This window comes from Priestia megaterium (assembly GCF_046599315.1).
GTDB classification, from domain to species: Bacteria; Bacillota; Bacilli; order Bacillales; family Bacillaceae_H; genus Priestia; species Priestia megaterium_F.
This window is the reverse complement of record NZ_JBKIKC010000022.1, coordinates 1-81,109: the sequence shown is the minus strand read 5'-3', so window position 1 is coordinate 81,109 and position 81,109 is coordinate 1. Positions and strand designations below refer to the sequence as shown.

Annotated in this window: 88 protein-coding genes, 6 pseudogenes and 3 riboswitches; of the genes and pseudogenes, 76 read left to right on the top strand and 18 right to left on the bottom strand. The window is 37.3% G+C overall.

All coding sequences use genetic code 11. From position 1 onward, the window contains the following. The first annotated feature begins 18 nt into the window (after positions 1 to 18). The 16 genes from ACLHDF_RS30025 to ACLHDF_RS29950 all read left to right on the top strand — a co-directional run bounded on the left by ACLHDF_RS30025 (position 19) and on the right by ACLHDF_RS29950 (position 13,716). Entirely contained in the window at positions 19 to 3,579 is a 3,561-nt protein-coding gene (locus ACLHDF_RS30025) for a peptidoglycan DD-metalloendopeptidase family protein (protein WP_413922041.1), read from the top strand. A 351-nt stretch (positions 3,580 to 3,930) separates the two neighbouring features. Beyond that, positions 3,931 to 4,605 carry a transglycosylase SLT domain-containing protein gene (locus ACLHDF_RS30020; protein ID WP_413922040.1) on the top strand — a complete coding sequence of 225 codons (675 nt, stop codon included), beginning with the start codon at positions 3,931 to 3,933 and terminating at the stop codon, positions 4,603 to 4,605. A 2-nt stretch (positions 4,606 to 4,607) separates the two neighbouring features. Beyond that, positions 4,608 to 5,153, top strand: coding sequence for a LysM peptidoglycan-binding domain-containing protein (locus ACLHDF_RS30015; RefSeq protein WP_413922039.1), 546 nt, complete (start codon positions 4,608 to 4,610; stop codon positions 5,151 to 5,153). Between the two features lie 13 nt (positions 5,154 to 5,166). Next, positions 5,167 to 5,520: a phage baseplate plug family protein gene (locus tag ACLHDF_RS30010; protein WP_413922038.1), complete on the top strand. Its 354-nt coding sequence runs from the start codon at positions 5,167 to 5,169 to the stop codon at positions 5,518 to 5,520. After that, the gene (locus ACLHDF_RS30005) at positions 5,517 to 6,344 is read left to right on the top strand and encodes a phage protein (RefSeq protein WP_413922037.1); all 828 of its coding nucleotides are present in this window, start codon (positions 5,517 to 5,519) and stop codon (positions 6,342 to 6,344) included. Before ACLHDF_RS30010 ends, ACLHDF_RS30005 begins: the two co-directional genes overlap by 4 nt. Beyond that, entirely contained in the window at positions 6,344 to 6,679 is a 336-nt protein-coding gene (locus ACLHDF_RS30000) for a hypothetical protein (protein WP_413922036.1), read from the top strand. The genes ACLHDF_RS30005 and ACLHDF_RS30000 overlap by 1 nt, the downstream gene beginning before the upstream one ends. Further along, entirely contained in the window at positions 6,676 to 7,038 is a 363-nt protein-coding gene (locus ACLHDF_RS29995; RefSeq protein WP_413922035.1) for a DUF2634 domain-containing protein, read from the top strand. Before ACLHDF_RS30000 ends, ACLHDF_RS29995 begins: the two co-directional genes overlap by 4 nt. After that, a complete protein-coding gene (locus ACLHDF_RS29990; protein WP_413922034.1) occupies positions 7,028 to 8,149 on the top strand; it encodes a baseplate J/gp47 family protein in 1,122 nt (373 codons plus the stop codon). The genes ACLHDF_RS29995 and ACLHDF_RS29990 overlap by 11 nt, the downstream gene beginning before the upstream one ends. Further along, on the top strand, positions 8,146 to 9,042 hold the full coding sequence (locus ACLHDF_RS29985) for a hypothetical protein (RefSeq protein WP_413922033.1): 897 nt from the start codon (positions 8,146 to 8,148) through the stop codon (positions 9,040 to 9,042). The genes ACLHDF_RS29990 and ACLHDF_RS29985 overlap by 4 nt, the downstream gene beginning before the upstream one ends. Position 9,043: 1 nt before the next feature. Continuing rightward, positions 9,044 to 9,340 (top strand): hypothetical protein, encoded by a 297-nt coding sequence (locus tag ACLHDF_RS29980; protein ID WP_275037494.1) that lies wholly within the window; start codon positions 9,044 to 9,046, stop codon positions 9,338 to 9,340. A gap of 11 nt (positions 9,341 to 9,351) precedes the next feature. After that, positions 9,352 to 9,810 (top strand): hypothetical protein, encoded by a 459-nt coding sequence (locus ACLHDF_RS29975; protein ID WP_413922032.1) that lies wholly within the window; start codon positions 9,352 to 9,354, stop codon positions 9,808 to 9,810. 38 nt (positions 9,811 to 9,848) lie between these two features. After that, the gene (locus ACLHDF_RS29970; RefSeq protein ID WP_413922031.1) at positions 9,849 to 11,906 is read left to right on the top strand and encodes a hypothetical protein; all 2,058 of its coding nucleotides are present in this window, start codon (positions 9,849 to 9,851) and stop codon (positions 11,904 to 11,906) included. A gap of 3 nt (positions 11,907 to 11,909) precedes the next feature. Beyond that, complete coding sequence (locus tag ACLHDF_RS29965; RefSeq protein ID WP_413922030.1) at positions 11,910 to 12,161, top strand: hypothetical protein; 252 nt, start codon at positions 11,910 to 11,912, stop codon at positions 12,159 to 12,161. Continuing rightward, positions 12,158 to 12,349: a hypothetical protein gene (locus ACLHDF_RS29960; protein ID WP_413922029.1), complete on the top strand. Its 192-nt coding sequence runs from the start codon at positions 12,158 to 12,160 to the stop codon at positions 12,347 to 12,349. Before ACLHDF_RS29965 ends, ACLHDF_RS29960 begins: the two co-directional genes overlap by 4 nt. Before the next feature lie 87 nt (positions 12,350 to 12,436). Further along, positions 12,437 to 12,652 carry a BhlA/UviB family holin-like peptide gene (locus ACLHDF_RS29955; protein WP_114894125.1) on the top strand — a complete coding sequence of 72 codons (216 nt, stop codon included), beginning with the start codon at positions 12,437 to 12,439 and terminating at the stop codon, positions 12,650 to 12,652. Positions 12,653 to 12,708: 56 nt separating this feature from the next. Continuing rightward, positions 12,709 to 13,716 (top strand): LysM peptidoglycan-binding domain-containing protein, encoded by a 1,008-nt coding sequence (locus ACLHDF_RS29950; protein WP_413922028.1) that lies wholly within the window; start codon positions 12,709 to 12,711, stop codon positions 13,714 to 13,716. A 36-nt stretch (positions 13,717 to 13,752) separates the two neighbouring features. Here ACLHDF_RS29950 and ACLHDF_RS29945 read toward each other — a convergent pair whose 3' ends face one another. Continuing rightward, positions 13,753 to 13,938 carry a hypothetical protein gene (locus tag ACLHDF_RS29945; protein WP_413922027.1) on the bottom strand — a complete coding sequence of 62 codons (186 nt, stop codon included), beginning with the start codon at positions 13,936 to 13,938 and terminating at the stop codon, positions 13,753 to 13,755. Between the two features lie 148 nt (positions 13,939 to 14,086). Here ACLHDF_RS29945 and ACLHDF_RS29940 point away from each other — a divergent pair, with 148 nt between their 5' ends. Both ACLHDF_RS29940 and ACLHDF_RS29935 read left to right on the top strand, forming a co-directional pair. After that, a complete protein-coding gene (locus ACLHDF_RS29940) occupies positions 14,087 to 14,269 on the top strand; it encodes a hypothetical protein (RefSeq protein WP_413922026.1) in 183 nt (60 codons plus the stop codon). 276 nt (positions 14,270 to 14,545) lie between these two features. Continuing rightward, positions 14,546 to 14,631, top strand: a riboswitch (cyclic di-GMP riboswitch). 18 nt (positions 14,632 to 14,649) lie between these two features. Then, complete coding sequence (locus tag ACLHDF_RS29935; protein WP_413922025.1) at positions 14,650 to 14,778, top strand: anti-repressor SinI family protein; 129 nt, start codon at positions 14,650 to 14,652, stop codon at positions 14,776 to 14,778. Between the two features lie 58 nt (positions 14,779 to 14,836). On the opposite strand, the gene ACLHDF_RS29930 is transcribed toward ACLHDF_RS29935, so the two are convergent. Then, positions 14,837 to 14,977 carry an anti-repressor SinI family protein gene (locus ACLHDF_RS29930; RefSeq protein ID WP_413920413.1) on the bottom strand — a complete coding sequence of 47 codons (141 nt, stop codon included), beginning with the start codon at positions 14,975 to 14,977 and terminating at the stop codon, positions 14,837 to 14,839. A gap of 70 nt (positions 14,978 to 15,047) precedes the next feature. Continuing rightward, a complete protein-coding gene (locus tag ACLHDF_RS29925; protein WP_413922024.1) occupies positions 15,048 to 15,281 on the bottom strand; it encodes a Spo0E family sporulation regulatory protein-aspartic acid phosphatase in 234 nt (77 codons plus the stop codon). A gap of 693 nt (positions 15,282 to 15,974) precedes the next feature. Then, a riboswitch (cyclic di-GMP riboswitch) is annotated at positions 15,975 to 16,059 on the top strand. A gap of 135 nt (positions 16,060 to 16,194) precedes the next feature. Here ACLHDF_RS29925 and ACLHDF_RS29920 point away from each other — a divergent pair. Both ACLHDF_RS29920 and ACLHDF_RS29915 read left to right on the top strand, forming a co-directional pair. Then, positions 16,195 to 16,308, top strand: a pseudogene (locus ACLHDF_RS29920) (hypothetical protein); the annotation flags it as partial. Positions 16,309 to 16,377: 69 nt separating this feature from the next. Next, positions 16,378 to 16,557 carry a hypothetical protein gene (locus tag ACLHDF_RS29915; RefSeq protein ID WP_097826695.1) on the top strand — a complete coding sequence of 60 codons (180 nt, stop codon included), beginning with the start codon at positions 16,378 to 16,380 and terminating at the stop codon, positions 16,555 to 16,557. 175 nt (positions 16,558 to 16,732) lie between these two features. On the opposite strand, the gene ACLHDF_RS29910 is transcribed toward ACLHDF_RS29915, so the two are convergent. The 4 genes from ACLHDF_RS29910 to ACLHDF_RS29895 all read right to left on the bottom strand — a co-directional run bounded on the left by ACLHDF_RS29910 (position 16,733) and on the right by ACLHDF_RS29895 (position 19,781). Next, positions 16,733 to 17,398: a YhcN/YlaJ family sporulation lipoprotein gene (locus ACLHDF_RS29910; RefSeq protein ID WP_413922023.1), complete on the bottom strand. Its 666-nt coding sequence runs from the start codon at positions 17,396 to 17,398 to the stop codon at positions 16,733 to 16,735. A 749-nt stretch (positions 17,399 to 18,147) separates the two neighbouring features. Next, complete coding sequence (locus tag ACLHDF_RS29905) at positions 18,148 to 18,342, bottom strand: hypothetical protein (RefSeq protein ID WP_275799552.1); 195 nt, start codon at positions 18,340 to 18,342, stop codon at positions 18,148 to 18,150. A gap of 538 nt (positions 18,343 to 18,880) precedes the next feature. Continuing rightward, positions 18,881 to 19,417, bottom strand: coding sequence for a PIN domain-containing protein (locus ACLHDF_RS29900; protein WP_413922022.1), 537 nt, complete (start codon positions 19,415 to 19,417; stop codon positions 18,881 to 18,883). Between the two features lie 7 nt (positions 19,418 to 19,424). Further along, positions 19,425 to 19,781 carry a hypothetical protein gene (locus ACLHDF_RS29895; RefSeq protein WP_413922021.1) on the bottom strand — a complete coding sequence of 119 codons (357 nt, stop codon included), beginning with the start codon at positions 19,779 to 19,781 and terminating at the stop codon, positions 19,425 to 19,427. A 282-nt stretch (positions 19,782 to 20,063) separates the two neighbouring features. Here ACLHDF_RS29895 and ACLHDF_RS29890 point away from each other — a divergent pair, with 282 nt between their 5' ends. Together ACLHDF_RS29890 and ACLHDF_RS29885 are read left to right on the top strand one after the other, a co-directional pair. Further along, a complete protein-coding gene (locus ACLHDF_RS29890; protein WP_413922020.1) occupies positions 20,064 to 20,624 on the top strand; it encodes a maltose acetyltransferase domain-containing protein in 561 nt (186 codons plus the stop codon). Between the two features lie 248 nt (positions 20,625 to 20,872). Next, positions 20,873 to 21,850, top strand: a complete 978-nt coding sequence (locus tag ACLHDF_RS29885; protein ID WP_328236306.1) for a ring-cleaving dioxygenase — start codon at positions 20,873 to 20,875, stop codon at positions 21,848 to 21,850. A gap of 117 nt (positions 21,851 to 21,967) precedes the next feature. On the opposite strand, the gene ACLHDF_RS29880 is transcribed toward ACLHDF_RS29885, so the two are convergent. Continuing rightward, a complete protein-coding gene (locus ACLHDF_RS29880) occupies positions 21,968 to 22,474 on the bottom strand; it encodes a PCYCGC motif-containing (lipo)protein (RefSeq protein WP_413922019.1) in 507 nt (168 codons plus the stop codon). A 233-nt stretch (positions 22,475 to 22,707) separates the two neighbouring features. Between ACLHDF_RS29880 and ACLHDF_RS29875 the strand changes: the two genes are divergently transcribed. The 5 genes from ACLHDF_RS29875 (at position 22,708) to fbpA (ending at position 25,946) form a co-directional block, all read left to right on the top strand. After that, entirely contained in the window at positions 22,708 to 23,556 is an 849-nt protein-coding gene (locus ACLHDF_RS29875; protein WP_413922018.1) for an STAS domain-containing protein, read from the top strand. A 150-nt stretch (positions 23,557 to 23,706) separates the two neighbouring features. Further along, on the top strand, positions 23,707 to 23,844 hold the full coding sequence (locus ACLHDF_RS29870; protein ID WP_413922017.1) for a hypothetical protein: 138 nt from the start codon (positions 23,707 to 23,709) through the stop codon (positions 23,842 to 23,844). An 11-nt stretch (positions 23,845 to 23,855) separates the two neighbouring features. Continuing rightward, positions 23,856 to 24,053, top strand: coding sequence for a DUF3311 domain-containing protein (locus ACLHDF_RS29865; RefSeq protein WP_413922016.1), 198 nt, complete (start codon positions 23,856 to 23,858; stop codon positions 24,051 to 24,053). Next, positions 24,053 to 25,546 (top strand): sodium:solute symporter family protein, encoded by a 1,494-nt coding sequence (locus ACLHDF_RS29860; RefSeq protein WP_413922015.1) that lies wholly within the window; start codon positions 24,053 to 24,055, stop codon positions 25,544 to 25,546. The genes ACLHDF_RS29865 and ACLHDF_RS29860 overlap by 1 nt, the downstream gene beginning before the upstream one ends. Before the next feature lie 232 nt (positions 25,547 to 25,778). Next, entirely contained in the window at positions 25,779 to 25,946 is a 168-nt protein-coding gene (gene fbpA / locus ACLHDF_RS29855; RefSeq protein ID WP_413922014.1) for a Fur-regulated basic protein FbpA, read from the top strand. A gap of 230 nt (positions 25,947 to 26,176) precedes the next feature. Here the strand turns inward: fbpA and ACLHDF_RS29850 are convergent, their stop codons facing one another. After that, entirely contained in the window at positions 26,177 to 26,770 is a 594-nt protein-coding gene (locus ACLHDF_RS29850) for an exonuclease domain-containing protein (protein ID WP_413922013.1), read from the bottom strand. A 233-nt stretch (positions 26,771 to 27,003) separates the two neighbouring features. On the opposite strand from ACLHDF_RS29850, the gene ACLHDF_RS29845 reads away from it, so the two are divergent. The 15 genes and pseudogenes from ACLHDF_RS29845 to ACLHDF_RS29775 all read left to right on the top strand — a co-directional run bounded on the left by ACLHDF_RS29845 (position 27,004) and on the right by ACLHDF_RS29775 (position 41,031). Next, positions 27,004 to 27,300: a hypothetical protein gene (locus ACLHDF_RS29845; protein WP_413922012.1), complete on the top strand. Its 297-nt coding sequence runs from the start codon at positions 27,004 to 27,006 to the stop codon at positions 27,298 to 27,300. 382 nt (positions 27,301 to 27,682) lie between these two features. After that, the gene (locus tag ACLHDF_RS29840; RefSeq protein WP_413922011.1) at positions 27,683 to 30,034 is read left to right on the top strand and encodes an immune inhibitor A domain-containing protein; all 2,352 of its coding nucleotides are present in this window, start codon (positions 27,683 to 27,685) and stop codon (positions 30,032 to 30,034) included. A gap of 223 nt (positions 30,035 to 30,257) precedes the next feature. Beyond that, on the top strand, positions 30,258 to 31,637 hold the full coding sequence (gene fumC / locus ACLHDF_RS29835) for a class II fumarate hydratase (RefSeq protein WP_413922010.1): 1,380 nt from the start codon (positions 30,258 to 30,260) through the stop codon (positions 31,635 to 31,637). A gap of 176 nt (positions 31,638 to 31,813) precedes the next feature. After that, complete coding sequence (locus tag ACLHDF_RS29830; RefSeq protein WP_413922009.1) at positions 31,814 to 32,032, top strand: hypothetical protein; 219 nt, start codon at positions 31,814 to 31,816, stop codon at positions 32,030 to 32,032. A gap of 46 nt (positions 32,033 to 32,078) precedes the next feature. Further along, positions 32,079 to 32,975, top strand: coding sequence for a GH25 family lysozyme (locus ACLHDF_RS29825; RefSeq protein ID WP_413922008.1), 897 nt, complete (start codon positions 32,079 to 32,081; stop codon positions 32,973 to 32,975). 61 nt (positions 32,976 to 33,036) lie between these two features. Beyond that, complete coding sequence (locus tag ACLHDF_RS29820) at positions 33,037 to 33,297, top strand: hypothetical protein (RefSeq protein WP_413922007.1); 261 nt, start codon at positions 33,037 to 33,039, stop codon at positions 33,295 to 33,297. Positions 33,298 to 33,431: 134 nt separating this feature from the next. Next, a complete protein-coding gene (locus tag ACLHDF_RS29815; RefSeq protein ID WP_413922006.1) occupies positions 33,432 to 34,058 on the top strand; it encodes a LytS/YhcK type 5TM receptor domain-containing protein in 627 nt (208 codons plus the stop codon). Beyond that, positions 34,058 to 35,518, top strand: coding sequence for a PAS domain S-box protein (locus ACLHDF_RS29810; protein WP_413922005.1), 1,461 nt, complete (start codon positions 34,058 to 34,060; stop codon positions 35,516 to 35,518). Before ACLHDF_RS29815 ends, ACLHDF_RS29810 begins: the two co-directional genes overlap by 1 nt. Before the next feature lie 89 nt (positions 35,519 to 35,607). Further along, positions 35,608 to 35,820, top strand: a complete 213-nt coding sequence (locus ACLHDF_RS29805; protein ID WP_013083131.1) for a hypothetical protein — start codon at positions 35,608 to 35,610, stop codon at positions 35,818 to 35,820. A 136-nt stretch (positions 35,821 to 35,956) separates the two neighbouring features. Next, the gene (locus tag ACLHDF_RS29800; RefSeq protein WP_413922004.1) at positions 35,957 to 36,070 is read left to right on the top strand and encodes a YjcZ family sporulation protein; all 114 of its coding nucleotides are present in this window, start codon (positions 35,957 to 35,959) and stop codon (positions 36,068 to 36,070) included. A gap of 604 nt (positions 36,071 to 36,674) precedes the next feature. Next, positions 36,675 to 38,273: pseudogene (locus tag ACLHDF_RS29795) on the top strand (M4 family metallopeptidase); the annotation flags it as partial. 307 nt (positions 38,274 to 38,580) lie between these two features. Beyond that, positions 38,581 to 39,321 (top strand): metallophosphoesterase family protein, encoded by a 741-nt coding sequence (locus tag ACLHDF_RS29790; RefSeq protein ID WP_413922003.1) that lies wholly within the window; start codon positions 38,581 to 38,583, stop codon positions 39,319 to 39,321. A 262-nt stretch (positions 39,322 to 39,583) separates the two neighbouring features. Next, positions 39,584 to 40,252, top strand: coding sequence for a fructose-6-phosphate aldolase (gene fsa, locus ACLHDF_RS29785; RefSeq protein ID WP_413922002.1), 669 nt, complete (start codon positions 39,584 to 39,586; stop codon positions 40,250 to 40,252). 159 nt (positions 40,253 to 40,411) lie between these two features. Then, the gene (locus ACLHDF_RS29780; protein WP_413922001.1) at positions 40,412 to 40,630 is read left to right on the top strand and encodes a spore germination protein; all 219 of its coding nucleotides are present in this window, start codon (positions 40,412 to 40,414) and stop codon (positions 40,628 to 40,630) included. Between the two features lie 113 nt (positions 40,631 to 40,743). Further along, positions 40,744 to 41,031 (top strand): 3-isopropylmalate dehydratase, encoded by a 288-nt coding sequence (locus ACLHDF_RS29775; RefSeq protein ID WP_413922000.1) that lies wholly within the window; start codon positions 40,744 to 40,746, stop codon positions 41,029 to 41,031. 29 nt (positions 41,032 to 41,060) lie between these two features. On the opposite strand, the gene ACLHDF_RS29770 is transcribed toward ACLHDF_RS29775, so the two are convergent. From ACLHDF_RS29770 to ACLHDF_RS29760, 3 genes are all read right to left on the bottom strand, one after another. Then, complete coding sequence (locus ACLHDF_RS29770) at positions 41,061 to 41,732, bottom strand: NAD(P)H-dependent oxidoreductase (RefSeq protein WP_413921999.1); 672 nt, start codon at positions 41,730 to 41,732, stop codon at positions 41,061 to 41,063. Between the two features lie 296 nt (positions 41,733 to 42,028). Continuing rightward, the gene (gene sspL / locus ACLHDF_RS29765; RefSeq protein WP_013057030.1) at positions 42,029 to 42,169 is read right to left on the bottom strand and encodes a small, acid-soluble spore protein L; all 141 of its coding nucleotides are present in this window, start codon (positions 42,167 to 42,169) and stop codon (positions 42,029 to 42,031) included. A 181-nt stretch (positions 42,170 to 42,350) separates the two neighbouring features. Then, a complete protein-coding gene (locus ACLHDF_RS29760) occupies positions 42,351 to 43,121 on the bottom strand; it encodes an SDR family NAD(P)-dependent oxidoreductase (protein ID WP_413921998.1) in 771 nt (256 codons plus the stop codon). A gap of 206 nt (positions 43,122 to 43,327) precedes the next feature. Between ACLHDF_RS29760 and ACLHDF_RS29755 the strand changes: the two genes are divergently transcribed. The 3 genes from ACLHDF_RS29755 to ACLHDF_RS29745 all read left to right on the top strand — a co-directional run bounded on the left by ACLHDF_RS29755 (position 43,328) and on the right by ACLHDF_RS29745 (position 47,153). After that, entirely contained in the window at positions 43,328 to 44,941 is a 1,614-nt protein-coding gene (locus ACLHDF_RS29755) for an ATP-binding protein (protein WP_413921997.1), read from the top strand. Then, positions 44,938 to 45,645 carry a response regulator gene (locus tag ACLHDF_RS29750; protein WP_413921996.1) on the top strand — a complete coding sequence of 236 codons (708 nt, stop codon included), beginning with the start codon at positions 44,938 to 44,940 and terminating at the stop codon, positions 45,643 to 45,645. The genes ACLHDF_RS29755 and ACLHDF_RS29750 overlap by 4 nt, the downstream gene beginning before the upstream one ends. Positions 45,646 to 45,845: 200 nt before the next feature. Then, complete coding sequence (locus ACLHDF_RS29745) at positions 45,846 to 47,153, top strand: CitMHS family transporter (RefSeq protein ID WP_413921995.1); 1,308 nt, start codon at positions 45,846 to 45,848, stop codon at positions 47,151 to 47,153. A 35-nt stretch (positions 47,154 to 47,188) separates the two neighbouring features. Here the strand turns inward: ACLHDF_RS29745 and ACLHDF_RS29740 are convergent, their stop codons facing one another. Next, positions 47,189 to 47,788 (bottom strand): DedA family protein, encoded by a 600-nt coding sequence (locus ACLHDF_RS29740; protein ID WP_413921994.1) that lies wholly within the window; start codon positions 47,786 to 47,788, stop codon positions 47,189 to 47,191. A gap of 337 nt (positions 47,789 to 48,125) precedes the next feature. Between ACLHDF_RS29740 and ACLHDF_RS29735 the strand changes: the two are divergent. From ACLHDF_RS29735 to ACLHDF_RS29700, 8 genes and pseudogenes are all read left to right on the top strand, one after another. Next, positions 48,126 to 49,300: pseudogene (locus ACLHDF_RS29735) on the top strand (GntP family permease). Between the two features lie 65 nt (positions 49,301 to 49,365). Continuing rightward, a pseudogene (locus ACLHDF_RS29730) lies at positions 49,366 to 49,863 on the top strand (3-hydroxybutyrate dehydrogenase); the annotation flags it as partial. A gap of 195 nt (positions 49,864 to 50,058) precedes the next feature. Continuing rightward, complete coding sequence (locus ACLHDF_RS29725) at positions 50,059 to 51,519, top strand: aminoacyl-histidine dipeptidase (RefSeq protein WP_413921993.1); 1,461 nt, start codon at positions 50,059 to 50,061, stop codon at positions 51,517 to 51,519. Positions 51,520 to 51,758: 239 nt separating this feature from the next. Continuing rightward, entirely contained in the window at positions 51,759 to 52,232 is a 474-nt protein-coding gene (locus tag ACLHDF_RS29720) for a hypothetical protein (RefSeq protein WP_413921992.1), read from the top strand. Between the two features lie 174 nt (positions 52,233 to 52,406). Further along, positions 52,407 to 52,982 (top strand): GNAT family N-acetyltransferase, encoded by a 576-nt coding sequence (locus ACLHDF_RS29715; RefSeq protein WP_413921991.1) that lies wholly within the window; start codon positions 52,407 to 52,409, stop codon positions 52,980 to 52,982. Between the two features lie 159 nt (positions 52,983 to 53,141). Next, complete coding sequence (locus tag ACLHDF_RS29710; RefSeq protein WP_413921990.1) at positions 53,142 to 53,471, top strand: PadR family transcriptional regulator; 330 nt, start codon at positions 53,142 to 53,144, stop codon at positions 53,469 to 53,471. Positions 53,472 to 53,489: 18 nt separating this feature from the next. Beyond that, positions 53,490 to 54,209 (top strand): pentapeptide repeat-containing protein, encoded by a 720-nt coding sequence (locus ACLHDF_RS29705; RefSeq protein WP_413921989.1) that lies wholly within the window; start codon positions 53,490 to 53,492, stop codon positions 54,207 to 54,209. A 210-nt stretch (positions 54,210 to 54,419) separates the two neighbouring features. Beyond that, on the top strand, positions 54,420 to 55,091 hold the full coding sequence (locus ACLHDF_RS29700) for an O-methyltransferase (protein ID WP_413921988.1): 672 nt from the start codon (positions 54,420 to 54,422) through the stop codon (positions 55,089 to 55,091). 365 nt (positions 55,092 to 55,456) lie between these two features. Here the strand turns inward: ACLHDF_RS29700 and ACLHDF_RS29695 are convergent, their stop codons facing one another. The 5 genes from ACLHDF_RS29695 to lysA form a co-directional block, all read right to left on the bottom strand. Continuing rightward, on the bottom strand, positions 55,457 to 55,996 hold the full coding sequence (locus ACLHDF_RS29695; protein ID WP_413922042.1) for a LysR substrate-binding domain-containing protein: 540 nt from the start codon (positions 55,994 to 55,996) through the stop codon (positions 55,457 to 55,459). 5 nt (positions 55,997 to 56,001) lie between these two features. Beyond that, positions 56,002 to 56,295, bottom strand: coding sequence for a LysR family transcriptional regulator (locus ACLHDF_RS29690; protein ID WP_413921987.1), 294 nt, complete (start codon positions 56,293 to 56,295; stop codon positions 56,002 to 56,004). Between the two features lie 298 nt (positions 56,296 to 56,593). Next, a complete protein-coding gene (locus ACLHDF_RS29685; protein ID WP_413921986.1) occupies positions 56,594 to 56,728 on the bottom strand; it encodes a hypothetical protein in 135 nt (44 codons plus the stop codon). A 139-nt stretch (positions 56,729 to 56,867) separates the two neighbouring features. Next, a complete protein-coding gene (locus ACLHDF_RS29680) occupies positions 56,868 to 58,130 on the bottom strand; it encodes a dicarboxylate/amino acid:cation symporter (RefSeq protein WP_413921985.1) in 1,263 nt (420 codons plus the stop codon). A gap of 52 nt (positions 58,131 to 58,182) precedes the next feature. Beyond that, positions 58,183 to 59,511, bottom strand: a complete 1,329-nt coding sequence (gene lysA, locus ACLHDF_RS29675) for a diaminopimelate decarboxylase (RefSeq protein WP_413921984.1) — start codon at positions 59,509 to 59,511, stop codon at positions 58,183 to 58,185. A gap of 138 nt (positions 59,512 to 59,649) precedes the next feature. Next, positions 59,650 to 59,832: riboswitch (Lysine riboswitch) on the bottom strand. A gap of 441 nt (positions 59,833 to 60,273) precedes the next feature. On the opposite strand from lysA, the gene ACLHDF_RS29670 reads away from it, so the two are divergent. The 23 genes and pseudogenes from ACLHDF_RS29670 to ACLHDF_RS29560 all read left to right on the top strand — a co-directional run. Next, the gene (locus tag ACLHDF_RS29670) at positions 60,274 to 61,392 is read left to right on the top strand and encodes an NAD(P)/FAD-dependent oxidoreductase (RefSeq protein ID WP_413921983.1); all 1,119 of its coding nucleotides are present in this window, start codon (positions 60,274 to 60,276) and stop codon (positions 61,390 to 61,392) included. A gap of 73 nt (positions 61,393 to 61,465) precedes the next feature. Beyond that, positions 61,466 to 61,780 (top strand): YckD family protein, encoded by a 315-nt coding sequence (locus tag ACLHDF_RS29665; RefSeq protein ID WP_413921982.1) that lies wholly within the window; start codon positions 61,466 to 61,468, stop codon positions 61,778 to 61,780. Between the two features lie 162 nt (positions 61,781 to 61,942). Then, complete coding sequence (locus ACLHDF_RS29660; RefSeq protein ID WP_413921981.1) at positions 61,943 to 63,667, top strand: PAS domain S-box protein; 1,725 nt, start codon at positions 61,943 to 61,945, stop codon at positions 63,665 to 63,667. 90 nt (positions 63,668 to 63,757) lie between these two features. Beyond that, entirely contained in the window at positions 63,758 to 64,021 is a 264-nt protein-coding gene (locus tag ACLHDF_RS29655; RefSeq protein WP_251394138.1) for a DUF1292 domain-containing protein, read from the top strand. A 152-nt stretch (positions 64,022 to 64,173) separates the two neighbouring features. Then, positions 64,174 to 65,418 (top strand): acyl-CoA dehydrogenase, encoded by a 1,245-nt coding sequence (locus ACLHDF_RS29650; RefSeq protein WP_413921980.1) that lies wholly within the window; start codon positions 64,174 to 64,176, stop codon positions 65,416 to 65,418. Beyond that, entirely contained in the window at positions 65,396 to 66,169 is a 774-nt protein-coding gene (locus tag ACLHDF_RS29645) for an SDR family oxidoreductase (RefSeq protein WP_413921979.1), read from the top strand. Before ACLHDF_RS29650 ends, ACLHDF_RS29645 begins: the two co-directional genes overlap by 23 nt. 19 nt (positions 66,170 to 66,188) lie before the next feature. Continuing rightward, positions 66,189 to 67,805, top strand: a complete 1,617-nt coding sequence (locus tag ACLHDF_RS29640; protein WP_413921978.1) for a long-chain-fatty-acid--CoA ligase — start codon at positions 66,189 to 66,191, stop codon at positions 67,803 to 67,805. 90 nt (positions 67,806 to 67,895) lie between these two features. Next, a complete protein-coding gene (locus ACLHDF_RS29635) occupies positions 67,896 to 68,459 on the top strand; it encodes a TetR/AcrR family transcriptional regulator (protein ID WP_413921977.1) in 564 nt (187 codons plus the stop codon). A gap of 83 nt (positions 68,460 to 68,542) precedes the next feature. Beyond that, positions 68,543 to 69,424 carry a 3-hydroxyacyl-CoA dehydrogenase family protein gene (locus ACLHDF_RS29630; RefSeq protein WP_413921976.1) on the top strand — a complete coding sequence of 294 codons (882 nt, stop codon included), beginning with the start codon at positions 68,543 to 68,545 and terminating at the stop codon, positions 69,422 to 69,424. After that, positions 69,424 to 70,206 (top strand): enoyl-CoA hydratase, encoded by a 783-nt coding sequence (locus ACLHDF_RS29625; RefSeq protein WP_413921975.1) that lies wholly within the window; start codon positions 69,424 to 69,426, stop codon positions 70,204 to 70,206. Before ACLHDF_RS29630 ends, ACLHDF_RS29625 begins: the two co-directional genes overlap by 1 nt. Positions 70,207 to 70,220: 14 nt before the next feature. Beyond that, complete coding sequence (locus tag ACLHDF_RS29620; RefSeq protein WP_413921974.1) at positions 70,221 to 70,622, top strand: acyl-CoA thioesterase; 402 nt, start codon at positions 70,221 to 70,223, stop codon at positions 70,620 to 70,622. A 25-nt stretch (positions 70,623 to 70,647) separates the two neighbouring features. Beyond that, positions 70,648 to 71,706, top strand: coding sequence for a phosphotransferase family protein (locus ACLHDF_RS29615; protein ID WP_413921973.1), 1,059 nt, complete (start codon positions 70,648 to 70,650; stop codon positions 71,704 to 71,706). Beyond that, a complete protein-coding gene (locus ACLHDF_RS29610; RefSeq protein WP_413921972.1) occupies positions 71,703 to 72,446 on the top strand; it encodes a 2-phosphosulfolactate phosphatase in 744 nt (247 codons plus the stop codon). Before ACLHDF_RS29615 ends, ACLHDF_RS29610 begins: the two co-directional genes overlap by 4 nt. Then, positions 72,434 to 74,211 (top strand): annotated as a pseudogene (locus ACLHDF_RS29605) (acyl-CoA dehydrogenase family protein). The gene ACLHDF_RS29610 and the pseudogene ACLHDF_RS29605 overlap by 13 nt, the downstream one beginning before the upstream one ends. An 11-nt stretch (positions 74,212 to 74,222) precedes the next feature. Continuing rightward, positions 74,223 to 74,984, top strand: coding sequence for an SDR family NAD(P)-dependent oxidoreductase (locus tag ACLHDF_RS29600; protein WP_413921971.1), 762 nt, complete (start codon positions 74,223 to 74,225; stop codon positions 74,982 to 74,984). A 29-nt stretch (positions 74,985 to 75,013) separates the two neighbouring features. Continuing rightward, a complete protein-coding gene (locus ACLHDF_RS29595; protein ID WP_413921970.1) occupies positions 75,014 to 75,787 on the top strand; it encodes an enoyl-CoA hydratase/isomerase family protein in 774 nt (257 codons plus the stop codon). Positions 75,788 to 75,801: 14 nt separating this feature from the next. After that, complete coding sequence (locus tag ACLHDF_RS29590) at positions 75,802 to 76,785, top strand: quinone oxidoreductase family protein (RefSeq protein ID WP_413921969.1); 984 nt, start codon at positions 75,802 to 75,804, stop codon at positions 76,783 to 76,785. A gap of 194 nt (positions 76,786 to 76,979) precedes the next feature. Next, positions 76,980 to 77,864, top strand: a complete 885-nt coding sequence (gene pdxS / locus ACLHDF_RS29585; RefSeq protein WP_413921968.1) for a pyridoxal 5'-phosphate synthase lyase subunit PdxS — start codon at positions 76,980 to 76,982, stop codon at positions 77,862 to 77,864. A gap of 37 nt (positions 77,865 to 77,901) precedes the next feature. Further along, positions 77,902 to 78,150, top strand: coding sequence for a ferredoxin (locus tag ACLHDF_RS29580; protein WP_413921967.1), 249 nt, complete (start codon positions 77,902 to 77,904; stop codon positions 78,148 to 78,150). A gap of 213 nt (positions 78,151 to 78,363) precedes the next feature. Next, complete coding sequence (locus ACLHDF_RS29575; protein ID WP_016764125.1) at positions 78,364 to 78,693, top strand: DUF3870 domain-containing protein; 330 nt, start codon at positions 78,364 to 78,366, stop codon at positions 78,691 to 78,693. A 179-nt stretch (positions 78,694 to 78,872) separates the two neighbouring features. After that, positions 78,873 to 79,529, top strand: coding sequence for a CoA transferase subunit A (locus tag ACLHDF_RS29570; protein ID WP_413921966.1), 657 nt, complete (start codon positions 78,873 to 78,875; stop codon positions 79,527 to 79,529). Between the two features lies 1 nt (position 79,530). Beyond that, a pseudogene (locus tag ACLHDF_RS29565) lies at positions 79,531 to 80,192 on the top strand (3-oxoacid CoA-transferase subunit B). Further along, positions 80,192 to 81,109, top strand: a 918-nt coding sequence (locus tag ACLHDF_RS29560; RefSeq protein ID WP_413921965.1) for a thiolase family protein, incomplete at its 3' end; no start/stop codon positions are given. The pseudogene ACLHDF_RS29565 and the gene ACLHDF_RS29560, both read left to right, overlap by 1 nt.

The following is an 81,109-nucleotide window of genomic DNA, read 5'->3' as shown; positions in this document are numbered from 1 at the left end:
CAAGGCATGAGTGAAGAGATGCGTAAGTCACTTATTCGTAACCACAATGAGTTGCTTAAATATCGTCAACAAATCATGAATACAGAGCATGATATGTACAAGTTAGGTCCTCAGATGGGCAAATACACGGGAACTAATAAAGAGTTTATGGACGAAATTCATAAACTTGGAAAAGAACATAAAAAGGCTACTGATCAAATGATTAATAATAACGTAGCTATGCGTCAAAGTATTATTCAACAAGTGGCAACAATGTCTGCCATGAGTGGTCAAAGTGAAAAAACCGCTAAGAATTACGACCGTATGGGCAATTCATTATTACGTGTCAACAATCCATTACTTTCTGTCACTTCTAATTTGTCACGCTTGGCAAGGGAAAGTAGTTCTGCTTCTTTAGCTCTTCAGATGCTTGGGCCTAACGCTAGTATGAAAGAGCTCCAAGATATGATTGGCATGATCACCCAAGGTGTTATGCGTATGCAGTCTGTAGCAATGGTTACATCTGTTGCATGGGCTGGATTTACAGCTATTTTAGCGAATGCAGCAAAAGGACCCGACGTCGGAGAGAATTTAGCTGCTCAAGCTAACGCATGGGCAGACTATCGAGATGCTGTAAAGAATCGAACACAGGAAATTGTAGATACCTGGGGGCTTTTCGAGAAGGTTCAGTTAGAAAAGACCAGTCCACAAAAGCTCTTATCTAACCTTCAAGGTCAAGTCAAGGTCATGCAAGATTGGTCTAAAAACCTTAACTCCCTTGCTAGCAAAGGAGTAGATGAAGGATTTATTGCTAGTCTACGTAAGATGGGACCAGAAGCTGCTTCACAGATAGCTGCCTTAAATCAAATGTCTCAGCCTCAGCTAAATAAATATGTGGACTTGTGGAGACAGAAGCACCAACTAGCAAGACAAGCAGCTACCACTGAGTTAGAAAAGTTAAAGCAGGAAACTCAGTTAAAAGTCAAAGGGTTACAGGACTCTTTAACTCCTCTTGGGGTATCTCTATATAATTTCAAAAATACCTGGGCTAGTGCAGTTGCGCCTTTCGTAGCATTTTGGGGGACAATAGCTGCCAAAATTGTTGATGTTGGTACCATGATTGGTGGATTCATCAATAAACTAAATGAAATTAACCCGTGGATCACTAAGTTAGCTGGTATGTTTCTATACTTAGTTGCTACATTTGCTCTTATTTTAACTCCTCTTGCAGCAGGTATAGGATATATCATGGGCTTAAAAGCAGCATTTGCAGCAGCGTGGGTATTTATTGGTCCATTAGTGGAAGGCCTAGCTGCTATGATGGGTACTGTAGTGATAGTTTCCGCCGCCGTTATCGCCTTTGGTGCAGCACTTTACTTATTGTGGACACGCTCTGAAACATTCAGAAATGCAGTTATCAGTGGGTGGACTGCCATAAAAAATAAGGCACTTGAAGTTTGGGGATTTTTGTCTCCTTATATTAATCAGGCCTTATCTGCCGTGGTTAGTTTTGGACAGTCAAAACTTGCTCAACTCCGCTCTTTCTGGGACAGCAACGGTCAACAAATTCTACAGGCAGCTAAAAATATTTTTTCAGGAATAACTACCGCTGTACGCGTGGCGATGTCTATTATTACTCCGATACTTTCTGTGGTTTGGCCGTTTTTGGTGGGCATAATCCAGGGAGCATGGCGCAACATTATGGGGATAATAGATGGGGCCCTAAAAATTATTATGGGACTGGTCAAGGTTTTTGCAGGTTTGTTCACTGGTGATTTTTCTAAAATGTGGGAAGGTCTGAAACAAATCTTTTTTGGGGCAATCCAATTAATCTGGAACTATATAAATTTAATGTTTGTTGGTCGAATTTTAGGTGTGTTCCGTGGATTTGGTGGATTACTACGTGGGATTGTAACAGGATTATGGGGAGCCTTGAAGTCTCTCTTCCTAGGCGGCACTAAAAGTGTCCTCAGCAACATAGAAACATTCAGAATTGGGCTTCTTTATATTTTTGATTTTATTAAGTCGAAGGCTATTGCAATAGCACAAGGCTTATGGAATTTTTTAAAGTCAGCCTTCTCTGCAGGAGCTAGTTTTATCGTATCTGTAGTTAGGGGATATTTCAATTTATTACTTTCAGTTTTTAATTTTTTGAAATCGTCTGCTACTACAATAATAAAGGGTTTATGGACATTTTTAAGCAATGCCTTTTCTTCAGGAGGAAATCTTCTTCTCAGATTACTAAAAGGTGCTGCCCAGCAAATTGTTAACTCTTTTAATGTAATGAAATCTTCTTTAAGCAGGGTGGCAACTGCATTATGGACCTTCCTGAAAAATGCTTTTTCAGCTGGTGGAGATTTTATAGTTAGATTAGTAAAAGGAGCAGGATCTAGACTAACTTCTGCTTGGTCTGTCGTAAAATCTTCTATTACTAATTTAGCTCAAAGCATGTGGAAAAATGTCACTGACCGCTTTACCTCAATCGTAAAGGCAGCAAAAGATTTACCAGGAAAGATTGGTGCCGGAATCAAGTCGATGTCTAAATATGCCCTTGGTGGAGTAAAACATTTAGCTAATACTTTAGTTAGTGGGTTAGCCTCTGGAATCAATGGGGTGACAGACGGCATTGACTGGGTACTAGGGAAAATTGGTGTGAACAGTAATATTCCTACTTGGAACCCTCCTGAATATGCAACTGGTACAAACTATCATCCTGGTGGGCCTGCAATCCTTGGTGATGGAGGTATGAAGGAGTTATATATTACTCCTAGCGGTCATATGGGTATGTCACCTGCTACTGACACAATGCTTAATCTCCCTAGAGGAACAAAAGTATTTTCCGGTCCTCAAACACAGGAATTGATGGCATCTGGTATGATTCCCGCTTACGATTCAGGGAATGTAGGTAAAAACTTCAAAAGTGTTGCAGCAGATGCTCTGGGAACTTTAAAAGATACTGCAGTTGATGTTGGAACAGCCGCTAAGGAGAAAGTAACTGCTGGAGCTACAAAAGTTAAGGACTTGGCATTAGACGTTTATGATTACGTTTCTAATCCAGGTGATTTAATGAAAAAGGTCTTTGCTAAATTCATTCCTGATTTACCCAAAATCAGCGGTGCATTTGGTTCTATGCTTAGTGGATCCGTTAAGAAAATTAAGTCTTCCGCTGTTGACTACGTTAAAAATCAATTAGAAGCCATTGACTTTATGGGCGGTGATGCGTCTGGTACTGGTATAGGTAGCTATTATCTAGGTAGTCCTTTCCGGATTTCTACACGTTTTACGCCAAACGGTAACAAGAATGATAAGGTTCATAAGGGTGGAGTCCATCATGGTATTGATTTAGCCGCACCGTCAGGCACAGCTATCAAGTCATTAACTGATGGAATTGTTAAACAGGTCATTATTGGATCAAGTACCGCTGGTAATGGGGTGCGTATCCAGTCAGGAAGCGACTTGTTGTCATATATCCATATGTTACGTGCACCTTCTGTTAAACAGGGGCAGCATGTTAAGGAAGGGCAGGTTATTGGTCAAGTTGGTTCAACGGGTGAAGCATTGCCCCTTCTAACTGTAATGGTTAGTCGAACAATCCTTTAAATTGCTGGAACGTCCTTAGAGCTTTATTCACCACAACGCAACCGGAAACGGTAAACGTGAAGGTTTGAAAAGAATAAAGATTGGATAATCAGCAGCCAAGCACCTGCAATGGTGAAGGTTCAACGACTATAATAAGGAAGCCTTTAAAATGGCTATGGTATAGTCTAGTCCCTATTAAATACTGTGAAAACAGGGGTATAAACGTTTTCAACTGGACCACACTTAGACTTAAAAATTAAACGCAATGGTGCTTACATCAACCCGCTAACCTATTTACAAGGTAAAGCTGGTGGTGGTGGCGCTTATAGTGGTCCCGTCAGTGGTAATCTTGCTAGTTGGATTTCTCAAGGTATGGCAAGAGCTGGTGTATCCGGTGCTGATTGGAAAAATGGTTTAGGTTGGATTATTAATAAAGAATCAAGTGGAAACCCAAGAGCTCAAGGCGCAATGACTTCTGATGGGCGCGCAAAAGGTCTTATGCAGTTAAAACACTTTAACTATAAAGGTGATCCATTTACCCCAATAAACAATATTTATTGGGGTATTCAGTATATCAAAAAACGTTATAAGAGCATTGGTGGAGCATTAAGTTGGTGGAGAAGCCATAACTGGTATGCGAATGGAACTCCATTTCATACTGGTGGTAGCGCGGTTTTAGGAGATGCAGGGCTAAATGAGCCTTTCATGCTACCAAATGGACAATTTGGTTTAAGTCCTAATGTTCCTACTCTGTTTCCTAATCTACCGGTTGGAACTAAGGTCTGGCCTAATATTCAAGATTTTGCAAAGAAAACATTTACTAACAAATCAAAAGAGGAAGATGAAATTACAAATCCTGTATTCGCTGTAAGTGATTCAGGATCTTCACAAATTAATATTGAATTTAACCCAGTCATCACTATTAGTGGAGAACGTAGTAATAAAGAAAGCGAAAAGAGTGTAAAACAACAAATCGATGAAGCGTTAGCAGAGCAGTATAAAAAATTCCAAGAGGTACTTATCAAGTCAGGTCTAATAGGAGGATGAAAATGGCTCGTTTAGGTAATGTTACAGTATTAATTGAGAAGGAAGATGATTCTGCCTCTATTGAGGCAACTTCTTATCCAGTAGAAAAAGGTATTCCAATGACAGATCATGTTGAACAAAAGCCAGATGAATTTTCACTCTCTGGTGTTTTAAATGGACCTAACTATACTGCAGATTATGAATATCTAAAAAAATGTATGAAAAATGGAACAATCTTGACGTATGTTGGACGTAACATTGCAAAAAACGTAATTATTGTAGATATAAACGGTTCTGTTGATGCGAATAATGCCAACGGAAAAGATGTATCTATTAAACTAAGACAAATTCGCATTGCTTCTACTCCTTGGGTGAAAGTACAAAACAACGGTAAGAAAAAACCAGTTACGACAAAACCAGCAGCGAAACCTGTTTATCATCTGGTAAAGAAAGGTGATACATACTGGATGTGCTGGAAACGTTATGGTACGGGCATCCCACAATTACGGGCTTGGAATAAGTATCCTGATAGACGGTTGCCTATAGGCGTAAAATTAAGAGTGAAATGAATGAGGTGAAGAAATGCGTGATTATATACCTGTTAACAAAGAAGAGCTACCGGAACAATTTGAACTAGACTTAGCTGATGAAACATTTGTATTTGAGTTTAATTACAATCAAGCAGGTGATTTCTTCACTGTAGATTTATATAATATTCAGCGCCAACCTATTATTCTTGGCGAGAAATTGGTTTTGAATGAACCTTTGTGGCAAGATTCTATAGATTCAAGGTTGCCAGCGCCTACACTTGTAGTGATGGATGAGGCAGACAAAGAAACATGCATGACCTTTGATAACTTTATGGTTACTACTTTTTTATACATTGATGATGTAGCTTCTACTGAATCAGAGCCAAATCTAGGAGAAGAATTATGAGCAATGAATTATTCGGTCGTGTTATAAAGGTTCATATAGAAGGTGATTACAAAGCTGACTTTTCAAATGAGGATTTTCATATCCGGTTTGAAGTACCATTTGATGACGATTCTACACCTAATCAAATAACAGTAGAAATTTATAACTTATCTAATACATCTATTAATCATATTAAGAAGGATTGCACACTTATTTTACAAGCTGGATATAAAAGCGATTATGGAATTCTATCACAAGGGAAAATATCTAGTGTCTTAACTAAACGTGATGGAGTAGATAAGATTACAACTATCTACATGACTGAGGGGCAAGACTATTCAGGAGTTAAAGTATCTTCTTCTACAAGTACCAGCAAAAAAAGCTTGGAAATAGCATTCGCAAAAGGGACAAAAGCCGATGTTATTATTAAACGTTTAGTAAGTGCTTTAGGTATCAGGTTAGGTGAAATGAAGTTACCTAAGAATCCTTCTTATACAAGTGGATATACAGTTACAGGGAATATCTTAAACAATCTCAATGAAGTCGTTAAGGACTGTGGTGCTGCTCTATATTATCGAAAAGGTACACTTGTTGTTCGTTCTATTAAAGAGGGGACAGACGAACGGTTTGTATTAGAAGAAGCTACAGGGCTGCTAGGTTCGCCAGATCCATTTGAGGAAGATGATTATAAGGGATATACGGCTAATTGTTTATTGCAACATCGCATTTCAACAGCTTCAATTGTTCAAATTAAAAGTAAAACAGCTAATGGGCAATACCGTGCTAAAAAAGGAAAACACATAGCTAGTGGATCAGACTTTAAAACAGAAGTGACGGTGATTTAATGGCAGACGATATTCAGTTTTTTGTAGACTTTGCAGAGGCACTACGTGCCAGTATTAATGTGGCTGGACCTGCTAAAATACTTGCTGTACATGGAGATAAAGCTGATATAAAACCCTTATTCAAAAAAGACAACGGTGAAGAGTATGCGGTAGTATCAGATGCTTATATTTTAGATCATGTTGAAGCGAAAGGACCTTTAGCTTCAGGTGACATTGTTTATATTAACTTTGCTGATCGTTCATTAGATTATTTGAGAAAAGAGCCATTTGATCCTGTTCACACAAGAAGACACAGTGTAAATGATGCCGTTATAGTAGGGAGGTTCAAGAAATGAAGGCTCCTAAGTTAGTAAATGGTGATCTAGTCATTGAAAATGCCGAATTAGTCATGATATCTGGTGATGAAGAACTTGTTCAATCCGTACAAGCCATATTAGGCACGCGGAAAGGCGAGTTCTTTTTAGATTCCAATCATGGGCTTTCTCATGAAAATGTACTGGGCAAGCCAGCAAATCAAGATTTAGCACGAGACGATATTATTGAGGCCCTTATGCAAGAGGAACGGGTAGCTTCCATACCAGCTGTTAATTTTGATGATAACAAAGCAAAAAGGACACGAAATGTTTCGTTAACCATTGAAAAAGACGATGGCTCACAACTTCCGATAGATGGGGGTGATTTTGATGTTGGATAAAAACGGATTTAAACGAAAGACCTATCAAGACCTTAAGGGAGATATGGAAGATAAATTTAGGGAAATGTTTGGTGCTGATATTAACCTATCTTCTAGAAGCCCAATCGGTATTTTACTCATGATTTTTGCATGGTTTTTGTCTCTGGTATGGGAGATAGCGGAGCGGGTATACAATTCAGCTTATGTAAGTAAGGCAACGGGAGTGCAACTAGATCGCTTAGGCCCATATATCGGTATTTCCCGTAATGGAGCTACCCGCTCTTACGGGGAAATTCAAATAAAAGGGACACCGGGGCATGTAGTAGAAGCCGGTGACCAATTTAAAACGGCAAAAGAGGTTGTTTTTGACCTCACCGACAACGTTGAAATTGGTTCAGATGGTTATGGTATAGGACCAATAGAATGTACTGTAGCGGGTGAAATAGGCAACGTAGGGGTTAACGAGATTACGGTCATTGTAAACCCAAGTGATAAAGTTGAGTCAGTCACGAATGCTGGGGCTACCGCTGGCGGCGAAGAAGAGGAAACAGATGCCGAATTTAGAGCACGTTACTTTCAATCTAGTTCACAAGGTACCTCCTTATTAGATAGCATTTTAGATATAGCGGGTGTCCGCTACGCTCTAGTAAATGAAAATGTGTACGCTGTCGAACAAAACGGAATTCCTCCTCATGCAATTGCGCCTTTTGTCTTTGGTGGGAATGATGAAGAAATTGCCGCTGTTATTTTGAAAAAGAAACCGGGTGGCATTCAGTCTTACGGTACAACAAGCATAGATGTGTTAGATTCACAAGGACTTACACATACCATTGGCTTTAGCCGTCCTCAATTTGTGGATGTATATGTAAAAGTAATAGTGACGCCTGGGGCAAAGTTTCCGTCTAATGGTAAAAGCCTTCTGCAACAAACCATTTTAACGTATTTAGATGGCCTATCTATTGGTGATGATGTTATTGTATCTAAGCTTATTCGTATTACATCAGCAGTAGAGGGAATTGATGATCTTGAAATTACACTATCTACAAATGGTATAGATTATAGTTTGCAAAATATCGCTATTTCCACGGATTCTGTAGTTCGTACAAGCTCAGATAAGGTTGTGGTGTCATGAGTTTGTTTAACGATATGATATCGAAGCTCACGGATCTGTTCACTAAAAATGAGAGTAGCAATATAAGTAAAATCATCCGAATTATTTCAGATGAACTCACAGCGGTTCAAACAGCTTTAGAAACAACGGAAGAATGGCGTGATATTGATAAGGCGGAAGGAACCACACTGGACCTTATTGGGGAAAATATAGGGCAGCCACGAAATAAAACAAATGATGAAGAATTCCGCTTGCTTATAAAGACAAAGATTTTCTCTAATTTATCTATTGGCGATATTGAATCGGTGAATCAGCTGCTTCGTATTCACCTTGGGGAACAATTTGTGAGTGTAGAGGAAGGGTGGAAACTTGATAAAGATACGCCTTTTGACGGTCAATCCGCTACCCTGTTCATTACAGTCAAAGGTGATGGAAATACCAAAGGATTACCTTTTGAGAATACCTCACGTATCGTAGCGAGTGGTGTGGGTACACAGTGGGATTATATTTTTGAACGATCTTTAATGGCTGATCGTTCTTATAATCGCTGGGTATTTCCTTATGAGAACTTTACAGGTGAGCATGTAGCGGGCTCAGAGGAAATTGTTTCAAATGAGAACGCGTTATATAACCGCTTGTTAGAGATAGATAGCCAATATGCAGTAACTGAACAAGATTACCGAGTTGTAAATGAATATGAAGTCATTGGCGAAAATACAAACAAGCTATATGAGTCAGGGGTTCAGGTAAGTAATATCTATGCTGTTACAATAAATGATTATCAAGTTTGTGATGGACTAGAAGATAACCAAACGACATTATACCAAGCGGGCATTGATTGCCAGGTTGGTTATTCGGCGTTCCTTCAAACATATCCAATATGCGGGGAAACGTACACGGAAGGAGTGAAATAAGGTGGCAATTACTTCAACAGGACACTCTAAGATGAAAACATGGCTAAAAGGATTCATCAAGGAAGGGCAATATACACTAAATGGCGTGAAATATAAAACACCTATTTATCGAACGGATATTACAGGGGATGTGATTACCTTTATGTTATATCTAGATGATTCAGTCACAGGAACCATTACTCGTTTTGAGTTATTAGATCAAGATGGGGCTAGTTTCGATGACACACCGGATAGTATCAATAAAAAAGGGATTAGCGGTTTACTAGTCGAGTTTAAATACACCTTAAAGAAAGTCTAGGAGGGTAATAAATGGCGTATACAAAAACGTACTGGAAAGACAGAATAAAAGATTCACAAGGGAACATTGTTCAAGAAGGGACACCAGTTTCTGCAGGGAATTTAAACAAGATGGAACAGGGTATTGAAGATGCTCACAAACAAATGGAACAGGCAGCAAAAGAAACGGTTTCACTGCCTTATGGTTTAAGTGTTCTTAACTCTCCGAATGGTTCACCGCTTGATGTTCAAATTGAAGGGCGTACTTTAGTTAGTATGGGTAACAGTGATCTTGAAGGTGGAAAAAAGTATGTATTAGCTGATTCTAAAACAGCGGTTGTTATTGATGGGACAACCTATAAAGGTATTTCTAAGTTTGAAGGTAAAAATGTTCGTCCTACAATTATCCGAACAGCGAACTTTGAAGGAAAGGTAAGTGGAAGTACTTTTGAGAACCCCCATATTTTTAAACGGGGGAAGGGGCAGCTCTAAACGGTGTTGGTAATTCTTGGGTAGAAAATGATAGTACAATGTATAGTCAAATTTCTAGCTTAAATGGGGTTGTTTTTAGCAAACTTATTAATGCAAATGGCTTGATGGCTCAAACTTTATTTTCATTTAATCTTATTGAAGAAATTGAGCGCAAAATTGGTAAAATCCCAGGATCTACGGTTGCCGATAAAGTGACGTGGTTAAAGAGTAACATCGTACGCCTTACAGGAACTTGGTATGGATTTGGAAGCAGTGTAGGAGGAAACAAAGCAAGTTTTGCAAATTGGCGAGTTGATGTTAACTCATGGAACTCTCAAACTTCTCATACTAAATCAACTGTTACAAGTCTTTCACAGAGTATTGATCCAACTCTAGTTCCTTTAAGAATTGATACTGATGGATTTGTACATTTCCTAGCATATGCGGAGGCTTCGGATGGAATAACAGCATCTATTATCAATACAGATTATGTGGAATTAGAAATTGAATTGAAGCCTAATGCTAATTTCTCTGCGCCTCGTATCCCTTTATACGAAGTACCACAAGAAAGTTACGATAAGATTTTAGTAGAGTGGGATGCTGCAGCAGTTGCTAATCGTTATCAAATGGTTGAGGGTGTTAAATCATTGCAAAACCCAATTGTTACTGTTGAAGGAGATAATTTATTTCCTCCACTTACAGAGTGGTCGTTACATGCTAACGCTAAAATCAATGCCCCTTATGAATTAGAGTTGAATGCAACAGCAGCAAACCAAGGAACTGCTTATAAAATGAGCTGTTTACCAAATACACCTTTTGCTATGAGCGGAAAGATTCCTATAAACGGTAGATTGCTTGTTTATGAGCATGATATTAACGGAAACTACCTTAACCTTTCAAAACTTGTTAATGCTAGTACCCCTAATGTCGCCTTTACTACATCAGCGAATACAAGGGAGCTTAGATTTACTCTAGATAACGGCACTGCAGTGGGGGATAAATTAACATTTAGTGAATTAAATTTAAATTTGGGTTCGGTAAAGCCATTTAAACCACGTAATCCGTCTTATTTATACGCTGAAACACTTCTTCGGGGAATAAACGGTGTCAATGATTTATTATATCAAGAGGATGGACGCTGGAAGACTCTTAAGAGATGTGAAATGCTTTTGCTTGATGGTTCATTAAATTGGGACCCCTTAAATATGGATTTTTCCGGATTTAAGCGCTTTAGATTGGGTGGAATCTCTAACTATGCTTATAATTCGCAAATCTTACTTAAATACAATGGATCATTAGTACCTATTGGAACTGTAGAGGCAACGGTTAACAGAAACACGCTAAATAGTACAGGTTTCTATGTAACCATCGCTGATGCTGAAACGGGATTTGCAGAATCCTATACACCTACTTCAGATGAAGTTAAAGCTCACTTCAACGGTTGGAAGGTTAAGACGGTCGATGGATCTAACAAACCAACAGCTTGGATGTCTGTCATTGATGGGAAAGATGCACCTACTCAAACATTAGCATATGTGGTTGCTAATAAAGCACCTGATTATATTGGCTATCACCTTTTCTATCAGCTTTCTACACCAAAAATTGATGATATTACAAATAAGGTAGAAGGGTCATTAAGTGTAAGTGGACAAACACAGGTTTCTTTAGATAGCGGGGTTATTGTAAGAGAAAAAACTAAACCTTCTATTGTTGCAAGTCTTGCTTACATCAATAGAAAAGCTGGTGATAGTAATGATAACCCCTTGAGTAATCGTGTGTTAAAAATACTTAATATTTATAAGGGTACCAACTCAGATCTAGGTAATTGGTCAATGGAAAGTGGAGCTAATGGTTTAGCATATGGGGCCCAACGAGCTGTAATACCTACCAACTTATATGATTCTGCAGCTGACTATTCTGTAACTTATCTTGTTCAGGAAAAAGAAAGATTCACAACCAATCCAGTGAACGTGAAAGCTTCTTACAATACAAGTATTCGTTCTACCGTAGACCAAATGAATGAGCAACTAGCAGACGTAAGAAGTTTAGCCAGTGTTCATGACCGCTACTTATATAAATTACTACTTGCTGCTAAGGCAAATGGATGGAGTGTGTAAGAAATGGATTTAAACAATGTAAATGTAGATGTCCTCCTTGCAGCTTATCGTCAAAAGCTAGGAATTACAGAGGAAGAAGAACAACAAATGATTGTCGAGATCCAAGAAGGCAGTGCACCTACACAAGATATGACCAATATTGGTGAAATGGTTGCTGTAAATATGGAAGATAGTCAGGCAATGGCTGAAATGGTTAGTTCATTAATGATGGAAGTGCAGCAATTAAAAGAAGAAGTGGAGGCATTGAAACAATGATTACATTCTACACAACATGCATCGTATTACGTGACTTTTCATTTGATCGTGTACCATCTATTTATAAAGAGCAGGTAAAAGCGGATGTAGTAGCTGCTGGCTATCCTGAAAAAGTCGGTGTGTATCCGGAGGAAACATCTACAGAAGAGCCTACAAATGATGAACAGCCTGTAGTAAACGCTGAATAAGTGTTTTTTTATTTTAAAAATAACGATGTACATGTAAAGGGCTACTAGTAGCCCTGTTTTTATTTTATAAAAGGTGGGGGAAGAAAAATGGATCCAGTACTAAATACAATCGCTCAACAAGGTCCTTATGCGGCGTTGTTTATTTGGCTTTTCTTTAAAACAATAAAAGAATCGAAAGAACGTGAAGATAGACTCATGAGTCATGTTGAACGTACTACTGATACATTACAGCAAATTGAGCAAAGTGTATCCGGAATGCAAGAAGAAATCAAAGATATTCGTGAACAAATAGAAGAAAAATAAGTCTCTGCTTATGCAGGGGCTTTTTTATATAACTAAAATTCGAAAGGAAGATGAAAATGTACACATTCGAAAAGTTACCACAGTTAGTCGATAAACGAGGTAAGTTAGTTCATAAGGGCGAATATGCAAAACGTAAAAACGGTGTGAATTCTATTACGACACGTGTATGGCATCATTCATTAACTAAGTTATCTGCAGGTGGATCTAAAATTGAATCATTCGCTGATTTCCATGTTCGTACAAATGGATGGCCAGAAATTGCTTATCACTTAATCATTGATCCTAAGCATGTTGTGAATGGTAAGGCTGCGATTTATTACTGTGTAGATATTTCGAAAAAAAGCTATCATGTGGGTAACAGCAATACAATTGGCCTGGGCATCTGTGTTATTGGTGATTACCGTACAGACAAGCTTAGTGAGGCAACTATTCGCTCTATTATTGACTTACACAAAGCTTTAATTGCTGATGGAATTGGTAAGTATGATAAAGCCCACAACGAAATGCCAGGATACTCTTGGAAAGCATGTTGTGTGTTTGATTACAATAAGACATTTAAAGATGTATTATCTGATTTATTGCCACCTGCTAAACAACCTGATCCGGTACCTGGCTTATATACCATTCAAGAAGGTGATACTTTCTGGAGCGTTGCTTTAAAAGATGGAAAAGAAGGTATTACTGTAGAGGATTTAATTGCAGCTAACCCTAATGTAAAACCGTCACAATTAAAAGTAGGTCAAACAATTAAGTTTGGTACCGCGAAAAATACGTATACATCTACTCCTGAAACATCTAAAAAAGAGCAATTAGAATACAAGTATCCTTTACCTTTTGGGGTACTTAAATCAAGTTCAAAAGATAAAGTAGCAATTAAGCAACTTCAAGAAGCTTTGAATGCTGTTAACTTTAAATGCGGTACAGCTGATGGTATTTACGAATCTAGAACAAAGGACGCTGTAACACGCTTCCAAAAAGTTTACTTACCTTATGAAGTGGATGGAACGTATGGACCAAACACAAAAACTAAACTGCAAGCTGTTTTAAAATCTAAAGGATATTGATTAAAGCCCCTGCTCTTCAAAGTAGGGGCTTTTTTATTAAATTTCTTTAAAGCCTAATATTTTAACATTGTCACTTACTGTACCCTCTTTTTTAGCCGCTTCCGTTTTGGCTTCCTTCACAAGTTCTTCTTCGCGTGCTAATAATTCACCTTTAAGCATAACACTTCCTTGGGAGCTAACTCCATTGACTATTTTTGCGTAATCTACACGGACGTATGCCATATCCATCCCTCCAGCATTTAATATATAAAATTACTATTTCCCGCTCTTTTACGAAATACCTTCTTTATATCTGTTTTTTAATACCAATGTCTACATAACTGTATTTTTGGCAATATAAATAAGGCAATAAGAATGTGAGGTATCAGTAATGGAAACTACAGAAGATAAATATGCAAACATTGACTTGAACAAGATTTACGAATACAAAGATTTACCGGATAAAATTTCTGAACGATGCGATTACTGTGGCAGCGTTAAATTCAAAAGCAGCGTAAGTGGCGGCGAGTTTCTACGCGAGTGTACGAATTGTGGATTGAAAAAGAATATTTAATGTTAAAAAGCTCTGATTGATTTAATTTAGGGTTTTTTTACTGATGGTTAAGAAGGTATTTTTTAATTCTTTTCATCAGGGACTATCTTCTATGTACGTTTTAAAGAAAAAAGTATTTCTTGGTTAATCAAAACGAGTATTGCTTATGTATCTGTCCAATTACCGCCTATGTTAACTAATTTATGACATATTAAGTGGGAAACTCACAAAAAATATTGTCAAGCCACAAAATTTGACAATATTTAACCTGTTTTAATGGTATTATGATACTATTCACCTAGAGAAAGGCAAACTGTTTGAAAAATCAGGACGCAAAGCCATAGGTCTAAGGTCTAAATGACTACGATAGCTAGGTTGCCTAAATGAATAGGAGGATATTTATGGTAAAAAAAGGTAATTTAGTAGAGGGAGAATTAGATCAGGAGTGGATTAAGCTTATAAAACAGGCGTATGAGATAGGATTAACGATACAAGAAGTTAAAGATTTCCTAAAAATTAATGAAAGATGATTTTAAGAAAAAAACCATTAAGACTGATACAATCTTAATGGTTTTTTTACAGGTAAACTTACTCTTCCTTATTATCTTTAGAATCCTTAGCTTTCTGTTCAAGAAATTTTTTGAAGTCCTCTTTACTCACATTCGAATTCATAGCTTCTTTTGCTAAGTCCATCCACTCTTTTGGAATAGTTTCACTGTGATTATTCATATTAGTGCTCCTCGAATAGAATTTTTAACTTTCTATAGATACCCGCAAATATGATAATATAATTAATTTATTATATATTCAATAGCATATAATAAATCATTAGTTTTCTATGTTCTTCTCTTTCCCAATGAAATTTATTTAACAGCTCGTCAAGTTTCTGGCTTAATACTATAGTTTGGGTGCTGTCAAACCCTTCTCTAATGCCTGTAGCTATCATTAGCTCTCTAATATCTTCAATCTCTGATAATGTAGAACCTAGAGTGGGGCATAGTAAGATGTTATTTTTGTATAACAAGTTTGTCACCTACTTTAAAATATTCTGTACTAAATTTCCTCACTACTTTCTAATCGGTTAAAAGTAAATATTTTGAAGTTGAAAATTAATTCAAATTCATAGTAATTGAAGATGGAAGGTACATACGCAAATATAAACGTAAACAAGTTTTATGAAAACAAAGAATTATCGAATAAGGTAGGGAGCCGACCAAGGCGATTATTACGCAAGTATTAAGTTTAAAAGTAGCGTAGGCGGCAACAAGTTTCTACGCGAATGCACGAGTTGTGGAATGAAGAAGAATATCTGGAGCAGAATTGTGGACAGGTGTGTTTTATAGGAGTACACTTTATAATGATAATTATTTCACTATCATTACTTTACTGTTTGACAATGTAATATTGTCGAGACCCTTTGTTATCTCCCCTGATAGCAAACAATCCCCTTAGCAAATCCTTTTCTGTTTGGTGACAGACAAGGTAAGGCCCCTGCTCATTAGAGTAGGGGTCTTTTTTATTATTATAAAAATAAGTAATTTGGTATGTATCTTTTTACCCTTGATTGGAACGTAATTGTTATTTAATTATGTCTTAGTTATTATATGGATTTATATGTAAAATAATTCGTAAGACCTAGTGAACTTTTCTTATTTATCAACTATACTGATTTATGTAAAAAAATACATATATTTACAATTATATAATTAATTGTAAAATAATAATACTACAGTGCAGGCAAACTAATCGAAAGACTCAGATGTAAAACAAAAAGTCTAAGGTCAAATGACTATGACAGCTTGGTTATCTGGTAAAGGAGAATTTAAAGTGATAGAGTTTTTTTAAAAAATCTTCAAGTGTAAGGTTAAGAATCAGCATAAAATAGAAATTGCTTCTGGAAGATGTATTAGATGTGGAGAAGAAATTAGTAAGTGATACCGCATTAAGACAAAAAAGCTGGCCGCTGTGGCAATTGCTGCAGTGTGAAATTCAAAAGCAGCGTAGGCGGTGGCAAGTTTCTACGTGAATGTACCAACTGCGGTATGAAAAAGAATATTTAATAATTTCCTCTTACTCCCTGTTATTTATTTAGATAACCTCTACACAATATAATTAAGGGGTGAATCTTTATGACAGATAACAATGTTGGTTTTGGAGTTAGTGGAAATGCAGATACTAGACAAAAAACTAATATTTCTAGTGAAGCTACTATGATAAATAAGGTAAAACAAGATAACTTCGAAAAGCTTAACCATCAATTAAATTCAGTATCCGATGATGCATTTAGAGCAGACCGTGATGAAGACTAAATACGCAAATATTGTCTTATGTAAATGTGCGAATTGCGGATTGAAAAAATATATAATAAAAAATCCCTCTTAAGTGGAGAAGGATAAACATAATAGATGAAACCTCCTTATAATCCAAGGAGGTTTATCTTTTCTAGAACATAGTAATTGACTTACTACGCATCATCCTTTTAATTTAACGATTGTTAGGAAATACTCTTCGAACGGTTTCAGTAAACTCTTCAAATAGACCATCTCTTGACGCGTCTTCATTAATCCGGTTTCCGTATCCTTCCATACGATTTACAAAATCAGGATCGGATGACACATATACATTTCGAATATCCCGATCTGTAGCTTTAACTTGATCTGAAATCTTCTTTTTTAAACGATCGGTCACTTCTCCATTTGCTCCATTCTTTAAAACAACAGCCACGTATGCATTTCGGTTTGTAACAATCACATTCGCAGTGTCTACTTCGTCTAATTTAGCAATACGATCTGCAGCCTTATCAGCTACTTCTAATCGTGTTTGATTATTGTCATTATTATTATCATCCCCATTAGGATCATATCCAACATTTAGTGGCCCATTGTTGTTACGAGCATTCTGTGCCCTTTGTTCCGAAGGTTCTTCAGTTGGATCGGGTTCAGCTTCATCCTTTTTATTATTCCAATTTCTATCGGCTTGGTCCCCAACATTTAGTGGTCCATTGTTATTACGATCGTTCTCTGCCTTTTGTTCCGAAGGTTCTTCAGTTGGATCGGGCTCAGCTTCATCCTTTTTATCATTACAACCAAAAAGGAATCCTACAGATAAAATGGTTGATAGGAGACCAAATAAATATTTTCTTTTCTTCATCTTGTCCTCACTCCTTGTAATATTCGTATATCTTTTAAAATCCGCATTATTTTCAAAAATAATTACAGGGAATAATTTGAAAATGAAAAGGGGTAGTATCATTTTTCCAGTATATATAAGTAAAGTTGTCAAAAAATAAAGGCGTTGGAAGAGTATTTTCTTTCAAACAACTATCAAAGAGGTATTCGCATAATGAACAACTTACGCTGGTTAACTTCCTTATTTAATTTTGGTCGCAATAATAGAGGGATATTTGGGAAGAGGCGGAATAACAGAGGCAGGATATTTTCGTTATTAGGTCTTGGGGTTGGGGCTGGGGCTGTTGCCACTTATGGAATAACAAGAGGGCGTGGAACTAAGATGGCACCAGCAACCTTTCAAACAATGACGAGTAGACGCCAAATAAAAAACGGTTTATCTGACCAATAAAAGATAAGCATACTTCCCGAGGATATAAGTTGAGGACTAACGATGACTTTAAAATACGTCCTGGCAATCGTAGCCATGCATAATGAATAAGAAAAAACAATAAAAGAGAAGCTTCTTATATTTATAAGGGGCTTCTCTTTTTATGAGGAAGTAAATATTTAAAATATACGTAAGAAAAGTATTAGTTGATTGACAAAAACGAGTATTACTTATGTGTTTATTTAGCTACTATCACTATTAATAAAAGCATTGCTATAGGTGAGCGTTTCTTAATACAGCTATAATAATGAATTCCCATTTATAGTTAGGAGAGCTTTGTATTATGGATTTTGTTGTTGGTTGGTCATTGTATTACTTCCTTGATTCCCCATGCTACCCATATTGCTCATATTAGACAATTGAGGAAGAGACATCATATTTTGAAGTTGTCCACCACGTCCTGTCATCATACTATAAGCAGCTGCTCCGATACCAACAGAAGCTATAATCGGTAAGATTTGAATGTTGTTTTTCATGACATGTCACCTCCTTATTTAAATGGATTGAATACAGCTATATATTTTGTATTTGAACATTTTCTAATCAATAAAATATTTTCCTTTTTAGAATGATTTTGTATGAGTGAAAAATGCTGCCATTTACGTTTATATGATGGCTGGCTTGTTACCAATGTTAACAAAAGCTATAATACAGATGCTAATCGTATAAAAAAGTGGCCAATAAAAATTGACCACGCAATTGACCGCATACTATCTAAAAGATTGCTAAAAGGTATGAATATAAAATGAGTTATATTCAGCAACCTAAAGAGTTTGTACTTGTTTTGTGAACATCTCTGAAACCCTCTGATATATGCCCAAGGGATTCAAATAATACTCATGGTTGTATTGGTATTCTTCTAAAGGTTGTTCCGGATAATGTTGATAATTCACTGTTTTCACGGCCTAAGTTTTTATGCTTTTTACTGTATGCATTACAAAAAGAATTGGAGTATGTACCCATCAAATATTCAATTTTAAAAATTTGACGGGAGATAAGGAGTATTCTAAAAAATTAGTTATCCTTTTCATTTTTTTGTAAGGTATCTGCTGTATGAGGTAACGTGGGCAGTTCGAAGCTTTTAATAAAAGAAGCATAAGAAATCGTGTCTTTAATAGGGTTTACATAAGATAGTTGTTGACCTTGATAGCTGAAATTTAGTGTAATCCAAGCAAAATCTTTGTTGTTGTTGGAAATCAGTGTTGCATTATGTATAAAAGCAGATGCGGCAATCATCGCATCTGGGCCTTTAATTTTTTTATTGGACTCTATTTTAGCTTTTCGGCGAATTTGAGCTGCCAGCTGTGCAACTTCACTTGTAACGTCTACAATCTTATCTGTCATATCGTAAATATAATGATTTTTCACTGCTTTGACTTGAGGGTTTGTTTCTACTTCCCAATGCGACAGCAGCTCCATTTCTACAACAGTGGGCATTAAAAATTCCGCATTATTTGAAATAAGTTCATTAATATATTCGACAACTTCCGGGTAGTTAAGAGCATGTGAAGCCCAAATGTTTGTATCAATTATTACTTTTTCATGCAACACAAATTGTTCACTCCTCTCTACTAGCCATTCGTACCAGCTCTTCCACCCCAAAAGGAGAGTAAAGAGCTACAGAGTTCGAAAGTTGATTACTTAATAAAAGCTTTTCGTTTTTTGTCAATCTAGTTTTTATAGGGGTTATACGTTTTTCTCGTGTCTCATTTATTGTTGTTTCTTCTTTATCATAAGTGCGTAAAACTTTATTGTAAGGTTTGTATTTAAGGTTCTTCTTGTAAAAAGGATGCAATAGAGACGATTGTGTCGAGGGCTGTGTATAAATTTTCGCATTTGTTTTGAATTTAAAGTGCTTCTGAACTTCTTTGCTGTAAGTTCCTTTTTGTTCATCTATCAAGCGCTGTGCTTTCATGGTATCCTCCTGCCTTTTATATAAATTTATATAGTATATGTGATAAAGTTTTTTCTTACTATTCCTTTTGTATAAAAAGATTAGAAAGTCAGCTCCTTATAGTCATTAAAGTAATTAATTAATGCTTCTCTGTAGGGTGATGTTTTCAACGGATAACAGACAAAGGTTTAAAAACATGATATTGTGTAAAGGAAATAAATTAGTATAATCTAAGCTACTGAGGACACTTGTCTATAAAGAATTTCGGTGTTAGAGCAGGAACTACAAAAAAGGGGATGCAAAATGAAAACAGAAAAGCAAAAAATGCTGGATGGAGAATTATATCTTTCCGCTGATCCGCAATTAATAAAGGAACGTGAAAACGCTCGAAGATTGACAAGACTTTATAATCAAACAACAGAGAAGGAAGAGGAGCTACGTACAAATTTATTAAAAGAACTGTTTGGTTCAACAGGACACGCTCTCTACATTGAGCCTACTTTCCGCTGCGACTACGGTTCTAACATTCATGTTGGAGAAAATTTTTATGCTAATTTTGACTGCGTATTTTTAGACGTATGTGAAATAAGAATAGGAGATAATTGTTTTCTTGCACCAGGTGTACATATCTATACAGCAACTCATCCTTTGCATGCTCTTGAAAGAATTTCAGGCGCTGAGTTTGGAAAACGCGTAGAAATAGGAAATAACGTTTGGATTGGGGGAAGAGCCATTATTAATCCTGGAGTGAAAATAGGCAACAATGCGGTAATTGCTTCAGGTGCTGTTGTGACAAAAGATGTTCCTGATAACGTAGTAGTCGGAGGCAATCCTGCAGTTATCATTAAACGTATTGAAAATTAAAGAATAAATAAAGAGCTTTTGAATCCTAAAAGCTCTTTGTTTATATACGGTATTTTAATGCCGATTTGGCTTAGGATTATTTGTGATGTTTCAATAAAATGTAAAAACCTGCATACTTCCTCCCAAGATCATCCATACTTTATTGACAAGGGAAAATGAATCATGGTATATTATCTTTAATTAAAGATATTTAAATTAAAGATAAATAATGAATGATAAACTAGACGATTTATCCGGAGGAATGCAGAATGAACCACTTAAAAGGAATACACCATGTAACTGCTATTACAAGCAGTGCAGAAAAGAATTATGAATTTTTCACGTATGTGTTAGGTATGCGCTTAGTTAAAAAAACGGTCAATCAAGATGATATTCAAACGTATCATTTGTTTTTTGCAGATGATAAAGGAAGCGCTGGAACGGACATGACTTTTTTTGATTTTCCAGGCATTCCAAAAGGTTTTCACGGAACAAATGAAATTTCAAAAACATCTTTCCGCGTTCCGAACGACGCAGCTTTAGACTATTGGGTAAAGCGCTTTGACCGTTTAGAAGTGAAGCATACGGGAATTCAAGAGCTTTTTGGGAAAAAGACGCTTTCTTTTGTTGATTTTGACGATCAGCAGTATCAGTTAATTTCTGATGAAGGAAATCAAGGAGTTGAATCAGGCACTCCTTGGCAAAAAGGCCCTGTGCCTCTGCAATACGCCATTACGGGACTCGGCCCTATCTTTATTCGTATTGCAGAGTTTAATTACTTCAAAGAAATGATGGAAAAAGTTCTTTTATTTAAAGAGATTGCTCAAGATGGAGATCTTCATCTATTTGAAGTAGGAGAAGGCGGAAACGGTGCGCAAGTAGTAGTCGAACACAATGAAAAACTTCCGCAGGCTCAGCAAGGTTTTGGAACTGTCCATCACGTTGCTTTTCGCGTGGAAAATCGACAGGCTCTTGAAGAATGGATTAACCGAATGCCAAGCTTTGGTTTCCATACGTCTGGTTATGTGAATCGTCACTTCTTTGAATCGTTGTATGCAAGAGTAGCTCCGCAAATTTTATTTGAATTTGCGACAGATGGACCAGGATTTATGGGAGATGAACCTTACGAAACGCTCGGAGAAAAATTATCACTGCCGCCGTTTTTAGAGCCCAAACGCGCAGAAATTGAGAAGCTTGTGCGCCCGATTGATACAGTAAGAAGTACAAAAGAGTTTGTGAAAGAATAATACACAAAAACACTCAAATATAGCTATTTGAGTGTTTTTTGCCGTCACAAAGACGAATTAGCTTTCAAATCTGACACTATCCCTGTTGCGAATGTTCACTTAAAAACAGCCGATGTTCTACAAGGAAGGAGTAGGAGTGGGTTGTGCATAGCCTTCTTTATATTTTTCATCGATGTCTTTGCGAATATCTTTTATTGATTTGCCTCGGTTATAGTCGAGCATAGCTTTAGCTGCAATTTCTATACATAATCCGCATTTTGTTCCATGATCATCCCACACAACTGCTCCATTTTGTTTGTTTTGAAAAATAAAGCAGTCATAGCTATTTTTGTGATTTGCTTCCATACCACATCCGCAGTAACAAGGGATTTTTTCAAGTAGTTCACGATTTTTAGCAACGGATAGATAAACTAGTTTCATATCTTTAGGCTGATTCTTCAAAAACTGGGGTAAAACATCTACTCCTTTGGTTTCTTCACGAATGTCAGCCACTGCAGCTTTATGATGTTCATGACCTGAATGTGCGGAAGAGTTTGTAGCAGAAGAAGTCGTGGTATTGTTTGAACAGGCAGATAATCCAATACTTGTAGCGAGAACCCCCAATAAAATGATTGATTTATTCAATACAATTAACATCCTTTCATTTGAAAATAAATGATAGTTGCGTCATGCACGGTAGTTTATCTATGTAGATAATCAAATACCTGCTTGTTTATATCTAATTCTCTATAAGTATGCAGGGGCGGTATCGTGTATGATAGAGATGGAAGAGGAAAAATATGAAGATTAGATTTATCAAAAGGTGCGTTTTGTAAGTAATTGGACAGAAGGAGAAAGTGAACGGAGGTTAAAAAGCAGTGAGTGAACAAAATCAACGTCTTTTTGAATATATTTTAGAACATTCAGCCTCTATCAGTGAGGAATGGCTGCGCCAAAGAAGTGATATTAAAGGATCGATTTACTCAAAGGACGCAGATGCTTCGATTGAGAAAAAGCTGCGTGAGCAACATCTTTATACGATTGAAACAATTGCTAGCGGCTTTCTTGACGATCAGGAGATTTTCAAACAACGTATGATGAAATGGACTACGGAAGTAGTAAATAGCAGAATTAAATTTGATACGCCGATTTACGAAGTGGTAGAAGCGCTAAGCAAAACAAGAAAAATCATTTGGACGTATGTCGAAACATACAGCCTGATACATTCATCTATTACAAAAGAAGATATACTGTCTTGGAGCGAAGTTTATCATACAACATTTGATAAACTTATTAATGAATTTTCCGAGCAGTATTATAAAATCACAAGACAAAAAATCAGTCTTCAGCAGGAGCTAATCGACGAAACGAGCTTTCCTGTGATTCCCATTGTAGATTACATTGCGGTCTTGCCTTTGGTGGGACTTATTGATGAAATCAAAGGTGATTCTATTATCGAGGTTGTTCCAAAAAAGTGCGCAGAGAAACAGATAAGGCATCTAGTCATCGATTTATCAGGTGTGAATTATGTAGATACCTATGTCGCTCACAAATTTTTTGATTTGATTAACATTTTGCAGCTGCTAGGCATTCATGCGATTATGTCAGGATTGAGTCCTGACATGGCCCAGACGGCTGTTAATGTAGGAATTAATTTTAATAAAATTGAAACGTTTGGACACCTAAAACAAGCGCTCTCTTCGCTTGGTGTAAAGAAAAAAGAATAAAGTGTAGCAGAGCTAGATTGAAACGGAACTGTGTGAGACCCTTACTTTCAGTTCCGTTTCTTTTTTTTATATTTTGTATATGGAATAATATTCCTGTCTGTTCGGAATCTTGTAAGTATGCCTTACAAACTCCTTTTCACCCGGGGACAAATGGAAGATACTAAGAAGCAAACAAACGGCGGTTTTCTATGTCAAACGTCTCGTTTAGCTCAAGAATGGAGGTATAAAGAGAAGGATAAGAGAAGTACATATGAGATTGTTAAAGTATTAGATAAGCCGTGTGATTAAGGAGGGGTTCTATGAAAATAATTTATCTTCTTTGCCTGCTTCCGTTTGTAGGGATATTAGGTTTATTACCATTTGTTAACAAAGTGACGCCGTTTATTTTAGGGATGCCTTTTTTTCTCTTTTGGATTGTTATGTGGGTAATTCTTACATCTTTCATTATGGGTATTGTGTACAAGTTTGATCCTGCTGTTAAAGGAGGAGATAAATAATGAATGTCGCGCTGATTATTATTTTTGTTTTTTTACTTTTAGCTATTTATCTTGGAATTCGAGCTACGCGAGGCAAAAAAATGGACTTAGAGCAGTGGAGCGTAGGCGGAAGAGGGTTTGGAACTATTTTTGTCTTCTTTTTGATGGCAGGTGAAATCTATACTACTTTTACGTTTCTAGGAGGAAGCGCCTGGGCATATGAAAAAGGAGGGCCGGCGTTTTATATTTTAGCCTATATTTCTTTAGCATACGTGTTAGGATATTGGATTGGTCCGCAAATATGGCGATATGCGAAGGAACATAAGCTCATGTCTCAGCCGGATTTTTTTGTTTCAAAATACAACAGCCCGTTTCTTGGCCTCGTTGTTTCTTGCGCAGGTGTGCTTGCAATTGTTCCTTATATTATTTTACAGTTCAAAGGTTTAGGTATTATTGTATCTGAAGCATCTTATGGTTCTATTTCTTCAACTGCATCCATTTGGATTGGCGCCATATCCCTAACGGTTTACTTAATGATATCAGGCATACATGGTTCCGCGTGGACGGCTATTGTTAAAGATATTATGATTTTTATTGTCGTTTTATTTTTAGGAATATATATGCCGCTTCATTATTACGGAGGCTTACAGCCAATGTTTGAGGCTGTGCATCAAGCAAATCCAACGTTTCTCACTCTTCCAAAGACGGGGCTAAGTATTTCTTGGTTTATTTCTACAGTCATGCTGACCGTATTAGGGTTTTACATGTGGCCGCATACGTTTAATGCCACGTATTCAGCTGAAAATGAGAACGTATTTCGAAAAAATTCTATTATAAGCCCTATTTATACGTTAATGCTGCTTTTTGTCTTTTTTGTAGGATTTACCGCTCTTATGCAGGTGCCTGGATTACAAGGTGCAGAAGCAGATTTGTCACTGCTTCGTCTGTCCATTCAAACATTTGACCCGTGGGTTGTCGGCTTTATTGGCGCAGCTGGTTTATTAACAGCACTTGTTCCTGGATCGATGCTCTTAATGGCGGCTTCTACATCACTATCTAAAAACGTTTATGGCGTTCTTGTTCCATCAGCGACTGGTAAGCAAATTTCGATACTGGCTAAGTGCTTTGTACCGGTCATTGCTCTTGTTTCAGTTTATTTTACACTTCATAGAGGTAATACTATTGTACCACTCCTACTTATGGGCTACAGCATTGTGACGCAGCTGTTTCCTGCTTTTATTTTTAGTTTAATGAAAAACAATATCGTCACTAAATACGGGGCGTGTGCAGGTATCGTTGCCGGTATTGCATCTGTGATGTATATAACGATTACTGAAACAACGCTCGGCATGCTGTTTCCTGCATTGCCACAAATCATTAAAGATACAAATGTCGGCGTTATTTCTTTATTTATTAATTTAGTTGTATTAATAGTGGTCAGTTTAGCGACGAGAAAAATTGCCACACGGCCTCAGTTTGAAAGCGGGGCAGTAGATGAAAAACAAGTTTTGTGAAAAATTTTTAAAAATTGTGTTTTAAGAACATCATGAAGGGTATAAAAGTAGTGCATTATTAAAATATTCAATATAGCTGCAACACGTACAAAAGGCAGCCTTTTCTATAAAACGTAACAATTGCGTTGCTTTTAAAATATAGTTAACAAATGTTAAAAGCAACAAGACGTATGCCACAAGCGGCGTACGTCTTTTCTATGAAAGATATTTACCTAAAAGAGGAGATGATAACATGACATCTGAAAAAGCATTTGAGCAAAAGAAAGATTTTTTAATGAATCAAATTATTGAATCGGGTTACTTTAAAACAGAAGATGGAAGACACTTGTATGAATTGAATTTAAGTGAACTAGAACAAACGCATCACGATCTTCAAAAGCAAAAGGTAAGGGAAGTGTAATTAAAATCTCTCAGATTATTAGAAATTCAGCTGATTTCGTATATATTTGTAGACAACAGCGGGTCAGTTTGTTCCTACACGGCCTTTTTTGTTTGAAAACAAGCACTTTTTCTTCGTGGGTTTAAAACCTCACTGTTTCCAAGTATAATCCCCAAACATATATCTCAATCCTTAAGAAACATGCAAATGAAAACAAAAAAAGCGCAAAAGCTGCGCTTTTTTGTGATGAGTTAAAAACGCGTGGAAGCTGCTGGTTTTTTAGGTTTGCTCATTGCTTTTTTTAATACTTCAGAAAAATAGGGCTGTCCGCTAGGATTTTGCTGTCTTAGCAAATCAATGGTTCCTTTCACATCGTCCATAGCTCTGTGAGCATTCTCTCTCTTAATATGATGATGGTCAAGAAGCGTTGTTAGTTTTTTATTAGGAAAGCCGTACTCTTTCCATTTGACAGCACGCATAGAGCAATGCCATTTTTGATTAGATAAAGACGGATACCGTTTCAAAAGAAAACTGCGGTCGAAAGAAGCGTTATGAGCAATGAGAGCTGAAACGCTAGTTAACAGCGATTCTACCTTTTTATCATCTAATGTTTTATTTTCAACCATCTCATTTGTAATTCCTGTTAAGTTTGTAATGTACGGGAAAATGGGAGTTGAAGGCATATTAAATTCTTCGTATTCTTCTACAATTTCGATTATTTTCTCCGTCGAAGAATCATAAGAAACAACAGCAATTGCTAGTTCGATAATATCACATGTTTGAGCACTTAATCCCGTTGTTTCAATGTCCAAAACGGCCGCTAATTTAACTTGTTCAGTTGACAACTCGTTGTCCTCCCTTTCTATTTATCATTCTATTAGCTTATCATTTTTCTACAGAAAACGTTAGTGAAAAAGATGGTTAAGCATGTATACTGTTTTATTTTATACTTGCAAGTGAAAAAGGAATTTACTTTTTTAAAGGAAATGACGACAGCAAAGGAGAATAGTAATATTTACTCATCTAAATTAAGTCTTCATTGAAAATAATGAAATGAAGGAAGAAGGGGATCGTTATCATGCAATTGCTGTATATGGTACTTTTTCTTGTCTTAATTTTTTGGGGAATTACATCTTTTATTCATTACAGGAATCAAACTATTAAAGTTCGTTTGAACAAACACTATACGAATGCAGTGGAATGGATTGAAGCTGTTAAACAAGAGCTAGAAAAGCAAGGGAAATCTGTGAGTTATGAAGGGAACTTCTTGTTTAAAATTGATGAAAAACCTTATGAAATCGCAGCGCGTAATATGTCTATTTGGAGCATGTCATTCTATCATATCTTACTGCAGCGTCAAAAAGAACATTCTTAACATTAATAGCATACAGAAATCATCACTTCTCGTCTATCGAGAAGTGATTTTTTTATTTTTCTGTATCTATAATGGGGAATTTTTTTGTTTTTATATAATAGTAATACGATAAAGATAGTTCTAATTTCCTAAAAAAAGACGCTTCATGAATTTACGTTTTTGGTGGTTGATTTGGCACGGAATTTGCATATGTGAGAAGGGTTTATCAGACATTTTAGTTGTCAGGCAAAGAAAACTAGTTACATATTCTAAAATTATTTTATATTGTCTACCAAAATTCAAAAATTTTAATAATATAGTAAAATGTAGTTGACCTTCCTAGTTTTAGATTATAAAATAAATCTTGATAATAGTTTGAAAATTCAAAAATGGAGGGGTTTACTTGAAAAGCTGGAAAAAGATTTTGGGGACATCTTTTCTTGCCACAACTGTTACATTAAGCGGAGTGGGGCCAGTGCTTATGAATGGAAGTATTGCTTCAGCTAAAACCGTACAATCGGAGGAGCTTCCGAGTTCACCAATTGATATGAATACAGTACCTGAAGAGAGATTGGCTAACGCACTGAAAAACCAAGGAGTTATTTCTCAAAGTGCAACACCACAAGAAGTGAAGAAAGCCGTTACTTCTTACATAAACAAAAAAGATACACATAAAGAAAGCATGAAGGGACATAAAGCTAGCAAAATTGATTTGAAAGCGAAAGAAATGCAAACGAAACAAAAAGAAAAGTTTCAGCGAGGCGAATTTGCTAATATTAAGTCTCAAGAAAACAATTCTGGTAATGGGGTAAACGTTAAACCTGCAGCTCAGGCAAAATATAAAGGACAGGTCAGAAAAGATAAAGTTCTTGTTCTTTTAGTCGAATTCGCAGACTTTAAGCATAACAATGTCGTTCAAGAGCCTGGTTACATGTATGCAAAAGATTTTAACCGAAATCACTATCAACAATTAATGTTTGGGAATAAAGACTTTACGCTATTTAATGGAAAGAAAATTAAAACGTTTAAACAATATTATGAAGAACAGTCTGGAGGTAGTTACACAGTAGATGGAACCGTTTCTGACTGGTTAACTGTACCTGGAAACGCAAAAGAATACGGTGCAGACAATCCAGCGGGAGGTAACGATAATGCGCCTGGATCTAAAGGGCCCCGTAATCTTGTAAAAGAAGCGCTTGCTGCAGCAGCAAAAAGCGGCATTAACCTTTCAGATTACGATCAGTTCGACCAGTATGATATCGATGGAGACGGCAACCGCAATGAGCCTGACGGCATAGTTGACCACTTAATGGTCATTCATGCTGGAACTGGACAAGAGGCGGGTGGAGGCAAACTAGGAAATGATGCTATCTGGTCTCACCGCTCTACTTTAGGACAAGTGTATAAGGTCCCTGGAACAAACATGGCTGCTTATGACTATACAATTGAGCCAGAAGACGGAGCAGTTGGCGTTTTTGCTCATGAATTTGGCCATGACTTAGGTTTGCCTGATGAGTATGATACACAGTATACAGGACAAGGTGAACCGGTAGGCGTTTGGTCAATTATGAGCGGAGGAAGCTGGGCTGGTGAAATAGCTGGAACGGAACCGACAAGTTTTTCCCCGCAAAATAAAGAGTTTTTCCAGGCAAATATGGGTGGGAACTGGGCAAATATCCAACAAATCGACAGCAAAAATATTACAAAATCAGGATCTGTAAGTGTAATTGATCAAAGCGTGACAAAATCTAAACGACCGGGTATTGTGAAGATTAACTTACCTAAAAAAGCTGTTCAAGGGATTAAGCCTGCGTTTGGAAGCAATTATTACTACAGTAAACGCGGAGACGATCTGCATACGACGATGACGATGCCAGAGTTTGATTTAACAGCGGCCAAAACAGCGATGTTTAATTATAAAGCGTTCTATGAAGTAGAAGCGGAATACGATTATTTATATGTAAATGCAATTCTTCCTGACGGTTCAAAAGTTCTGTTAGATACAATTGGTGATAAAGCGAATAATGCAGACGGTTCCGCTGAAACATCTAACGGAAAATGGGAAGAGAAAAGCTACGATTTAACGAAGGTTCTAGGTAAAAAAATCAAGCTTCAATTTGAATACGTAACGGATGGGGGACTTGCTCTTCAAGGATTTGCTCTTGATAATGCTAGTTTAGTAGTAGATGGAAAAACGGTATTTACGGACGATGCTGAAGGAACTCCAAAAGTAACGTTAGATGGATTTGAGAAAACAAACGGCATCAGCTATAAAGATAACTATTATTACCTTGAGTGGAGAAACTATGAAGGTAGTGATAAAGCACTTCAATTCGCGCGCGGTGCAAAATATAATACGGGCATGCTGCTTTGGTACGCAGATGAAAGCTACCTTGACAACTGGGTAGGACAACATCCGGGTGAAGGATTCCTCGGTGTAGTTGATTCACATGCTCATAAAGTTCTGTACTTTAATGTAAATGGTATTAGCACTACAGCAAACTCAAGCCGATATCAAATTGCAGACGCGGCTTTCTCATTTGATAAATCACCTGCTTGGTCATATTCTCATAAAACGTGGGGAACTATTTCATCTAAAGAATCAAATGGCGTTACAAGCTTCAACGACAAAAAATCGTATTTAGATGAAAGAATTAAAGATGCAGGCCGCTTGCTTCCTCAAAACGGATTAAAATTAGACGTGATTGGTGAAGCGAAAGACAATTCAGCTGGTGCTGTATGGATTCATAAGTAAAATTAGACGTATTAAAAAAAGATCTGAAGAGCGTATTCTTCGGATCTTTTTTTATGTTAGAAAATCAAAATAAACTATGAGCTAAATAATCAAAATCTCTACGACCGTTTAAAAAATAAAAAAAAGGGAATTTTCAACAGTGAATAATGGTTATCATGTCATGAAATTCATCCATATAATCAATACTAATAGGTAAAGAAAATATTGAAAAGGAGTTCTAACTATGAACTATCGTATCGAAAGAGATTCAATTGGAGAAATCAAAGTAGCAGAAGATAAACTATGGGGAGCGCAGACGCAAAGAAGTAAAGAAAACTTTCCAATAGGGATTGAAAAAATGCCAATTGAAGTAATACGCGCTTTTGCGGTTTTAAAGAAAAGTGCAGCTATTAGTAATCATAAGTTAGGCAAACTATCAGCAGGGAAATCCGAAGCCATCGTGCAAGCTGCTAACGAAATTATTGAAGGGAAATGGAATGAACATTTTCCTTTAGTCGTATGGCAGACAGGAAGCGGAACGCAGTCAAATATGAATGTAAATGAAGTGATTTCCCACCGAGGAAACCAGCTAATAAATGGTGATGAAACACTTCATCCAAATGATGATGTGAATATGTCACAAAGCTCTAACGATACTTTTCCTACAGCTCTCCATATCGCAGCTGTACTAGAAGTCGAAGATCAATTATTGCCTGCTCTAAAAACATTAAAAGAAACGTTCGCTGCGAAGCAAGAGCAGTTTAAAGATATTATTAAAATTGGAAGAACCCATTTGCAGGATGCTACACCGCTAACACTAGGACAAGAGATTAGCGGATGGCATCACATGCTTGAAAAAAATGAAGAAATGATTAAACAAAGCGTAGAGTATATGAAGGAGTTAGCCATTGGTGGTACAGCTGTTGGAACGGGAATAAATGCACATCCTGACTTTGGTGATGAAGTAGCGAAAGAAATCAGCAGTACGCTTGGAAAAACATTTATTTCAGCACCTAATAAATTTCATGCATTAACAAGTCACGATCAAGTGGTATACGCCCATGGTGCACTCAAAGCCTTAGCAGCTGACCTAATGAAAATTGCCAATGACGTACGCTGGCTAGCAAGCGGTCCTCGCAGTGGGTTAGGTGAAATTACGATTCCTGCTAACGAACCAGGAAGTTCTATTATGCCTGGAAAAGTAAATCCAACTCAAAGTGAAGCTCTGACAATGGTTTCTGCACAAGTGTTAGGGAATGACGTGACGATTGGCATTGCAGCTAGTCAAGGAAACTTTGAATTAAATGTATTTAAGCCGGTTATTATTTATAATTTTCTACAATCGGTCAGACTGCTGACAGATTCTATGCAGGCTTTTAACGATAAATGCGCAGTAGGAATTGAACCCAATAACGAAAAGATTCAGTATAATTTAGAAAATTCTCTTATGCTTGTAACAGCATTAAATCCGCACATTGGTTATGAAAATGCGGCTAAAATCGCCAAGCTTGCCCATCAAGAAGGAACGACATTAAAAGAAGCAGCGGTCAAAACAGGCCTGCTGACAGAAGAACAATTTGAGCAGTGGGTAAATCCTGCTAATATGATTCATCCATCAAAATAAAAAAAGAAGCCAATCAGCTTAGGCTGCTTGGCTTCTTTTTTTATGATAAAATAAACATTGTTCTAAATAAACACATATAAAAATATCGCGAGCTAAGAAAATTTTTCACACTTACTTGTACTAGATTCAAACATATGAAATTAGGGTATTTACGTGTTTATAAAGGAGGAATTCAAGTGACGTACGAAGTGAAGTTTTATTTTGGAAATGAAAAATCAATCAGTACATTGATTGAATCAGCAAATGTAAAAGAGCTTGAGGAATCTATTATTCATACACAGGGGTGGTATCGTTATTATGACGAAAAACATGAAGCTTATTTAGCTATTCAAATGAGTAGCGTTTTACACATCGTTATAAAAAAATATCAGGATCCGGAAAAACAGGGGTTTTAAGATATTCGTCGTATACATAAAGAAGCTAGTAAAAGAGGTGAAAACTATGCAAAGACGACACCAAAATAATCCTATTATTCTCGACGTTTCTCATCACCAAGGAATTATTAATTGGAAAGAACTAAAAAACACCTCAGTAAAAGGGGTATATATAAAGTTAACCGAAGGTACAACTTTTGTAGACCCTAAATCCTACGAAAATTATATAGGTGCTAAAAACGCGGGCTTGAGAGTAGGATTTTATCATTATGCTCACTGTACAAATAATCCAGAGAAAGAAGCTGCATTCTTTATTACTCAGCTTGGACAAATGAAACTAGATCTTCCACCTTGTTTGGATCTAGAAGAAGATAAGAAAAAATCTAAAGAATTTGTTTCCCGTTTTGCCGTAAGCTGGCTCGATCATGTTCACCAAACCACAGGGATTAGGCCTATCGTATATACGAACTATCATTTTGCTAAAACATTTTTTACAAATGAAATGAGTAAGTATTCTTTGTGGGTAGCAAGATACAGCGCCTCAAACAGACAAAGAGGTATGCAACATCCCGGGGAGCTAAGTCATTGGCAGCGATGGGCAATGTTTCAGTATACTGATTCTGGCAGAGTAAAGGGAATTTCTACAAATGTGGATATAAACGAAATGGATTTCTCGTTTTTCAAAGAAGTCACGACGAATCTCTCTGTGACAAACAATGCAAAAGGACCCTTTGTTTATTCCAAAGGTGATAAAGGGATAGGAGTCAAACAAATTCAACAAAATTTACTTGCACTAGGTTTTTCTCTTCCAAAGTTTGGAGCAGACGGTTTTTATGGAGAGGAATTAATTGCCACAGTGAAAATATTTCAGAATCGCTATGGCCTTTTTTCGGATGGGATAGCAGGAGCAGACACGCTAATGTGTCTCGTTAAAGAAGCGAATAATCTGAATAATCGGGTTTGAGAGATTACCTGAGAGGGAAAAGTTATTGTAAGATTCAAAAAGGTACAAGAAAGGAGCTATTATGAGAAAACGAAAAGCATTAATATCAGGTATTACGCTATCAACTGTAGGAGTTGGCATTACGTCTTATGTATTAAGTAATGCTGCCAAACGTCGAAAAGTAAAAGGACTTGTTCGAAGTGCTAAAGATAAACTTTCAAGTTTATCTAAAAAACAACAGGTAAATGCTAGCCTAAATAAAGATGCTTATTCAGATCCTACGTACGTTTCTGAAAGCAATATGATTTCAGAAGGGCCTATGTATCAAAACCAACATAGATAATAAAAAAACTAGTCTTGCCTCGGGTGAGACTAGTTTTTTATTAATTTTATAAATAGCAGCGCTTATTCGTGTTACACTCTCTATATAAGGGAATAATTTTGCGCATATTTACAAGTAAAGGAGGAATAAAAGGAGTGATTAGTAGCGAATTATTTGTTAACTTATGTATTTTTTTATTTTTTGTCAGCTTTATGATTGCAATACGAATATTTTTGTTGCAGCGTTTAGCTCATAAATACAAATGGATGAGTGGTATTTATGCAAGTATTGTTTCTACTATTCTTATGGTATATAGTGTTACTTACCAACAGATTACATATGATTTGCGTTTTCTTCCTCTTATTTTGACCGTTCTATATTTTGGTTATAAAGCCGGTGCAGTTGCAGGTATCAGTATGGCTGTAGGTAGTATTTATTTAGAAAGTCATTGGTTACTGACTATATTAATTTTAATCTTTACCTTTTTATTTTCCCTTCCTCTTATTCGATATAGAAAGCAGTTTTCTTTATCAATACAAACTCTTCTTTGTTTCTTTATTCACTTTATCGCTCATGTCTTACTGACAAGTTACTTCTGGAATACACCTATTCAGTCGCCGTTTTATAGCGAAATAGAATATTTAATTTTCGGCATTCTTGGACTAGGAGTGGCCGTAGCGACGATTGAATTTTATCGTACATTTTACGCTGTCGCTGAAGAAGCTGCATATGCTAAATCAGATTCATATAAGGATAAAGAAGACTCTTTTTTGTCAGAATAATGCAAAAAGAATTGGAATATACAAAAGAATGGTTAGAGTCATTTATTAATCATCACATGAATGCAGTTATTATAACTGATTTAGAAGGGCGGATCTTGCGAGTTAATGAAGCCTATGAAAAAGTATATGGCTGGAAAGCTCATGAAGTGATAGGGAAAAAATATTACGATGTAGCGGGAGTTTTTAGTGAGGATGTAAGTGAGAATATAAAAAAGAGCGTTGCCGAAAAAGAGGCGATAAATCGAGTGGAAGTTGTAAGAGCTCATAAAGATGGAAGTTTAGTAGACCTTCGCATCACCATTTCTCCGATTTTTAACGAAAAAGATGAGTTGGTAGGTTTGTCAGGAGTATGTGTGGATATTTCCGAGGCTAAAAAAGCTAAACAAGAGCTTGACTTTCTGCATCGTAAGCTTAAGGAAAGTGAGTTAAAGTATCGCACCTTATTTGAGTACGCAAACGATGCGATTTATTTACTTGAAATAGGTTCAAATCATTTTCCAGCTCGTTTTGTTGAAGTAAATGAAGCTGGCTGTAAGCGCTTTGGATATAGGAGAGAAAAGCTTTTATCCATACCTTGCCAAGATATCATACCTAGGGATTCTGACATTGTTCAAAAGACGATGGAAGAAATTCGCAAAGAAAATCTTTCTTTTACGCTGCAATCACAGTTTACATTTAAGTCTGGAGAAATAAAAAAACTAGAATATAGTGGTAAGCTGTTCAATATAGAAAACAAAAAAATGCTTCTTATTGTTTCAAGAGACAGGACGGAGTACTTAAAAACAGAAGAGCTGCTGCAGAAATCTGATAAATTAGCAGCTGTCGGTCAGCTCGCTACAGCTATCGCTCATGAAATTAGAAACCCTTTAACGGCCATCAAAGGATTTATGCAGCTATTAACTGAAAAAGCGAGTAAAGAAGAGTTAACCTATATGAACATTATATCTTCTGAAATTGAGCGTATTGAAATGATTACAGATGAATTCATGTCAGTAGCAAAACCACAGGTCGTAACATTTCAGTCGATTGATTTGCAGCTTTTAATTCAACAAGTAATTTTATTGCTGCAGCCTCAAGCAACCATGAAAAATATCTTTATTGAACTTAATTCATATGGAGAAATATCTTTTGTGTTTTGTGAAAGCAATCAAATGAAACAGGTGTTTATAAATATTCTTAAGAATGCGATTGAAGCAATGCCTTCCGGAGGAGAAATTAAGGTGGAGTTGAGACAAAAGTTAAACAATCACATTCATATCCAAATTATCGATCAAGGTGTAGGGATTCCAAAAGATCGAATAAAACATTTAGGTGAACCATTCTATAGTATTAAAGAAGATGGCATCGGCCTAGGGTTAATGATTTGCTTTAATATTATTGAACAGCATAAAGGAACTCTTCATATTGAAAGTGAAGTAAACAAAGGGACTAGTGTAGAGATTTGTTTACCATTAAAATAAAAGATATTCATTTAAAGACAGAAGAAATTTTGCAACAAGTTGTTTAGTAAAGTTATAATATTCTATGTTGTAGTAAAATAGGCAAAGGAGTGGTTACAATTAAACAGAAAAAGTGGATTAACATATTTCGTATACTGTATATTATTTTTGCTATTATTGCGATTGGAGCATCTTTTGGAGACTATTCTTTTGGGCTTAATAATCCCCGCATAGTCAGTTTGACGGCTCTGGTTTTGGCGGTTATTTGTATTGTTCCGTATTACATACTTCGCTTTAAAGAACAAGCGTCTAAAAGTAAATAAGTTAATATTCGTCATCTTAAAAGCTGCTTTGAAAAAGGCAGCTTTTTTGTAGTCATAAAAGGGCGATAAATGGGCGAGCATTTTTTCTAGCCTGTACATATGCTATAGAGTAAACAGGCTACGGAGGTGAAGTGAAATGGGATTTTACAACTGTGGTTATGGCGGCTATGGTAGTTACGGTGGCGGTTTCGCATTAATCCTCGTACTATTTATTTTATTGGTTATCGTTGGTTGTACGTGTTTTAAATAAAAAGGAAAAGCACGGATTTACAAAGAGTTTAGTAGATTCGTGCTTTTTTATGATTTTAAAAAACTTAGTACTATAATGAAATAATGTTTTAAACGTACATAAAAAACATATAAAAATTTTAATTAATAGATTAAAAAAATAAAAAAATAAAGAAGGAGAGTAGATTTAACCCTAAAAAATAGCTTGTAATTTATAATTTTTCTTATAAGTGATTTTTGTAAAATGCTTATAAAAACTGATAGCAAGAACGAATAATACTCCCTAGGCTGCTAGTTTTTATCAGCTGACTAAAGGAGTTATTTTACTTGTATGAAAATCAACATAAATGATTTTCATATAGTTTAAATAGGTAAAAAAGACTTATTGCAAAAATTTATTTACAATTTTCATAATAATAGGAATATTAAAATAATATATAGACGTAGTAATTTTTAGTTGTTATAATGTTGCTAATTATCGAAATTAACAGAGAAATTGCGATAATTAAATTTACTAGGGATAGGGAGAAAAAACTATGAAAAAGAAAAAACAGGCTTTAAAGGTATTATTATCAGTTGGTATCCTTTCTTCATCATTTGCTTTTGCACATACGAGCAGTGCCGCGCCAAATAATGTATTTTCAACTGAAAAGTATAACAAAGAAATTAAATCTCCTGAGTTTATTTCCGGAAAGCTTTCAGGCCCATCGTCACAGAAAGCTCAAGATGTCGTATTTCACTATATGAATACAAATAAAGACAAATATAAATTAGGAAACGAAAATGCCCAAAATTCATTTAAAGTGACAGAGGTGGTGAAAGATCCTGTTGAACAAGCAACCGTTGTGCGCTTGCAGCAGGTATACAATAATGTTCCTGTTTGGGGATCTACTCAATTAGCGCACGTAGCGAAAGATGGAACCTTAAAAGTTGTATCAGGTACAGTAGCTCCTGATTTAGACAAAAAGGAAAAGCTAAAAAGACAGAAGCAAGTTGACAGTAAAAAGGCGATTCAAGTAGCTGAAAAAGATTTAGGCTTTAAACCGACTTATGAAAAATCTCCTTCATCTGAACTGTATGTTTATCAAAATGGTTCAGACACCACATATGCTTATGTAGTAAATTTAAATTTCTTAAACCCTGAACCAGGCAACTATTATTACTTTGTTGATGCTACTAGCGGTAAAGTATTAGATAAGTACAATACGATTGATTCGGTAGCTGGTCCAAAAGCCGACGTGAAGCAAGCGGCAAAACCGGCAGCGAAACCTGTAACAGGAACAAATGCGATTGGCTCAGGTAAAGGAGTGCTCGGAGATACTAAATCTCTAAATACAACGTTATCTAGTTCTACCTATTACTTACAAGATAATACAAGAGGCGCCACAATCTATACGTACGATGCAAAAAACCGCACATCTCTTCCAGGCACGTTATGGGCAGACACCGATAATACGTACAATGCAAGCCGCGATGCCGCTGCGGTAGATGCTCACTATTATGCAGGTGTGACATATGATTATTACAAGAACAAATTTAACCGCAATTCCTATGACAATGCAGGAGCTCCGCTAAAATCGACTGTTCATTATAGCAGCGGCTACAATAATGCATTTTGGAATGGTTCTCAAATGGTATATGGAGATGGAGATGGATATACTTTTGTTCCGTTATCAGGAGGACTAGATGTTATCGGACATGAACTGACGCATGCAGTCACAGAAAGAAGTTCTAATTTAATCTATCAATATGAATCAGGCGCATTAAACGAAGCGATTTCCGATATTTTTGGAACATTGGTAGAATACTATGACAACCGAAATCCAGATTGGGAAATTGGAGAAGATATTTATACGCCTGGTACAAGCGGTGATGCGCTTCGATCAATGAGCAACCCAGCAAAATATGGAGATCCAGATCATTATTCAAAGCGCTATACAGGTTCTGGCGACAACGGCGGAGTTCATACAAACAGCGGTATTATCAACAAAGCTGCCTACTTGTTGGCTAATGGAGGAACACATTATGGCGTTACTGTAACAGGCATCGGCGGCGATAAGCTAGGAAAAATTTATTATCGTGCCAACACGCTATACTTCACTCAGTCTACAACGTTTAGCCAAGCGCGCGCAGGTTTAGTACAAGCTGCTGCTGATCTATACGGTTCAGGCTCTCAAGAAGTAATTTCAGTAGGCAAGTCATTTGACGCAGTTGGTGTTCAATAAATTATAAAACAAAAGTCGCAAGATAAATGAGATATCTGGCGACTCTCTATACTACCTAACTACCAATAAAGGAGTACTCGTATAAATATATTACAGTACTCCTTTATTTTATGTTAATAAATAAGGAAGATAGATTTCTTCTTGGTTCATAAACATCCATTTCTTATTCCCCCCTTTTATACCCATTCGAGTTATACCATTGTTTGTTAAAAAAAGAAGGCCAGTTTTGGCAAACGGTCTTATTATAAAATGTTATAATAAAGAAAATAATTAAGTACATACATATGGAAAAGGAGTGGAGGAATCGATGGACAAAATTGCTGTTATTTCAGATATCCACGGAAATCTTCCTGCATTAGAATCAGTTTTAGCTGATATACAACAACGAGATATCCATCGCATCATTTGTCTAGGTGATTTAGTAGGAAAAGGACCGGATTCAAGTAAAGCGATTGATATTATAAAAGAAAAGTGCGAAGTGACAGTAATGGGAAACTGGGATGACTTCATTACAAAGCCTGCGGAATTTGAAGCGTTAAAATGGCATCAAAATAAGTTAAGTCCAAACCAAGAATTATATTTAAAGGAACTTCCTTTTTCCATTGAATTTATGATGAGCGGGAAGTTAATTAGGATGTTTCACGCTTCACCTCGAAGTCTTTATGACCGAATTCAACCTTGGGATTCACTTGAAAAGCGCCTTAGTCTATTTGCTAATACCGAATATACGGAAAATATAAAAGGGTCAAGAGAGCCGGATGTCATCTGTTATGGAGATGTACATAATGCATTTATTCAACATATTAAAGGGAAGACGTTATGTAATGTAGGGAGTGTAGGGAATCCTCTTGATTTACCACAAGCTTCCTATCTTATTTTAGAAGGAAATGATCAAGGTGAAAGTCCTTCACCATTTTCTATTCAATTTGTGCGCATTCCATATGATATTGAAAAAGCGATCGAATTAGCGAGAGCTGTAAAGATGCCTGATTTTGAACCCTATGTTCAAGAGTTAAAAACCGCTCGCTATAGAGGGCTAAAAAATTAAGAATAGAATCTATCTTAATCTTCAGCATAAATGCTGGAGGTTTTTAATGGAATTCAACATCATTAGTATAGTACATGCAAATAAAAGTTATTCTTATGAGTTTAAGCAAGGGAAAACTTGGAGAAAAACATACAGCATTTGAAAGGAAATAAAATTCACTTTATGAAGACAATATGAATAGGGCAATGTCATTTGAAAATAAAATTATGCAAAAAAGCCCGTAAACAAAATGTTTTCAACATAACAAGTGGAGGAATAAAAGATGAAATTTTTTATTGATACAGCTAACCTAGAAGATATTAAAAAAGCATATAAAATTGGGGTATTATCAGGTGTTACCACAAATCCTTCGCTAGTAGCTAAAGAAGGTGTAAAGTTCGAAGATCGAATCGATGAAATTTTAAAAACCGTTCCGGAAGTAGAATCAGTTTCGGCAGAAGTCACGCCGGACACAGTAACAGCAGATGATATGATTGCTCAAGCGGAAGAGCTTATAAAAATTAATGGAGGGGACAAAAATATAACGATTAAACTTCCTATGACCATTGCTGGATTGGAAGCCACTCGTTATTTAGCTAAAAAGGGTGTAAAAACAAACGTCACGTTAATTTTCACAGTGAATCAAGCGCTTCTAGCAGCTCGTGCTGGTGCCACGTACGTATCCCCATTTTTAGGACGCTTAGACGATATTTCAGAAGACGGTGTGTATTTAGTATCTCGAATTGCAGAGCTATTTCGAATTCAACACATTGACTCACAGATTATAGCAGCGTCAGTCAGACATCCAGATCATGTTACACGAGTAGCTCTTGCTGGGGCTCATATTGCGACCATTCCATATGCTGTAATTGAACAATTAGTAAAACATCCGTTAACAGAACAAGGAATTGAAAAATTTGCATCAGACTGGGAAAAAGCTGTAAAAAGTTAAATTGACTTAAGGAGAAGACATCGTTTTAGTGTCTTCTCTGCTTAAAGCGTATATCAGGCTTCTTCTGTTTTATAACAAACAACTTATCATTAATAGGCGAACATCCTATACATATATGCAAAGCTGACATACGTTAGTAGAAACGAAAGAGGTGTTATAATGGGCTGTATTATTAACATTGAGAATATCATGACTAACGGGTTGAAAGACAATTCAAATGTAAGCGTGGGCTGTGTTGTACAAAATAGCCACACGGCAAATACAAAATCGGTAGGAGCTTGTTTTTCATTTGGAAATGGCTCTCCTGCTATCGCCTCTATGACAAACAGTAATATCGACTTTTGTAAAGGTGAAGAAAATAAAGAGCAGCAATCTTAAAAACAATTCCAGAAAGAGTATTTCTGGAATTGTTTTTTGGTAAGTGGTAGAGTTTTGTTAATGAGAAGTTTGATTTTTCAAAGGGAAATATTTGTGAGGAGAGAAGCGGCGCTATGAGCATTATTTCTGTGATTCCTTATACATACATTGAAAGAAAAATGAAACGAACGCAAAAAGTGACGGTTCAGCATTCAAAAGACATCTGCTTATATGCCAATAGTATTCAAACAGAGAATGATTACTTCCATATTAACAGTGTTTTTGACATTTCTTACAAAGGCGTTTCAAAAGGCAGTGGCTTTTTATATTTACATACAAATCAAGGGATGTTCGCTTATATAATACACAGCGATCCTTCTGCCTTTATAGCAGCATACAAACATATAAAAAAGAGGGGGTGACAGCAATGTCATCCCTTCTTTTTTGATTATTATTTTACCCACTGCACAACTTGATCCATACTTCTTCTTGTTTTTCCGCGCTTAGGTTCATGAATTCGGTAGCCGAACGCAACCATAACGGAAACATCAAACTTCCCGTCTTCTAGTAATCCTTCTTCTTTTAGAATTTCATGTACTTGATCATAGTTAAACCCTTCAATTGGACAAGAATCAATACCAATTTGAGCAGCTGATGTCATCATATTAGCTAGTGCAATATAAGATTGTTTGCTAGCCCAATCAAATAGCGATCGCTTGCTTTCAAACAAGTGAAAATCATTTTCTTGAAAATCTTTATAACGAGGCATTAATGTCTCTAATACATCATCTGGCATTTCTTTTACGTTTTTCTGAAGATTTAATACATATTCAGAGTCATATCTTGCGTCTGTACGAGAAAGAATAATAACAAAATGACTTGCTGTAGGGAGTTGACCTTGGGCTCCCCAAGAAACAGCTTTTAATTTTTCCTTTAAAGCTTCATTTTCAATAACTAAAAATTTCCACGGCTCGTAACCTACTGAACTTGGAGATAAGCGCCCTGTTTCTAAAATGAATTGGAAATCTTCAACAGAAATTTTCTTTGTTGGATCAAACTCTTTTGTAGCATGACGAAAGTTAAATGCGTCTAAAATTTCTTGTTTTTTATCTGTATTGTTCATGTGTAAACAACCTTTCTGTAAAAATATTTAGTGATGAACTGCTCAGAGTAACCTATACCCTATAGAGCTTATAGCTAACAACTAGTTAACATACAAATGGCCATAAAGTTCGTTTGCAAATTTATCATAAATGATATAAACCATTCTAACAAGTACGCACATTTTTGTTGTATAGTATACTTTTTTATACTGTTGATACAAATTTATAAAAAGCAGAAAGGATTAAACGATCCGTGGAGTTTTTTGAAAAAATAGTTAAGAGGGAGAGAGGAGAAGAGTAATCTTCTCCTTTTTAATTAAATTTTTGTATTTGATTTTTTCGCTTTGTTTTCAAGTTCACTTTTAGGTTCTGTTGAAAATTCAACATCTTTTCCGTGTCCTTGAGGGTTAACACCTGGAGCTACTTGACCTCGATTAGCAGATTTTTTTGTACCCATTTTCGTCACCTCCGTTAGGTTAGTATGTGCAAAAAAGTAAAACAAAAATCAAGAAGTAATGAGTGAAAGTCTACGTAGGGTTTGAAACACGATGGTATTCAAGTGCTTTTATTACATAAAACAAGATGTTTACTCATTTAAAAGTTCGTAAAAAAACACCCTTGCAAGGGTGTTTTTCTGTTTAAGAATCTGAACTTGTCGTTCTTTCTGCGTATGGATAGATAGGATCTTTTAATTGAAATTCGTAAGTCACTCCATCTACAAGTCCTACCGTTTTATTGCTATCATAAAGATCCAGCATAAAGGCAGCCATCTCTTTTGATGTATGAAACTTAGGAACTCGCCCTTTATATTCAAAATCGTCCATATCCATAGAACGCTGTGCAAATTCTGTTTCAGTAGCAGCCGGAGCTAGAACTTTAGCCTGCATTTTTGCTTCTCTACTCTTTAATTCTTGAGAAAGACCTTCTGTAAATGGACTTACGTAGAATTTTGTTGCGCAATAAGTTACTGCATCAGCCACAATTGTATAGCCGCCTCTTGAAGAGACATTAATAAGCTGTGTACCTTCAACAAGTTCATAATCTCTTACAAATAGAGATGAAAGAATTGTTAAGGCTTCGATATTTAAGTGAAGCATTGTTTCAATCTTAGTTAATTTTTGTTCACTGACAGAAGCAAAGTTTCCGAATCCAGCATTGTTAATCCACGTTTCTAACTCATATTCTTTAAGTGATTCATAAAACGTATGAGCATTTTCTGCCACGGATAAATCAACCGACTGGACAATAACATTTACATCTTGGTTCAGTTCTTCAATCTTTCCTTTTAACTCATCTAGCTTGTCCGCTCTACGTGCAGCTAATATAAGGCTTTTTCCGCGTGCTGCGAAAGCTAAAGCTGTTTCATATCCAATTCCTGAACTTGCGCCAGTGATTACTGTATATTTCATGTTGATTCCTCCATTTTCAATGCTTTCGAATTGATTATAATTGTTGGAGTATACTTTAAGGCAAGCATTTATTCAATTTATTTTTCCCTTTGTAAGTCTGTTGATAAACATTTAAACTTTGGCGCTAAACTTCCGTTTTTTTATGCTACACTTGAAACAACAGACGGTATTTTCTTTCATCATTATTTTATTAAAAGGAGGATTGTATGTGTTTTCTTTACGTAAATAGAAGACCTAGCCTACTTGCTCAAATTACATTACTCATCACGATAGTTATTCTTGTTAGTACCGTGCTTGTATGCATTTTGTTTTCTGCAATGGTAGATGAAATTGTTGAAAAATATGTAGGTAAGCAAGCTATGACAGTAGCAAAATTAGCTTCTGAAGATAAAACGATTGTAAAAGCTTTTAAAAAGAAAAATCCTTCTGAGCATATCCAACCTATTGCTGAAAAAATAAGAAAAATCACTGGAGCAGATTACGTCACCATTGCTAATGATAAAGGAATACGCTATTCTCATCCCAATAGTAGTTACATTGGAAAACACACTAAAACAAGCAATGAAGCTTCTTTAAAAAAGCATCAATCCATCATTTATAAAGGAAAAGGAGTTTCAGGATTTGCAATTAAAGCCAAAACTCCCATATGGGATGGCCAAGGAAACGTAATAGGCGTTTCTTCGGTAGGGTTTCTTGTAAGCAATGTAGAAAAACAGATTAATGATTATAGAATAAAAATTATTAAATTGTCCTGTATTCCTTTTCTTATTGGAGCATTTGGAGCTTTCTTCATTGCAAGACGGGTAAAAAGACTAATATTTGGACTTGAACCGGAGGAAATTTCCTTCCTTTTTAAAGAAAAAGAGGCTACTCTTGAGTCTATTCGAGATGCTACTGTTACTGTAAATGTTGAAAAATATGTAACGTCGATGAATAGAAGGGCTAGAGAGCTCTTTAATAACCTTCATTTAGTAATAGGAGGAGAGATAAAGAACCCCCGTTTAGGACAGCTAATTGATCAAGCGATAGAAGAACAACGGGTGTATTCTAACCAATCACTTCTACTAGATGGTCAGCAGTATATATTAGATTTATCTCCTATTGTAAGAAAAAAAGAAGTGCAAGGAATCGTTCTTACCATAAGAACTTTATCACAAATTGAAGAATTGACTGAAGAGATTTCTAAAATTAAAATGTTCTCTGATAATTTACGCGCTCAAAATCACGAATTTTTAAATAAGTTGAATGTGATTTATGGACTGTTAAGGTTAAAGAAGTATGAGCATGTCATGCAAATGATTTCATCAGAGGTAAAGGAACGCCAAGATATTATTTCTTTTTTAATGTCTTCTGTAAAGGATCCTTTGATTGCGGCCTGCCTACTTGGAAAGATAAATCGTTCGAAAGAATTAGACGTCACTTTAGAAATTGATCACGATAGTAACTTAACAAGTACTTTAGATATCGAAGATGCAAAAAACATTGTTTCTATCTTGGGGAATTTAATTGATAATGCGTTCGAGGCTGTGCGGGAACATAAAGGGCACGTCCTCGTATCCTTTACGGATGTAGGAAATGACCTGATTTTTGAAGTTGAAGACGATGGACAAGGAATATCAAAAGAAGTAGAAAATATGATTTTTATAGATGGTTATACAACCAAAAAAGGTGAAAATCATGGAATTGGATTGACCATTGTTAAAAGATCTGTAGAGCTGCTTAAAGGCGAACTTTACATAAGCAAAAGCATGTTACAAGGGGCAAGATTCACATTAGTTATACCGAAGCTATTAAATAACGAAAAGGAAGAATCGATATGACTGAAAATCAAATTAATGTCATGATTATAGAAGATGATTCTACAGCTGCACAAATTTATGAACAGTTTACTAAGAAATTAGAGAATTTCACTATTGTGGCGACAGCAGGATCTGGAGAAAATGCTTTAGAGTTACTAACAATATTTACGCCGCATTTAATTTTATTAGATGTCTTTTTACCAGATATCAACGGAGTGGAACTGCTATGGGAAATCAGAAAGAAGTATCGAGGAATCGACATTATTTTAATAACGGCAGCTAATGACGTTGAAACAGTAGGGGAAGCAATAAGAGGCGGAGCATTTGGTTATTTGGTCAAACCTGTAATTATTGATAAATTTTTATCTACTTTAAAACATTATCAGTCTACAAGAATAGAATTAACTGCAGATAAAATGATTAATCAAGATAAAATAGATCATTTATTTAGAACACATCATAACCGTCACAGTCAATCAGCGGCTGCAGTAACAGAATTTCCTAAAGGTATTGATAAGCATACTCTTCGTTTAGTAAGAGATAAAGTTCGCCAAGTTCAGGAAAGCTTGAATGTAGATGAATTTGCTCAATTGGTAGGTATCAGCTATTCAACAATGAGAAGGTATTTAGAGTATTTAGTATCTTGTAAGGAAATGCAGGTGGAAATAGTGTATGGAAGTGTGGGGAGGCCTGAGCGGAAATACCGAGTAACTAATTCTACATAAAAACGAGATAGCGGTGTTTTATCCGCTATCTCATTTTTATGTAGAAATTATGCATGAAAAAAATGAAAAAAATTACTTTTATAAAAAATATTAAACTTATGACAGTTATCTATGAACCCGCTTTAACAAGTGATACCTTTTTAGTAACGTTTATCAAATAAAAAAATGAAAACGTTATCAAAAAAGGAGGAAAAATATTTATGCTTTCTTTATTAGGATTTTTAATGGTTGCAGTGTTCATGTATTTAATTATGTCAAAGCGGCTTACCCCAATGGTTGCTCTTATCATTATTCCAATTATATTTGGTTTAATAGGTGGTTTTGCTAGTGGAATGGGACCTATGATGCTAGAGGGTGTAAAAGACATTGCTCCTACAGCTATTATGATTTTATTTGCTATTTTATATTTTGGATTAATGATTGATTCAGGATTGTTTGACCCTCTTGTTTCATTCATTTTAAAGATTGTAAAAGGAGATCCCCTAAAGATCGTTGTTGGAACTGCTGTTCTTTCAATGATGGTTGCTTTAGATGGAGATGGAACGACTACCTATATGATAACGGTTTCTTCTTTGCTTCCGCTATATAAACGTCTAGAAATGAATCCACTTATCTTGGCAGGGGTGGCGATGCTATCCATGGGAGTCATGAATATGACCCCATGGGGAGGTGCTTCTGCTATGGCTATGAGTTCATTAAATTTAGATTCGTCTCAGTTGTTTTTGCCTTTGATACCTGTAATGGGTTTTGGACTTCTATGGGTACTGCTTGTTTCTTTTGTCCTTGGAAGAAGGGAAAGAAAAAGGTTAGGAGTTATCAATATTAAACATTCTACAAGTGAAATTGCACACGCTCATGAATTAGATGCGACAGCGCAACGGCCAGACTATCGACGTCCTAAGTTAGTATGGTTTAATTTTCTTCTTACTGTTAGTCTTATGGTTTGCTTAATTATGGACTTTATGTCGCTGATGCTCTTGTTTATGGTAGCATTCGCTATGGCATTATTAATAAATTACCCAAATATCAAAGATCAACAGCAACGAATTTCATCCCATGCAAATAATGCGGTAGCCGTCGTTTCAATTGTTATTGCAGCCGGTATTTTTACAGGAATTATGTCCGGAACAAAGATGATTGATGCTATGGCAAATACACTTGTGGGAATAATCCCAGATGCAATGGGCTCTTTTCTGCCAGTTATAGTAGCGTTTTTAAGTGCTCCTTTCACATTTTTTATGTCTAATAATGCCTTTTATTTTGGCGTATTACCGATTATTGCTCAAGCTGCCGAAAGCTATGGCATTAGCGCCGCCGAAATTGGAAGAGCTGCTATCTTAGGACAACCTGTTCACGTGATAAGTCCCTTGGTAGCAGCAGCTCACTTACTAATTGGAATGATAGGAATTGAATTCAGTGATTTACAGCGTTTCTTAATTAAATGGGCTCTAGGAACTACGGCAGTGATGACAGTAGCGGCATTAATTTTAGGTGTTATTTCCATTTAATAAAAAAAGACCCCTAGGGGTCTTTTTTTATACTTTTAAGTTGAACTAGACTGTTCGTTGCAGCTTCTTTTTTTAAAATAAAACTTATAAATTAAAAATCCGCATACAGCAATTACCGCTGCAATTAGAATATAGGTTTGTGCATCTGAGATAAAAGATTGAATCCACTTAAAGTTTCCGATTTGTCCTAACCAAAGCATAGCAATATTCAAAGGAAAGATACCAAGAAACGTGAGCAAAGCAAACGGCATAGGTTTCACTTTAGATAGCCCTGAAAGGTAGGAAATGTAATTTCCGAGGCCTAAAGGACGAGCAATAGCAATACTCCATAATCCGCATTTTTTAAACCATTTTTGTGATTTCTCAAATGCTTTTTTCTTCTTTGATAATTTTTTCTTTACCTTATCTTCTAATTTATAGCCTATTCCATACGGTATAAAACTAAAAGCCGTATAAACGGCGCTTCCTGCAAAAGCGATTAATAATAATTGCACCACGTGCAAGTTTAGTAAGTATCCGTAGGTAAGGGTGAGAAGAGATCCAGGAAACGGCAGGGAAGAAGCCTCGATAGCAAGTCCGCTTAAAAGTCCCCAGATTCCAAATTGCTTCAGTAAGTCCGTTATGAAATGTAGCATAAGATCGCCTCTTTTTCTGTGTCATAACATTCAAATACCCATCTATACGTTCAGAAAAACTTATAAGATAAAAGAAAATAAAGGAAGAAAGCAGGATGTAACAGAAAAAAACTTACTTGTAAAAAGAAAATAGAAGGAAGTATATTTTAATAGCTTTTACTCACAGTAAAATTATAGGAGGAAAATAACTAAGTGGAAACTTTTGAACAAACTACGACTTTTATTCATAGTTTTGATTCCTTTTATTCATTTTACTTATAAAACTATCAGGGGTAAACTTGTTTTGTTGTGAAATAGACCATCATGTACATGCATTAAAAGGAAAGGAGGTTACCGTGTGATTATTATTGTAGGATTGTTATTGTTAATGTTTTTTACTTACCTAGGATGGTCCATTATCTGGGTGGCACCTGTTGTAGCTACGTTTGTTGCTTACTTTAGCGGCTTAAAAATATTGCCTACTTATACAGATGTGTATATGGGAGGGTTTGTAGATTTCGCTGCAAAATGGTTCCCCATCTTTTTATTAGGAGCCGTCTTTGGAAAGCTAATGGAAGATACAGGCTCAGCTAAATCGTTAGCGCAGCGTATTGCTAAATTATTTGGAAGCAAAAGAGCCATTTTAGGGGTGCTGATTGCTTCAGCTATTTTGACATACGGGGGAGTCAGTTTATTCGTTGTTGTGTTTGCTATTTATCCTTTAGCAATTGCGCTATTTGGAGAAGCTAACGTATCGCGAAATTTACTGCCGGCAACCATTGCACTCGGAGCATTTACGTTTACAATGACAGCGGTTCCAGGTACGTCTCAGATTCAAAATCTAATTCCTACTGCTACATTCAAAACCAATGCAATGTCCGGTTCGATTATTGGAATTGTCTCAGGTCTTATTATGGCGGTGGGAGGATATTTATGGTTAGCATATCGTGATAAAAAATTAAAAGCCAAAAATCAAGGATTTACCGAACCTAGTGAATCATCGGTTGTTGCAGGTGAAGAGCAGGGCTCGATGAATGTGATATTAGCTATTTTACCGCTGATTATCGTTGTCGTGGCATTAAATGTTTTAAAATGGGAGCCTATCGTTTCATTATTAATTGGTATTTTTTCTATGGTTCGGTTATTACAGCCGTTCCAGAATTTAAAGATGTCACGCATGTGTTACTAAAGATTTCGAGTAATCCGCTCGTTTCAGAAGCTTTAAGCGTTCAAGTGCTAGCAATGATTACTGGTTCAGCATCCGGTGGTATGGGCATTGCGCTTCAAGCATTAGGAGATACGTGGTATCACTTGTCTCAAACGACGAATTTAAGTGCCGATGCTCTTCATCGTATTGCAAGCGTTGCGTCAGGTGCATCTATCTTACCGCATAACGGTGCATTATTAACGCTATTAGCCGTAACTGGTCTTCGACATAGAGAAACGTATAAAGACGTATTTGTTGTTGCATTTATCACCCCAACAATCGCTTTATTTGCGGGAGTCGCATTAGCGGGGGCTGGTATTATTTGAAAAATAGGAGGAATTATCTGATATCGATCAAGCTGCTGTAGAAGCGGCAGCACAAAATCTTCGTGGTTTCTCCAATCGAAGAGTTTCCAACTGAGAAATATGAGTTAATGATTAAAATTATGTTAACAGCTCCATTCATGGCGATTAAGCACGCATTTCCGGTTATGAAAAAGCAAGATTTCGGACGTATTATTAACGTTTCTTCTATCAACGGTTTAATTGGTTTTGCGGGCAAAGCAGCTTATAACAGTGCTAAACATGGTGTAATGGGTTTAACAAAAGTAGCTGCTCTTGAAGGTGCAGCACACGGTATTACGGTGAATGCACTTTGCCCTGGCTATGTGGATACACCACTAGTGAGAGGTCAGTTAGGTGGTTTAGCTAAAACAAGAAACGTACCATTAGAAAGCGTGCTTGAAGAGGTTATTTATCCTTTAGTCCCTCAAAAAAGATTACTAGACGTTAGTGAAATTGCTGATTATGCTATCTTCTTGGCGAGTGATAAAGCAAAAGGTGTAACTGGTCAAGCGGTAGTAATGGACGGCGGATATACAGCGCAATAAAAAGTAGAATAAATCATTAAAAGCATAAATGAGTCTAATAGGCTCATTTATGCTTTTTTATGTTATATCTATTCTATTGAGTTAATCAACGTTAGAATATAACTAGGCTATACATAAAAGAAGCCTCATATGCTATTTCTACTGTAAAGATAAATAGTATGATAAAAAGCATACAGATTAGAAAGGATGATACATATGGTGCAAACAGTAAATGAATTAATTAAACATCCGGTTTTTTATTTCTTTAATGAAATTTCAGCTATTCCGAGAGGATCTGGAAATGAAAAAGAAGTTAGTGACTATTTAGTTTTTTTTGCAAGAGAAAGAAGCCTTGAGGTTATACAAGATGAGGCTTTAAATGTAATTATTAAAAAACCGGCAACTAAAGGATATGAAAATGCTCCAGTCATCATTTTGCAAGGACATATGGACATGGTATGCGAGTTAAATAAAGGAACTGTTCACGACTTCGAAAAAGATCCGCTTCAACTGCGAATCGTGGAAGATATGCTTTATGCAAATGGTACTACGCTAGGAGCTGACAATGGGATTGCAGTTGCATATGCACTAGCTTTACTAGATGCTCAAAATATAGCGCACCCCTCTCTTGAAGTAGTCATTACTACTGAGGAAGAAACGACAATGGGCGGAGCTATTGCTGTAAATCCAACTCATTTCGAAGGGGAAATCTTTATTAATCTTGATACAGAAGAAGATGGAAAACTGCTTGTCAGCAGCGCAGGCGGGGTAAAAGGCGTACTTCGTATTCCTGTAAGCTGGGAGTCGCCTTCCGATAAGTCAGAAACATATAGCTTAAGCATCGGAGGATTGCGCGGTGGACATTCCGGAATGGAAATTGATAAAGAAAGAGGAAATGCTAATAAACTGCTAGGAAGGGTTTTATATGATTTACAAAAAGAACTTTCCTATTCCTTAAGCAGCATTAGTGGAGGATTAAAATCAAATGCCATTCCTCGTGAATCAGAAGCGATTCTAACAGTCGAGCTTTCTGAAGTAGAGAAGCTAGAAAATAAGGTTCTTGAGTGGAACGAGATAATAAAAAATGAGTTACAAGCCGCTGATCCGAGTGTGTATGTGAAAATTAAAAAATCCTCCCCCGTTAAGAATTTTTTTACAAAAGAAACAACAAAACGAATTGTACAAACCATTATGCTAACACCAAACGGCGTTCAAAGCATGAGTATGAATATCGAAGGATTAGTAGAATCTTCTACCAACTTAGGTGTGATCACGACAACAGAATCTGAGGTTGTTTTTCAAAATGAAATTCGCAGCTCAGTAAAAAGCTTAAAAGAAAAAATAGTAAGCCAAGTGCACATCCTTGCTCAAATGGTCGGAGGAACAGTTGAAACAAAAGGTAATTATCCTGAATGGGCGTACAATGGAGATTCAAAAATTCGTGAATTATGTAAAAAGGTCTATCAAGAAAAGTATGGAGAAGAGGCGGAAATCATCGCCATCCATGCAGGGATTGAATGCGGTATTTTCCTCGAAAAAATCCCTGGATTAGACGCCATTTCACTCGGACCCGATATGTACGACGTTCACACGCCTAATGAACACCTGAGTATTCCATCCACTATTAAAACATGGGAATACTTATTAGCAGTATTAAAAGAAACAAATAAGATATAAATCAGCATCCCTATAATTTTTAAAAAAGAGCTTCTGTAAAGGAGCTCTTTTTTATTCGTCATTTATCAGATCATAATAAGTAAAGTATTTCAAAAAAAGGCACTCAAGAACATTTATGTAATCATTGTATAAACAAAGGTTTTAAAACGCCCCTAAAAGAGGTAAACATTACTAAAACGATAGATCAATGAATTCAGAACAAGCTCTGCAACTAATAAATTAGTAGGGAGAGAATGTATATGAATGATAATAGTCTTATCAAGGATCCCTTCTTGGAAAAAGGAGAAATTGAATTTTTAGAATTAAAGAAAGACGAAATACGTTATTTAAAGTTCGATCGGCTTTTAAAAGTTATTAAAGCACTTAATCAACGCAGTGATAAAGGCTACCAAAGTCTTATGCTTTCAGTTGATGGCTTTAAAGGCAATTCAAAAGAATTATATGAGATAGAGGAGTTTCGTAGGTACGTAAATCTATTAATTAATCAAGTTCCTCAAATGTTATTTTATATTCATGATAAAAATAAAATGACTAATCAAATTTTGAAGAGTCTGTCAAACAATAGCAGTCAACAGGCGTCTATAGATCCTAAAAAAGCGCGTTTGATGATTGACGCCATACAAGAGCAGGTAGAAAAAACAGAGGATAAAGAAATAAAGGAGGATCTTTCTGACTTCGTATGTAAAATCCAGAGCTTTGTGAATCAGTATTAACAGTTTCCAATAGAAAGAGTAGAATTCATATTATAAAAAGTACGAGAACTCAAAGTTTCTCGTGCTTTTTTGTTGGAAAAACTGCAGGAAGAGAAAAGGATTTTCTACATATATTGATAAATAATAATGGGAAAGCTTCATATTCTTTCGTGAAATAACCAGGGGGAATGAACATTGCATCATATTGAAATAAGAAGACCCAAAATAGAAGATAGTGCAGAACTCCACGAACTTTTTAGTGAAGTAATTACAGATACATTTCGTAAGGAAGGCTTATCTGACATGGTAAACGATATACAAATAGAAATTGAAAGTAAAAGACAATATTTAAAATGTGACCTTAATAGCAGTGGAAAAGATCGATTCTTTTGGCTTGGGATAGATACGTGCACCAATAAGATTATTGGTTGTATTGAATATGGTCCCGCTAGTGAATTAATTACTGCATGTACAAAAGGGGAGCTGCAAGAATGGATTGAAATTGGCACGGTGTTTGTTCATTCAAAGTATCAAAGAAAAGGTGTAGGGACACTGCTTTTACATGTTATGTTGCTTACGCTTCAAAGCAGAGAAATTAAAAACATTTGTTTGGACAGCGGATACAAGAACGCTCAGAAAGTATGGAAAAAATTATTTGGAAATCCACATTATTTACTAAAAGATTACTGGAGCAAAGGATATCATCACATGATTTGGAAAATATCAACAGAACGTATATCAATAGTATTTAAGCCTAGTCATAACAAATAATAAGATACCTTTTAGAAAATAGCCGGTAGAAACATGCTGGCTATTTTCTACAGGGGAGATGCTTATATATGTTCATTTACAAATTAAGTTATTTTATTAAATATAATACCTTGACTGTCATAGTAATATGATTTAAATTATACATAAAGAGGTGATACTTTGGTATATGCAAAAATGTCTTCAGATTTACTTCGGGGACATACAGATACAATGATTTTGAAATTACTTCTCAGCGGCGATAAATATGGTTATGAAATTAGTAAGCTTATTTATACCCATTCTAAAGAGCAGTATGAATTAAAGGAAGCCACAATGTATTCAAGCTTGAAGCGTCTAGAAAAGGAAGAACATATTCTTTCTTACTGGGGAGACGCCGTACAAGGCGGTCGCAGAAAATACTACAAAATTACAGAACAAGGAAAAAGCATATATAAACAAAATAAAGAAAATTGGGAGCAAGCGAAAAAAATTATTGATTTATTGTTGTAAGAAAGGATGATGGTATAAATGAATGAAAACATAAAAAATCATGTGCATAGCATTTTGGCTCCTTATCAGGATGTAAAAAACATTCAAGATTTAGAAGAAGAACTATCACAAAACTTGCAGGAAAAGTTTACAGACTACCAAAAAGACGGGTACAGTGAGGAGCAGGCTTATTATATGACAATCAATTCTATTGGTGATATTACAGAACTGATTGAATCAATGAATGTAGCCACAAAGGAATTGAAGCAAACTGTCCCTATGGATTTTTCAAAGACCGAGCTCACAAAATCTGATTTTCGTTCTGTATCGCTTTATAAAGGGAAATTTAATGCAAGTAATTTGAACGAATCTGATTTCAGTTATGCAGATCTTACAGACAGCATGTTTAAAAGCAGCAATTTAACGAAGGCAATATTTCATCATGTTAATTTGACAGGAGTGCAATTTAAATGGGCAAATTTTAAACTTGCCAGTTTTAAAGACTGTGTCTATGATAATACGTACTTTAAGCAATGTAATTTAACAGATATCGTATTTGACGGAGAAACATTTAACGGAACAATCTTTGAAGGAGTATCATTAAAAAAAGCCTCATTTCGCAACGCAACTTTGCTGAATGTGCAGTTTCGGGGATCAGATTTAAAGAAATCTGTTTTTGAAGGTGCAAAAGTGGATAAATTAACATATAACTTTTTAAAAAGTGCAAAGATAGATCTCAGTAAAGTTACGATTGTTTAAAGATAAAAAGGACCTGTAAGAAGGTCTTTTTTTATGGATATAACAATTCTTTTTGAGAGCGAGCAGGATAGTTTATTAGAGAGATAGAACACATTTATATACAAACAATTACTGCAACAAGCTGGATATGAGAAGAACATATACATGTGAAGAATCTTTATTGTTTAAATAACGATAAAGCTTTTATTGGCTATATGAAGGAGTGTGGATATGTCTATATATGAAATTTGGAACGAAGTAGATCGCTATATGAATAATAAGCTTATTCAATCTGATCCCATTCTTGATGAGGTATTGAAGGCAAATCAAGAGGCTGAATTACCTGCTATCGACGTATCGCCTAGTCAAGGAAAGTTTCTGCATTTGCTAGCTACGTTAAAAGGAGCTAAACGCATTTTAGAAATTGGTACTCTTGGAGGGTACAGCACGATTTGGCTAGCCAGAGCTCTTCCGAAAGACGGGCAGCTTATTACGCTCGAATTAAACGCTCATCATGCAGAAGTAGCAAGAACTAATTTAAAAAGAGCGGGAGTAAATCACTTAGTAGAAGTTATTGTCGGCCCCGGGCTTGATACACTAGCTGTATTAAAGGATAGGGGAACAGAGCCATTTGATATTATCTTTATTGATGCTGATAAGCCGAATAACCCAAATTACTTAAAGTGGGCTCTGGAATTATCTAAAAAAGGAAGTCTGATTATTTGCGACAACGTCGTTCGTCAAGGGCATGTGGTGAATTCAGAAAGTGAAGACGAAAATGTAAAGGGAATTCGTCAATTTATGAATTCTCTAGCTAAAGAAAAAAGAATCAGCGCCACAGCTATACAAACCGTTGGAAGCAAAGGCTATGATGGATTCATTTTAGGAATTGTTGAATGGTAAAACTTGTGTTACATATAAAACGAGCTTGAGACATAACGACATCGATCCAATCTAAAGACGAACAAATGGGATAAAGAAGCTAGTTTAAATCACTTGTCACACCGCTGTTGATTTCCGTGCAAGACTTCGCTTTTCGCAGGCGGCCGATGAGCCTCCTCGTCACTCGCTCACACTCCTGCGGGGTATCACCTCGTCCGCTTTTCCTGCTGGAGGCTTCGTCTTGCCCTCCAATCAACAGCTAGAAGCTACTACATTCATGAAACCTACGTTCCCCATAACAATAAAAAATGAACGACTAATCAACAATATCGATTAGTCGTTTGTATCTAACTTTAACTAAAATACTTTTGTCCCAGCCTCGTTATTTAATTTGTGTCCAACTTATTTGTTATTTGCTTTGCTGTAAGAAAATTAATCAACTCTCTTACAGCGAATGAACTGTAGCGTTCTTTTAATAGAATAATTCGAAGTTCCCACATCATTTCTAGATCTGCAATAGGTACCGTAATAATATTGGAATCCTTCACTTTGGCATAGAGCGATTCGGGTAAAATAGCAATACCTAATTCTGCTGCTGTTAGTTCAATAATTAAATCCCATTGGGAACTTTTATACGCTATAGAAGGCATAAATCCTGCTTTTAAAGCATCTTGTATTAACCGGTCGTGCAGCGTAAATTCTTCACTGAACATAATAAATTTTTCATGTTCTAATTCTTTCATCCAAACGGAAGGACGTTTCGCTAAAAGGTGGTTTTTATGCGTGTATAGAAGGAATCTTTCCTTAACGAACGGATATACGTGAAAGTGCTCATCATGCCCGCTTGTCAGAGGAAGCATAACAATCCCCATATCTACACCGGCCTCTTCTACAAGAGCTTCAATTTTTTTAGCTCCAAATTCAATAAGCTCTAGAGATACTTTAGGGTATTTTTCATTAAATCGCCCAGCAAGTGAGGCATGTCTTTTAACACGGAAAGAGCTTTAGTTGCCTGGTGATACACAACTTCTCCTGTATCGGTTAGCTTTAATTCTCTCGTTGAACGATCAAGGATCTCAAATCCTAGTTCATTTTCTACTTTTTTGACGGCTTTACTTAAGGCTGTTTGTGACAAATGAACTTGCAGCGCTGCCTTTGTGAAATTTTTATGATTCGCTACCTCTATAAAGTATTCTAAATCTCTGATTTCCATGTGAAATTCCATTTCTGCAAACTGCTTATCCTTTTTCTTTACTCTTTATTTTAACCATTAAATTATTTACTGTAAATGCGATGAGTTTCTTTCGCAATCGATTTATAAAACGAGCTACCTTTTTATAAAGAAACATAAATTTTGCTACTAGCTTATGAGGGATATAAAGGTTTCTGTATGTACATTCGGGCAAAATGCGAAAAGAGGTTTTACGATACACCTATAGCGAGCGGAGTTATGAAAATTTGACTGAAAAATAAAATTACGTCAAAGAACACAGGCTCTGTGACAAGTGTTCTTTGACGTAATTTTATTTTCTCTCTTCGGCTTGATGCTCTTGTTTGTTTTGCTCAGTGAGACGGTTTTGATGAGCTTTTGTTTCTGCACTCACGTGATTCGCATCATTCGGTTGATTCTTCTTTGAGCCTCCTGCAGCGTTACTCATTAGATGACACCTCCAGTCTGTTTATGAAACATACCTATAGAATGTGCGTATTTACCACCCTTATACACCGCTATAGATATGGTTCCATACAAAAAAAGCAAAGGGGAAAGTCACTCAGACCTTTCCCTTTGCTTTTTGACTAGGCGACTTTATCTGGAGTAATAATTTTATTAATCCAGTCTTTTCCTTCTGTAAACCTCGTAACAAGCATTGCTGTTACTGTATTTCCTGTACTATTTAAGAGCGTAGCAGGGGCGTCAATAATCGTTGAAATGACAGCTATGATGGGCAGGACTTCCGGCGAAAATCCGTAAATTGTAATAATTAACATTTCACCAATCATACCGCCTCCAGGAATTGCTCCCATTACAGCCCCAACTAAAAAGGCTACGCCTAAAATGCTCAAAATACTCGTAGCAGACGTCATATCTTTGCCGAACAAACTGAACAAGAAAACAATTTTTAGAATACCACCGATAACAGAACCATCTTTATGTGTGTTTGCTCCTAATGGAATGACTGTTTCAGCAATATCCAGTGGGACACCCATTTTCTTTGTTGCATCTAAATTGACTGGAATAGATGCAGCAGAAGAACAGGTAGCAATAGCAGTGATAGAAGGAGCAGCTGCATTTTTCCAAAACAGCTTAATTCCTGCTTTACCGCCAGCAATCCATGCATATAGCGTAAAGAAACCGAAATAGTAAACGATTGCAATTAATAAGTAAAGAATAAATGCTCTAGCGTAACCTTGTAAGATCTTTGGTCCAAGTTCTCCTACCACAGTAGCAAAATAGCATCCTAAACCAATTGGAGCATAGTACATCACAATTTTAACGACCTTCATCGATACTTCTTGACCTGAAGTCAGAAATTTCGCCAGAGGCTGTCCTTTTTCACCAGCCATCGTGGTAGCAATACCAAAAATGACGGCAAAGACAATTAATTGTAAAATATGCTCTTTCGAAAATAACTGAACAAAATCAGGTACAGTAAATGTACTAACAAGCTGAGTTAAAAGCGTCATTTTTTCAGCTGTATTTTCATTGTCACCCATTAATTCCTTAATAGCAGAAGTATCTACGTTGTGCAGGGGATTGTAAAGTGATGCGCCTAAAAAGCCTAGAACAGCTGAAACAGCAGCAGTAGCGATAAACACAACGGCAATACCTAGCATAATTTTACCAAGACGTTTCATTTCGTTCATGTTTGCAATTGCCGAAGCAACACTAAAAAAGACAAGGGGAACGATAATCATGAACATTAAATTAAGAAACAAATCGCCAAAAGGCTTTACGACTGCCACATCCGGCCCGATAGCATATCCTGCTATCCCGCCGATTAAAATAGCGAGAAGCAGAATAAGCGATGATCTGTACGTTTTAAATACACTTAGAACCATAGTTAGATTTCCTCCAAACAACAACTGCTTCTTTACTACGCAAGAACAGCTCTCATTTGCTCATTGCATACGTAGTAACGACTGGCTTTACATCTTTCCGCACCAAATCTTCGTATGTTTCTCGCTCTACAGCAAGACGAGCTTCTCCTTTTTTTACAAATACAACAGCAGGGCGCGGAATGCGGTTGTAATTGCTAGCCATTGAATAGTTGTAGGCACCTGTAGAGGACACTGCTAATAAATCTCCTTGATTAACGCGCGGTAAATCGATATCCCAAATAAGCATATCTCCTGATTCACAGCATTTCCCCGCAATTGATACTGTTTCATCTTTTTTATCCGTCACTCTATTAGCCAAGACAGCTTCATGCTTTGCACCATATAGGGCAGGGCGAATATTATCGGTCATACCACCGTCAATTCCCACGTATTTGCGTACACCTGGAATCTCTTTAGTTGAACCAATCGTATAAAGCGTCGTACCTGCTTCTCCTACGATGCTTCTTCCAGGCTCAATCCAGACTTCAGGAAGGGGATAATTCTGTTCAGTTAACGTACGGCTTAGCTTTTCTGTCAGTGCATCTACATAATACTCAACTGGAAGAGGAGAGTCGCTTTCGGTATAACGAATACCAAAACCACCACCTACGTTTAAAACTTTTACTTCAAATTCCATTTTATCACGAATACTGAATAAGAAATCAGCTAAAATATCAATAGCGCGAGAAAAACCATCTACTTCAAAAATCTGCGAACCAATATGACAATGAATGCCTAAAAGGTTATAGTAAGGCTTTTCTAATGCAGAACTTACTGCTTTCATTGCTTGGTCATTGGAAAGACCAAATCCAAACTTGGAGTCTTCTTGTCCGGTCATAATATATTCATGTGTATGGGCTTCAATCCCTGGAGTAACACGCAGAAGAATAGATGCTTGCTGTTTACGCTCAGCAGCTAAAGCATGCAAAACTTCAAGTTCGGTGAAGTTATCCACAACAAAACAGCCAATATTCGCATCAAGAGCCATCTCAATTTCTTCAATCGTTTTGTTATTTCCATGAAAATGAATGCGTTCAGCTGGGTATCCAGCTTCAAGCGCTGTAAATAATTCTCCTCCTGAGACCACATCTAATGACATATCAAGCTTCGTTAAAAGGCTAGCCATTTCCATACAAAGAAATGCTTTCCCTGCATAGGCGATTTGATATGAAAGCCCGCTTCTTTGAAAAGCTGAATGGAAGGCCTTGCATTTCGTTTCAATTAATTCTTGATCGTAGATGTATAGGGGGGTGCCGTATTGTTTTTTCAGTTCTACTGTATCGCACTGCCCAATTTCTAAATGATTGCTGTTGTTAATTTTACTTGTTCCATGTAAGTACATAATCCGTATCCCTCCATTTAAATCATTCAACTATAACTTTGATGGTCAGTAGAAAAACACAAAAAAGACCCGTGAAGTGATGTTCACGCGTCTTGGTTTCATAATAATAAAGTATTATTACATTCTAGGCATCAACATCTCTTCAATAGCTCTCCACAAACCAAACGATCTGTGACAGCTCAGCATTTATTCAATACTGAACCAGTATATGAACACAATGGATGTTCATATACTTCGGCACGAAATCCCTTTTACTTATCTTCACAGACTCCATTAGTCTCCAATAAGTGACTCTTGATTTCATGCACCTCTATTTTCAGAGAGGAAAATTATATTTAAATGTAACTCCTATTATATTTCCTTTTCCTCTGTCTAGTCAATGAAAAGTTAAGGCATAGGAATATCAAAGAAAATAAATAAGAAAGCTATGAAGCTTCCAGATAGAATCCAAGCAGCTAGTGCTTTCTTCTGTGGTTTTATTCTTTCATCTTTTTATCCAGCAAGCATAATAGAAAAGCGGTAAGCACACCGTTAAAGATGTACTATTACTATTTATAGTTTGCTTCATCCTACTATAAGCTTGGTCAAAGAACTTATAACGCTGTTGTTTACGAGGAAAGGAGCTATATGTCAAAGTCAGCAAGACCCCAAAATAGGCTGATAATAGCTTCGCCTAGTATGCAGCATTTTTTTTGCTATGCTAAAATTGCATACATATAGCATGAAAATACTAGAAGAATGAAAAGAAAAGGGTGTTTTGGTATGAAAACATACATCGTAGTTGGAGCTGGGATTCTCGGAGCTTCTACAGCATATCATTTAGCAAAAGCAGGAGCAGATGTGACATTAATAGATCGCAAGGACGCTGGTCAAGCTACTGATGCAGCAGCAGGAATCGTTTGTCCATGGCTTTCACAGCGTCGAAATAAAGCATGGTACCGCATAGCAAAAGGCGGTGCCAAGTACTATCAAACATTAATTCAGAAATTAGAAGAGGATGGAGAAATGGATACGGGATATAAGCGAGTAGGAGCAATTAGCTTGCACACTGATGAACAAAAGCTTGTAAAAATGGAAGAACGAGCTTACATGCGTCGGGAAGAAGCCCCCGAAATAGGCGAGATTACACGTTTATCAGCTAAGGAAACACAGGCTTTGTTTCCGGTTCTTTCGGAAGAATACAGTTCCGTTCATATTAGTGGAGCCGCTCGCGTTAACGGAAGAGCTCTTAGAAGAGCACTTGTGAATGCAGCTAAAAAAAACGGCGCAAAAATAATAGAAGGAAACGCAGAACTTCTTTATGAAAATAATCAGGTAACAGGCGTTTTCGTAAATGGACAAACGCTTCTAGCAAGTACAACGATTGTGACAGCAGGAGCATGGGCAAATCAATTACTAGAGCCTCTTGGAGTAAAATTTTTATCCAGCTTTCAAAAAGCGCAAATTGTTCACTTGCACCTTCCTGATTTAGATACAAAAGAGTGGCCTGTTGTGATGCCTCCAAGCGACCAATATATTCTTTCGTTTGAACAAGGACGAATTGTTATCGGAGCAACACATGAAAACGATACGGGTTATGACTTGAGAGTAACCGCTGGGGGGCTTCACGAAATTTTTTCAAAGGCTTTATCAATTGCTCCCGGCTTAACAGAAAGCACAGTTTTAGAGACAAGAGTAGGGTTTCGCCCATTCACTCCAGGCTTCTTGCCGGTCATTGGAGCTCTTCCAAATTACGAAGGAATATTAGTAGCGAATGGTCTCGGAGCTTCAGGATTAACGTCTGGCCCTTATCTTGGTTCAGAGCTTGCTAAATTAGCACTTGGAATGGAAATGGAAATTAACCTCAGCGACTATGATGTAAGAGGGGCTATCGATTCTTAAGAAAATAGAATGAATGAAAACAAATAGAAGTTCGCAAACTATAGCTACTATATGATGAAAGGAAGTAGATTGTTTGCGAAAGATTATTATAAGTGCAGCAGCAGCTTTTTTATTTATGAGCGCGACGCCTGTATTAGCGGAAAACAATCCTCAGTCAGAAACAAAAGACGTGCAGCTGACTTCTCAGCAAAAGAAAGAGTTGTCCGTGCTGTACAAAGAAATGTTAGCAAAAAAGAAAGAAATACTTTCAAAATATGTTGAGTACGGTGTGCTAAGCAAAACGGAGAGTCAAAAAATTTCTTCACATATGGAAAATCGCTATCAGCATATGGAACAAAACGGTTTTATCCCCAAGCGGCACTGTCATAAAATGCATCATCCAAAGTAACTCATATTCACACAAAAAAAGCGCCTATACGGGCGTTTTCTTTGTGTGAATGAATGGGAAATATCCGCTTCTTTATCTAGTAAATTCTAAAATCCTCATGTAAAATTAAGAGAATGGGAACGATTAGGAAAGATGCTAGTGAGGGGTAGGTAAATATGAACGATGAACGAAAATAAAAAAATAGTCCGATTACATGCAGAAAATCATTCAGCTGAGGTGCCAGGAATCATATTTGCTTACAAACAAAAAGACGGCCACCTTGTTTACAGTATGTATCAAGGTGAAAGTGTTCATGATCAAGAGGTACCTTTAGAAGAATGGGTCTCGTATGAGCATTTTTTTGAAGCGCTAAATACAAAAAAAAAGCTTATGTACGAGCTTCAAATAAATGATAAACGCTATGTAGTAAACTTAACCCCTTTATCTTACACAGAAAAACCTGAAATTATGGGACATTGCGTGAATATAACTAGTTATCAGGAGAAAAAAGAACACATTCAACCTTTTATTTATCATAATGCAGATGCAGTTGCTATCGTTGACTTAGAGGGTAAAACACTTCAAGTGAACCCTGCATTTGAAAATACATTTGGCTGGAAGTTTGAAGAAATTTATCAAAAGCCTCTTCCGATTATACCTTGGTTTTTAAAGGAGCCAGTGTGCGAGCTTCATAAGACTATTCAATCAGGTGAATCTAAAACGGAATTTGAGACAGTCAGACAACATAAAGACGGCCATTTAATTAATGTAAGCGTCACACTATTTCGCGTTGAAAATATGAATGACTGGCCGGTATGCATTGCTTTTGTTTATCGAGATATAACATCGCGTAAGCAGGATGAAACGGCTTTAAAAGAAAGTGAAGAACGCTACCGAAGTTTAATTGAGTTATCCCCGGAGGCCATTATCGTTCATAGTGAAGGGAAAATTGATTACATCAACCCTGCAGGAGCCAAAGCGCTAGGATACAAAAGTCCTCAAGATGTATTAGGAACTTGTGTTTATCAATTTGTTCACCCTGATTACTATGATGTTGTAAAACAGCGAATTTATCGAATGAAAACGGAAAAGAAATCTGTAGATTTACAGGAAGAAAAGTTTATTCATAAAGACGGCCATACGATTGATGCCGAAACCATTGCCTTTCCTATTCCCTATATGGGAAAGCAGGCAATTCAAGTTTTGTTTCGTGATATTACAGAACGTAAAAAAACTGAAAAATTGCTGCGTGAATCTGCTCAGCTTTCCTTAGTCGGACAGTTGGCAGCTGGTATTGCCCATGAAATTCGAAACCCTCTGACGGCGGTAAAAGGATTTATGCAGTTATTAAAAGAAACGAGTAGTCAGCCTTACTATGTAGAAATGATAAACCATGAGTTAGATAGAATTGAATTAATCGCCGATGAGTTCTTGAGTCTCGCAAAGCCTCAGGCAAAAGCCTACAAAGATAAACACGTCCAAGATATTTTAGAAAACACCTTAAAGCTAGCTGAGGTTCAGGGGATTACAGAGAAAATTCACGTAAAAAAAGAGATTGATCTTCATATGCCTCTCGTATTATGCGAAGAAAACCAGTTAAAACAGGTGTTTAGCAATATATTTAAAAATGCAGTCGAATCTATGCCGCATGGAGGAACTGTAACAATTCAGCTAAAAAGATTTAATCACGACCACCTTGTTGTCCGGTTTAGCGACGAAGGGCCAGGCATCACGCAGGAACGAATGCAGCATTTAGGAAAACCTTTTTATAGTACCAAAGAGAAAGGAACGGGGCTCGGGCTGATGGTGTGCTATAAAATTATTCGAGAACATAGAGGGGAAATTAACTTTGTAAGCGAGCTTGGAAAAGGAACCACGGTAGACATTCTTCTTCCTTTTAAAAAGTAGATTCTCTTTTTATAAGCATGAAACCTTTTCTAAAGGGGAATACATGTTAATGAACGAACAATGATGTTCAAACAAATAGGAGGGAATAAGATGGAACGCATTGAAACGGGAGAGATTTTTACAATTTTAGATGAAAACGATCAAGAGCAAGATATTGAAGTGCTTGGGAAGATGACGATTGAAGGGCACGACTATATTGCCGTTGCATTTGTTGAAGAAGTTTTAATTGAAACGGAAGAAGAAATTGATGTTTTCTTTTTGAAAATTGAAGATGATGGTGAATGGTCGTCAATTGAAGATGATGATGAGTTTGAAAAGGTATCAGCCGTATTTGATGAAATGACATCCGCATAAAAAAGAGAGGGTAAAACCTCTCTTTTTTGTTTTTTAAATAATATAATATTTAGAATTTTCCTAAAAATATCTTGCTGAATTATTTCCATTCATTTATGATGAATATGTAACATACCAACCGGTTAGTAAGCAAATGAAAGCGAGGGACTACCGTGTATTTTTCTTACTCTGACAAAGTAGTGAAGCTGCAAAAAGAATTGAACTCTTTTATGGAAGAGTATGTTTACCCAAATGAATGGCTATACGAACAACAGCTGAATGAACAGCCGTCTAGATGGTCAGCTGTTCCTCCAATCATGGAAGAATTAAAAGAAAAAGCAAAGCAAGCTGGATTATGGAACTTATTTTTGCCAGAAAGCGAATACGGAGCTGGTCTAACAAACGTAGAATACGCCCCTCTTTGCGAAATTATGGGCCGTTCTATTATGGGGCCGGAAGCTTTTAACTGCGGAGCCCCTGATACCGGCAATATGGAAGTACTGGTTCGATACGGAACACCTGAACAGAAAGAAAAATGGTTAAAGCCGTTATTAAATGGCGACATTCGCTCCTGTTTTTCTATGACAGAACCGGATGTAGGTTCTTCTGATGCTACGAACATTCAGTGCAGTATTATAAGAGAAGGCGATGAATATATAATCAACGGAAGAAAATGGTGGTCTTCAGGCGCGGGAGATCCTCGCTGCAAAATTGCCATTGTAATGGGGAAAAGCGATTTTACCGCATCTAAATATGAACAGCAGTCTATGATTCTAGTTCCTTTAAATACTTCAGGAGTTAAAATTGAACGAATGCTGCCAGTCTTTGGATACGATCACGCTCCTCATGGACATGCTGAAATTCATTACGACAATGTTCGTGTGCCGGCGTCTAATATACTTCTAGGCGAAGGAAAAGGGTTTGCTATCGCTCAAGGCAGGTTAGGGCCTGGGCGTATTCATCACTGCATGCGTCTAATAGGGGCAGCGGAAAGAGCGCTTGAAGAATTATGTAAACGTATTCAAAAACGTTCTGCGTTTAATAAATTGCTTTCTCAGCAAGGTGTTATTCAAGAATGGGTGGCAGAATCGCGTATTGAAATTGAACAAGCTCGCTTATTAACATTAAAAGCTGCTTATATGATGGACACAGTTGGAAACAAAAAAGCGCGAAAAGAAATTGCCATGATTAAAGTAATTGCTCCTGCTATGGCTTTAAAAGTCATTGATCGCGCCATTCAAGCATTTGGAGCAGCAGGTGTTTCAGAAGACACGCCACTTGCGGCACTTTGGGCAAATGCCCGCACTTTGCGCCTTGCTGATGGTCCAGACGAAGTGCACAAAGCTCAGCTTGCAAGACTTGAACTAAAATCCTATCAAGAAAAGGAGGCAACGTATGCACATAAAGGATCTGTTTGATTTAACTGGGAAAACGGCTATTATTACCGGCGGAGGCAGAGGATTAGGAGAACAAATGGCACAAGGGCTTGCAGAGGCAGGGGCAAATATTGTTCTATGTTCAAGAAAAAAAGAAGCATGTCAGCAAGTAGCCGATCGATTGGCCAACCTCGGTGTTAAAACCCTCGCTTTAGCATGCGACATCAGTCAGCCTGAAGATATTAAAAACGTGGTGCATGAAACGATTGAAACATTTGGACGCATCGATATTTTAATTAACAACAGTGGAGCTACGTGGGGAGCTTCGGCTGAAGAAATGCCTCTTGAAGCATGGCAAAAAGTGATGAATATTAATGTGACGGGCACGTTTTTAATGTCCCAAGAAGCTGGAAAAGAAATGATTAAACAAAAAGCTGGTAAGATTATTAACATTGCTTCAGTTGCGGGTCTTGGAGGAACGGATCCTCAGTATATGGATACAATTGGGTACAACACAAGTAAAGGAGCGGTCATTACGTTCACGAAAGATTTAGCTGTCAAGTGGGGGCAACATAATATTCAAGTTAATGCGATTGCGCCGGGGTTTTTCCCTACTAAAATGTCAGGTGCGATTATGAAACAAGGAAAAGAGTATTTTCTAAGTCAAACCCCTTTAAAACGCTTTGGCTCCGAGGCTGATTTAAAAGGAGCGGCTGTTTTTCTTGCTTCTGCAGCGTCTAATTACATTACGGGAGATATTCTGACAGTAGACGGTGGAGTTCATGCTATGTGAATAAGAAAGGAGTAACTTGATGGAAGACGTTAAAAAATGGTTTACACCTTATCCAGAAGCCTACACTCATGACATTCACATCGAAGATATTTCACTATTTGATATGCTGAAAGAAACAGCCGAACGTTATCCTGGTCACACAGCAACCCGCATGTATCAGCATACGTTAACGTACCAGGAGCTGTATCACTCAGTTCGCGTATTTGCAGGAGCACTACAAAAAAAAGGCATAAAAAAAGGGGATCGTGTAGCAATTATGCTGCCAAATTGTCCGCAATATATAATAAGTTATTTTGGTATTGTAGCAGCGGGCGGCATTGTCACCCAGGTCAACCCTATGCTTGTTGAACAAGAGCTAGAGCATATTTTACACGATTCCGGCGCAAAAAAGATAATTATACTCGACGATTTTTATACGAGGCTTCAAGAGATAAGAAACCGAGTTGATATAGAAGAAGCAATAACCGTCAGCTTGCAAACACCTTTTGTTCCTACATCACCAGACATTTCCTTCCTAGATTTTCTAACCAAAAAACATGAATTTAATCAGCCGGTCATCCATCCAGCGCACGATATTGCTGTGCTTCAGTACACGGGAGGAACAACCGGACCATCTAAAGGTGCAATGCTTACACATACAAACATTTATACAAATGCAGTTCAATCATACGAAATATTTAAGCATGATATTGAATTAGGAAAAGAAAAATGCTTAACCGTTATTCCATTGTTTCACGTATTTGGCATGACTTCCTGTATGCATTTATCGATTCTTTGCGGAAATGAAATATTACTATTGCCGCGTTTTGATTTGGAAGAAGTACTAAATACAATCAAAAAAGAGCAGCCTAGTATTTTTCCTGGCGTTCCAACTATGTATGTCGCGATTACAAATCATCCGCACGCAGAAGAATATAATATCGAAAGTATTCGCATCTGCAATAGCGGCAGTGCGCCAATGCCTGTTGAGTTGATGAGAGAGTTCGAACGGAAGACGGGTGCTAAAGTGTTAGAAGGGTACGGCTTGTCGGAAGCATCACCAGTTACGCATTGCAACCTGCCATTTTGTGAACGAAAGCCAGGCACAGTCGGACTCGGCGTTCCACAAACTGCTTATAAAATTGTAGACGTGGCTACAGGAACAAAAGAAATGCCAAGAGGAGAGCTTGGAGAAATAGTGATTAAAGGTCCTCAAGTCATGAAGGGCTATTGGAATCAGCCTGAAGAGACAGCTCACGCGCTTAGAAACGGCTGGCTGTACACGGGAGATATTGGACAGATAGATGAAGACGGGTATTTATCCATTGTTGATCGCAAAAAAGATATGATTATTGCGAGTGGTTTTAATGTATATCCTCGAGATATTGAAGAAATTTTATATGAACACAGCCACATTAAAGAAGCCGTTGTAATTGGCGTACCGCATCCTTACCGGGGAGAAACAATTAAAGCGATTTTGGTAGTAAAAGAAGGGAAATCTCTTTCGGAAGAAGAGCTTACTTCTTATTGTCGACATCATCTTGCAGCTTACAAAATTCCGCGAATTATTGAGTTTCGCGCTGAGCTTCCTAAGACTAATGTAGGGAAAATTTTGCGACGGGCCCTACGAGAAGAAGTGGTGAAAGAAACGATGTAAAGAAGCTGAACATAAACAAACTTTTTCATAAGCTCCCTCTAAGCCATGGTATAATTTGTGGAAATGAGAAAAGACAGAGAGGGTTTGACGATGAAAGATTTGATGATGGAACGAAGCATTCAGCTTTTTGCTCAAAAAGGTTTCAAGGAAACATCTATTCAAGATATTGTAAATGAATTAAACGTTACAAAAGGAACATTTTATTATTATTTTAAAAGCAAACAAGAGCTTTTAATGGATATTCACCTTCAATATATTGAAAGATTAATAGAAAATCAGGAGACAATTCTTGCAGATAAAACGACATCTTATCCGGAAAAGCTGCACAGCATTATTTTCAAGCTTGTTCATGATATTGACAAAGAAGGGCTTCGAGCTAAAGTGTTTTTTCGAGAGATGCGTCATTTGAGGGAAGAACACTTACAGCAAATCATTCCAAAGCGTGATCGTTTTAAAGAAAACGTACAGGAAATTATTGAAAAAGGAATGGAAGCAGGGCAGTTCCGTTCAGATTTACCTCCAGATATTGTAACGTTAGGCATATTAGGAATAACAAATTGGAGCTATTTTTGGTTTCAGCCGGATGGAGAAAAGTCAGATCGAGAAGTTGCCGCTATTTTTTATAAGATGCTGATGAAAGGTATTCAGTCATAGTAGCGGCTAGGCTAGACAGTGCTCGTAAAAGGCGGGAAAGTACAGGCTCTTTCTCTCCTTTTATATTAAAAGGAGGCTATAACATGAATAGTAAAGATATACAGCGTATTGCTGTTATTGGAGCAGGACAAATGGGACACCAAATCGGTATGCTTTGTGCACTTGGAGGCTATGAAACAATCATTCAAGATATGAATGAACAATCACTCATTGACGCAAAAAATAAGCTGGAAACCATTATAGGCAAGTGGGTTCATAAAGGCAAAATTTCTTTTGATGCTAAAGAAGCCGCATTTCGAAGATTGTCTTTTACAAACAAACTAAAGGAAGCGGTTTCAAATGCTGATTTTGTGATTGAAGCTGTGGTGGAAAAGTTGGGCATAAAACAAAGTGTCTTTAAAGAAATCGATGAATACGCACCAAGTCACGCCATTTTAGCATCGAATAGTTCAACAATTGTTAACTCGCTTATTGCAAGTGCAACAAACCGTCCAGAACAAATCGTTAACATGCATTTCTTTTTCCCTCCCCTTGTAATGGACTGTGTAGAAGTTGTGAGGAGTGAAAAGACAAGTGAAAAAACCGCTCAAACAACAATGGAAGTTTGCAAGCAAATCAATCGCACAGCGGTCCTTCTAAAAAAAGAAATCTCAGGCTTTATTGCTAATCGAATTTTAGGAGCGTTGCAAAAAGAAGCGGTTTTTCTTTACGAAAATGGATACGCAGATTTTGAAGACATTGATATGATTTGCAAAAAAGCGCTCAATCACCCAATTGGTCCTTTTGAATTGATGGATCTTTCAGGAATCGACGTCGGATATTTTGTGATGCAGCAGCGCTATAGCGAAACGGGAGATCCGGAGGACAAGCCAGCTGCGTGCATTGAAGAAAAAGTTCAAAAAGGCGAGCTGGGGCGCAAAACAGGAAAAGGTTTTTACACATATCACACACAAGGAGTGAAGTAATGATGAAAAAATTTGTACGTATTGAAAAAGACGAGAAAACAGCAATTGTAACCATTGATAACCCGCCTTTAAATGTAATGAGCCAGGTTGTTGTGCAGCAGCTTGAAGAAACGTATGAAGAGCTTAGCAAAGATTCTGATGTAATTACAATCATTTTAACAGGAGCGGGCGACCGAGCGTTTATGGCTGGAGCCGATATTAAAGAGTTTCCTCAGTTAATGGGTCAAAGCGGAATAAAAGAAGAGTTTATGAAAACCCATCGCGTTTTGCAAAAACTTGAAAATATTGAAAAACCAACAATTGTTGTGTTAAACGGTTTAACCTTTGGAGGAGGATGTGAACTTGCGCTAACCGCTGATATACGCATTGCTGAAGAACATGCTCAAATCGGTCTTCCCGAAGTGAAGCTCGGATTGTTTCCTGGAGGCGGCGGAACTCAGCGTCTTCCGCGCGTAATCGGCGTATCTAAAGCTAAAGAGTGGATGTTTGCCGGAAGTCCTGTTTCTGCAGAAGAAGCGCTTCATGCAGGCTTTGCCAATCATGTAACGCCTAAGGGAAAAGGGCTCGAAAAAGCAAAAGAGTTGGCTGAAAAATTTAATCGGCATTCTCTTCCATCACTTTCTCGAATTAAGACAGCGGTAAACGAAGGAATGAATCGCCCGTTACCTGAAGGTCTTGAACTCGAGGCAGAGCTGTTTGAAGAAGTCTTTCAAACAGAAGATATTAAAGAAGGAGTATCAGCATTCATTGAAAAGCGTCCCGCTATTTTTTCACATAAGTAAAGGAGGAGAAAGTTATGTATGAAACGCAGGTCAAAGTGCGCTTTTGCGAAACAGACGCACTGGGTCATATTAACAATACGAGCTATTTTATTTATTTAGAGGAGGCTCGAATTGCTTTCTTTGAAGGTATGGGAGCATTAATGCATACGGAAAAGTGGGAGTATATTTTAGCATCTACTAAATGTGATTTTGTTGCGCAAGGTTATTTTAATCAAGTGTTAATGATTAAAACCTTTGTATCTAAAGTCGGCAATAAAAGCTTTACAATTGGCCATGAAATTACCGATAGCAAGACCGGATCATTAATTGCTAAAGGAGAAGCTGTCATCGTGTACTTTAATTTTGATACGCAAAAAAGCGTTTCTATTCCGGCGGACATTAAGCAGTTTTTGATGAATTATAAAGTAGCTGTTTAACTACGAAAAAGTAGGTGGTAAAAGAATGTCACAAATCATTCCCGTACGAAAAGGAGAGGAATTAAATACGGAAAAGCTGCATCAGTTTCTCCGTGTTTCTATTCCTGATTTACCTAAAGAGCCTCTTTTAATCAAGCAATTTGGATCAGGTGCGTCCAATTTAACCTATTCTCTTTCAATCGGGGAGTGGGAGGCGGTGTTGAGACGCCCTCCCTTTGGGCCAGTTGCGCCAAAAGCGCATGACATGCAAAGAGAATACAAGATTTTATCTGTTTTATCAGAGTCTTTCCCTCTCGCTCCTAGGCCGTATGTGTTTTGTGAAGATGAATCGGTGGTCGGAAAATCCTTTTTTTTAATGGAGCGAAAGCACGGTGTTCTCATTGACACAGCATTTCCAGAAAAAGTGAAAGGAACCAGCGAACTTTGCCGTCGTATTTCAGAACAAATGGTGGATGTCCTTGTTCAACTTCATGACGTTCCTTATAAAGGAACACTTCTCGAAAGAATCAGCAAGCCTGAAGGTTTTTTAGAACGTCAAGTACACGGCTGGATTCATCGTTATGAAAAATCAAAAACAAGTGACATACCGGAAGTAGAAGCACTTAAGAAATGGTTGACCACACACATCCCCACTTCACAGCATTCAACCATCATTCACTATGATTATAAGCTTAATAACACGTTATTTTCATCGGATGGAACTAAGATTATAGGGTTATTCGATTGGGAAATGACAACCGTTGGAGATCCGCTTGCTGATTTGGGAGTGGCGCTGAGCTATTGGATGGAAGACAGCGACCCTGAACTTTTAAAAAGAGGACTGGGGAATCCACCTGTTACTGTGCAAAAAAGCTTTTATTCCCGCTGGGATTTCGTAGAAGCATATGCTAAAAAAAGCGGACGGGATGTTTCACACATTGACTTTTACTTAAAATTTGCGTACTTCAAACTTGCTGTCATTTGTCAGCAAATTTATTACCGTTATAAAAAAGGCCAAACAAATGATAAACGATTTTCACAATTTGGAGATTATGTAAAAACACTAATTATTCATGCTCTGCACACAGAACGAGGATATATATGAAAAGAAAAGTCCACGTAATACTCAAAAAAGGAGAGCTTCTTGCAAAAAAGCTAGAAGGAAAAACGGTTGTTATATTTGACATCTTATTGGCTACGTCCACAATTGCGGCTGCTTTACAGCAAGGAGCAACAAAGGTTATTCCGGTAAAAAACGAAGAAGAAGCGCGTGAAAAAGCAAAAACGTATAAGCCTGATGAAATTGCGCTTGTAGGCGAATATGGAGGGAAAACGATTGAAGGCTTTTTTGACCCAAACTCCAGCACTCTAAAGCAGCATGTTCAAAATAAAACGATTATTTTGTCCACCACTAATGGAACGGTAGCCATTCATAAAGCTGAAAAAGCGAAACATGTATATGCAGCTTCACTTTTAAACGGAGAAGCGGTTGCGAGTGCTGTTTGTCAACCAAGCCAAGATGAAACTGTTTTACTGGTTTGTTCAGGTTCATCCGGTCGCTTCTGTTTAGAAGATTTATATGGAGCGGGTTATTTTATAAGCTGCCTGCTGCGATTAAAAGCATTTCATTTAACGGATGCTGCAAAAGCTGCACTGCTTTTTTATGAAGCTTACGAGCATTCACCTGTTGAAATATTGAAACAATCAGCTGTAGGGGGAATACTTACTCAGTATGGTTTTCTAGATGAAATTAGCTTTGTAAGCCGGAAAAACATCTATTCCGTAGTTCCTAAAGTAGTGAAAACAAAGCTAGTAAATGGGGAGGAAACGATATGTCTGAAATGAAAACAGAAGCAAAAGGCGGCTCATTTTTACTAAAAAAAACATCTATGCATCACGTTTATACACCCGAAGACTTAACGGATGAGCATCGTATGATTGCGCAGACAGCAAAGCAGTTTATTGAAAAAGAAGTCGATCCTTACCACAATGACATTGAACAGCAAGATTTTAATAAAGTAGTAGAGTTAATGCATAAAGCAGGAGAGCTTGGGCTACTTGCTCATAGTATTCCAGAAGCTTATGGAGGGCTTAGTCTTGATAAAGTAAGCAAAGGACTCGTCGGTGAAATCATTGGACGAACAAGCGGATATGGAGTCGCTCATTCTAACCATACATGCATTGCGACACTTCCTATTACGTATTTTGGCACCAAAAAGCAAAAAGAAAAATACTTGCCTAAATTGGCAAGCGGCGAATATATTGGTGCCTACTGTTTGACAGAGCCAGAAGCAGGTTCTGATGCTCTTGCGGCTCAGACAAAGGCCGTATTAAATCCTGAAAAAACGCATTATGTATTAAATGGAACGAAGCAGTACATTACCAATGCTGCCTTTTCAGATACATTCATTACGTATGCGAAAGTAGACGGAGAACATTTTACCGCTTTTATTGTAGAAAAAGGTTTTGAAGGACTGTCTCTCGGGCCAGAAGAAAAGAAATGGGGATTAAAGGTTCGTCTACCCGCCCAGTGATTTATGAAGATTGTTTGGTACCCGTGGAAAACGTACTTGGACAAGTAGGAAAAGGTCACTTGATTGCGTTGAACGTCTTAAACCTTGGGCGTTTTAACTTAGGTTCTGCGTGTATGGGCGCAGCGAAATATGCGTTCGAGCTTGCTTTAGCTTATACAAAAGAACGCAAGCAGTTTAAAACAGCCATTGCAGAATTTAATGCTTCAAAAGAAAAAATAGCAAAAATGGCAGCACGTATTTTTGCATCTGAATCTATTCAATACCGTACATCCGGTTTACTAGAAGAGGCGCTTGGTGGATTATATGAAAGTGAAAATTATAAATTAATAGCTAAACAGCTGGCTGAATTTGCAATGGAGTGCTCAGTTTGTAAAGTGTATGGATCGGAAACTCTTGATTTAATTGCCGATGAATCGCTGCAGCTTCATGGTGGAGCAGGGTTTATTCAAGAATATAAAATAGAGCAAGTATACCGTGACTCACGCATCAACCGTATTTTTGAAGGTACAAATGAAATCAATCGCCTTTTGCTTCCAGCACAGCTTCTAAAAAAAGCAGGCAAAGGAGAAATAGAACTGAACAAACAAGTAGAGCATGCGGTTAATGAATTGATGAGTGGTCAGTGGGAAACGCCTTCAAATGAACTTCTAGCAAGAGAAAAACAGGCTGTTATTACAACAAGACATTTATTTCTTGCTTTGTTAGGAACAGCATTCCAAACGTTTCACGCAAATCTGGCGCAAGAGCAAGAAACACTGCTGAAACTCGCAGAAATTGCTGTTGGACTATTTGCTATGGAGTCGTCCGTGCTGCGGGCGGAAAAAGCCGTGAACAGAAATGGAGAAGAAAAAGAAAAGTTAAAAAGCAAGCTGGCTGAAACGGTTGTTAGCGAAACGCTATTTGAAATTGAAAAGCAGGCCCGACAATTAATAAATGGAATGTTAACAGGTGAAAAGCACCGACAGTACCGCACAATTCTTGGAAAATGGATGAATGATTTGCAAAGTGAAGGAGAATTCACACGCAATCGAGATATCGCGCGTGAGTTTATTGACAGCGGGCGATACGTTGTATAAGGAGGGATAGTATGCGTTTTGAAGGGCAAATAGCTGTTATTACGGGGGCTGGAAGCGGCATCGGAGAAGCGACCGCACAGAGAATGGCAAAAGAAGGCGCTCAGGTCATTCTTGTCGGCCGAACGAAAGAAAAATTAGCACTAGCTGCATCGGCTATTGACACTCAGTGTGAACGAAAATGCACAGATATTTTCTCAGCTGATGTAACAAAAGAAGAAGACATTAAAGAGCTGGCTGAATTTATAAAAGAAAAGTACGGACAAATGCATTTATTAATTAATAACGCAGGCGGATCTATTAATTCAACAATCAAAGAAACAACTCTTGAACAGTGGAAACACGTGCAGGACGTTAATTTAACAAGCGTATTTCTTGTGACAAAACACTTGATTCCTCTGTTAACTGAGGGGGGAGGAGGGAATCGTTCTATTGTCAACGTCGCTTCTCTTTCAGGACATAAAGCAGGTGCGCAAATCCCCCATTACAGCGCTGCTAAAGCTGCTTTAATCAACTTTACGAAAGCAATGGCATTTGAATTAGCACCTCATGGAGTCAGAGTAAACTCTGTGTCTCCTGGATTCGTAGAAACCCCTTTAACACAGCCTGGGCTTGAAAATGAGCGCTTTACTAAGGCAATTGAAAAAAATACAGCTTTAAAACGTGTTGGTAAACCAGAAGAAATTGCAAACGTCATTGCTTTTGCAGCGTCTAAAGAGGCATCTTACATGACGGGAAGCGATTTGTTAGTAGACGGTGGCTGGCTTATCGTTTAATGCAAAGTAAATAGGAGGGAGTCCGAGTTATGAGTGATTTACTAGTAGAAAAGCAGGGATCTATTCTATCTTTAACATTTAATCGCCCGAATCGTTTAAATGCATTCAGTGAGGAAATGATTGAAGAGTTAACAGCTGAAATAAAACATGCACAAAGCGATGAGTCTATTAAAGTAGTTATATTAAATGGAGCAGGGCGCTCGTTTTCTGCCGGAGGCGATGTGAAGACGATGGGCAAAGCAGCAGGAGCTGATGTTTATGAACATATCGGCCGTTTAAATGAATGTATTTTAGCGATGCAAAATTTAGAGAAGCCAATTATTTCAGCGGTTCATGGGTTTGCAGCAGGAGCGGCTTTTAATTTAGCTCTCGCCTCTGACTTTATCATTGCGTCAGAAGAAAGTCGGTTCGTATTAAGTTTCTCTCAAGTTGGGTTGATTTCAGACGGAGGAGGGCTTTACTTTCTTACAAAGGTCGTTGGACCCCACAAAGCTAAGGAACTGTTGTTTTTAGGAGAGCCTATGGATGCCGACACAGCTTACAAAACCGGTTTTTTGAATCGTGTAGTACCGTTAAATCAGCTGAAAGATGAGGTTACGTCCTTTGCAAGCCGGTTATCACAAGGACCGACTAAAGCGTATGGGAAAATGAAAAGAATTGTCAATGATTCATTCCATTTAACGTTAAAACAAGTCCTCGAACAAGAAAGGCTAACGCAAGTTCTTATGGTAGAAATGAGTGATCATCAAGAAGGAATATCTGCGTTTAAAGAGAAAAGAAAGCCAATATTTCAAGGGAAATAAAAGGGGGATATACAATGAAAGCCATTCAATTTACGCAGTACGGAGGACCTGATGTTCTTCAAGTTGTCGATATTGCACGTCCTATACCGAAAAAGAAAGATGTACTCATTAAAGTTGCTGCAATTGGCGTCAATTACGCAGATGCTGCGCGGCGTGAAGGAGCATATGTAGTAGAAACGCCGCTTCCTTTTATACCAGGTTCTGAAGTCGCGGGAGAAGTGGTCGAAGTAGGCGAGGACGTAAAAGGCATAAAAGTAGGTACAAAAGTTGTGACGTTGCTCGGATCTAATCGAGCAACAGGCTATGCGGAGTACACGCTGGCAGATTCAAGAGGCCTCATTCCTTTGCCGGATGATGTGGATTTAACACAAGCAGTTGCTTTGCCTCTTCAAGGGCTAACAGCTTATCATATTTTAAAAACAATGGGTCGCCTTGAAAAAGGAGAAACTCTCGTTGTTCATGCGGCAGCAGGCGGTGTTGGAACCTTAGCTGTTCAGCTTGCCAAAATTTTTGGAGCTGGAAAGGTCATTGCTACAGCGAGCTCTAGAGAAAAGCTTGAGCTTGCAAAAAATCTCGGAGCCGACGAATTGATTAACTATACAGAAACAGGCTGGGAAAAACAAATTTTAGAAGTAACGGGAGGAAAAGGAGCCGACATTATTTTAGAAATGGTAGGAGGGCATATATTCTATGAATCTCTTCAATGTCTTGCGCCATTTGGGCGCCTCGTTTTTTACGGAATGGCTAGCGGAAAACCTGTAAAATTTAACCCTGCTCGCCTGATGGAAAAAAATCAATCGGTTCTTGGCTTTTTCTTGCCTCAAATGATGGCAAAGTCAACGCTTTATCAGCAAAGCCTGCATGAGCTATTAAACTACGTAAATTCTGGTCAGTTAAAGCTGATGCTGGGCGGCACATTTTCATTGGATGAAGCGGCAGATGTACATCGTCTGCTTCAAGGAAGAAAAACGACCGGAAAATTAGTGTTAGTTCCGTAACAAAACAGCTTCCGTCTCTAATAGGGATGGGAGCTGCTTTGCTTTTAAAAAATTGGCTTTTACATGCCAAATTTTTAAAAACTGCTTAATAATTTGGCATAAAAATCAATACTATTTACTAATTTCTTCTATATTTTAACACTGGCATGGAAGTTGCATAATAAGTATTTGAACACATAAAGGAGGAATTGAATATGGTTAGAAATGGAACGGACCGTGTGAAGCGGGGAATGGCGGAAATGCAAAAAGGCGGCGTTATCATGGATGTTATCAATGCAGAACAGGCAAAAATTGCAGAAGCAGCAGGCGCTGTTGCCGTTATGGCATTAGAGCGCGTTCCGGCCGATATCCGTGCAGCAGGCGGCGTGTCTCGTATGGCAGATCCAACAATTGTTGAAGAAGTGATGAATGCTGTGTCCATTCCAGTTATGGCAAAAGCTCGTATCGGCCATCTCGTAGAAGCACGCGTGCTAGAAGCAATGGGTGTAGACTATATTGATGAAAGTGAAGTACTAACTCCAGCTGATGAGGAATACCACCTTAACAAAAGTACATTTACGGTTCCATTTGTATGCGGGTGCCGTGATTTAGGGGAAGCAGCAAGACGAATTGGTGAAGGTGCTTCGATGCTTCGTACAAAAGGCGAACCAGGAACAGGCAACATCGTTGAGGCAGTGCGTCATATGCGCCAAGTCAACGCTCAATTACGCAAAGTCGTGGGCATGGACGAAGATGAGTTAATGACAGAAGCCAAGCTATTAGGTGCACCTTATGAGCTATTACTGCAAATTAAACGTGAAGGTCGTTTACCAGTTGTAAACTTTGCAGCAGGCGGTGTAGCAACACCAGCGGATGCCGCGTTAATGATGCAGCTAGGAGCAGACGGTGTGTTCGTTGGTTCAGGAATCTTTAAATCAGACAACCCTGAAAAATTTGCGCGTGCAATTGTTGAAGCAACAACACATTATCAAGATTATGAACTTATTGCAAGCTTGTCAAAAGGATTAGGAAGCGCAATGAAAGGGATTGAAATTTCATCGTTATTACCAGAAAATCGTATGCAAGAACGCGGCTGGTAATGAGTAATAACTTTTAAACTTAGTCAGGAGAATGATAATGGGGAAATATACGATAGTCGATAAAGAAACGTGTATTGCGTGCGGCGCATGTGGAGCTGCGGCACCGGATATTTATGATTACGATGATGAAGGAATTGCGTTCGTTATACTTGATGATAATCAAGGAATGGTTGAAGTGCCCCAAGAGCTAGAAGATGATTTAATGGATGCGTTTGAGGGCTGTCCAACAGAATCCATCCGTATAGCAGACGAAAAGTTTAACGGAGACTCGAATAAATTCCAATAAAGCTGAATAAATAAAAATTAGAAAATTTTTTAAAAAGAAAAGAAGGGTTTTGTCTAGAAAAGGCGAAATATTAGTTGTGTAAGGAAATATCTTTTTAAAAATGAAAGCACTTACATAACTAAAAGCATATGAGAGAATCTCATTTGGTTTTTCAGAATTATTCGTGTAAAAGTGCGGAGTAATCAAATAGTTTTTAAAAGGAGATTAAGGGGCATGCAAATACTGAATACAGTCATTGTGACAGGATATGCAAAAGCTCCACAGGGAACTTCCATGTATGAAATGTATAAGCATGCGGGAATTGTACTAGAAGTGGATCTGACAGAGCATAAAATTGTAAATGCTGAGTTTACGTTTATTACGGAGCTGACGCAAAATTTCTTCCGGAAGCTGCTTATTGGTTACTGCCTTGCAGATGGAATGGAACCTCTTATTGAACGTATTCAAAATTATTATTTTGCTCCATCTCAACAGGCGATTATCGTAGCGCTTCAGGCTGCAATCCAACGTTACTGGGATAATGTGAATCAAAAAATTACATAGCGTTTGGTTAGAATAAAGTGAGAAGACAACCTCTTTTCATGGTCTTATTAAAACCAAGCAGACACACACACTTTACAAAGAGTGGGGGACATCCCTGTTTCTTTTTAGAGTCATTGTGTCCTGCTTGGTTTTTTTCGTGTAAAGCGCTGTGAAATATAAAAAGAAAAGGAGGAAACAAAATGAACAAAATCATCACGCGCGAAGAAGCAATAGGAAAAATAACAGATGGCGCACGCATTATGGTAGGTGGATTTGGTCTTGTTGGAAGCCCGCTTAGTCTGATTGAAGCGATTGCCAAATCAAACCTTAAAGAATTAGAGATTATTAGTAATAACCTCGGTGAACCTGGAAAAGGATTAGGTGTATTAGTTCAAAAAAAACAAGTAAAAAAAGCCATAGGGTCTTATTTTACTTCCAACCCAGAAGTTGTACATGCCTATCAAAAACAAGAACTGCAAGTGGAGCTCATCCCACAAGGGACAATGTCCGAGGCTATTAGAGCAGGAGGCGCAGGCATCGGAGGATTTTACACGCCTGTGAGCGTAGGAACCCAGCTGGCTGAAGGAAAAGAAGAACGAGTGTTAAAAGGAAAGAAATATGTTTTGCAAGAATCGCTACACGCAGATGTAGCTCTTATAAAAGCTAAAAAAGCAGATCGACTCGGAAATCTTATTTACAGCAAATCAGCGAGAAACTTTAATCCAATGATGGCAACGGCCGCAGATATAGTGATTGCAGAAGTAGAAGAAGTTGTTGAAGTTGGACAAATTTCTCCTGAAGAAATTGTAACTCCTCATTTATACGTTACCTATATCGTAGTGAAAGGAGGAAAATAAGATGAACGTCAAACAATACATTGCTGCGCGTGCTGCAAAAGAGCTTTGTCACGGAGATGTAGTGAACTAGGGATAGGGATTCCTACCCTTGTTGCTAATTATATTTCACCCGATGTTCATGTGTTTTTACATTCAGAAAACGGGATTCTCGGTGTTGGGCCTACTCCTAAAGAAGCTTATGTAGATCCAGAACTTGTGAATGCCGGGAAGCTGCCCGTCACGATTTTGGAAGGCTCCTCATTTTTTAACAGCGCTGATTCCTTTGCCATGATACGCGGAGGTCATGTGAATGTATCAATACTTGGAGCACTTCAAGTAGATGAATCAGGCCGAATTGCGAACTGGGCTGTTCCCGGAAAAAGTGTTCTTGGTGTAGGAGGGGCAATGGATTTATTAGAAGGCTCAAAAAAAGTTATTGTTACGACTCTTCATACGAATAGTCAAGGAGAGTCAAAATTAGTCAAAAAGTTAACCTATCCGCTTACTTCAGAGCGGCGAGTCGATATGATTATTACGGAATTAGCTGTCTTTTCGGTAACGGACCTTGGTCTTGAACTTCTTGAAGTAGCTCCGGGTGTTTCTTTAGAAGAAGTACAGCAAAAAACACAGGCTTCTTTTCACGTTTCTAAATTGTTTAGTAAAGACAATGAGGTGACGGCATAATGGCAGTGATTGTAAATGCATTCCGAACCCCGATTGGAAAGTTTGGCGGTTCGCTTGTAGATACTCTTCCGGAAGAACTAGTCTCTCTTGTGATGAAAAACAATTTGTCTTCGGCTGGATACACGTCAGAAATTGTTGATGAAATTATCGTCGGACAAACGAAGCAAAGCGCTCATGCTCCTAATATAGCAAGAGTAGCTGGGCTGAGAGCTCAATTCTCTGAACGTATTCCAGCTTATACCGTACACCGCCAGTGCGGATCGGGCATGCAGGCTGTGATGAACGGAGCCATGTCCATTTTATCAGGTCAAGCCGAAGTAGTATTAGCCGGAGGAGTGGAAAGCATGTCTCAAGCACCGCACTATACGGTAGGCACTCGTTTTGGTTTTCACGTTGGTGATTTAACACTCTATGACTCTAATACAGAAAGTCAGCTAAAATCACAGCCTGAAAGTTTATATGGAACGTTTACAATGGGACAGACGGCCGAGTGGCTCGCTGAAAAGTATAGTATTAGCCGCACGGAACAAGATGAATTTGCTTTTTATAGTCAGGAAAAAGCTAGGCGGGCTATAGAACTTGCTTTGTTTGAAGAGGAAATTATCCCTGTGCCTGTAAAAGAAGGAAAAAAAGGAATCAGGCATTTTGCAACTGATGAGTTTCCTCGGCCTACTAGTAAAGAAAAGCTTCGTACTCTTAAGCCAGTTTTTCAAAGGAATGGAACAGTGACAGCCGGCAACTCATCCGGCAGAAACGATGGCGCTTCAATGTTGCTGTTGATGTCGGAAGAAAAAGCTGAGTATCTTGGATTAACACCTATGGCAAAAATTGTGTCTTTTGCCGCAGCAGGCGTCTCCCCAAAGGAAATGGGAATTGGTCCTGTTTCGGCTTCACAAATTGCTTTAAATAAAGTCGGT

Coding starts and splice junctions, on each gene's coding strand:
- ACLHDF_RS30025 (WP_413922041.1), top strand. CDS start 19: ATGCGTAAGTCACTTATTCGTAACCACAATGAGTTGCTTAAATATCGT.
- ACLHDF_RS30020 (WP_413922040.1), top strand. CDS start 3,931: ATGGCAAGAGCTGGTGTATCCGGTGCTGATTGGAAAAATGGTTTAGGT.
- ACLHDF_RS30015 (WP_413922039.1), top strand. CDS start 4,608: ATGGCTCGTTTAGGTAATGTTACAGTATTAATTGAGAAGGAAGATGAT.
- ACLHDF_RS30010 (WP_413922038.1), top strand. CDS start 5,167: ATGCGTGATTATATACCTGTTAACAAAGAAGAGCTACCGGAACAATTT.
- ACLHDF_RS30005 (WP_413922037.1), top strand. CDS start 5,517: ATGAGCAATGAATTATTCGGTCGTGTTATAAAGGTTCATATAGAAGGT.
- ACLHDF_RS30000 (WP_413922036.1), top strand. CDS start 6,344: ATGGCAGACGATATTCAGTTTTTTGTAGACTTTGCAGAGGCACTACGT.
- ACLHDF_RS29995 (WP_413922035.1), top strand. CDS start 6,676: ATGAAGGCTCCTAAGTTAGTAAATGGTGATCTAGTCATTGAAAATGCC.
- ACLHDF_RS29990 (WP_413922034.1), top strand. CDS start 7,028: ATGTTGGATAAAAACGGATTTAAACGAAAGACCTATCAAGACCTTAAG.
- ACLHDF_RS29985 (WP_413922033.1), top strand. CDS start 8,146: ATGAGTTTGTTTAACGATATGATATCGAAGCTCACGGATCTGTTCACT.
- ACLHDF_RS29975 (WP_413922032.1), top strand. CDS start 9,352: ATGGCGTATACAAAAACGTACTGGAAAGACAGAATAAAAGATTCACAA.
- ACLHDF_RS29970 (WP_413922031.1), top strand. CDS start 9,849: ATGTATAGTCAAATTTCTAGCTTAAATGGGGTTGTTTTTAGCAAACTT.
- ACLHDF_RS29965 (WP_413922030.1), top strand. CDS start 11,910: ATGGATTTAAACAATGTAAATGTAGATGTCCTCCTTGCAGCTTATCGT.
- ACLHDF_RS29960 (WP_413922029.1), top strand. CDS start 12,158: ATGATTACATTCTACACAACATGCATCGTATTACGTGACTTTTCATTT.
- ACLHDF_RS29955 (WP_114894125.1), top strand. CDS start 12,437: ATGGATCCAGTACTAAATACAATCGCTCAACAAGGTCCTTATGCGGCG.
- ACLHDF_RS29950 (WP_413922028.1), top strand. CDS start 12,709: ATGTACACATTCGAAAAGTTACCACAGTTAGTCGATAAACGAGGTAAG.
- ACLHDF_RS29945 (WP_413922027.1), bottom strand. CDS start 13,938: ATGGCATACGTCCGTGTAGATTACGCAAAAATAGTCAATGGAGTTAGC.
- ACLHDF_RS29940 (WP_413922026.1), top strand. CDS start 14,087: ATGGAAACTACAGAAGATAAATATGCAAACATTGACTTGAACAAGATT.
- ACLHDF_RS29935 (WP_413922025.1), top strand. CDS start 14,650: ATGGTAAAAAAAGGTAATTTAGTAGAGGGAGAATTAGATCAGGAGTGG.
- ACLHDF_RS29930 (WP_413920413.1), bottom strand. CDS start 14,977: ATGAATAATCACAGTGAAACTATTCCAAAAGAGTGGATGGACTTAGCA.
- ACLHDF_RS29915 (WP_097826695.1), top strand. CDS start 16,378: ATGACAGATAACAATGTTGGTTTTGGAGTTAGTGGAAATGCAGATACT.
- ACLHDF_RS29910 (WP_413922023.1), bottom strand. CDS start 17,398: ATGAAGAAAAGAAAATATTTATTTGGTCTCCTATCAACCATTTTATCT.
- ACLHDF_RS29905 (WP_275799552.1), bottom strand. CDS start 18,342: ATGAAAAACAACATTCAAATCTTACCGATTATAGCTTCTGTTGGTATC.
- ACLHDF_RS29895 (WP_413922021.1), bottom strand. CDS start 19,781: ATGAAAGCACAGCGCTTGATAGATGAACAAAAAGGAACTTACAGCAAA.
- ACLHDF_RS29890 (WP_413922020.1), top strand. CDS start 20,064: ATGAAAACAGAAAAGCAAAAAATGCTGGATGGAGAATTATATCTTTCC.
- ACLHDF_RS29885 (WP_328236306.1), top strand. CDS start 20,873: ATGAACCACTTAAAAGGAATACACCATGTAACTGCTATTACAAGCAGT.
- ACLHDF_RS29870 (WP_413922017.1), top strand. CDS start 23,707: ATGGAAGATACTAAGAAGCAAACAAACGGCGGTTTTCTATGTCAAACG.
- ACLHDF_RS29865 (WP_413922016.1), top strand. CDS start 23,856: ATGAAAATAATTTATCTTCTTTGCCTGCTTCCGTTTGTAGGGATATTA.
- ACLHDF_RS29860 (WP_413922015.1), top strand. CDS start 24,053: ATGAATGTCGCGCTGATTATTATTTTTGTTTTTTTACTTTTAGCTATT.
- fbpA (WP_413922014.1), top strand. CDS start 25,779: ATGACATCTGAAAAAGCATTTGAGCAAAAGAAAGATTTTTTAATGAAT.
- ACLHDF_RS29845 (WP_413922012.1), top strand. CDS start 27,004: ATGCAATTGCTGTATATGGTACTTTTTCTTGTCTTAATTTTTTGGGGA.
- fumC (WP_413922010.1), top strand. CDS start 30,258: ATGAACTATCGTATCGAAAGAGATTCAATTGGAGAAATCAAAGTAGCA.
- ACLHDF_RS29825 (WP_413922008.1), top strand. CDS start 32,079: ATGCAAAGACGACACCAAAATAATCCTATTATTCTCGACGTTTCTCAT.
- ACLHDF_RS29820 (WP_413922007.1), top strand. CDS start 33,037: ATGAGAAAACGAAAAGCATTAATATCAGGTATTACGCTATCAACTGTA.
- ACLHDF_RS29810 (WP_413922005.1), top strand. CDS start 34,058: ATGCAAAAAGAATTGGAATATACAAAAGAATGGTTAGAGTCATTTATT.
- ACLHDF_RS29800 (WP_413922004.1), top strand. CDS start 35,957: ATGGGATTTTACAACTGTGGTTATGGCGGCTATGGTAGTTACGGTGGC.
- ACLHDF_RS29790 (WP_413922003.1), top strand. CDS start 38,581: ATGGACAAAATTGCTGTTATTTCAGATATCCACGGAAATCTTCCTGCA.
- fsa (WP_413922002.1), top strand. CDS start 39,584: ATGAAATTTTTTATTGATACAGCTAACCTAGAAGATATTAAAAAAGCA.
- ACLHDF_RS29780 (WP_413922001.1), top strand. CDS start 40,412: ATGGGCTGTATTATTAACATTGAGAATATCATGACTAACGGGTTGAAA.
- ACLHDF_RS29775 (WP_413922000.1), top strand. CDS start 40,744: ATGAGCATTATTTCTGTGATTCCTTATACATACATTGAAAGAAAAATG.
- ACLHDF_RS29770 (WP_413921999.1), bottom strand. CDS start 41,732: ATGAACAATACAGATAAAAAACAAGAAATTTTAGACGCATTTAACTTT.
- sspL (WP_013057030.1), bottom strand. CDS start 42,169: ATGGGTACAAAAAAATCTGCTAATCGAGGTCAAGTAGCTCCAGGTGTT.
- ACLHDF_RS29760 (WP_413921998.1), bottom strand. CDS start 43,121: ATGAAATATACAGTAATCACTGGCGCAAGTTCAGGAATTGGATATGAA.
- ACLHDF_RS29755 (WP_413921997.1), top strand. CDS start 43,328: ATGTGTTTTCTTTACGTAAATAGAAGACCTAGCCTACTTGCTCAAATT.
- ACLHDF_RS29750 (WP_413921996.1), top strand. CDS start 44,938: ATGACTGAAAATCAAATTAATGTCATGATTATAGAAGATGATTCTACA.
- ACLHDF_RS29745 (WP_413921995.1), top strand. CDS start 45,846: ATGCTTTCTTTATTAGGATTTTTAATGGTTGCAGTGTTCATGTATTTA.
- ACLHDF_RS29740 (WP_413921994.1), bottom strand. CDS start 47,788: ATGCTACATTTCATAACGGACTTACTGAAGCAATTTGGAATCTGGGGA.
- ACLHDF_RS29725 (WP_413921993.1), top strand. CDS start 50,059: ATGGTGCAAACAGTAAATGAATTAATTAAACATCCGGTTTTTTATTTC.
- ACLHDF_RS29720 (WP_413921992.1), top strand. CDS start 51,759: ATGAATGATAATAGTCTTATCAAGGATCCCTTCTTGGAAAAAGGAGAA.
- ACLHDF_RS29705 (WP_413921989.1), top strand. CDS start 53,490: ATGAATGAAAACATAAAAAATCATGTGCATAGCATTTTGGCTCCTTAT.
- ACLHDF_RS29700 (WP_413921988.1), top strand. CDS start 54,420: ATGTCTATATATGAAATTTGGAACGAAGTAGATCGCTATATGAATAAT.
- ACLHDF_RS29690 (WP_413921987.1), bottom strand. CDS start 56,295: ATGGAATTTCACATGGAAATCAGAGATTTAGAATACTTTATAGAGGTA.
- ACLHDF_RS29685 (WP_413921986.1), bottom strand. CDS start 56,728: ATGAGTAACGCTGCAGGAGGCTCAAAGAAGAATCAACCGAATGATGCG.
- ACLHDF_RS29680 (WP_413921985.1), bottom strand. CDS start 58,130: ATGGTTCTAAGTGTATTTAAAACGTACAGATCATCGCTTATTCTGCTT.
- lysA (WP_413921984.1), bottom strand. CDS start 59,511: ATGTACTTACATGGAACAAGTAAAATTAACAACAGCAATCATTTAGAA.
- ACLHDF_RS29670 (WP_413921983.1), top strand. CDS start 60,274: ATGAAAACATACATCGTAGTTGGAGCTGGGATTCTCGGAGCTTCTACA.
- ACLHDF_RS29660 (WP_413921981.1), top strand. CDS start 61,943: ATGAACGAAAATAAAAAAATAGTCCGATTACATGCAGAAAATCATTCA.
- ACLHDF_RS29655 (WP_251394138.1), top strand. CDS start 63,758: ATGGAACGCATTGAAACGGGAGAGATTTTTACAATTTTAGATGAAAAC.
- ACLHDF_RS29645 (WP_413921979.1), top strand. CDS start 65,396: ATGCACATAAAGGATCTGTTTGATTTAACTGGGAAAACGGCTATTATT.
- ACLHDF_RS29640 (WP_413921978.1), top strand. CDS start 66,189: ATGGAAGACGTTAAAAAATGGTTTACACCTTATCCAGAAGCCTACACT.
- ACLHDF_RS29635 (WP_413921977.1), top strand. CDS start 67,896: ATGAAAGATTTGATGATGGAACGAAGCATTCAGCTTTTTGCTCAAAAA.
- ACLHDF_RS29630 (WP_413921976.1), top strand. CDS start 68,543: ATGAATAGTAAAGATATACAGCGTATTGCTGTTATTGGAGCAGGACAA.
- ACLHDF_RS29625 (WP_413921975.1), top strand. CDS start 69,424: ATGATGAAAAAATTTGTACGTATTGAAAAAGACGAGAAAACAGCAATT.
- ACLHDF_RS29620 (WP_413921974.1), top strand. CDS start 70,221: ATGTATGAAACGCAGGTCAAAGTGCGCTTTTGCGAAACAGACGCACTG.
- ACLHDF_RS29615 (WP_413921973.1), top strand. CDS start 70,648: ATGTCACAAATCATTCCCGTACGAAAAGGAGAGGAATTAAATACGGAA.
- ACLHDF_RS29610 (WP_413921972.1), top strand. CDS start 71,703: ATGAAAAGAAAAGTCCACGTAATACTCAAAAAAGGAGAGCTTCTTGCA.
- ACLHDF_RS29600 (WP_413921971.1), top strand. CDS start 74,223: ATGCGTTTTGAAGGGCAAATAGCTGTTATTACGGGGGCTGGAAGCGGC.
- ACLHDF_RS29595 (WP_413921970.1), top strand. CDS start 75,014: ATGAGTGATTTACTAGTAGAAAAGCAGGGATCTATTCTATCTTTAACA.
- ACLHDF_RS29590 (WP_413921969.1), top strand. CDS start 75,802: ATGAAAGCCATTCAATTTACGCAGTACGGAGGACCTGATGTTCTTCAA.
- pdxS (WP_413921968.1), top strand. CDS start 76,980: ATGGTTAGAAATGGAACGGACCGTGTGAAGCGGGGAATGGCGGAAATG.
- ACLHDF_RS29580 (WP_413921967.1), top strand. CDS start 77,902: ATGGGGAAATATACGATAGTCGATAAAGAAACGTGTATTGCGTGCGGC.
- ACLHDF_RS29575 (WP_016764125.1), top strand. CDS start 78,364: ATGCAAATACTGAATACAGTCATTGTGACAGGATATGCAAAAGCTCCA.
- ACLHDF_RS29570 (WP_413921966.1), top strand. CDS start 78,873: ATGAACAAAATCATCACGCGCGAAGAAGCAATAGGAAAAATAACAGAT.